The 115,343-nt window shown below is 36.4% G+C and carries 112 protein-coding genes, 2 tRNA genes and 1 pseudogene (1 of these 115 running past the window's edge); 35 read left to right on the forward strand and 80 right to left on the reverse strand.

Annotated elements, in window-relative coordinates:
• Positions 1–2: 2 nt before the first annotated feature.
• The 12 genes from BK137_RS10840 to acpS all read right to left on the reverse strand — a co-directional run bounded on the left by BK137_RS10840 (position 3) and on the right by acpS (position 8,611).
• A tRNA-Glu gene (locus BK137_RS10840) sits at positions 3–74 on the reverse strand.
• A 3-nt stretch (positions 75–77) separates the two neighbouring features.
• Positions 78–152: transfer RNA gene (locus BK137_RS10845), tRNA-Asn, on the reverse strand.
• Positions 153–255: 103 nt separating this feature from the next.
• A complete protein-coding gene (locus BK137_RS10850; protein ID WP_038185889.1) occupies positions 256–711 on the reverse strand; it encodes a SprT family protein in 456 nt (151 codons plus the stop codon).
• A gap of 65 nt (positions 712–776) precedes the next feature.
• On the reverse strand, positions 777–2,939 hold the full coding sequence (locus tag BK137_RS10855) for a Tex family protein (RefSeq protein WP_038185892.1): 2,163 nt from the start codon (positions 2,937–2,939) through the stop codon (positions 777–779).
• A 318-nt stretch (positions 2,940–3,257) separates the two neighbouring features.
• Positions 3,258–4,040, reverse strand: a complete 783-nt coding sequence (gene sigB, locus BK137_RS10860; RefSeq protein WP_038185895.1) for an RNA polymerase sigma factor SigB — start codon at positions 4,038–4,040, stop codon at positions 3,258–3,260.
• Complete coding sequence (gene rsbW, locus BK137_RS10865; protein ID WP_038185897.1) at positions 4,018–4,488, reverse strand: anti-sigma B factor RsbW; 471 nt, start codon at positions 4,486–4,488, stop codon at positions 4,018–4,020. The genes sigB and rsbW overlap by 23 nt, the downstream gene beginning before the upstream one ends.
• On the reverse strand, positions 4,475–4,816 hold the full coding sequence (locus BK137_RS10870; RefSeq protein ID WP_051448738.1) for an STAS domain-containing protein: 342 nt from the start codon (positions 4,814–4,816) through the stop codon (positions 4,475–4,477). Before BK137_RS10870 ends, rsbW begins: the two co-directional genes overlap by 14 nt.
• Before the next feature lie 210 nt (positions 4,817–5,026).
• Positions 5,027–5,377, reverse strand: a complete 351-nt coding sequence (locus tag BK137_RS10875) for a type II toxin-antitoxin system PemK/MazF family toxin (RefSeq protein ID WP_038185900.1) — start codon at positions 5,375–5,377, stop codon at positions 5,027–5,029.
• Between the two features lie 4 nt (positions 5,378–5,381).
• Entirely contained in the window at positions 5,382–5,663 is a 282-nt protein-coding gene (locus tag BK137_RS10880; protein ID WP_038185902.1) for a hypothetical protein, read from the reverse strand.
• Positions 5,664–5,841: 178 nt separating this feature from the next.
• Positions 5,842–6,960 (reverse strand): alanine racemase, encoded by a 1,119-nt coding sequence (gene alr / locus BK137_RS10885; protein ID WP_038185905.1) that lies wholly within the window; start codon positions 6,958–6,960, stop codon positions 5,842–5,844.
• Positions 6,961–7,030: 70 nt separating this feature from the next.
• Positions 7,031–8,200, reverse strand: a complete 1,170-nt coding sequence (locus tag BK137_RS10890) for a LolA family protein (RefSeq protein WP_143691045.1) — start codon at positions 8,198–8,200, stop codon at positions 7,031–7,033.
• 57 nt (positions 8,201–8,257) lie between these two features.
• Entirely contained in the window at positions 8,258–8,611 is a 354-nt protein-coding gene (acpS, locus tag BK137_RS10895) for a holo-ACP synthase (protein WP_038185908.1), read from the reverse strand.
• A gap of 67 nt (positions 8,612–8,678) precedes the next feature.
• On the opposite strand from acpS, the gene BK137_RS10900 reads away from it, so the two are divergent.
• Positions 8,679–9,293 carry a rhomboid family intramembrane serine protease gene (locus BK137_RS10900; RefSeq protein WP_038185911.1) on the forward strand — a complete coding sequence of 205 codons (615 nt, stop codon included), beginning with the start codon at positions 8,679–8,681 and terminating at the stop codon, positions 9,291–9,293.
• Between the two features lie 36 nt (positions 9,294–9,329).
• On the opposite strand, the gene BK137_RS10905 is transcribed toward BK137_RS10900, so the two are convergent.
• From BK137_RS10905 to BK137_RS10935, 7 genes are all read right to left on the reverse strand, one after another.
• Positions 9,330–10,907: a PH domain-containing protein gene (locus BK137_RS10905; RefSeq protein ID WP_038185915.1), complete on the reverse strand. Its 1,578-nt coding sequence runs from the start codon at positions 10,905–10,907 to the stop codon at positions 9,330–9,332.
• Positions 10,900–11,379, reverse strand: coding sequence for a PH domain-containing protein (locus BK137_RS10910; protein WP_038185918.1), 480 nt, complete (start codon positions 11,377–11,379; stop codon positions 10,900–10,902). The genes BK137_RS10905 and BK137_RS10910 overlap by 8 nt, the downstream gene beginning before the upstream one ends.
• Positions 11,380–11,562: 183 nt before the next feature.
• Complete coding sequence (gene cshA, locus BK137_RS10915) at positions 11,563–13,137, reverse strand: degradosome RNA helicase CshA (RefSeq protein WP_038185921.1); 1,575 nt, start codon at positions 13,135–13,137, stop codon at positions 11,563–11,565.
• 343 nt (positions 13,138–13,480) lie between these two features.
• Entirely contained in the window at positions 13,481–14,170 is a 690-nt protein-coding gene (locus tag BK137_RS10920) for an alpha/beta hydrolase (protein WP_038185924.1), read from the reverse strand.
• A gap of 96 nt (positions 14,171–14,266) precedes the next feature.
• The gene (locus BK137_RS10925) at positions 14,267–15,634 is read right to left on the reverse strand and encodes a UDP-N-acetylmuramoyl-tripeptide--D-alanyl-D-alanine ligase (protein WP_038185937.1); all 1,368 of its coding nucleotides are present in this window, start codon (positions 15,632–15,634) and stop codon (positions 14,267–14,269) included.
• A 27-nt stretch (positions 15,635–15,661) separates the two neighbouring features.
• Complete coding sequence (locus tag BK137_RS10930) at positions 15,662–16,732, reverse strand: D-alanine--D-alanine ligase (RefSeq protein ID WP_038185940.1); 1,071 nt, start codon at positions 16,730–16,732, stop codon at positions 15,662–15,664.
• Positions 16,733–16,945: 213 nt separating this feature from the next.
• Entirely contained in the window at positions 16,946–17,704 is a 759-nt protein-coding gene (locus BK137_RS10935) for a hypothetical protein (protein WP_327192128.1), read from the reverse strand.
• A 147-nt stretch (positions 17,705–17,851) separates the two neighbouring features.
• Here BK137_RS10935 and BK137_RS10940 point away from each other — a divergent pair, with 147 nt between their 5' ends.
• Complete coding sequence (locus BK137_RS10940; RefSeq protein ID WP_038185946.1) at positions 17,852–19,048, forward strand: FtsW/RodA/SpoVE family cell cycle protein; 1,197 nt, start codon at positions 17,852–17,854, stop codon at positions 19,046–19,048.
• Positions 19,049–19,134: 86 nt separating this feature from the next.
• On the opposite strand, the gene BK137_RS22285 is transcribed toward BK137_RS10940, so the two are convergent.
• Complete coding sequence (locus tag BK137_RS22285) at positions 19,135–19,272, reverse strand: Lmo0850 family protein (RefSeq protein WP_164491933.1); 138 nt, start codon at positions 19,270–19,272, stop codon at positions 19,135–19,137.
• A 331-nt stretch (positions 19,273–19,603) separates the two neighbouring features.
• Here BK137_RS22285 and BK137_RS10945 point away from each other — a divergent pair, with 331 nt between their 5' ends.
• The 3 genes from BK137_RS10945 (at position 19,604) to BK137_RS10955 (ending at position 21,659) form a co-directional block, all read left to right on the forward strand.
• A complete protein-coding gene (locus BK137_RS10945) occupies positions 19,604–19,912 on the forward strand; it encodes a metal-sensing transcriptional repressor (protein ID WP_038185961.1) in 309 nt (102 codons plus the stop codon).
• 12 nt (positions 19,913–19,924) lie between these two features.
• A complete protein-coding gene (locus BK137_RS10950; protein WP_038185964.1) occupies positions 19,925–20,152 on the forward strand; it encodes a copper ion binding protein in 228 nt (75 codons plus the stop codon).
• A 343-nt stretch (positions 20,153–20,495) separates the two neighbouring features.
• Positions 20,496–21,659: an MFS transporter gene (locus BK137_RS10955; protein WP_038185967.1), complete on the forward strand. Its 1,164-nt coding sequence runs from the start codon at positions 20,496–20,498 to the stop codon at positions 21,657–21,659.
• Positions 21,660–21,679: 20 nt separating this feature from the next.
• On the opposite strand, the gene BK137_RS10960 is transcribed toward BK137_RS10955, so the two are convergent.
• Positions 21,680–22,984, reverse strand: coding sequence for an MFS transporter (locus BK137_RS10960; protein WP_038185970.1), 1,305 nt, complete (start codon positions 22,982–22,984; stop codon positions 21,680–21,682).
• 133 nt (positions 22,985–23,117) lie between these two features.
• On the opposite strand from BK137_RS10960, the gene BK137_RS10965 reads away from it, so the two are divergent.
• Positions 23,118–24,359 (forward strand): helix-turn-helix domain-containing protein, encoded by a 1,242-nt coding sequence (locus BK137_RS10965; protein WP_038185973.1) that lies wholly within the window; start codon positions 23,118–23,120, stop codon positions 24,357–24,359.
• A gap of 47 nt (positions 24,360–24,406) precedes the next feature.
• Here the strand turns inward: BK137_RS10965 and BK137_RS10970 are convergent, their stop codons facing one another.
• From BK137_RS10970 to BK137_RS10980, 3 genes are all read right to left on the reverse strand, one after another.
• Positions 24,407–25,978 carry a GNAT family N-acetyltransferase gene (locus tag BK137_RS10970; RefSeq protein WP_038185976.1) on the reverse strand — a complete coding sequence of 524 codons (1,572 nt, stop codon included), beginning with the start codon at positions 25,976–25,978 and terminating at the stop codon, positions 24,407–24,409.
• Between the two features lie 154 nt (positions 25,979–26,132).
• A complete protein-coding gene (locus tag BK137_RS10975; protein WP_038185979.1) occupies positions 26,133–27,131 on the reverse strand; it encodes a DUF4097 family beta strand repeat-containing protein in 999 nt (332 codons plus the stop codon).
• A 139-nt stretch (positions 27,132–27,270) separates the two neighbouring features.
• Positions 27,271–28,662 carry an L-cystine transporter gene (locus BK137_RS10980; protein WP_038185982.1) on the reverse strand — a complete coding sequence of 464 codons (1,392 nt, stop codon included), beginning with the start codon at positions 28,660–28,662 and terminating at the stop codon, positions 27,271–27,273.
• A gap of 176 nt (positions 28,663–28,838) precedes the next feature.
• On the opposite strand from BK137_RS10980, the gene cls reads away from it, so the two are divergent.
• Complete coding sequence (cls, locus tag BK137_RS10985) at positions 28,839–30,293, forward strand: cardiolipin synthase (protein ID WP_038185985.1); 1,455 nt, start codon at positions 28,839–28,841, stop codon at positions 30,291–30,293.
• 54 nt (positions 30,294–30,347) lie between these two features.
• On the opposite strand, the gene BK137_RS10990 is transcribed toward cls, so the two are convergent.
• From BK137_RS10990 to BK137_RS11005, 4 genes are all read right to left on the reverse strand, one after another.
• Complete coding sequence (locus tag BK137_RS10990) at positions 30,348–31,121, reverse strand: M15 family metallopeptidase (protein ID WP_038185988.1); 774 nt, start codon at positions 31,119–31,121, stop codon at positions 30,348–30,350.
• A gap of 169 nt (positions 31,122–31,290) precedes the next feature.
• Complete coding sequence (locus BK137_RS10995) at positions 31,291–31,536, reverse strand: hypothetical protein (RefSeq protein ID WP_038185990.1); 246 nt, start codon at positions 31,534–31,536, stop codon at positions 31,291–31,293.
• Between the two features lie 52 nt (positions 31,537–31,588).
• Positions 31,589–32,353, reverse strand: coding sequence for a membrane protein insertase YidC (gene yidC, locus BK137_RS11000; RefSeq protein WP_038185994.1), 765 nt, complete (start codon positions 32,351–32,353; stop codon positions 31,589–31,591).
• Between the two features lie 92 nt (positions 32,354–32,445).
• On the reverse strand, positions 32,446–33,231 hold the full coding sequence (locus tag BK137_RS11005) for an AraC family transcriptional regulator (RefSeq protein WP_038185997.1): 786 nt from the start codon (positions 33,229–33,231) through the stop codon (positions 32,446–32,448).
• Positions 33,232–33,655: 424 nt separating this feature from the next.
• Here BK137_RS11005 and BK137_RS11010 point away from each other — a divergent pair, with 424 nt between their 5' ends.
• Together BK137_RS11010 and BK137_RS11015 are read left to right on the forward strand one after the other, a co-directional pair.
• Positions 33,656–34,306, forward strand: coding sequence for a LytTR family DNA-binding domain-containing protein (locus tag BK137_RS11010; protein WP_038186000.1), 651 nt, complete (start codon positions 33,656–33,658; stop codon positions 34,304–34,306).
• Positions 34,307–34,533: 227 nt separating this feature from the next.
• A complete protein-coding gene (locus BK137_RS11015; RefSeq protein WP_038186003.1) occupies positions 34,534–36,054 on the forward strand; it encodes a succinyl-CoA:acetate CoA-transferase ScpC in 1,521 nt (506 codons plus the stop codon).
• 135 nt (positions 36,055–36,189) lie between these two features.
• On the opposite strand, the gene BK137_RS11020 is transcribed toward BK137_RS11015, so the two are convergent.
• Positions 36,190–36,513 carry a hypothetical protein gene (locus BK137_RS11020; RefSeq protein WP_038186005.1) on the reverse strand — a complete coding sequence of 108 codons (324 nt, stop codon included), beginning with the start codon at positions 36,511–36,513 and terminating at the stop codon, positions 36,190–36,192.
• Between the two features lie 99 nt (positions 36,514–36,612).
• Positions 36,613–37,062: a GNAT family N-acetyltransferase gene (locus BK137_RS11025; RefSeq protein ID WP_038186006.1), complete on the reverse strand. Its 450-nt coding sequence runs from the start codon at positions 37,060–37,062 to the stop codon at positions 36,613–36,615.
• Positions 37,063–37,421: 359 nt separating this feature from the next.
• Between BK137_RS11025 and BK137_RS11030 the strand changes: the two genes are divergently transcribed.
• Both BK137_RS11030 and BK137_RS11035 read left to right on the forward strand, forming a co-directional pair.
• Positions 37,422–38,168, forward strand: coding sequence for an SDR family NAD(P)-dependent oxidoreductase (locus tag BK137_RS11030; protein WP_038186009.1), 747 nt, complete (start codon positions 37,422–37,424; stop codon positions 38,166–38,168).
• A complete protein-coding gene (locus tag BK137_RS11035; protein WP_038186022.1) occupies positions 38,143–38,748 on the forward strand; it encodes a TetR/AcrR family transcriptional regulator in 606 nt (201 codons plus the stop codon). The genes BK137_RS11030 and BK137_RS11035 overlap by 26 nt, the downstream gene beginning before the upstream one ends.
• A 41-nt stretch (positions 38,749–38,789) precedes the next feature.
• Here the strand turns inward: BK137_RS11035 and BK137_RS11040 are convergent, their stop codons facing one another.
• The 7 genes from BK137_RS11040 to BK137_RS11070 all read right to left on the reverse strand — a co-directional run bounded on the left by BK137_RS11040 (position 38,790) and on the right by BK137_RS11070 (position 43,794).
• Entirely contained in the window at positions 38,790–39,248 is a 459-nt protein-coding gene (locus BK137_RS11040) for a DUF4064 domain-containing protein (RefSeq protein ID WP_051448739.1), read from the reverse strand.
• 135 nt (positions 39,249–39,383) lie between these two features.
• On the reverse strand, positions 39,384–39,665 hold the full coding sequence (locus tag BK137_RS11045) for a GNAT family N-acetyltransferase (RefSeq protein WP_038186025.1): 282 nt from the start codon (positions 39,663–39,665) through the stop codon (positions 39,384–39,386).
• A gap of 36 nt (positions 39,666–39,701) precedes the next feature.
• The gene (locus BK137_RS11050; protein WP_038186028.1) at positions 39,702–40,676 is read right to left on the reverse strand and encodes a ring-cleaving dioxygenase; all 975 of its coding nucleotides are present in this window, start codon (positions 40,674–40,676) and stop codon (positions 39,702–39,704) included.
• Between the two features lie 187 nt (positions 40,677–40,863).
• On the reverse strand, positions 40,864–41,796 hold the full coding sequence (locus tag BK137_RS11055; protein WP_038186031.1) for a DUF1002 domain-containing protein: 933 nt from the start codon (positions 41,794–41,796) through the stop codon (positions 40,864–40,866).
• A 276-nt stretch (positions 41,797–42,072) separates the two neighbouring features.
• Positions 42,073–42,933 (reverse strand): CvfB family protein, encoded by an 861-nt coding sequence (locus BK137_RS11060; RefSeq protein ID WP_038186034.1) that lies wholly within the window; start codon positions 42,931–42,933, stop codon positions 42,073–42,075.
• Between the two features lie 26 nt (positions 42,934–42,959).
• On the reverse strand, positions 42,960–43,379 hold the full coding sequence (gene mntR / locus BK137_RS11065; protein WP_038186037.1) for a transcriptional regulator MntR: 420 nt from the start codon (positions 43,377–43,379) through the stop codon (positions 42,960–42,962).
• A 106-nt stretch (positions 43,380–43,485) separates the two neighbouring features.
• The gene (locus tag BK137_RS11070) at positions 43,486–43,794 is read right to left on the reverse strand and encodes a late competence development ComFB family protein (RefSeq protein WP_235175745.1); all 309 of its coding nucleotides are present in this window, start codon (positions 43,792–43,794) and stop codon (positions 43,486–43,488) included.
• 96 nt (positions 43,795–43,890) lie between these two features.
• On the opposite strand from BK137_RS11070, the gene BK137_RS21910 reads away from it, so the two are divergent.
• Complete coding sequence (locus BK137_RS21910) at positions 43,891–44,046, forward strand: lmo0937 family membrane protein (protein ID WP_143691046.1); 156 nt, start codon at positions 43,891–43,893, stop codon at positions 44,044–44,046.
• A gap of 41 nt (positions 44,047–44,087) precedes the next feature.
• Here the strand turns inward: BK137_RS21910 and BK137_RS11075 are convergent, their stop codons facing one another.
• The 3 genes from BK137_RS11075 to BK137_RS11085 are packed head-to-tail and all read right to left on the reverse strand — an operon-like array spanning position 44,088 to position 47,687.
• Complete coding sequence (locus tag BK137_RS11075; protein WP_038186040.1) at positions 44,088–45,197, reverse strand: GNAT family N-acetyltransferase; 1,110 nt, start codon at positions 45,195–45,197, stop codon at positions 44,088–44,090.
• Between the two features lie 29 nt (positions 45,198–45,226).
• A complete protein-coding gene (locus tag BK137_RS11080; protein WP_051448740.1) occupies positions 45,227–47,362 on the reverse strand; it encodes a heavy metal translocating P-type ATPase in 2,136 nt (711 codons plus the stop codon).
• Entirely contained in the window at positions 47,322–47,687 is a 366-nt protein-coding gene (locus tag BK137_RS11085; RefSeq protein ID WP_038186058.1) for an ArsR/SmtB family transcription factor, read from the reverse strand. The genes BK137_RS11080 and BK137_RS11085 overlap by 41 nt, the downstream gene beginning before the upstream one ends.
• Positions 47,688–47,851: 164 nt before the next feature.
• On the opposite strand from BK137_RS11085, the gene BK137_RS11090 reads away from it, so the two are divergent.
• Positions 47,852–48,832 (forward strand): P1 family peptidase, encoded by a 981-nt coding sequence (locus BK137_RS11090; RefSeq protein WP_038186061.1) that lies wholly within the window; start codon positions 47,852–47,854, stop codon positions 48,830–48,832.
• Between the two features lie 39 nt (positions 48,833–48,871).
• Here BK137_RS11090 and crcB read toward each other — a convergent pair whose 3' ends face one another.
• From crcB to BK137_RS11120, 6 genes are all read right to left on the reverse strand, one after another.
• Positions 48,872–49,222, reverse strand: a complete 351-nt coding sequence (gene crcB, locus BK137_RS11095; RefSeq protein ID WP_038186064.1) for a fluoride efflux transporter CrcB — start codon at positions 49,220–49,222, stop codon at positions 48,872–48,874.
• A complete protein-coding gene (locus tag BK137_RS11100; protein ID WP_038186067.1) occupies positions 49,219–49,590 on the reverse strand; it encodes a fluoride efflux transporter FluC in 372 nt (123 codons plus the stop codon). Before BK137_RS11100 ends, crcB begins: the two co-directional genes overlap by 4 nt.
• Before the next feature lie 17 nt (positions 49,591–49,607).
• Positions 49,608–51,983 carry a penicillin acylase family protein gene (locus BK137_RS11105; RefSeq protein WP_038186069.1) on the reverse strand — a complete coding sequence of 792 codons (2,376 nt, stop codon included), beginning with the start codon at positions 51,981–51,983 and terminating at the stop codon, positions 49,608–49,610.
• 115 nt (positions 51,984–52,098) lie between these two features.
• Entirely contained in the window at positions 52,099–52,851 is a 753-nt protein-coding gene (locus tag BK137_RS11110; protein ID WP_038186081.1) for an exodeoxyribonuclease III, read from the reverse strand.
• Between the two features lie 81 nt (positions 52,852–52,932).
• Positions 52,933–53,865 carry a UDP-N-acetylmuramate dehydrogenase gene (murB, locus tag BK137_RS11115; RefSeq protein WP_038186084.1) on the reverse strand — a complete coding sequence of 311 codons (933 nt, stop codon included), beginning with the start codon at positions 53,863–53,865 and terminating at the stop codon, positions 52,933–52,935.
• 77 nt (positions 53,866–53,942) lie between these two features.
• Positions 53,943–54,248, reverse strand: a complete 306-nt coding sequence (locus tag BK137_RS11120; RefSeq protein ID WP_038186087.1) for a winged helix-turn-helix transcriptional regulator — start codon at positions 54,246–54,248, stop codon at positions 53,943–53,945.
• A gap of 144 nt (positions 54,249–54,392) precedes the next feature.
• Between BK137_RS11120 and BK137_RS11125 the strand changes: the two genes are divergently transcribed.
• From BK137_RS11125 to BK137_RS22515, 3 genes are all read left to right on the forward strand, one after another.
• On the forward strand, positions 54,393–55,250 hold the full coding sequence (locus BK137_RS11125; protein WP_051448741.1) for a VOC family protein: 858 nt from the start codon (positions 54,393–54,395) through the stop codon (positions 55,248–55,250).
• Between the two features lie 123 nt (positions 55,251–55,373).
• Positions 55,374–55,898, forward strand: coding sequence for a YceI family protein (locus tag BK137_RS11130; protein ID WP_038186090.1), 525 nt, complete (start codon positions 55,374–55,376; stop codon positions 55,896–55,898).
• A gap of 62 nt (positions 55,899–55,960) precedes the next feature.
• The gene (locus BK137_RS22515) at positions 55,961–56,152 is read left to right on the forward strand and encodes a DUF2500 domain-containing protein (protein WP_412104691.1); all 192 of its coding nucleotides are present in this window, start codon (positions 55,961–55,963) and stop codon (positions 56,150–56,152) included.
• A gap of 64 nt (positions 56,153–56,216) precedes the next feature.
• Here BK137_RS22515 and BK137_RS11140 read toward each other — a convergent pair whose 3' ends face one another.
• Both BK137_RS11140 and BK137_RS11145 read right to left on the reverse strand, forming a co-directional pair.
• Positions 56,217–56,858: an FMN-dependent NADH-azoreductase gene (locus BK137_RS11140; RefSeq protein WP_038186102.1), complete on the reverse strand. Its 642-nt coding sequence runs from the start codon at positions 56,856–56,858 to the stop codon at positions 56,217–56,219.
• A 128-nt stretch (positions 56,859–56,986) separates the two neighbouring features.
• Complete coding sequence (locus tag BK137_RS11145; RefSeq protein ID WP_038186105.1) at positions 56,987–57,694, reverse strand: DsbA family oxidoreductase; 708 nt, start codon at positions 57,692–57,694, stop codon at positions 56,987–56,989.
• Positions 57,695–57,811: 117 nt separating this feature from the next.
• Between BK137_RS11145 and BK137_RS11150 the strand changes: the two genes are divergently transcribed.
• Complete coding sequence (locus BK137_RS11150) at positions 57,812–59,191, forward strand: FAD-dependent oxidoreductase (RefSeq protein WP_038186108.1); 1,380 nt, start codon at positions 57,812–57,814, stop codon at positions 59,189–59,191.
• 93 nt (positions 59,192–59,284) lie between these two features.
• Here the strand turns inward: BK137_RS11150 and BK137_RS11155 are convergent, their stop codons facing one another.
• Positions 59,285–60,211 carry a manganese-dependent inorganic pyrophosphatase gene (locus BK137_RS11155; RefSeq protein WP_038186110.1) on the reverse strand — a complete coding sequence of 309 codons (927 nt, stop codon included), beginning with the start codon at positions 60,209–60,211 and terminating at the stop codon, positions 59,285–59,287.
• Positions 60,212–60,525: 314 nt separating this feature from the next.
• Between BK137_RS11155 and BK137_RS11160 the strand changes: the two genes are divergently transcribed.
• The gene (locus BK137_RS11160; protein ID WP_038186112.1) at positions 60,526–61,332 is read left to right on the forward strand and encodes a GNAT family N-acetyltransferase; all 807 of its coding nucleotides are present in this window, start codon (positions 60,526–60,528) and stop codon (positions 61,330–61,332) included.
• A gap of 41 nt (positions 61,333–61,373) precedes the next feature.
• On the opposite strand, the gene menC is transcribed toward BK137_RS11160, so the two are convergent.
• From menC to BK137_RS11225, 13 genes and pseudogenes are all read right to left on the reverse strand, one after another.
• Positions 61,374–62,480, reverse strand: coding sequence for an o-succinylbenzoate synthase (gene menC / locus BK137_RS11165; RefSeq protein WP_038186114.1), 1,107 nt, complete (start codon positions 62,478–62,480; stop codon positions 61,374–61,376).
• Positions 62,481–62,548: 68 nt separating this feature from the next.
• Positions 62,549–63,694 carry a M20 peptidase aminoacylase family protein gene (locus BK137_RS11170; RefSeq protein WP_038186116.1) on the reverse strand — a complete coding sequence of 382 codons (1,146 nt, stop codon included), beginning with the start codon at positions 63,692–63,694 and terminating at the stop codon, positions 62,549–62,551.
• A gap of 174 nt (positions 63,695–63,868) precedes the next feature.
• On the reverse strand, positions 63,869–65,164 hold the full coding sequence (locus BK137_RS11175; protein WP_038186120.1) for an acetyl-CoA hydrolase/transferase family protein: 1,296 nt from the start codon (positions 65,162–65,164) through the stop codon (positions 63,869–63,871).
• Positions 65,165–65,524: 360 nt separating this feature from the next.
• The gene (gene glpK / locus BK137_RS11180; RefSeq protein WP_038186123.1) at positions 65,525–67,018 is read right to left on the reverse strand and encodes a glycerol kinase GlpK; all 1,494 of its coding nucleotides are present in this window, start codon (positions 67,016–67,018) and stop codon (positions 65,525–65,527) included.
• A gap of 30 nt (positions 67,019–67,048) precedes the next feature.
• Positions 67,049–67,846, reverse strand: a complete 798-nt coding sequence (locus BK137_RS11185; protein ID WP_038186126.1) for an MIP/aquaporin family protein — start codon at positions 67,844–67,846, stop codon at positions 67,049–67,051.
• A gap of 213 nt (positions 67,847–68,059) precedes the next feature.
• Complete coding sequence (tatC, locus tag BK137_RS11190) at positions 68,060–68,941, reverse strand: twin-arginine translocase subunit TatC (protein WP_038186129.1); 882 nt, start codon at positions 68,939–68,941, stop codon at positions 68,060–68,062.
• Between the two features lie 15 nt (positions 68,942–68,956).
• Positions 68,957–69,151: a twin-arginine translocase TatA/TatE family subunit gene (tatA, locus tag BK137_RS11195; RefSeq protein ID WP_038186132.1), complete on the reverse strand. Its 195-nt coding sequence runs from the start codon at positions 69,149–69,151 to the stop codon at positions 68,957–68,959.
• A gap of 17 nt (positions 69,152–69,168) precedes the next feature.
• Positions 69,169–70,881 (reverse strand): GMC family oxidoreductase, encoded by a 1,713-nt coding sequence (locus BK137_RS11200; RefSeq protein ID WP_038186135.1) that lies wholly within the window; start codon positions 70,879–70,881, stop codon positions 69,169–69,171.
• A 27-nt stretch (positions 70,882–70,908) separates the two neighbouring features.
• Complete coding sequence (locus BK137_RS11205) at positions 70,909–71,646, reverse strand: gluconate 2-dehydrogenase subunit 3 family protein (protein ID WP_038186139.1); 738 nt, start codon at positions 71,644–71,646, stop codon at positions 70,909–70,911.
• Positions 71,647–71,780: 134 nt separating this feature from the next.
• Positions 71,781–72,320, reverse strand: a complete 540-nt coding sequence (locus BK137_RS11210; protein ID WP_038186142.1) for a P-loop NTPase family protein — start codon at positions 72,318–72,320, stop codon at positions 71,781–71,783.
• 22 nt (positions 72,321–72,342) lie between these two features.
• Positions 72,343–72,684, reverse strand: a complete 342-nt coding sequence (locus tag BK137_RS11215) for a DUF6054 family protein (RefSeq protein WP_038186157.1) — start codon at positions 72,682–72,684, stop codon at positions 72,343–72,345.
• 216 nt (positions 72,685–72,900) lie between these two features.
• Positions 72,901–72,969 (reverse strand): annotated as a pseudogene (locus tag BK137_RS22990) (hypothetical protein); the annotation flags it as partial.
• Positions 72,970–73,068: 99 nt separating this feature from the next.
• On the reverse strand, positions 73,069–74,286 hold the full coding sequence (locus tag BK137_RS11225; RefSeq protein WP_038186167.1) for an MFS transporter: 1,218 nt from the start codon (positions 74,284–74,286) through the stop codon (positions 73,069–73,071).
• Positions 74,287–74,497: 211 nt separating this feature from the next.
• Between BK137_RS11225 and thrC the strand changes: the two genes are divergently transcribed.
• From thrC to BK137_RS11245, 4 genes are all read left to right on the forward strand, one after another.
• Complete coding sequence (thrC, locus tag BK137_RS11230; protein WP_038186169.1) at positions 74,498–75,550, forward strand: threonine synthase; 1,053 nt, start codon at positions 74,498–74,500, stop codon at positions 75,548–75,550.
• Positions 75,547–76,446 (forward strand): homoserine kinase, encoded by a 900-nt coding sequence (gene thrB / locus BK137_RS11235; protein ID WP_038186171.1) that lies wholly within the window; start codon positions 75,547–75,549, stop codon positions 76,444–76,446. Before thrC ends, thrB begins: the two co-directional genes overlap by 4 nt.
• Positions 76,447–76,598: 152 nt before the next feature.
• Positions 76,599–77,012: an Rrf2 family transcriptional regulator gene (locus tag BK137_RS11240; protein ID WP_038186173.1), complete on the forward strand. Its 414-nt coding sequence runs from the start codon at positions 76,599–76,601 to the stop codon at positions 77,010–77,012.
• Between the two features lie 69 nt (positions 77,013–77,081).
• Positions 77,082–77,717, forward strand: coding sequence for an NAD(P)-dependent oxidoreductase (locus BK137_RS11245; protein WP_038186176.1), 636 nt, complete (start codon positions 77,082–77,084; stop codon positions 77,715–77,717).
• A gap of 45 nt (positions 77,718–77,762) precedes the next feature.
• On the opposite strand, the gene zupT is transcribed toward BK137_RS11245, so the two are convergent.
• Positions 77,763–78,572 (reverse strand): zinc transporter ZupT, encoded by an 810-nt coding sequence (gene zupT / locus BK137_RS11250; RefSeq protein WP_038186596.1) that lies wholly within the window; start codon positions 78,570–78,572, stop codon positions 77,763–77,765.
• A 267-nt stretch (positions 78,573–78,839) separates the two neighbouring features.
• Here zupT and BK137_RS11255 point away from each other — a divergent pair, with 267 nt between their 5' ends.
• Positions 78,840–80,033, forward strand: a complete 1,194-nt coding sequence (locus BK137_RS11255) for an MFS transporter (RefSeq protein ID WP_038186179.1) — start codon at positions 78,840–78,842, stop codon at positions 80,031–80,033.
• 223 nt (positions 80,034–80,256) lie between these two features.
• On the opposite strand, the gene BK137_RS11260 is transcribed toward BK137_RS11255, so the two are convergent.
• The 7 genes from BK137_RS11260 to BK137_RS11290 all read right to left on the reverse strand — a co-directional run bounded on the left by BK137_RS11260 (position 80,257) and on the right by BK137_RS11290 (position 86,855).
• The gene (locus tag BK137_RS11260; protein ID WP_038186189.1) at positions 80,257–80,886 is read right to left on the reverse strand and encodes a phosphatase PAP2 family protein; all 630 of its coding nucleotides are present in this window, start codon (positions 80,884–80,886) and stop codon (positions 80,257–80,259) included.
• A 149-nt stretch (positions 80,887–81,035) separates the two neighbouring features.
• A complete protein-coding gene (locus tag BK137_RS11265) occupies positions 81,036–81,344 on the reverse strand; it encodes an antibiotic biosynthesis monooxygenase family protein (RefSeq protein ID WP_038186192.1) in 309 nt (102 codons plus the stop codon).
• 1 nt (position 81,345) lies between these two features.
• Positions 81,346–82,323, reverse strand: coding sequence for a siderophore ABC transporter substrate-binding protein (locus BK137_RS11270; RefSeq protein WP_038186195.1), 978 nt, complete (start codon positions 82,321–82,323; stop codon positions 81,346–81,348).
• 19 nt (positions 82,324–82,342) lie between these two features.
• Positions 82,343–83,104, reverse strand: a complete 762-nt coding sequence (locus tag BK137_RS11275) for an iron ABC transporter ATP-binding protein (RefSeq protein WP_038186197.1) — start codon at positions 83,102–83,104, stop codon at positions 82,343–82,345.
• A complete protein-coding gene (locus tag BK137_RS11280) occupies positions 83,101–84,051 on the reverse strand; it encodes an iron chelate uptake ABC transporter family permease subunit (protein WP_038186201.1) in 951 nt (316 codons plus the stop codon). The genes BK137_RS11275 and BK137_RS11280 overlap by 4 nt, the downstream gene beginning before the upstream one ends.
• The gene (locus BK137_RS11285; RefSeq protein ID WP_038186205.1) at positions 84,044–84,994 is read right to left on the reverse strand and encodes an ABC transporter permease; all 951 of its coding nucleotides are present in this window, start codon (positions 84,992–84,994) and stop codon (positions 84,044–84,046) included. Before BK137_RS11285 ends, BK137_RS11280 begins: the two co-directional genes overlap by 8 nt.
• Positions 84,995–85,367: 373 nt before the next feature.
• Positions 85,368–86,855 (reverse strand): peptide MFS transporter, encoded by a 1,488-nt coding sequence (locus BK137_RS11290; RefSeq protein ID WP_038186208.1) that lies wholly within the window; start codon positions 86,853–86,855, stop codon positions 85,368–85,370.
• A 228-nt stretch (positions 86,856–87,083) separates the two neighbouring features.
• Here BK137_RS11290 and BK137_RS11295 point away from each other — a divergent pair, with 228 nt between their 5' ends.
• Positions 87,084–88,802 carry an ABC transporter ATP-binding protein gene (locus BK137_RS11295; RefSeq protein WP_038186211.1) on the forward strand — a complete coding sequence of 573 codons (1,719 nt, stop codon included), beginning with the start codon at positions 87,084–87,086 and terminating at the stop codon, positions 88,800–88,802.
• A 41-nt stretch (positions 88,803–88,843) separates the two neighbouring features.
• Here BK137_RS11295 and hflX read toward each other — a convergent pair whose 3' ends face one another.
• The 4 genes from hflX to BK137_RS11315 all read right to left on the reverse strand — a co-directional run bounded on the left by hflX (position 88,844) and on the right by BK137_RS11315 (position 94,428).
• On the reverse strand, positions 88,844–90,112 hold the full coding sequence (gene hflX, locus BK137_RS11300; protein WP_038186213.1) for a GTPase HflX: 1,269 nt from the start codon (positions 90,110–90,112) through the stop codon (positions 88,844–88,846).
• A 246-nt stretch (positions 90,113–90,358) separates the two neighbouring features.
• Positions 90,359–91,051, reverse strand: a complete 693-nt coding sequence (locus tag BK137_RS11305; protein ID WP_038186216.1) for a VOC family protein — start codon at positions 91,049–91,051, stop codon at positions 90,359–90,361.
• Between the two features lie 78 nt (positions 91,052–91,129).
• Complete coding sequence (gene putP / locus BK137_RS11310) at positions 91,130–92,617, reverse strand: sodium/proline symporter PutP (RefSeq protein ID WP_038186219.1); 1,488 nt, start codon at positions 92,615–92,617, stop codon at positions 91,130–91,132.
• Positions 92,618–92,796: 179 nt separating this feature from the next.
• Positions 92,797–94,428, reverse strand: coding sequence for an AMP-binding protein (locus tag BK137_RS11315; RefSeq protein WP_038186221.1), 1,632 nt, complete (start codon positions 94,426–94,428; stop codon positions 92,797–92,799).
• A gap of 239 nt (positions 94,429–94,667) precedes the next feature.
• On the opposite strand from BK137_RS11315, the gene BK137_RS11320 reads away from it, so the two are divergent.
• The 6 genes from BK137_RS11320 (at position 94,668) to BK137_RS11345 (ending at position 103,312) form a co-directional block, all read left to right on the forward strand.
• Entirely contained in the window at positions 94,668–96,137 is a 1,470-nt protein-coding gene (locus BK137_RS11320; protein ID WP_038186235.1) for a methyl-accepting chemotaxis protein, read from the forward strand.
• Positions 96,138–96,587: 450 nt separating this feature from the next.
• Positions 96,588–97,973 carry a Na+/H+ antiporter NhaC gene (gene nhaC / locus BK137_RS11325; RefSeq protein WP_038186238.1) on the forward strand — a complete coding sequence of 462 codons (1,386 nt, stop codon included), beginning with the start codon at positions 96,588–96,590 and terminating at the stop codon, positions 97,971–97,973.
• Positions 97,974–98,057: 84 nt separating this feature from the next.
• Positions 98,058–99,218: a class I SAM-dependent methyltransferase gene (locus BK137_RS11330; protein WP_038186242.1), complete on the forward strand. Its 1,161-nt coding sequence runs from the start codon at positions 98,058–98,060 to the stop codon at positions 99,216–99,218.
• Between the two features lie 234 nt (positions 99,219–99,452).
• Positions 99,453–100,316, forward strand: coding sequence for an iron uptake system protein EfeO (efeO, locus tag BK137_RS11335; RefSeq protein WP_038186245.1), 864 nt, complete (start codon positions 99,453–99,455; stop codon positions 100,314–100,316).
• Between the two features lie 7 nt (positions 100,317–100,323).
• Positions 100,324–101,601: an iron uptake transporter deferrochelatase/peroxidase subunit gene (efeB, locus tag BK137_RS11340; protein WP_038186248.1), complete on the forward strand. Its 1,278-nt coding sequence runs from the start codon at positions 100,324–100,326 to the stop codon at positions 101,599–101,601.
• Complete coding sequence (locus BK137_RS11345) at positions 101,576–103,312, forward strand: FTR1 family protein (RefSeq protein WP_038186250.1); 1,737 nt, start codon at positions 101,576–101,578, stop codon at positions 103,310–103,312. Before efeB ends, BK137_RS11345 begins: the two co-directional genes overlap by 26 nt.
• A 49-nt stretch (positions 103,313–103,361) precedes the next feature.
• On the opposite strand, the gene BK137_RS11350 is transcribed toward BK137_RS11345, so the two are convergent.
• Together BK137_RS11350 and BK137_RS11355 are read right to left on the reverse strand one after the other, a co-directional pair.
• A complete protein-coding gene (locus tag BK137_RS11350; RefSeq protein WP_038186253.1) occupies positions 103,362–104,699 on the reverse strand; it encodes an ABC transporter permease in 1,338 nt (445 codons plus the stop codon).
• 1 nt (position 104,700) lies between these two features.
• Positions 104,701–105,387, reverse strand: a complete 687-nt coding sequence (locus tag BK137_RS11355) for an ABC transporter ATP-binding protein (RefSeq protein WP_038186267.1) — start codon at positions 105,385–105,387, stop codon at positions 104,701–104,703.
• Positions 105,388–105,606: 219 nt separating this feature from the next.
• Here BK137_RS11355 and BK137_RS11360 point away from each other — a divergent pair, with 219 nt between their 5' ends.
• Positions 105,607–106,101, forward strand: a complete 495-nt coding sequence (locus BK137_RS11360; protein WP_038186270.1) for an RNA polymerase sigma factor SigV — start codon at positions 105,607–105,609, stop codon at positions 106,099–106,101.
• Positions 106,101–106,991 (forward strand): anti-sigma-V factor RsiV, encoded by an 891-nt coding sequence (rsiV, locus tag BK137_RS11365; RefSeq protein ID WP_038186273.1) that lies wholly within the window; start codon positions 106,101–106,103, stop codon positions 106,989–106,991. Before BK137_RS11360 ends, rsiV begins: the two co-directional genes overlap by 1 nt.
• A 63-nt stretch (positions 106,992–107,054) precedes the next feature.
• Here the strand turns inward: rsiV and fumC are convergent, their stop codons facing one another.
• The 4 genes from fumC to BK137_RS11385 form a co-directional block, all read right to left on the reverse strand.
• Positions 107,055–108,437 (reverse strand): class II fumarate hydratase, encoded by a 1,383-nt coding sequence (gene fumC / locus BK137_RS11370; protein ID WP_038186276.1) that lies wholly within the window; start codon positions 108,435–108,437, stop codon positions 107,055–107,057.
• Positions 108,438–108,578: 141 nt separating this feature from the next.
• Positions 108,579–109,094: a PCYCGC motif-containing (lipo)protein gene (locus BK137_RS11375; RefSeq protein ID WP_038186279.1), complete on the reverse strand. Its 516-nt coding sequence runs from the start codon at positions 109,092–109,094 to the stop codon at positions 108,579–108,581.
• A 172-nt stretch (positions 109,095–109,266) separates the two neighbouring features.
• The gene (locus BK137_RS11380) at positions 109,267–110,832 is read right to left on the reverse strand and encodes a flotillin lipid rafts scaffold protein FloT (protein WP_038186282.1); all 1,566 of its coding nucleotides are present in this window, start codon (positions 110,830–110,832) and stop codon (positions 109,267–109,269) included.
• A gap of 18 nt (positions 110,833–110,850) precedes the next feature.
• Positions 110,851–111,384, reverse strand: a complete 534-nt coding sequence (locus BK137_RS11385) for an NfeD family membrane protein (RefSeq protein WP_164491934.1) — start codon at positions 111,382–111,384, stop codon at positions 110,851–110,853.
• A gap of 240 nt (positions 111,385–111,624) precedes the next feature.
• Between BK137_RS11385 and BK137_RS11390 the strand changes: the two genes are divergently transcribed.
• The 3 genes from BK137_RS11390 to BK137_RS11400 all read left to right on the forward strand — a co-directional run.
• Entirely contained in the window at positions 111,625–112,245 is a 621-nt protein-coding gene (locus BK137_RS11390) for a DUF47 domain-containing protein (protein WP_038186284.1), read from the forward strand.
• Positions 112,246–112,259: 14 nt separating this feature from the next.
• Positions 112,260–113,258, forward strand: coding sequence for an inorganic phosphate transporter (locus BK137_RS11395; protein WP_038186286.1), 999 nt, complete (start codon positions 112,260–112,262; stop codon positions 113,256–113,258).
• A 138-nt stretch (positions 113,259–113,396) separates the two neighbouring features.
• Positions 113,397–115,343, forward strand: partial view of an MMPL family transporter gene (locus BK137_RS11400; RefSeq protein ID WP_038186288.1) — the 5' portion only. The gene runs 171 nt beyond the window's last position; 1,947 of the gene's 2,118 nt are visible here — the first part of the coding sequence; its start codon is at positions 113,397–113,399; the stop codon falls past the right edge of the window.

A 115,343-nucleotide genomic window follows, 5' to 3' on the forward strand; every position in this document is an offset into this window, starting at 1 on the left:
GGTGACCCCTACGGGATTCGAACCCGTGTTACCGCCGTGAAAGGGCGGTGTCTTAACCGCTTGACCAAGGGGCCATATGGCTCCGAAGGTAGGACTCGAACCTACGACCGTCCGGTTAACAGCCGGATGCTCTACCACTGAGCTACTTCGGAAAAATATGTTGCATTTCGTTACATTTTGTCGTCATCACCTTGTCGACTTTTATTATTATAGACAGGTATTTTGAAAAGGTCAAGCATTTTTCTAAAAAAACTTTCAACCAATTTGTTTAATGTGCCCTAAACACTTGCTACAACGGTATTTTGCGGGGTTCATTCTTTTTTTTCTATCATAGTTTGTACCACATTTTATACATATATAAGTATAACTTTTATTAGACTTCTTCCCCGTTATCTCTGTTAAGTTAGAACAGTATCTAGGAGCATTAGTTTCTTTTAATAGAAACCGAAAATCTGCATCCCGATGTTTATACCCCTTTCCTTCTATATGAAGATGATAATGACATAGCTCATGACGAATAATCCCTTCTACTTCTTGAATACCGAACTTTTCAAACGCTTTCGGATTAATCTCTATATTATGAGATCGTAATAAGTATCTACCGCCTGTAGAGCGTAATCGCTTATTAAAATAAGCTTGATGTCTAAATGATTTATGGAATACATTTATAGAGATTTCTATTACAAGGTTTTGTAGCTCTTTATCTGTCATATTATCCTTCCCTTTCTTCTATAAAATAAACCTCGCTTTAAAGCGAGGTTTATTTTCCTGCTATTTTAATCGATTTGTTTTGATGGGGGAAGCATCGTTAAGGCAATTCTCCCTTTATCCTTTTCAATCTTTTCTACCCATACTGTTACGATGTCGCCAAGAGCTACTACATCTAAAGGATGTTTTACATAGCCGTTTTTTAATTTAGAAATATGGACAAGACCATCTTGTTTAACACCGATATCGACAAATGCACCGAAATCCACTACGTTGCGTACCGTCCCTTGCATCTCCATTCCTGATTGCAAATCTTCCATTTTCAAAATATCTTTCTTTAATAATGGTTGCGGGAAAGCGTCGCGTGGATCACGTGAAGGTTTCATCAATGTATCAATGACATCTTTTAACGTTACTTCACCTATATCCAACTGGGAGCTCAAAGTTGAAATATCTAAGTTTGCTAGCGCTTTTTCAGCTTCTGTTGTACCTAGCTGTTCCTTCTTAATAGAAGCAACTTCAAGTAGTTGGTTTGCAAGGTCATAACTTTCTGGGTGAATACCCGTTGCATCTAACGGGTTTTTCGCTTCAGAAATTCGTAAGAAACCGATTGCTTGTTCATACGTTTTAGCCCCCAGACGCGGAATTTTCTTCAACTGTGTACGAGCTGTAAACTTCCCATTTTCACCACGGACTTTAACAATGTTTTCTGCTACTGTTTTTGATAACCCTGAAACATATTGTAAAAGTGAAGATGATGCAGTATTCACATCTACACCTACTTGGTTAACAGCTGTTTCAACGATAAATGTTAAAGAGTCTGCAAGCTTTTTCTGAGATACGTCATGCTGGTATTGCCCAACACCTACTGCCTTCGGTTCAATTTTCACAAGCTCAGCCAGCGGATCTTGTAATCTTCTCGCAATCGAAACAGCACTACGTTGTTCAACTTGTAAATCCGGAAACTCATCCCGTGCTACTTCCGATGCGGAATACACACTTGCTCCAGCTTCATTAACAATAACAAATGCTGTTTCACTATTTAATTCTTTCAAACATTCTGCTACAAACTGCTCTGACTCGCGGGAGGCTGTCCCATTACCAATAGCGATAATAGATATAGGATACCTTTGCAATATGTCCTTGAATACCTTCTTGGATTGCACTGGATCCGCTTTTGGCGGATGTGGATAGATAACAGAGATTTCAAGCATTTTACCCATGTCATCCACTACAGCTAATTTACAACCCGTTCGATATGCTGGGTCAAGTCCCAATACAAAGCGATCTTTTAATGGAGGTTGTAATAGTAGGTTACGTAAATTTTCAGAGAAAATATGAATTGCTTGAGCCTCTGCCTTCTCCGTCAACTCTCCGCGCAATTCTCTTTCAATTGAAGGCTGAATTAATCGTTTGTATGCATCTTCAACGGCTAATTCAACTTGTTTGGCTGCTGGTGAGGATGTACGCGGAATCCATTCTGTACACATCAATTGATGTACACGCTCTACTGGTACAGCTATATTGATTTTCAAAATGTCTTCTTTTTCACCACGATTAATAGCTAGTATGCGATGAGGAACAATTTTATTAATTGGTTCTTCATATTCATAGTACATTTCATAGACTGATTTTTCGTCTAAACTTTGATCTTTTACTGCCGAAAGAATCTTGCCATTTTGCCATGATAGCTTACGAATTTTCTCACGAATAGCTGCATCATCTGCAAAACGTTCTGCTAAAATATCGCTAGCACCTTGTAATGCTTCCTCTATTGACTCCACATTTTCATTAATGTAAGGTGCAGCTAACTCAGCTAGTGAAGTTAATTCAAATTTCATCAATTCATCCGCTAAAGGCTCTAACCCCTTTTCTTTAGCAATTGTCGCTTTTGTTCTACGCTTTTGTTTATAGGGACGATATAAATCTTCCACTCTTTTTAAAATGGATGCCGCCTCTATATCTTTTTTAAGTTCTTCAGTTAGTTTGCCTTGTTCATCAATAAGGCGAAGTACTTCTTCTTTTCGTTGTTGTAGTTGTTGTAAATACTGATAACGATCTTCGATTGCTTTAATCTGGACTTCATCAAGTGAACCAGTTGCTTCTTTACGATAGCGCGCTATAAACGGCACTGTATTTGAGCCTTCTAGCAATTCGATAACCGATTCTACTTGTTTTGGTCGGATGCTAAGTTCTTTCGAAATTAATTGCTGCATTTTTTTGTTGTCCATACAGTCACAACCTTTCTCTATCCTATTTATCTTATCATATAGGTAAGTTCAAAAACCTTTATCAGGTGGCTTTGAATCACCTTAAATTTCATTAATTTACAATAAATAAAAAAGCCTACTCAAAAGAGCAGACTCCTAACATCAAAGTTTCTATTGTTATTTTGGCTCTCGCCAACCATCGCCGCTTTAATAAGGTGTCCAGTCTTTCAATACCACGCCATATTATTAATTCGCGCATGGCATAGATAGAGATTCTTATATTACAAACCTGCATTTATAACGATTATTAAACCATTAATCTATTTTATATAAAAATTTTCAATGGATACTACTGGTGGCACCAACGGCTTCTCGTAGCTTTTTAATCGCTTTTCTTTGTAGTCTTGAAACATGCATCTGTGAGATCCCCAGACTTTCCCCTGCTTCTTTCTGGCTTAATTGTTCCAAATATGTAAGCTGAATGATACGTTTTTCTTTCTCTGTTAAAACCGTCATAGCTTCAGCTACAATCATGCGTCGATTTGTTTTCTCATATTCTTCATCTTCATTACCAACGATATCGAAAAGAGTCATAGAACTACCATCTGAATCGGATTCCAATGTATAATCCATCGATAACGCTTGATAACTCTGCCCCATTTCCATTGCTTCTAATATTTCTTCTTCCTCCACTCCCAAGTACTCTGCAATTTCATTTACATGAGGAGAACGCTGGAATTCTATTGTCAGTTGTTCTACTGCGGACTTAATACGTGGCCCAAGCTCTTTAATACGTCTTGGCACATGGACATCCCACGATTTATCACGTAAAAAACGCTTTATCTCACCAATAATTGTGGGAACTGCAAAAGCTTCAAAGTTACGACCAAAAGACACATCAAACCTTCTAATAGCACCAAGTAATCCAAGCATACCTACTTGGACAATATCATCGTGGTAAGATCCACCTTTTGAATACTTTCTTGCAAGCGACTCTACTAAGTATTTATATTGTAAAACTAAATTGGTTTGCGCTTCATTATCTTCATTTTCTTGATATCTATTAATCCATTCTATAACTTGCTCTTTTGAAGCTGATTTAGAGGGTGATTTTTTCCACATTTTCAGTCACCTGCTCTCTGGCGACATATTTTGTCATTAAAACAGTAACGCCATTGTCGTTAAGCACTTTTACCTCATCCATTAGAGTTTCTATTAAATAAAGACCGAGGCCACCTTCTCGGATAAATTGAACATCTTCTTCTTCATGATAAGGACCAACCCTTTTTCTCACTTCCTTAAAATCAAAGCTATAACCATAATCCGCTACCATGATTTCAATTTTTTCTTTATATAACGCACAACCTACTACGACTTCACCGTCATCATCTTCTTCATAAGCGTGTTGAATAGCATTAGTAATCGCTTCACTTGATGCAATTTTCAAATCTTCAATATCATCATAAGAAAAGCCAATTCGATTCGCTAAACCTGAAATGGTTAAACGTATAACCCCTACATATTGAGGCTTTGCTGGTATTCTCATTTCAAAGTAATCAAATTCCTTCATGGTTAGTAGTCGCCTTCCCCTCTTCTTCAATATTCATTATGTCACTTAGTCCAGTTATATTAAACAAGCGATATAAACGTGGTGATAACCCTCTTAATTTCACATCTCCACCGACGCTAATTACGTTTTTGTAAAAAGCAACGATGACACCTAATCCTGTACTATCCATATATACTACATCATGAAAGTCTAATTCAATCTGAATATTCTCAGTTAATTTAATGATATTTAGTTGCTCACGAAGCTTAGGTGCAGTGAAGGCATCTATTTCTCCATTGACATAAGCTATACTTTTTTGTGCGTCTATAGTTTCTAGTTTGAAATCCACATTAAAATCTCCTTCCAACTACTAATCTAGTTCAATTACTCATATATTACCCTATTTTGATAGCATTAAACCTTTTCATTAGTTTTTTTAAAATTTCTTACATTAAATGTACTCAGTATCCACCCTCTCATTAGACTAATAATGACAATCATCAATTAAAAAAAGCACCAAAGTGAGATTCACTTCAGTGCTTAACATTTATGTATACCGTTAAAATTTCAAAAGTCCCAAGCTAATTTCTAATGCTTCTTCTACTTTTTCCATTAAGGGATCATCAAGTTGTGTTATTTTATCAGTCAATCGTGATTTATCTATTGTACGCAATTGTTCAAGTAAGATGACTGAATCTCTTTCGAAACCATACTGCTTAGCATCTATTTCGACATGAGTTGGTAGTTTTGCCTTCTGAATTTGCGCAGTAATGGCCGCAATAATTACTGTTGGGCTGAAACGATTTCCTATGTCATTTTGAATAACCAGAACGGGTCTTGTACCACCTTGCTCAGACCCGATAACTGGTGATAAATCAGCAAAAAAAACGTCACCACGTTTTACGATCAAGTTTTCATCCTCCGCTTACGAGACGCTCCACCATATGTTCAGCTTCATATTCTAAATGTAAACATTCGCTACATATGGATAAGTTAATTTGTGACATCTCTATATAACCTTTAACCATTGCTTCTCGTATTTGATTTTGTTTGTATTCTCTTTTGTATCTCTTGGTTGGTGTATAAACGAATTCATCGCATTCTGTCGTAATTTGTCTATAAGCTTGTTCAATATTCTCAGCCATCTTATGCTTAGGGAGCTCTAAGATAACTTCACTTATCCTCTTCTTATTCACGGCCAGCACCTCCGACAAAACATTCCATCTTTTTCAATTCAACTTTCAACTTATCCCTATCTTAACATTGAAATTAATTGTTGAATAGACAAGAAAGGTAAGAATTTGACATTGTGGGTGGAAATGTTTTTATTTGTCGGCTGCAATCATTGTTATTAAAGACTTAAAGTTGTTGAAATTACTTATAAATTCTTGGGATTCTTGATGTTAACATACACGGTATTTCATATACAATTGTCTGAAGTCTATCTGACCATTCTTTCATCTGAATTTCCTCTTGCTGTTGTCGACCAATTAATATAACCTTTTCTCCAACCGACATTTCATATGGAAGCTTGATCATACATTGATCCATGCAAATACGTCCAATTATCGGAACGCGATTCCCTTGTATCAATACTTCTTGACCAGCAAGTCCTCGTAATAGACCATCAGCATAGCCAATCGGCATTGTACCAATCCACTCATCTTCAGTTGCTACATAGTTGCCACCATAACTCACTGTATCACCTTGTTCAATTTTCTTCACATGAACAAGTTCACTTTCAAGTGACAAAGCTGGTTTCAAAGAAAATGGTAGATGCTTTTCCACATATGGTGATGGTGCTAGTCCATACATAGACACACCGAATCTGACGGCATCAAATTGCACATTTTCTTTATTTAATGTGGCAGCTGTATTGGCAGCATGTACAAGACGCGGCTTCTTAGGTAAACTCTCTACAAACGATATGAACGTTGCTAATTGTTCGTTGTATTGAGTAGAATCTTCTTCATCTGCTGTTGCAAAATGAGTGAAAATGCCATCGATTAAAAAGTGCTCGTTCGCATCGACGGCATTATATAATGCTGTTAACTCAGTTAGTTTTCTAACGCCGATACGTCCCATACCGCTATCAATTTTAATATGTAGCTTCAAAGGTTTTTCAAAGTTCGCTGCTTGTTTCGCAACTTCATTTACCCAATCTAACGAAAACACAGTTAGAGATATATCGTATTGTGCTGCAAAAGTTGCAAAATATACCGGTGTTGCTCCTAAAATTAAAATTGGAGCTTCTTTTATAAACTCTCTTAAATGAAGTGCTTCCTCAGGAGTCGCTACGGCTAGCATTGAAGCTCCAGCCTGTAACGATGCATTTGCTACCTGTAAATCACCATGACCGTATGCATTCGCTTTAACAACTGCAATAATTTCTGTCGTCGTATTTAAGTGTTCACGCAGTTGTTTGATGTTAAATTGAATATTTTCTAATTCAACTATTGCCTTAGTAGGGCGGAAATATTGATGCTGATACATAGATGATCCCTCTTTAAAAATGGATTTTTTTCTATTATCCGCCCTGAAAAAGGTTAGGTCAAATGTTTCATCACTTTACTTCGCCATTTACCATAGATGATGCAACTTCCACCATCTCTTCACGAGTTAAAGAATTTGTCGCTATAAAGAAAGATACCCCATTTTTCTCCCAGCTAATCGAATTATCTGTAATTGCTCCAATAGTAAATCCTAAATCAGCAGGATCACCTGGTGCAAATACCGGAACAGAGAGTGGATTTGTTTTAGCAGCTTGTTCAATCACTGTGAATGGCTTGTCACCCTCGAATGTCAAAATTCTTCTTTCACCATCTGCACTTGCAACTGTTTTTTCATCAGTCAGTTTGACATTATCCCATTTAAGAACTGGATAATGCGTTTGGAATTCAGGATTTTCAATTTCAGCTCCTGCTTGTGCATCACCTGTTACGCTTTTAGTCCCTGCTTTATCTTCTCCAGTTGCATTCTCTGATGTTTTTCCAGAGTCATCTTTAGCATTTTCTTTTTCAGTTGTGGTTCCTTCAGCTTTTTCATCAGTTGCATTTTCCTTCGTTGCTGTTTCATCAGTTGTCCCTTTATCATTCGCGCCTTTTTTAGAGAAATCCTCTACTGCATAGTCTGTACCTTTTCTTGACGTTCCAAGCGAGATTTTCTTAAATGTAATAACAATTTGTTCTTCCTTCGCTTCATTTAATACCGAAACTTTAGTTGGAAGTAATGTCTTTTTATCAATAAAAATTTGCTGATAAGGTAACATCTTCGAATGATTATTACGTGTCTTAACTTCAAAGACATAAGACTTGTCTGATTCTGTCATTTTTGCATTCTCGTCAGCCTTTAAATCTTCAGCAAGTGCACCGATTAAGTAAGCCTGACTATTTTGTTTCGGCCAATCACTTTGGAATTTATACGTCTTTTTCATAGAAGGTGTTACTACAAATACACCATCTTCATTGCGTATAATCATTTGCGAATCTTTTTCCCCTTGTTGTGCAACGGCTACACGATAAAAATCGGGTTTTGTATGCCATACATTTACATCATAAGTACGGGGTTCTGCACCTGATTTAATCTCCATCTGGGCGGTCAAATCATACCCCTTTGTTTCTGTCCATTTATTACTCGTTTTTTTCAAAACTGCTTCCTTTGAATTTGAACCACAAGCTCCCAAAACCAGTGATACAATCATAAGTAACGCAAACACTATAAAACGTTTTCGCAATTTCCCATCCCTTCTCAATTCTATCCGTTAAGATATCTTATGAAACAAGCTAAGCGTTTATGCTAGAAGGATTACTTGAGCTGCAGCATATTCTTTAGAGTGGGTTATACTTACATAACCATCTACACTTTTCCCTTTAAAATAAAGAATCGGTTGACCCAACTGATTGGGCAAAACTTCGATGTCTAGAAATCCGCAACTCTTACCAATGCCCGTTCCATTTGCTTTTGAGTAAGCTTCCTTAGCAGAAAATCTCCCTGCTAAGAACTCCATTTGGCGACGTGCTTTTAATGTATCAAAAATAGCGAGTTCCTTATTTGTTAAAATGCGCTGTCTAAATTTTTCACTGAGATCATTGGATCGTTTGACACGTTTGATTTCGACGATATCTAATCCGATTCCTTTTATCATATAAGGTTCCCCTTTCTTTCATCAGCTAAAACAATGTATAATAATTATACAAAATTGAGGTGAATAGATGTTTAATCGTAGAGAAAATTTTTCACAGTACATAAAATATTACCCTGTCGTTTCATTAATAATTGCATTAAATATTTTAATCTATGCAATAGGGGTTTTACCTATTGTTGGTGATAACGTATTCAACTTAGGTGCTGGTGCAAACTTTTTAATTGCCGACGGGGAATATTGGCGACTAGTGACTCCTATCTTCCTTCACGCAGGTTTTCTACACTTACTATTTAATATGTTCTGGCTTTATTTATTTGGTCCTGAACTTGAAAAAATTGCAGGGAAGATGAGATTCTTCACCATCTATTTTTTCGCAGGACTTTTAGGTAATGTAGCAACCTATTTAATACAACCACCAAACTACATCAGCGTTGGTGCTAGTGGTGCTATATTTGGTATTTTCGGTGCATTTGCTGCACTAGTCTATTATACGAGAAATACCATGCCACAATTAAAACAAACAATCCTGCCTCTTATCATTGTAAGTGTAATAATGACATTCCTACAATCTAATGTTAATGCAACTGCGCACATTATTGGTTTGCTAACCGGTTTCATTATCGGTCTAATTGACTTCCATCCGCGAAGAATATTAAATTGGCGGATAAAAAAGAAAAAATAAGAAAAGCTGTTGAGTTTCATACTCAACAGCTTTTTCTTATGGCCCATAAACCTGTTGTTCATCATGAACCTGTTTCATATTCGGTTTATACCAAGTCATTATTTCTTCCATATCATTTTTTTCAAAATGAGCAATCACTGCGGATGACCCCATTGAACCTGACATAATCGTCGTTCCAATTGAAGCAACACCTTTTTTTCTTTGGAAGTACGTTTGCCGCAAACTCATCTGCTGAATACGTTTTTTCTCCATGAAGACTGTAATCCGACTAAATGAACGATAACTAATTGTTAGTTGATGCCCCTCTACTGCATAACCCGCAGTCTTATGCTGCCATAAACCAAGTAAAATCGCTAACGGTATAATGATTAATGACAATAATCCATAAGGGAAAAAGAAGTAACTTACCACCCCAATCAATGGTAGCATCCATAAAAAATCGGAGCGATAGTAAAACGAACGACCCTTTTTAGGGGAACGTTTCAGTATTGGTAACCAATTAATTTCTGGGAACAATTGTTGTAAAGGAGTTATTGCTTGACCCCTTTTCACAAGTGGCATAAGAATAATTTTCTTATCTTTATCCAGCACTGCACCTCCAGCACTTTCCACAACAACCGTTGCATAACCAAACATTTGACGCAATGGATTCTCTACAATTTTAATACCTTGAATTCGATTGATTGGAATAGTTATACGTTTTTTCTCTAATAACCCCCGCGTAATAATAAGCTTGTCATTTTCACGTTCAACAATGAATCCATAATTACTTAATAATGTTAGAACGACAGACAGTGCCCAAGCAATAAGTAGCACGAAAAATACCATTAGAGCTAATAATACTACGCCCACTTTAATAAATGCTTGAAATTCACCATACAAATAATCGTAAGGAATAATATTTCCAAACTGTGATGCAATAGCCGCTATGCCTGAAAACACCACTCCAATACCACCTGATGTGGTTGCTAAAACAAGTAAGTCCTTTATAGACATATTGAAGATAACATCTCTTTGGATATCCTCTTCAATATATTGTTTTTGTTGATTTGAGACTGTCTTAGCATCAGTTTCAGTTACATTTTCATGTCCAATTTCATCTACTGATTCATTTAGAGTAGTTACTTGTCGTTTCTCCCTTTTCGTCCGTTTCATCTCAATTTCAATCATGTCAGCAGCGATTCGCGTGATAGCAGTCAATTCCGCTTCTGCTTTCCCATCATTACTACCAGCTGTTTCTACACTGACTTTGACAAGCCCAAATGGCCGATGGAAAATCCCCTCTTGATAATTCAAGCTTTGAATCCTTTCAAATGGGATATAACGTTTCTTTTTTACGAAAAGTCCATACTCCACTCTAAGTTCACCGTCTTCAAACCAGTAAACAAAGCGCCTCCATTTCACAATCCCACCAATTAAATTTAGCATTAATAAGAAAACAGCAATTGCTAATGGTATAAGATCCGACCAAAATTCTTCATCATGTGGATCTAAATTCAACTTAAAGCCATTACTAACTAAAATAATGACAAACGGTAATATTAAATCCTTCAAACCTGTGATGAAATTTATAACAGCTGATATTGGGTGCAATTTAAATTTTTCATCAGACATCGTCTTCCGCCACCCTTGCTAATTCTGATATACGCGCCCGTAAATCATCTGCCTCAGCCATGACGAGCGCCGGAATTGTATGCGTCGTTGCTGCTGTTGAGATTGTCATTTCAGCTAATCCATAACGCTTTAATATTGGACCTTGCGAAGTATCAACATGTTGTACTCGCACCATCGGCACTAATGTCCTAACAACAATAAACAACCCATGTTGCACTTCAATTTCTTGTTCACGTACTTCGTAACGCCAATGGTCCCAACGTATTTTAGGAAATAGATAAATAAATAAAAATGCAAAAACAAACGGCACTACTGCGCAGATTATGTATATCCACCAATACCATTCAAAAAACCACGTTAACGCCCCAACACCTGCCACCACTAATAAAACAATCAGTGATTGAATGATACCGTAAACACGCCATACGGTTAGACCTTTTCTCGATATTTGGTATTTTGGTTCTACACTCACTTTGTCCACCTCACTTCTCTTATAAATCTTTTACGTTTGAATACTATGAAATGTTTCAATTATTTTCAGTCTACAGAGAGGCCGTTGAACTGTCCAATAGTTAAGTGCCAAATACATCCATACCTATATATATAAAATAAAAAAGCTACCCCACCGAAATGGAATAGCTTTTTCAAATAAATTTTAGTCTTCACTACGTTTGCGTGGTGCACGAGTGCGTCCACCTTGGCTAGCTCCGCCTTCACGACGACCGCCACCTTCACGACGACCACGATCTCCGCCACGTTCTCCACGGCTTCCACCGCGTTCTCCGCCACGTCCGCTGCGTTCTCCACCACGGCTGCTGCCGCCGCTTGAGCGACCGCCACGGTAACCGCCACCGCCGCCACTTGAGCGACCGCCACGACTGCCGCCACCACCTGAACGTCCGCCACGTTGTGGTAATGGGCGTTCTTCAGTGATTTTAATTGGTGTATCATCCGGCTCTTTAGTCATTGATTTAATAGCCGCTGCTACTAAGTCAACAGCTTCGTGTTTAGCTAATAAGTCTTCTGCCATTGAACGGTAATCACTTAAGTGATTTTTCTCAACTAGTTCAGTTAATTGTTCTACTGCAAGAGCTTGTTGGCCAACTAAAGCCTCATCCGCTGTTGGTGGACGAAGAGCTGTCATACGTTTTTTAGTTGTTTCTTCAACGATACGTAGGTAACCCATTTCACGTGGAGTTACAAATGTAATTGCCATACCTGATTTACCAGCACGACCTGTACGTCCAATACGGTGAACGTAAGATTCTGGGTCTTGTGGGATATCGAAGTTATAAACGTGAGTTACACCTGAAATATCAAGGCCACGAGCTGCTACGTCTGTTGCAACTAATACATCAATTTTGTTTTCTTTGAATTGACGTAATACTGAAATACGTTTTGCTTGGCTTAAATCACCATGAATACCTTCAGCAAGGTAACCGCGAATGCTTAAAGCGTGAGCTAATTCATCAACACGACGTTTTGTACGACCAAATACGATTGCTAATTCTGGTTGGTGAACATTTAAAAGACGAGAAAGGATATCGAATTTTTCGCGTTCTTGAGACTTAACGAAAAATTGCTCAATGTTTTCTACTGTCATTTCTTTAGATTTAATTTTAACCACTTCAGGATCTTTCATGAATTTCTCTGCAATTTTACGAATTGGTCCAGGCATAGTAGCTGAGAACAGTAATGTTTGGCGTTCAGCTGGAACGTTTTCTAAAATTGTATTGATATCTTCGATGAATCCCATGTTTAACATTTCATCAGCTTCGTCTAACACAAGTGTTTGAACGTTATCTAATTTCAATGTACGACGGTTGATATGGTCAAGAATACGACCAGGAGTACCAACAATAATTTGCGGTTTATTTTTAAGAGCACGGATTTGGCGACCAATATCCTGTCCACCATATACTGATAAAATTCGTGCACGTGTATCATAACCAATTTTATGAAGTTCTTCAGAAACTTGGATTGCTAATTCGCGAGTTGGGGCAATAATTAAGCCTTGGATTGCAGGATTATTGATATCAATTTTCTCGATAAGCGGAATACCAAACGCTGCAGTTTTACCAGTACCAGTTTGTGCCTGGCCGATAATGTCGCGTCCTTCTTTCGCAAATGAAATTGTACCTTCTTGGATTGGGGTTGCTTCTTCAAAGCCCATACGTGATAGGGATTTTTGGATAGAAGCGCTAACGTTTAATTCTGAAAAATTTGTCAAAGTTTCATTCTCCTTTTTGCTCATGCATTTGACAAATGGTTACATTTTCAGATGAAAATAGGGCAAATCGAGCCTTGTGAGAGGAACGTTTCCGTCTCTTAATATATCTCTGTATAAGTTCCAGAGGAATTTTATATATATAAAGTAAAGCCCGGTCTTTGCCGAGCGGTTCAATTCTCGGGGAATTCTAACCCAAAAAAGAATAAACCGTAATGTTCAAAAAAAAGCACTCTCCATCATCTCGGAGAGTCTTCACACAAAATGTATCCATTGCTTTCAATAGTCTAACACGAGTATCCACACTATGCAATCAATATCCATCAGTCAAAATTATCTGTTTTTTTCACTCTAACAAAAAGTTCAGTACAGATTGAAACCATTCATACCTATCATCGCTAAAGCAAATATGGTGCTTACCATTTGGTGAAAGTATTAATTGTTTTTTTGTAGACCCTAATCGGTCATATAAAAATTGTGCGGTTATTGCTGGCACTATTCCATCCACTTCCCCTTGTACTATACAAATTGGTACTGTGATTTTTTCATAATAAGGTTCTATTTTCCGCACTAAACGAAGGAATTCTAACGTCGATGACATCGGAACATTGCTAATTTTATTGTCATAACGATGGTATAGCTCATTTTGCTCTAGCTCTCCATGAAACAAATCGTTAGTCAATTCTTTAATATCTTTTAGCAATTGACGGACGCTAATATATTTTGCCGCAGCGCTTAGTAATATCAACTTCTCCACTTCATATCGTAACGCTAGATAAAGGGCTATTAGTCCACCCATCGAAAAACCTACAACAAAGACTACATCTACTTCTTTAGCTAACTTTTTATAAGCAAGTTCCGCATCCATTAGCCAATGTTCAGCTTTATAATTATCTAAATGCAATTCTTCACCATGTCCTGAAAGAGTAGGCACAAGAACAAGCCAATCCGTTTTCTGTTGCAAGAAATCCACAAACGGTTTTAATTCTTGTGGTCCACCTGTAAAACCATGAATACAAAGCACGCCTGTTGTCATCACGTCAACCTCCGCTCATAGTGTACCCATTATTTTATAGAAAAAAAGCATCTAAAAGGAACTCAACCTTTTTAGATGCTTTTACAAATAAGTAAATTATTTAAACGCGTTTAATATATTTTCGAGTGCCATTCCACGTGAACCTTTTAACAAGACAATAGAATCTGCACCTGCATTCTTGCGAAGGTGTTGAATAATTATTTCATAATCTTCTGCAGTCCATAATAGACGATCTGCTGGTAGATTATTTTTCAACTTATCGTATAACCACTTCATACGTGGTCCAAATAAACATACTTGATGGATGTTCTTACCATCAATTTGCTCTGCAATTTCCTCATGGAACTGTTGTTCTAGCTCACCTAGTTCTAACATATCTCCAAGCACTGCCCATTTATCTGAACGTATTTCTGTCGTTTGTAAAAACTGTAATGCTGCCTTCATAGAAGTTGGCGCTGCGTTGTACGCATCATTAATAAATAAGATATCTTGCGCTCCATTTACTAATTGCATGCGCATATTGGTTAATGAAACCTCTTTTAAAGCTTCGCGAATTTGTTCCGCCGATAGCCCTACTTCACGAGCAATTAAAATCGCTACCAATGTATTTTTCACTTGGTGACTTCCTAATACTGAGATGAAGAAATCCCCATTCAACAAACCCTTAACAGTAAAAGAACTACCGTTTTCAGTTGTCGCAATATTAGTCGCCGTTATATCCGCTGATCCTTTCAGTCCAAATGATACGGCTTGTAATTCTTTTTGCACTGTAACAAGTGGTGTAAGTAATGGCTCATCACCGTCATAGAACAACTTACCACCTGGTTGTAAACCTTGAACAATTTCAAACTTTGCTTTTGCAATACCCGCTCTTGAACCAAGATCTTGCATATGCGCTTCTCCAATATTCGTGATAGCTGTAAAATGTGGTTTAGCTAATTTAGTCAAAAATTCAATTTCACCAAAACCACTCATTCCCATCTCGAGAATAGCAAAATCTGTATCTTCGTCTAGTGATAAAATTGTTAACGGTAAACCTAACTCATTATTAAAGTTGCCTTCTGTTTTTTGCACTTTGTAGTACGGCGATAACACTCCAGCTACTAAGTCTTTTGTTGAAGTTTTCCCATTTGAGCCTGTAATACCGATAAACGTTGCTCTATGCTCTTGGCGATATGCTGATGCCATTTGTTGAAGTGCCTCTTCTGCATCATCTACAAAAAGTAATGGGAGGCCAGCAGGAGGATTCGGTTCATCCTTTAGCCAAAATGATGCCGCTGCGCCGTTTTCAAATGCTTGTGTTACATAACGATGACCATTTGTTTTTTCACCACGGAAAGGGATAAATAAATCTCCCGCTTGCAACGTACGTGTATTTATTGAGATTCCTGTTACAACAACATCTTCTAATTGTTGTTGATCACAATTTAACCACTTTGCAATTTGCTTTAATGTTTTTTTCATTCTCTCATCACACTCGCGTCTTATGTCTTATTGATATTGAAGCTGTTGCTTTTCATCATGTCTTTCAATTGCCAGGTCAATCAATTGTTCGATTAAATCTGAGTAGGTAACACCTGTATTTTGCCATAAAATCGGATACATACTGACAGGCGTAAAACCTGGCATAGTATTTACTTCATTAATAACAATATCATCATCAGCTGTTACAAAGAAATCTGCACGAACAAGACCCGAACAATCTAATACTTTAAATGCACGAATAGCCATATCTTTCATACGTTCAACAACATCTGTTGTTACTGGAGCAGGTATAATTAGACCTGTATTATTATCATTATATTTTGAATCGTAATCATAGAAGTCTGTTACTGGTTTGATTTCACCAGGTACGGATACTTTTGGTGAATCGTTTCCGAGTACACCCATTTCTACTTCACGTGCAACGATTCCAGTTTCAACAATAATTTTGCGATCATATTTTGACGCAAGATCGATTGCTTTAATCAACTCTTCACGGTTAGATGCTTTACTAATTCCAACACTCGAACCTAAGTTTGCAGGTTTAACGAACATCGGCCAAGTTAGCTCTTCTTCCATTTTAGCAATTAGTGCATCTTGACTTTTGTTCCACTCTTTACGGATGAAGTAGACATAGGGAACTTGTTTTAACCCAGCATGCTCAAATAATTGCTTCATCACTACTTTATCCATTCCTGCAGAAGAAGCTAAAACTCCATTGCCGACATACGGTAAGTTCAATACTTCTAATAAACCTTGCACTGTACCGTCTTCCCCGTTCGTACCATGAAGTAATGGGAAAATAACATCAAATTCTTTTTCATCTTTATTTAACAAAAAACTTGATACATCATTCGGAATGCTATCCTGCGTACCTTTGCCTATTTGTAATTGTTCAATTGACTCAGCTGGCGCAGTTAGCTGGTCTCCTTTTCTCCATTCACCATCGCGTGTAATGAAAATAGGGAATACATCAAATTTATCAAAGTTTAACGCTTGAGTGACTGCTCTTGCTGTGGATAAAGAAACATCATGCTCAGCTGATTTACCACCATATAATAAGCCTAATTTTTTTTTCATTTTATAAACGTCCTCCAGTTTGTTGTACTTTTAGTTTATCACGAATCAAAATGATTCATGAAATGATTTCATCGTGAAGAGTCGCAGGACTTTCAATCTTTTCTTACTAAAAATATCTTAACTTATAATAGCACTCTAGAAAATTTATGCATGCTTATATGAAAAAATTCTCCACAGAAATATCCGTGGAGAACCTTTAAAAGCAGTTGGCACTCAATGAACTTCCATAATTTGCTCTGCCTTTTTCTTTAATATTGTATTTAACTCATCCCAAATCTCATCCGGGAAAGTTAAATCAGAAATATTGCGTAGCTCTAAGACATATGCAAGGTCCGGCTTTTCAATTCTGTACATTGAAAACAATACGCCATCCTTCACTTCCTCACGAAAGCTTGTAAGCATTTCTTTCGTAAAGGCTGGAATACTGTCTTTTACTTTTCTTCTCCAAAATGTCGCAGGTTTTTCTTTTTCTTGAATAATGGCATTAAACAAATTAGCTACTAATTCTTCGACATCTTGTAAATCTCGAAAATAAATTTTAGACATCTTCTCATCTTCATTGGCCAAGTATACGTATTTATTTTGTAACTGGTGATAAAACGGCGTCCGGACAGGCTCTTTTTTATGACCAATATATAATAACTCCGCCTGTTCTTGTGGCGTTAAAAGATTTAATCGTTTTTCGTCAGAGAAATCAATCCAGCAAAGCTCTTTTTTTGAATCTGAGGCTTTCTTTATAAATTTGCGGATACTTCTTTCCTCTACGAATTCTAACTGTGTATGCATATTGAATGAACCGTCTTCGTATTCATTTTTCAAGAGTAAAATATTTTGAAGCGGACCGACTGAAGAAACGAATTCTTGAAACGTTAAACCACTAAAAATGACAAATTGATTAATCTCATTCATATGTACATATAAGTGGTGCAAAAAATCATCAGCAGCTCGCATTTTTTTTGCCAAGTCGATCACCTCATTTCCAACTCTCATTATAAGATGAATTATCATAATTTGAAACATTTGTGATTCGATTTCGTCACATCTTTATAATGAAGCGTGATACAATGATTTACGCTATAATGAAATGAGAAATGAAACTAAATAATTTAGGTGACGTAAATGAATACAAATAAAAAATTTTCCGATCGTTTTGACTGGACGCTCGCTTTTATAATGCTCCTATTTTGTATTATCAGTATAATAGCTATCTCTTCAGCTCAAACTTCTGGTCAATATGCAGCAAACTTTGTAACTAAACAATTATTTTGGTATTTTATCGGTGGATGTATTATTAGTGCGATGATGTATTTTGAACCCGACCAGTACAAGAAAATGTCCTGGTATTTATATGGAGCCGGAATTTTCCTTTTAGCTCTATTATTGATTGCCCCTGGTGGAGAAGGTCAAATTGCCGAACCCAGAAATGGTGCAAAAAGTTGGTTCCATTTACCTGTAGGTGATATTCAGCCTTCCGAATTTATGAAAACATTTTTCATACTCGCACTCGCCCGAATGGTTAGTAAGCATCATGAAAAATACTCTATGAGATCTTTAAAAACAGATTTCATGTTATTGGGTAAAATTTTTGGCGTATTATTAATTCCATTAGCATTTATTATGAAACAGCCTGATTTAGGTTCTGCACTCGTATTCTTTGCTATTACTGCTGCAACTGTAATTGTAGCAGGGATTTCTTGGAAAATAATTTTACCTATAGCAGGTAGTGCAGCAGCTTTAGGGGCAGGTTTATTATGGATGGCCCTTTATATGCAAGACTTCCTACAACACACATTGGGTTTCAGCCCTTATCAATTTGCTCGAATCTATTCTTGGCTAGACCCTTATTCCTATGCTTCTAGTGATGGCTATCACTTAATTTCATCCTTAAACGCCATTGGCTCAGGTGAGATTTTCGGAAAGGGTTTCCAAGGTCGTGAAGTATATGTTCCTGAAAACCACACAGACTTTGTCTTTAGTGTAATCGGTGAAGAGTACGGCTTTATAGGAGCGAGCGTCGTTATTTGTTTATTCTTTTTCCTTATCTTCCATTTAACAAAGTTAACTTTGCAAATGAAAGACCCATTCTGTACATATGTTTGTGCTGGGATTATAGCGATGATAACATTCCACGTATTAGAAAACATCGGTATGACAATTCAGTTACTACCTATTACAGGTATTCCATTACCATTCATCAGTTACGGTGGTAGCTCAATGATGGGAAATGCACTGGCATTAGGTCTAGTATTCAGTATGAAATTCCATCACCGTACTTATATGTTCGGAAATCATGATGAGGATGAAGAGTTTTTATAATAATAGTAAAGCCCAGAGAAATTTTTTTCTCTGGGCTTTTTTGCAAATAAAAAAACTTCGACATCGTATAGTCGAAGCGGAGCATGTTAGTTTTGTGTTTGTGGTGATTGTTTTGGTGGTGCTATTGCTTTAAGTAATTCCAAGCGTGATTTTGTAGTCGTTGCTTTAACGCCAAGCTTTGATAAGTTAGAAACAATTTTAGTCAAATCTACTTCTCTTCCCATACTTTCCACCTCTTCTTTTCTTTGTATTTAAGACGCAGTGTCCCATAAAAGGTTTCAACTACATCATACCCACTAATTAAGTATTTCATGCTTATTATTATAACATTTTTTCGCCATCTGATACGTTTCAATATTGTTACATATATTAAGCGGAAGTAAATCATACTACACGATAAGCCTCATTGACAATGGTATTTTCAAAATATTTATGCTACTTACTACTCTTTAGTTCCCTTGAACAGCAATATTTAAACAAGGTATTCAAATCATTAATTTTGAATACCCCCCTATAGTATGATAAAATAATTTCATCAAACGTAGGAGGAACAAAATGACGAACGAATGTCACGATAACTCTTGTCGTAAAAGTCACCATCCAGAGCAAGTAAAAAAAGATTTAATCACTCGACTAAATCGCGCCGAAGGTCAAATTCGCGGTATTAAGGGCATGGTCGAAAAGGATGTTTACTGTGACGATATCATCACACAACTATCCGCAACACAATCAGCTTTAAATAGTGTCGCAAAAGTGCTCTTAAACGGACACTTAAAAGGCTGTGTAAAGGACAGACTAGCTGAAGGTGATGATGAAGTATTAGATGAGCTTATCACCACTATACAAAAATTAATGAGAAAATAAGGAGTGTTTGATATGGCAGAAACAATTCAATTAAACGTAGAAGGTATGTCTTGTGGTCATTGTGTAAAAGCTATCGAAACTGGCGTTAGTGAGCTTGCTGGTGTAGATGCTATATCAGTAAATCTTCAAGAAAGCACAGTAGATGTGGCTTATGATAATACAAAATTGGATAAAACAGACATTTCAAGAGCTATTGAAGAAGCAGGATATGCCGTAAAGGGCTTAGTAGATCCTTCATAAATATCTTAATGATTTTAAAACACGCACAAAACAACTGCTACTAGCAGTTGTTTTTTTATGTTCATGGAGAATCTTTTTTATTCATATACCCACAAATCATCACAAAATACTCAGTCTTATCACATTATGATAAAAAGGAAATTGCTCAACCGCAAAAGGTCATCGTGTCACGATGGTTGTCTCATTATTCTTCATGCTTGCAACCAGGAAAACTATAAATTTGGTGTAATGAGCTTTCGTTTCGACACAATCAAACGCTCATTTATTTTATCTCTGATAGTTGTTTCTAATTTTATACAGCGTTAAAATGAACATACTTATGTTTATAGAAAGCAGGGATTATATGAAAAAATCCATCCTATTATTAATGTCCGTACAGTTTTTCGTTTATTTAGGATTTGGTTTAATCATTCCTATTTTGCCTGAAGTTGTTGTACAACAAGGCTTTAACAAAATGCATGTAGGTGGATTATTAACAGTCTATTCTTTAGCAAGCTTCTTCACAGCGCCTCTTTGGGGTATGTTATCAGATAAAATGGGTCGTAAAAAATTAATTTTAGTGGGGCTTCTTGGCTTCTGCACAAGTTTCTTATTAATTTCGCTCTTTATCGATTCACTTACAATGCTCTATGTTTCCCGCGTTGTCGGTGGACTATTCTCTGGAGCACTTTATACGGCTGTCACAGGTTTTATAGGTGACATGTCTACAGAGGAAAATCGCAATAAGTACATGGGCTTCATGGGGATGTCAATCGGTTTAGGCTTCATCTTCGGTCCAGCTATAGGTGGATTACTTGGTCATTATAGCCTGAGCTTACCATTTACAGCCTCAGCCATTTTAATCTTCCTATTATTCATTTATGCAAGTATTGTGTTAGTAGAGCCTGAACGACTTGGTGAAGCTAATAAACGAGCAATTGTTCCAAAAGGGGCTTCTACTCTTTTCAAATATCGAGTGCGATACTTATTCCTATTTTCATTCGTTGTAACATTTTTACTTGCTGGTGTTGAGTCTACTCTCCAATTATTCCAAATGGATAAAATCAACATCACTTCTGCTCAACTTGGGTCACTATTCTTATTTAGCGGCTTTGTGGATTTCTTAGTCCAAGGCGGTCTTGTTCGTCGTATTAAAGACGGATCTGAAGCTAAATGGTTAATGATCGCTCAAATTATTACAGCATGCGGTTTATTACTATTTCCTTTTACAACAAGCCTTGCTTTCGCAGGTTTTGCACTATGCGTCTTTACAGCAGGTAACGCTTTAGCAAGAACATTAACAGTTTCGTTAACATCAAAAGAATCTGGCGGTAAATACGGAACAGCAGCTGGCATAACATATTCAATGGATAATATGGGGCGTATTATCGGCCCTCTATTCTTCACTTGGGTTTTCACAATGCAAGCGAACTCAACATACTTTATTTCCGCTTCACTGGCAGTAGTAAGTATTCTAGTCATCTTGCTGTTCAAATCAGCTAAAAAGACATTACGTATTTCAGAATAAAAGCAAAAATCCAGTAACCATTATGGTTGCTGGATTTTTTCTGTAAATTTTATTGAGTTTGTAACTTTTGCCAATTCCGGATACGCTTCTTTCAATACAGATGATCTCAACATATAAAGCGTAATAACAATAAGAGTACTACTTGATCCAAGCAAGATCCACTGTGCAGGGAGTTTATCAAATAACACCCCAAATAGCATCGTTCCAAGTGGCATCATAGCCATCGCCATTGTCTCCAGAATACCGAATACTCTACCGCGATATTCTTCCTCTACTTCCGTTTGCATCATGACGCCAATTGGTGTATTTGTAAATACTCCAAATACTGAAAAGCTTATAAAAATAGCTATATAAAAAATAACTATCAAAATATACGAAAACTCTATCCAAAGTGGAATAGTCATTAAACCTAAAGATATTGCCATTAATAATATAAATCGTTTTGAAAATAATAAAGGATATTTTACTTGCTTTCTTGTCGCAAAATAAATAGAAGCTATAAGCATCCCAACTGCACCTGATGCCTCAATAATTCCGATATGCCGTGAATTCACATGTAATAATTCAACTAACACATAAGTTCCACCTACGTTCAAAGCCGAGAAGAAAAAGTTAATCCATAACGCGACCCATATAATAATTGAGACGACACGCTTTGTTTTTAAATATCTAAACCCTTCTTTAAAGCTTTGTAAAAAGTTCTCTTTATCTCCATCACTTTTACCTTCTTTTTTTGAATACAATTTAAAATCCATTGTTGCTTCGAGTAAAAAAGCTGTAGCGTATGCTGCCATATGAATTATTAAGAATACTTCTATCGAAACAAAACCATACATCATACCACCAAGAGCAGGACCACCAATTGCCGCTACCGATAATGAAGCTTGATTAAATGATGTAGCTTTTTGCAAACGTTCTCCATCAACTAAATTTGCAATAGAAGAAGAAAATGTAATACCTATAAATGTTGAAGTGATTGAATAAATTGCTGTTGTAATATAGATCGCAGTTACTGACATCCCGAATATAGATGAATACGTAAGGAGTCCACCCATAGTTAATACGGTACAAGCTTGTGCAATTAATATGATAGGTTTCTTCGAATATTTGTCTGCCATCATACCTGCAATTGGTGCTAACAAAGTTCTAGGGACAATGGAACAAATCATATTCACAGCAAAAGAAGTCGCTGATCCCGTCATCGCTAAAATATATAAACTAATACCAAACCCCAATACATTTGAACCCAATGAAGAAATCATTTTACTAATCGTAAAAGTCCATAAATGATAAGTCGCTTTCTTTAACTTTAACGCTTCATCCAATTGCCATCTCCACCTTCAGTTTAATTTAATTGAAATGTTTAATTTAATTAAACAAATAATACCATGTACTTGACTTCCGTTGCAAGCTAAAGTTTAATATAATTAAACTAATTCAAAATAGTGAGGTGTCTGTATGGAAACTCTCGGAACGCGAATACGTAAAATTCGCAAAGAGCGAAAGCTAACATTAGCCGAGCTAGCAGGCGACCGTTTAACAAAAGGTATGCTTAGTCTAATTGAAAATGATAAAGCCAATCCTTCTATGGATAGCTTGGCATATATTGCAGAACAGCTTGAGATTGAAGTAAGTGAATTATTAGAGGAAGTAAGCACATCAGAATTACGCGAGTTACTTGAGAAAGTGAAAAGTATCAAGGTCCCTAAGCTGTTAGAAGCAATTGATCCTCAACTTGAAAGATTACAACTAATCGAGCCTTATATAGACAGACTCCCGATTAGTTACGAAGCAGGACAACTCTTAGTGTTATATGCTGAAGCCAAATACGATGTAGAGAAGCAACATTGGGAAGAACCATTAGATCGTGCTATCCACACCTTCAAAAAGATGAACTTAATGAACGATTGGCTACGTGCCTTTATTTTAAAATCATCTGCTGTGTTCATTAATCATAATTACGAAGAATCGTTAAATATTTTACTAGCGGCAAAAAAAGACATGGAATTGAATCACTATGTAATAGATGAACTACCAAATCTTGATTTACTTTATATGATAGCTGTTGAATACTTGGCTATCGGGATGGATGAAGAAGGTTTTGGAGTCATGAACGAAGCCATCAAACTATCGAAGGAAGCACGTATTTTCTATCGCATCGATGACCTTTATCGATTAGCCGCGTTCAAAGAAATGATGTATGGTAACGAACAAGACTTACAATATTATTTGAAAAAGCTCTCTCAATATGCTGACTTTACAGACGATGTCACAACAAAAGGTTTTATCCTCTTCGCGAAAGCCCATTTCTATAACAGTTTTTTAAAAGATTATGAAAAAGGAAATGAATTTGCTGAGCAATTCTACAACTTTGACGCAGGCGAAGGAAATAAAACAATGGCCTTTTACTATATTGAAAAAGGTAAATCATTATTCGGGATGAAGCGTTATTCTGAAGCACTTGAAGCATTTGAACAAATCGATGGGTTTCCTAAAATTCACCACCCATATGATTTATCTATGCAAAATGAATTACATGCTTATAAAGCTTTATGCTATGAGCAACAAGGTCAATTAGCAAAAGCTTTAGAGGAAGCTAAAATCGGTGTTGATATAGTCGAACATTTTATCGATACACCTTATAAGCAATTTATAAATAACACATATGAAAAGCTAAAAAAGAAAGCAGATGGGCGTTAGCGCCATCTGCTTTTTAGTTTCCTTTTTCATCAGCTATACAAGCCTATTCAACATTTAATTTTTCTGTATTCCTTATACTTACTATACCATTTCTTAAAGCGTTCCCATGCTTCATCAAAGTCAGGTTGGATGATTGAAATTTGCACCCATCCACGCTCTTTTAAATACGTACTTTCATAGTGTAAATGGAAACCATTCATCGCTGCAGCATCTGCCATACTCGTTAAAGATTCGTCTGCTTTCAATGTGACGATCATTGGATAGCCTTCAGTTGTTAAGAAAGTAAAGTCGCCATCTGTAGCTGCCTGTTGTAATTTTTTATATCGTGTTTGCAATAAATCGTAGCGATTTCCTTCAGTATAGGCTAATAGCGCGTTGTTAAAACTCTCCATCAACTGCGCTGGATAAGTAAATGGAATATTATGATTAGAATAATTGCCTAAATCAATATACGATGGAAGTTGCTCATTTTTTGCAATAACATGATTTGAAAATACTACGGCTATACCACTCATTGTGCCGACTGCTTTACCACTAACCGCTGTTGCTATAAATACCTTCTCCATTGAAAAGCGATATGTTCCAAAAGAACTTACACAATCCGTACAAAGTTTCACATTATATATCTCGCATAAACTTTGTACCATCTCTAGATTATTTAACATTCCAGTAGATGTTTCACCATGAGCCATTAACAGCCACTCAAAATCAGACTGTTTTAAAATACTATCTAATTCTGCTTCGTTAAAAGATTGGCCCCAATCATAACGTAGCCAATCATGTTCTAAATGCCAACGCTCTGCTTGCTTTTGCAAGCGCTCACCAAAGGCACCGTTTGTAACAATCAATCCTCTTCCAGAGAGTTTAGTAAGCTGCGCAATCATTGCCTCATTCGCCAATGTGCCACTTCCTAACAGCAAGTGTGCATAACGCGCTCCGCTAAGTACTTCCAGTTTACTTCGCACCTGTCCGATTGTTCTAGAAAAAGAATAGGAACGATGTGATACAGGCGTTTTTAGTAAGGGTGCTTGAATGTCCTCTGTCAGTTGGACTGGCCCTGGATAAAAGGAGTAACGTCGTTGTTTAAAACGACCTGCTAACGATTTCTCATAGCGCTCTGTCGTTAATACCATCGGGATAAATTTTGCATCATCTGTCCCAACTGGCTCTGAAAATGCCTCAAAACCCATTTGCATATACAATTTTTCTTCGCGTACAGTACCAGAGATAACTGCAGCGCCATAGCCATTTTCATAAGCATAGTCGATTAGAGCTCGTGTCAGCATAAAAAAGACACGTCCATTACGATGCTCCTTCTTAACAGCTAACAATCGTACCTCACAAAGCTTCCCTAATAAAGCATCTGCAGGTAATAACTTTTCCACTGGACCAATCTTTTTATCTAAAGAGAAAGGTCGAATATCTCGAAAAGCAACCATACCAACGAGCTCTTCATCCTTCAATACAATTAAGTACATATTTTCATGATGAAAAGCATCCACTCGTCGACCGCTAGGGTTTGGCTCATGCTGAGGGATTTCTTCTACAAATGTTTCGTAGTTAAGTTTGGCGATTTCATCAAATTCATGTTCTGTTTGCGCAATTTTACACCAATACATAGAAAAGCCCCTTTAACGTTTTACTATAATAACGAAATGTTTAAATAGAAGTTTCCATATTAATACTATCAATTACAAAACAGGAATATTTTCTACTACTTTCATTTTATAGCTAAATGGCTACGAAAAAAAGGAGGTAATTCCCCATTTTGTATTATTGTGCAATTAATTCGAAGTCACCTGAATTTGTTCGGGATTTCACGATCGGGTTTCCGTTACCGATTTCGCCCATAATTCGATGTTCTTTTTTCTCTTTAAAAGTCATACCAGAATATATAACTGTCGCATCTCCTGAATCACTCATGAAATCTACACTTAAATTATCTGCCTTGTTTTTCAATATTACTGCTGTATCTCCACTTGCAGTACTAAGCGTTATATTTTCATTCAATGCATTCACTAAAATTGCAATATCACCAGAGCTAGTTTTAGCTGTAATATCCCCAGATAAATAATCCGCTGCTATCTCTCCCGATGTACTATTCATTACTATGCTCTTTGCTTTTACATCCTGTGTGCCTATATCTCCACTAGATGTCGTTAATTTCGCTTCACCATCTACGATAATGCTTTGACCTGTAATATCTCCTGAAGTTGCATCCATTAAAACTTTCTTCGCTTGCATATCTCGAACGCTTATATCCCCACTAGAAGTAGTTAATTCTATGTCACCATCTACAGCAATATTATTCCCAGCAATATCACCTGAAGCGGTATGAATAGCTAACCCTTTTGTAGCAATATCTATAAACGCTACATCACCTGAAGAAGTATTCACTGATATTTTTTCATACGTAGCTTTAGGCAATGCTACTTTTAATTGGACTGACCCTCTATTAAAACTAAAAAATGAGAATGATCTTTTAAATTTCGCTTCAGCTACAATAGTGCGATCAGTTTTCTTTACATCTAAAGAAGCTTTCTTTGCCAAATTAGGATTTGCTTTCCCTGATATAGTGAAAACCGCTTTGTCCCCTTTACTTTCAACGACTTCAATGTCAATCGACGAGCTTAATAACTCAATCGCCTCTATATCTGTTACGTCAATCTCTTCCTCGATAATCGCATTTTTCATTTTCAATCCAGTAAAGTAATAAAAGCCACAAACTATAATTATTGCTATTAAGAATATACTTATCAATACTTTCTTCATTACAGCACCTCTTTCCTTTATTTTACTATATCAAAAAGAAAGATATACCATATCCGACCAGAGACGTATTTAAAAAAGGACGCTAGATGTAAAAAAAGCCTACTCTAAGTAATACTAGAGCAAGCTTTCATTAAGTACATTAAATTTCAGTTAGTTCTTGTGATGTTTCAGTGTTATAAACATCTTTATCTAATTCACCTGTCACACGTGCAGTTGCAACACCTGCAGTCATTGAACCATTTACATTTAACGCTGTACGTCCCATATCAATTAAAGGCTCAACAGAAATTAAAACACCTGCAAGGGCTACTGGTAAATTCATCGCTGATAGGACAAGGATTGCAGCGAACGTTGCACCACCGCCAACACCTGCCACACCAAATGAGCTAACTGCCACTACTGCAATCAATGTTAAAATGAATGATGGCTCTAGTGGGTTAATTCCAACACTTGGTGCGATCATAACAGCAAGCATAGCTGGATAAATACCTGCACACCCATTTTGACCAATTGACAAACCAAACGAACCTGAGAAGTTTGCAATCCCCTCTGAAACACCTAAACGATTTGTCTGCGTTTGAATATTAAGTGGTAATGCACCTGCACTTGATCTTGAAGTGAAGGCAAATAACAATGTCGGCGCCACTTTTTTTACATAAGTGATTGGATTTAAACCTGACGCAGTTACAATCAATAAATGAACAATGAACATAACGAATAACGCTACATATGAAGCGATAACGAATTTACCCATATTGTAGATTGCACTAAAATCTGATGTTGCAACAGTTGCTGCCATAATTGCCAAAATACCGAATGGAGTTAAACGTAAAACGATTTTCACAACACCCATTACTAGAGCATAAATTGCATCAATCCCAACTTTTATTGTATCAGCTGTCTTTTCGTCTTGACGCTTAACTGCTAAATAAGCAAACCCTAGAAACGCTGCGAAAATAACAACTGCAATTGTTGAAGAAGAACGTGCACCTGTTAGATCTAAAAATGGATTAGCAGGCAGTAAATCGATAATTTGTTGTGGTAATGTTTTTTCACTTATATCAGCTGATTTTGCAGCAATATCTTCACCACGTTGCATTTCCGCATCACCTTGTACAATTTGCGATGCATCCAATTGAAAACCTACTGCTGAAGTAATGCCAACTGCCGCAGCAATTGCCGTTGTACCAACTAAGATGAATAAAATAAGTGCAGCCATTTTACCAAAGTTTTTGCCGATAATCACTTTCGTAAACGCTGAAAGTATTGAGATAAACACTAATGGCATTGCTACCATTTGAAGTAATTTTACATATCCCGAGCCAATAATACTAAACCATCCAACGGAATCCACTAATACTTGTGCGTCAACGCCATACGCAAAATGTAAGATTAAACCGTATGCAATCCCTAAACCTAGTCCAGCAAATACCCGCTTTGAAAATGATATATGTTTGCGGTGCATAATAACTAATAAACCAATGAGTAATACAAGTACTACAACATTGAGTAATGTCAATAAAGTATCCATAGTAAATCCTCCTAATAAAGAACAACATAATGATAAATATATAGAATACCATAAACCATTAATACCTATTGGTCAAGTAGGTTTTAAAGAAACTTATAGATGGACTTTATATTCTTCTTTCTTGTAGATTTATAAGATATACTAAAGAAAAGAAATAATGGAAGAAGGTGTAGCGTATGGTTGTAACATTCTTTTCATTTATGGTATCCCTCATCTTATCGTTGAACATCTTATTAGCAATCCCCATTATATTTTTAGAACGACGTGAGCCTTCCTCAACGTGGGCTTGGATATTAGTCCTTTTCTTCTTCCCGGTAGGCGGTTTCATACTTTATTTATTATTAGGTCGAAAATTACGTAAAAAGCACCTTTTCCGTTGGGAAGGTCGCAAGAAAATTGGGATTGAAAAACTAATCGATTATCAAATGGAGGCAATTGAAGATGATACCTTTGAATATCGTTTAGATGATGCAGCTCATTATAAAGACCTTATTTATATGCACCTAAGTACAAATCATGCTGTGCTAACACAAGATAACTCTGTGAGGATTTATTCTGATGGTGCTGAAAAATTTAAAGCTTTGCTAAAAGATATTGAAACCGCAAAAGACCATATCCATATTCAATACTATATTTTCAAAATGGATAACTTGGGAAGACATATCTACAATGAGTTAATAAAAAAAGCAAAGCAAGGGATACAAGTAAGAGTATTATATGATGAAATGGGTTCTAGAGGAGTACACAAGCGGCATTTCAAGGATTTGATAGAGGCCGGTGGTGAGGTGGAAGTATTTTTCCCATCAATTTTACCTCTCATTAACCCCCGTTTGAATTACCGAAATCATCGCAAGCTTGTTATAGTTGATGGTCGAACAGGATACATCGGTGGATTTAATGTCGGTGACGAATATCTTGGATTAAACAAAAAATTCGGCTACTGGCGTGACACACATTTACGTATAGAGGGAAGTTCTGTACATCCACTTCAAACTCGCTTCATTTTAGACTGGAATCAAGCATCTGATAATCAGGATATTGAATATTCCGATCGATACTTCCCTACTTTTTCCCGTAAAGGTGAAGTTGGTTTGCAAATAGTTTCTAGTGGACCTGATTCAGAATGGGAACAAATTAAAATCGGCTATGTAAAACTAATTGGTATGGCTAAGAAGTACGTTTATATTCAAACACCATATTTCATTCCTGATGATAGTTTTATGGATGCAGTGAGAATTGCTTGTTTATCAGGAATTGATGTGCGTATTATGATTCCTAACAAACCTGATCATATGTTTGTTTACTGGGCAACCTATTCATATATTGGTCAACTCATTAAAGCTGGGGCTAAAATCTATATTTATGAAAATGGCTTCTTGCATTCAAAAATGATCGTCATCGATGATGAAGCCTCTACAGTAGGTACGGCTAATATTGACTTCCGTAGCTTTAAATTGAATTTTGAAGTGAATGCATTTATCTATGATCGAGAAACTTCCCATCAATTAGCAGAACTGTTTGAGCAAGATATGCAGTTAAGTACCGAATTAACACCCGAAAAATACGCTAATCGCTCTCGAATGATTAAAATGAAAGAATCAATATCTCGGTTGCTATCACCAATTTTATAAACAATAAAAGCCTTCTGAATTTATGTTCAGAAGGCTTTCCTAATATATAGTATTTTATTTTTCGATTTCTAAGTATTCTTCTAATGTACTTTTATTATTATAGATATCTTTAGCAATATCTTTACCTACGTAACGGAAATGCCATGATTCATGCATATAACCTGTGACATTTTCTTTTCCTTTGGGATAGCGCATGATGAAACCATATTTATGGGCATTTTTTGCAAGCCATTTCCCTGCTTCAGTTTTCCCAAAACCTTCATCTGCAAAAAACTGTTCACTTCCTACCTCACCGATATCAAAAGCTAACCCTGTTTGATGTTCAGAATAACCCGGACGAGCACTATATGTATCTGCTGCTTCTTTGCCATCCCTATTTACATAATTCGCATACAACTCAACTTGACGATCATAAGAACGATAAGTACTAAAAGCATTAAAAGTATATCCTTCAAGAATTCCTGCAGCATTTAATTCTTCAAAAGCTGCACGTGCTTCAGGATCTTCACCTGGAGCAAAATCAGCAGGTAAAGGATACCTTTTACTTGCGATTAACAGATCGCTTATATACGTTGCTTCTTTAGGAAGTTCTTGTCCAACAATATATCCACCAGCATCACGTACTACTTCTTGCTCATTTTTTTTTGGATTTTGCGTTTCTAAACTCTCTTTAGAATCCACATCCTCTTGGAATGTTTCAGTTGTTTTTGATGATTGTTCATCCTTATTTTCAGCATCTTTATTCCCACAACCTGACATTATTAGCGCAAAAACCGCAAATGAAGCCATCATCTTAAATGGAAATTCGATATGGTTATTTTTACTCATTACAAATCGATACCTATCCTTCTTTTGTATATTTCCTATCATTTATTAGTAATTCTAATGAATCACCAATTACCAATTCTCTTTTATATAGACGCTATGTAAGCTTTAATGTTTCATTTAACAATAAAAACGATATCTAGCAATCGCAAGATACCGTTTCATAGTAAGGTTACATGAAGTTAACTACTAAAATCGCTAACGTAGCTACACCGAAGAAAATAGACATTCCTCTCATCCATTTAGCCTCTTTTTCAAAACCTTTTTCCTTAAAATCTTTTGCTCTAAATGCATTTGTCACCGTGAACATTAATGTCATGAACAGTATAGCCACATTAAAATTCTGTTTAATGATGAAATATAGCGCCAGTAAACTTGTAATGACAACAAGCACACCCGTAATATGTTTTGCTTTCAAAGTGTTTTCCTCCAAAAAAATCGGGACACTATCTGCCCCGATCACTGTATTACTATTCTGCTGTTTTTTCCGGATGTTGCGAATAGAACTTACGACCAAGATATGTTTGGAATATTAAAATCGCACCGCTGACAGACCAATAAAGTGGTAATGCTGCCATACTAGAGAATGAGATGAACATAATCATAATTGGTGAAATATACATCATCAATTTCATTTGCGACTTTTGCTGTTCAGGAACAGTCCATAATGATACTTGTGCTTGAACGAAATAAATCACACCAGCAACTAATGTCATAATAATATCCGGTGAACCTAAGCTAAACCATAAGAATTTATGGGCTTGAACCTCAGTTGAATAAAGGATTGCATAATAAAGACCCATGATAATTGGCATTTGTATCACTACTGGTAAACAACCCATATTCAATGGATTGACTCCATGTTTACGATATAGACCCATCATTTCTTGTTGCAATGCCATTTGTTCTTCTTTTGTTTTTGCTGCTTTTAATTTCTTTTGGATATCATCCATTTCAGGTTTTAACTTATCCATTTTCGTCTTCATACCTTGTTGATGCTTATAGTTTTTAAGCATAAACGGCATTAAGATAAGTCGAATAAGAACCGTAATTAAGATGATTGCCAATCCGTAACTATCTGTAAATAACGTATTTCCAAAGAAATCTAAAACAAATTCCATTGGTTTTACGAACAAACTATAAAAAAAGCCTTCTTGGTTTTTCACTGAATCACAACCAGCTAGCACAAATGGCACTAAACCAAGCATTGAGAGTAACCCAAGTTTCTTCTTCAATTTTCTCACCTACAATTTCTCAAACTATAGTGAAGTATACCTTAAATATATAGTACTTTTCAAATCAAAGAAGAAGTAAACTATCATTATTTTCAAATATTTCGGTCTGGCAGTTGGAAACGAAAGTATTCATGATTTGGTTGATCTCTAAAGTGCTTAGGAGTCAGCCCCACATACTTCTTGAAAATACGTGTATAGTAGCTCTGGTTACAGAAGTGAAATTGCTCTGAAATATCTGAAATACTTTTATTTGTATGCCTTAAATAATACTGCGATTCCTCTACACGTCTTACGTTCAAATACTCTACCAATGTAATTCCCACATGCTCCTTAAAGATACGCGACAGATGGCTTGTACTAATTGTAAAGTACAAAGCAATATCTTCTACTGATAAGTCTGTCTCCACCTCATCATCGATAAACATAATGACTTTATTGACGGTTTGATGCTTGTAAGAAGGTTGTTTTCTTTCAGAAATCACATAAATATAGAACTCTATTAAATCATCCGCAAACTGCAAAAATTCTGCATCATTCATACGTTGATCAATCATCTCAACGCAAGCGGCGTTAAAGGCAAATGCCTTTTTAGATGGTGCCTGGTTTTCAATAAGCCTTCTGGTAACAACTGATGAAAGTACAACAAAATAATGCCTGATTGCTCTGAAAAAATGCTTCCCAGACCGCTCTGATAGTATATCGATTAGACGACGCAAAGATTCCTTAGAAGCTTCAGCCTCTAATTGATAAATCTCTCTCAACAATTGGGATTCAATTTCAAAAAATCTTTCAATACCCTCATAACGGTTCATCGTTTCAATCTCTTGGAAATACCTCTTTGAAATAGCTTCTGAAATAGAATATTGGTGTTGTAGCATATACTCCCCATCTTTCTACAATATGCGCATGTTTTATAATAGACTTTAAATAACTATATAACGAAAATGGTAATATGAAAATAGTTTTATGCCTTTCTAAGCAAAATTTGTAAAAAAAGATATTATAGGTCGTTATTCTCACTAATTTTACAGGTGATTTATATATATTATACATAATTTATCCATAAATAATAATTAAAGGGCATCTTTTTTGTTCATGTTGGAAAGTAAACTACAATTCTTTACAAACTCTTATGACAAAACTATAGTATCAACCATGCAAAGCATGTACCTTTTGTTTCACCCTTAATTCATTAAATTATTTTTCAATATTAAAACGATTCTATTTACTTAAATTCCACTTTAAACTATAGTAAAATGTTAGGAAAGTACTTAAGAATGGAAAGAAACGAGGTAAGGATTTATGGATCCACGATCTATCGAGGAATTGATACAGATTATTAAGGAGTTTTTCCCTGATAACACTTCTATCGTTATTTCAGATACTGAAGAATACTTATATTATCAGCCAAGCAAAAAAGTTGATTTAAAAATCAAACCGGGTGATTTAATCCCTGAAGGTTCAGCAACACACCAAGCTCTTCGTTACGGACAAAAAATTAATTCATTTATCGAACCTGAAGTGTTCGGCGTTCCTTACTATGGAATGAGTATTCCGTTAATGGAAGAAGGGGAAACCAAAGGGGCTATTACAGCTATTTTTCCACAAAAGCCATCTCCTTTCCTTACAAACTACATTACGATTAAAATCGATGATTGTTGGTACCCTGTCAAACATAAAGAGGTTATCTATTTAGAAACTCAACTACGCAAGACTTTTGTGAAAACAATGCACAAAGAAGGCTACCACCGTTTGAATTTAAGTGATCTAGAGCTTTTCTTATCGCCGGACTCTTTCATCCGTTGCCATCGTTCATACATTGTTAATATCGATTTTATTGAAGAAATCCAACCAGATTCTCATTCAACCTTCTTATTAATTATGAAAGATGGGACAAGAATTCCTGTTAGTCAACGTTACGCAAGCTATTTCCGACGTTCACTGGGATTCTAAGTAAATATAAGAAAAAGCTGTCTTTTAAGACGGCTTTTTCTCGTTTTTGCGTTTTTTTTCTCGTTCACGCTATTTTTAAGCCTTTTCATGCTTTTTTCGAGCAAATGTGACAATTCGATGATAATATAAAAAATAGGTATAATCTTCATTCCTGGCTATTTTATAGAAATAGAAATTTCATGTGATAATGATTAAAAAGCATTCATTAAGCAGAGAGGATGATAGTAATGACAGTAAAAATCGAAGAAAGACTTCGTCATGCAGAACTTGCGAAAAAAGTAATTACAGCTGAGGAGGCTGCATCTTTCATTCAAGATGGTATGGCACTAGGTTTAAGTGGCTTCACACGTTCAGGGGATGCAAAAGCAGTACCAATGGCTTTAGTAGAGCGTTCTAAAAACGAAAAGTTCAAAGTTGATGTATATACAGGTGCATCTCTAGGATCTGATATCGATACTATCATGTCTGATGCTGGTATTATTGGTAAACGCGTACCTTTCCAATCTGATAGCGCTATGCGTGGTCACATTAACAATGGTGACATGTACTATATCGATCAACATTTATCTATTACTGCTGAGTACTTACGTCAAGGCGCTATGAAAGGCGTAGACGTAGCTATCATTGAAGCAGTAGCAATTACTGAAGATGGTATGTTAATCCCAACTACTTCTGTTGGTAACTCACCAATTTTCGTTAAAACTGCAGATAAAGTAATTATCGAGTTAAACCTTGCTTCTTATCCAGCTCTTGAAGGTATGCACGATATCTATATTCCAGATAACCAAGGTGAACGTGGTCCAATTCCATTGTTAAATGCTTCTGACCGTATTGGTACAATCGGTATTCCTTTGGATTTAGATAAAGTTGCTGGTATTGTAATTACAAATCAAGAAGACTCTGAATCTGCAATCGTACCACCAGATGCTGAAACAGACCAAATTGCTTCACACTTACTTGGTTTCTTACGTAATGAAATCAAAGAAGGCCGTCTAACTGAAGAACTTGCTCCAATGCAATCTGGTGTTGGTTCAGTTGCAAACGCTGTACTCCACGGTATGTTAGATTCTGAATTCAAAGATTTAGAGGTTTACTCTGAAGTTTTACAAGATGCTGTATTCGACTTAATCGATGCTGGTAAAGTAAAATTTGCTAGTGGTTGCTCTACAACACTTTCTCAAGAGAAAATGGAATCTGTTTATCACAATTTAGAAAAATACAAAGAAAAAGTATTATTACGTCCACAAGAGATTTCTAACCATCCAGAACTAATCCGTCGTATGGGGTTAATCGCGATTAACACTGCTCTTGAGCTTGATATCTACGGAAACGTAAACTCAACTCACGTAAGCGGAACTAAAATGATGAATGGTATCGGTGGATCAGGAGACTTTACACGTAATTCCCGTGTATCTATCTTCGTTACTAAATCATACGCTAAAGGCGGCAAAATTTCTTCAGTAGTACCATTCGTATCTCACGTTGACCATACAGAACATGACGTAGATGTAATTGTAACTGAACAAGGTTATGCTGATTTACGCGGACTTGCTCCTCGTGAACGTGCAGCACTAATTATTGAAAACTGTGCTCACCCTAAATTCAAATCTGCATTAAATGCATATGTAGAAGAAGCAAATGCACGTGGAGGACAAACTCCTCATGTATTAGAAAAGGCTTTTGAATTCCATACAAACCTTGCTAAATACGGTCAAATGTTAACTCCAGAACTTGAAGAAGTAAAATAATTCAGTTCTAAATGGCTTACTATAAGAGGTTGTTCAAATCTTTAAGATTTCGAAGATTTGGGCTCCTCTTTTTTTTGTATACATTGATCCTAAAAAATAAAGCCAACCGTAAATCAATTACGGTTGGCTTTTAAATTATTTTTTTTTATCATCTGCAGGTTGTTCTGGATCATCGAAAGAATCATCTTGTCCATCATCCTGCACCTCTGCATTGTAATATTGAACGCTTGTTAGCGCACCTTCATCTACCATTCTAGAATCACCCTCGTCATAAGGGTTTGGGTGTCCTGCTTCAGTTAGCTCAGAATAATTGTGTTTCTGTGCTTCAATAAATGAATTAACTTTTACCTTCGTATTATTAAATGCAACTACCGCTTTATCACGGTTTTCTTTTTTTCGGAAATATGCATATGCACCTGCTGCTATACCAGCTATAACTAGAGATTTACCTTTTGCCATTGAACATCATTCCTTCCAATATTTTGTTTCATCATACTATGTTATTTACCTATTATCCAAATAACTAAACATGACATTTCAATTCACTTTAAAAAAACACTATTTTTTTCGTTTACAAACCATATCAATATGAGGCAAACATTCCATAATGTATTCCTCTGAAACAGCCTCAAATCCAAAAGCACCATAGAACTTTTGTAAATAGGCTTGAGCTTCTATAAATAGGTCAGCTTCAGGCCAATTACGTTCTAGAATTGCCATTACTCTTTTTATGAGTTCTTGTGCTAGCCCTGTACCTCTGGCTTCTGGTAAAACGATCACTCGTCCTAATGAAGCCATTTCGAATTTTTCGCCTGGTGGTACAACTCGTGCATAAGCAATTAGTTTTCCATCTTTTTCATATGTTACATGTACACAATTTTGATCATGGTCATCCAGATCTGCATAATATGCCTTTTGTTCAACTACAAATACGTTTATGCGCAATTGTAGTATGCGGTATAGATCCGTTGTTGTTAACTCTTCAAATGTCTGTTCTTTCCATGCCATTATATATCACTCCTTAGTATTCATTATTTCACATTTTCTATACCTTTTCGACCCGAATACTGCTAAGTAAATAAAAAAATCGGACAATTTTGAAATAGGTTCAAGAATAGTTCACATAGCTTTTTCCCACCATTTCCAAAAATAATTTAGAGTTCTCTAAGAATATTACACCCAGAGATAATTAATATTATTTTCCACCTTATGCCTACAATAATAAACGTATTTATAGTACTCTCTTCTTGATTAATGGCCATTAATAGATAAGTCGTACATTTCATTTGCGAAAAAAATTCGAACACTGTATATTTAAATAAGTAAGTGAACACTTACTAACTTTTTCTTAAGGGAGAGATTTTATCATGGCAGAACGCGTAGTAGTCATTACAGGGGCAGGTAGTGGAATTGGTCGCTCAACAGCAATTAAATTTGCAAGTAAAGGGGACAAAGTAGTTGTAGCCGATTTCAACGAAAAAGGTGGACAAGAAACTGTTGATATGATTAAAGCTGAAAATGGCGAAGCTACTTTTGTAAAAGTTGACGTTTCTAAATTCGACCAAGTAGAGGCAATGGTAGAAAAAACTGTAGAGCTGTATGGCTCTTTAGATGTGGTATTTAACAATGCAGGAATTGGTAAAATTATTCCATTCTTAGATTATACAGTAGAAGATTATGAACGCGTTATTGGTGTTAATCAGCATGGTGTATTCTACGGCATGCTAGCAGCTGGTCGTAAAATGCGTGACCTTAATATTAAAGGTGTAATTATCAACACAGCTTCGGTATTTGGATATCTATCAAATCAATATACATTTGCTTACCAAGCATCCAAAGGTGCCGTACGTATGATGTGTCAAACAGGTGCACTTGAATTAGCACCATATGGTATTCGTGTTGTAGGTGTTGCTCCAGGAACTGTTGATACTCCAATCGTACAAGGTTACAAGGATGCTGGTCTAACTGATAAATTAAAAGGTAATCAAATGCGCGGTGATTTAATCAAACCTGAAGCTATTGCCAATGCCGTTTATCTGCTATCATTGGAAGAAGCAGATGTTATTAACGGAAGTGTGGTAATGCTTGATGACGGATACGCATCATTCAAATAAACAAACAAAAGGTGCTTTAACAAAGCAGAAAATTATAGTAGAAGCGAGAAACCTTTTTTATAAACAAGGCTTTGATGCTACTTCTACGTCCCAAATTGCTAAAACAGTCGGTGTTTCAGAAGCTGCATTGTATAAACATTTTAAAGGTAAGATGGCACTATTACTTGCAACAGTAGAACCTGCACGTTCATATGACAAAGAGGAAAGTTATTATGCTATCCTTTCTAATATAGATTTAATAAGTGCTTGGACTGATCAAATAATAGCGACAGTTTTCCATAATCGTCCTCAGTATTCAATTATTTTCTCAGAGTCTCCAAGACATCCTGAACTATCCGAAAACTATATTCGGCACATTCATCAACTAACAAATGCCGATAAAGAGTTGTTAAAACGTATGGATGAAGGAAAGTTACCAAAGCTCGACCTTATTCTCTTTCAAGTAGGCTTGATTGGTTCATTTCTTGCAATGCTAACGCATAAAAGTATTTACGAACCCAATCTTAACCTACAAGAAATACCTGAAGATATTCACCATATACTTTTGAGCATAGTAGAAGGGAAACTGTTTCAACAATAAATAAAAAGAGCTCTCAGTTTTTTACTGAGGGCTCTTTTGTCCTATTCATTTACATAAAAAGTATCAATTTCTTCAACTTTTGGTTTTCTTACAAAGCTCATAATTGCTGCAATATAAAATAGAATTGCTGTTAGCGATACAATTCCTGCACATACACCTGCTAATATAAAGAAAGTGCCTGCTACATTTTGTTTATCACTTTTTCTAATATACACAACACCTAAAATGCCCAACACAAGCGATACTACTAATAGAGCAACGCCAAGCCATCCAAATGCATTTATGTAAGTTGGCATATTCTCGATGAAAGTAGTTACCGCTTCAATCTCTCCTGAAGTTAAATTCGGATCATTCTGCACATCTGACAATACTTCATCTGTGAATGTTGAATCATTCGCAAATGTTGAGATACCGAACATCATTATAGCAAGAGCAATAATTACAATTACATTTAAAACAGAACCAATAATACCTAAAGCCAATTCTCCAGTTCTCTTCATCTAATCACCTCTTAATTATCATTTCTACTTACTATACGGTTTTCCTTTAAATTGGTTTCACTTTTATTAAAAACAGCCCACTAAATATTCAGTGAGCTGTTTCGTTAAACCTAATATTTAATTGTATGAAAGTAATTATACTTTAATGTCATCATATGCGTTTGATTTTTCAAAAGCGGCTACTACATACGTGCAAACAGCTTCAATCTTGAAATCTTTTTCTCTAGCATAATCAGCTGCACGATCTAATAGTTTTTTAGCAACACCTTGTCCACGTAATTTTTCAGACACAAATGTATGGTCAACAACCATAATATCCCCTAATTTCGTCCAACAAATTTCCGCTAATAGTTCATCATTTTCTTTGTACTCAAAAGCGAATTCTTCGTTGCCACGATTATTTAATTGAAATTCCATATTACACACCCCTTTTTTAATTTAGTGTAGCACAATTTATTCTGACAGTGTTAGCGGTCGCAATTTCGCTTCAATTTTTTCACGTTGAGGCTCTAAGAATGGTGGCAATGCTAATTGTTCTCCTAAAGTTTCAAGAGGTTCATCTGATGTAAAGCCCGGCTCATCTGTTGCTAATTCAAATAATATACCGTTTGGTTCACGGAAATAAATTGACCGGAAATAAAAGCGGTCTACTTTGCCTGAAGTATGTAAACCATGCTCTCTCAATTTATCTTCCCATAAATCATATTCTTCAAAAGCATTTACTCGGAAAGCGACATGATGTACGCTTCCTCTACCTGGACGTTCACGTGGAAGGTCTGGTCGTTCTTCAATATGCACTTCAGCACCTGCACCACCCTCACCTGTCGTATAGACAATAATATCTGGCATATTAGGTATTGCTGATGCATATGTTCCCACTTTTTCAAACCCCAAAACTTTCGATAATACGGTTTCAGTTGGCGTTGCCATATGGACAGTTAATGTTACAGGTCCTAACCCAACTATCGCATACTCTGCTGGTATATCCGTTTCTGTCCATGCTTTTCCATAAGGTACACCTTTCCCATTATCTACTACAAGCATTAATCGTGAGCCTTCAAAATCACGAAATGTTAGCGTTTGGCGACCGAAGCGCTCCAGTACCTCATCATGCTCTACATCTAATTCTTTAAAGCGATTCAACCAATATTGTAATGCTTCTTTAGATTTTAATCGAAAAGCTGTGTTGTTAATACTTGAAACACCAGGATAAGTACGACCTGCTACTGGAATATCGAAATACGTCATATCTGATCCAGGTGTACCGACTGCATCTGCGTAAAATAAATGATATGAAGATGTATCGTCTTGGTTAACGGTCTTTTTCACAAGACGCATCCCTAAAATTTTTGTAAAAAAATGATGGTTTTTTTCTGCGCTAGCTGTAATTGCTGAAACATGGTGAATTCCTGCTAAATGTAATGACATATCAAATGCCTCCTATTATATAAAAAATCCCTTTAAATATATCTCGAATTCGAGATATTTATTAAACACATATTATCACTCTAATATTTCTATTGCAATTACAATGCTCAGTTAATTTTCCACCACACAAAAAGACTACTCCATACCTTTGGTACGGAGTAGTCTTTTAAAATGGCATTATCAGCACTTAGTTAAAAATACCACTAATGCCGTCCATTATTTTTTGGAAAAAGTTTTTTACACTTGCCCAGAAGCCTGTATCACTATTAATGTCTTCTGAAATGCTACCTAGTTTATCTTTTAATGTACTACTTAAGTCTTCTAGTTGACTTCCCCATTTACTAAAATCGATATCTAAGTTACTGATTTTATTCATCAGATCAATTAGTAGTTGGCGATCTTGATCGCTTAAATTAATTTCTAATTTACTAAGTTGTTCGTTTACTATTTTTTCAACGTCTTCTTTTGTTGCTGGTTTTTGTTCTGCAATTTGCTTTTTAATTTCAGTTAATAGTTGGCTTACTTTTTCATCATCAACACCTGATTTTTCTGCTAAGTCCGTTGCGACAGAAAGCTCTTCATTCGCCACATCTGTACGTTCAGTGTCTAACTTTTCGCCAGTTGTCACTTCATATGCTTTATAAATACCTACAAGTGCAGAGTGTCCTGTAACTGCTTTAGGAGCGGCTACTTCTACTACAGCGTCCTCAATACCAGCTGTTAACATAGCATTTGAATACATATCTGATGTTACTTGCGTAATATTTTGTGGTGTTACAATATTAATGACTAATCCTGATCCAGCATCTTTACGCGTAATCTTCGCTGATGAATACATGCGAGAACGTGCATCACCATCTGAGATGTACTTCACTAAATCCGCACCTCTTACTGTAATCTCTTCTACTTCCGCTTCACTTGCTACATCTAGACTTTTCTTTACACTTTCCTTTTCTGTATCTGATAAGTTACCACCGTAAACAACGATTGGCACTCCTAATTTTTCGTTAATACCTTTTGTTGATGAAGTATCAGTTGTGCTTGCAAAGCTATTAGATGGTGCTACAACTGAGGTTGTTAAAAACATGGCCGTTAAGACGGCTAAAAATTTCTTTTTCATCTTTATTTCCTCCTTCATTTACATGTCATTCATATACGTTATTAGAGTCGATTTTTTCTAATGATGCGTGCAAGAACAATTATTAGTAATGAGCCTGCTTTTCGAACAGATTCTTTCTAGGTAATCTGAGCATGTAACTACATCATTACATTATTTAGATGGCAATTGCTGTATACTATAATTTTATTTATTTTCTCACCTCTATTTATTAATACGAAAAAAAGGAGCAAAAAGTTTCTGAAAGTATGGAAACTTTCTACTTTTGCTCCATCAATTTTATTCTTTAATTTCTGTCCAGCCATCTACTTGTGTAATTCGACCGGCTTTCATTAATGTTCCTAAAGCACGTTTAAATGATGCTTTACTCATATGGAACATCTCTTTAATTTCCTCCGGTGACGATTTATCTCCAAATGGCATTTTACCGCCAATTTCTTGTAAGTAAGCGAAGATTTTTTCAGCGTCATCCGATAGGCGTTCGTACTTACGTGGTAACATTGAAGCGTTAATCGTACCATCTTCTTTCACTTCAATTACACGTACTGAGATATCTGCACCAAGGCGAGGCTCTGCATTACGCTCTGATTCGTGTACGAAAATACGATAAGGTTTGTCTACGCCAATAAGAAAAGTTCCAACTGGCAATAAACGATACGGACGAGCGATAATATTTTGGTTGAAAAGTTCTGGTTCTGCATCTTCGTACATTTCCAATACCTTTTCTTCTGTAGCAAGGCGTCCGAATAAACCTCCATCACGGTCTGTGCGTAACGTGATGAATAAATGGTTACCTGGTTCAGGCCATAGTGGCTTAAGCTTCGGTAAATCTTCCGCTGGTACTAATACTTCTCTTGAAGTACCAATATCAACATAAGCACCATCACGATCTTTTACATGTAATACGCGTGCCCAGCCGTATTCATCTTTATTAATATGAGGGATAGCCGTTGTAGCGGATAGATTTCCTCTACGGTCAGCAAATAAAAACACCTCAATTTTACTATTTAATTCTAAAGGCTCCGTTACTTCCGAAATATTGAGTGGAATATCAACATAATCATTAGTAAGAATATACTTTGATTCTTGTTTTTCTTTCACAAATAATTTAACGATATCGCCTGATTGTAATTCTGCCATACATCTAGCTCCCTTCATATGACATATCATTCACTTTGCTGAGTTTTTAAATCCTCAAGCTGTTGAATAAATGTAGGATTTTCTTCCATAACTTGTATTAAATCTGCAATGCGGTCTATGGAATTCCAACTCAAATGATGCTCTATTCCTTCAACATCATTGTAAATTCGTTCTTCATCTACACCAATTAGCCTTAAAAAATTCTCTAGTAGATCATGTCGTTCTACTAAACGCTTGCCTAGCTTAGAGCCTTTAGGGGTCAACATGAGGCCTCTATAACGTTCGTACACTAAGTATCCATCTTTATCAAGCTTCTGAACCATTTTGGTAACAGAGGAAGGAAGAACTGACAATGCTTCAGCGATATCCGATACGCGTGCATAGCCTTTTTGATCAATTAATAAATATATTTGTTCGATGTGGTCTTCCATACTCGGTGTCGGCATCTCATGTCCCTCTCTTTCCATATCCTACTCTATAGTTTACTACAAGGACTAATAAAACGTAACCTATAACAGTAAAAGCTCGTACCTATTACAGAGGATTGTTCTTTTAATGTCCAGATTTATGGCTGACAATGTGAATAGCATGAATGATTTGTTTATTAATTTGCTCGATACTATCTGGTGTTTTTAAGATAGCATATACTTTCTCACGCTCTTCTTTTGTTGTCACAAAATGATTATCTAAATGATTTAACGTAATAGCACAAATATCTAATTCGCATTTTTGGCAGCGACAAAATGTTGGATAGTCAGGACCATGAATGGTGAAAGACACCAATCCTCGCACGATTTCTTCTGTTACGTTCAACAATTGTACTTCTTCTGTAACTGGCGAGGGTTTCATTTGTTCCGTCATATTATCTCTCCTTCAATTACTTCCGACAATTCCCTTATGTTTAGGTTTTTTTAAAAGGGGAATTGTTTATGCATAACAACAAAAGGGGTGTTCCTAATGGGGAAACTGCTATGGTGGATTATAAGTATTTTAATCGTATTTTGGTTATTGGGTTTACTTTTTAAAATTGGTGGCGGTCTCATCCACATTATCTTAGTTCTTGCAGGTATTCTGTTCTTCGTTCAGTTACTGGCAGGAAGGAAATCATTATAACATTCGAATGCCAATGCGTAAACGCATTGGCATTCGGTTTTTTATTGTGTTTTCGCGTATATACAAGTATCTCGCAATGCTTTACCGTTAGCAGAAAGCGAATCATTTTTAAAAATGCCTTCTAACTCATAATGTGCTCGTTCAGCAACAGCTCGACTACGAATATTTTCAGTATCACAACGAATTTCTATACGTGCTGCGTGTAACTCTTCAAAAGCAAATTGTGTAATTCGCTCGACTGCTTCTGTCATATAACCTTTACCTTCATGACGTACATCTAACCAATAGCCAATTTCAAATTTCGGAATATCCCAATCAATTTTGTGCAAACCAGAACTTCCTATAAATTCTCCTGTTTCTTTCAAGAATATATGCAATCTCAATTCTTTTCTAGCTAAAAAATCTGCAATAGCTAGCCGAATATTCTCTCTTGTTTCTTCAGACTTAGGCAAAGTTTGCGCCCATTGCATGTACTGTTTTAATGAACTTGCTGATTGAATAATCGAATCCCAAACTACTTCGGCATCTTCCATAAGTGGCATACGTATAATCAATCTTTCTGAATTAAATGAGTTAGGGAAATCCCAGTTTTTTTCGAAACGAACTTCCTCTTTCATTTTTTCGTCGTCCCAACTAACAGGCGTTGTTTTGCCTTCTAAAAAGTCTTCACGAGTGATGCCATATGTGACCGCATCGTAATATGCATACTCTTTTGGCACGAACCATGCTTGTCTTAAATGTGCTTCTTTTAAGAAACCAGCTCGCTCAAACGTTTTACGCATAGGAAAGTTATCTTGTCGTGTATGCCCTTCAAGGCGAATTTTCTTTTCTGGCATACGAAATACATAATCTGATATAAGCTTTAATGCAACAGTACCATGCCCTAATCCTCGCCAATTCTCCGCAATACGTAAGTCAAAAAGAGGTATTTCATCTTGTAGATCATAGATTTTCACCATACCTACCTTTTCACCTTCATCGCTTTCCAACCAGAACGTCTTTACCTCTTCTGATTCGTAACCACCCTCATCAATCGCCTTTTCAATTAGTTCACGACCAGGATGAGAATTGACGTGATATGGCCACGTATTCATCGTCATAAAATGAATTAACTGCTCCTGTTCCTCCATTGTCCACTCTATTAGTTTCACAACACTCGACCTCCGATTACACGATACCGTTATTTCTGCATGCGCATTAAACGTAACGAATTTAATACTACTAGTAGGGTTGCACCCATATCTGCAAAGATAGCAATCCAGAGTGTCAACCATCCTGGAATTATTAGAAGTAATGCTATCAATTTTAGCCCTAATGCAAACATAATATTTTCTTTAACAATTCGCAACGTTTTTCGACTAAGTCTTATCGTATATGGCAACTTTTCGAGGTCATCAGCCATTAATGCGACATCCGCTGTCTCTAATGCCGTATCTGTACCAGCACCACCCATCGCAATACCAACTGTTGCATTCGCTAAAGCAGGAGCATCATTTATACCATCACCTACCATAGCAACAGAACCATACTGTGACTGTAATTCCTTCATTGCCTGTAGTTTATCTTCAGGTAATAGTCCAGCACGAATATCTGTTAACTGCAGCTCCTGTGCTATAGCTCGAGCTGTGGGCTCTGCATCACCAGTTAACATAACAGTATGTGCAATACCATTGGCGCGAAGTTTTTGAATGACACTTACACTATTACTACGAACTTTATCTGCAATTGCTATAGAGCCAAGGAAAGTTTCCCCAGACATTGCAGCAATGACAGATTTCCCCTCTTTTTGAAGGTTGATAATCGCAGATTTCATAGCTTTAGGAACATTTACGGTTTCTTGAATCCATGTTAAACTCCCAACAGAAATACGTACACCTTCTATTTCTGCATACGCTCCCTTACCTGTCACAGATTGGAATTGCTCAGCAACTGTTGGTTGTATCTTATGTTCTTTAGCATGTTGTAAAATCGCTCGAGCTAATGGATGCTGAGATGACTGTTCCACTGCAGCTACTAAACGAATCAAAGTTTCTTCAGTTATATGTTCCGCTACTAATACATTTGTTACTTCAGGAACACCATTCGTTAATGTACCTGTTTTATCAAACGCAATGGCTTTTATACGCCCAAGTTGCTCTAGATAAACTCCACCTTTTATGAGCACTCCTTGTCTTGCTGCGTTTCCAATTGCTGTGACGATAGCCACTGGGGTTGAAATAACAAGTGCACATGGGCAACCCACTACTAAAACCGCTAATCCTTGATATATCCAGTGATTCCAATCCCCCAAAAATAGTGGTGTTATAAAAGCCACTAATAAAGCGATTAAAATAATCAGTGGTGTGTAATATTTTGCAAACTGATCTACAAACTTTTGGGCAGGAGCTTTTTCTGCCTGGGCTTCTTCTACTAAATGAATAATTTTCGCAATCGTTGTATCTTTTACATGCTTCGTAACAACGATTTCTAACGCGCCTTCTTCGTTCAATGTTCCAGCAAATACTTCGTCACCTGTTTCTTTCTTCACTGGAATGGATTCACCCGTAATTGGAGCTTGGTTAACACTTGAAATACCACTTTGTACTTTACCGTCCATGGCAATCTTTTGACCGGGTTTAACAATTAAAATATCACCAATTAGAATGTCCTCTGTAGCAAGTTCTACTAATTGATTTCCTCTGCGTATCATTGCAGTTGCTGGTGCAATATCCATCAAACTACTAATTGACTGTCTAGCTTTATTCATTGAATACGCTTCTAACGCCTCGCTAACAGCAAATAAAAAGACAACAACTGCCCCTTCTTGCCATTCACCTATTATTGCAGCTCCAATAATGGCAATCGTCATTAACGTTTTCATATCAAATTCTAACCGGATTAAATTTTTAAATCCTGTTTTAAAAATATCATATCCACCAATCACTATTGCTAATAAAAATAGCGCAATTGCTGGTAAATAATCATCGCCTTTAAACGTTGCTGTTAAATACCCTGCTAAAACGAATACTAACGAAATACCAGCTAAGATATTTTCTTTCTTTTTAAAAAAGGGAGTGTTCTTCTCAACCCTTCTGTCATCTGCGCGTTTAACTTTTATGCCATCAAAGGCCCCCGCTTCTTCAAGTTGCTCTATTGATGCTTCTCCTATTACAGTGAGCTTAGCTGCTCCAAAATTCAATTGTACTTCTTCTACTGTAGAGATATTTTGAATGTTTTTTTCAAACTTTTTTGCACAACTTGCACAAGATAAATTCTGCAATCGATATTCCTGTTGCTCACTTTTCTTCAATGCAATCCCCTTCTTTCGAATGTTCATAAGCAATTTTCACAAGCTGTTCAACATGGTCATCCGCAAGTTCATAATAAATTAGTTTCCCCTTGCGATGCGATTTTGCTAATGCATTATCACGTAAATAGCGTAAATGATGTGAAGCTGTGGCTGTGGATGAACCAATAATGGCTGCTACATCACAGACACACAACGATTTTTCAATTGTTAATGCGTATAGAATCTTTAATCGTGTTTCATCTGAAAATGCTTTAAAGAATTGGGCTAATTTCTGCAATTCAGGAATTTGACTTTGTACTCGCTCTACCGCTTCTTCATGTACTTTAGTTACTTCACACATATCTTTTTGCATTTTTTCCCTCCTCATTCAAATATCCATTTGATTGTTGATAACAGTATACATTTTTTACATATATTATTCAAATGTCTGTTTGATTGTTCAAGACACTTTTCTCCATTGTTTATATCCAGAATATTCAATATAATTAATAAAAAGGTTGTTAGGAGGGATTAGTTATGAATAAAGGGCGATGGAATGCTATAACGGATGTTCCAAATGTACATGTTGGTCATGTAACACTACATAAGAAGATTAATGAAGAAGATACAATTTGCACTGGTGTAACAGCCATCTTACCTCATAACCAAAATTCATTTGAACAAAAAGTACCTGCTGCAAGCTTTGTATTAAACGGCTTTGGTAAAACAGCCGGTCTTATACAAATAGAAGAGTTGGGAGTACTAGAATCACCTATCATGCTAACTAACACATTTAGTGTTGGTGCAGTTTTAGAAGGCACTTTGCAGCATATGTTGCAAGAAAATCCGTCAATTGGAGATTCTACTAGTTCACTTAATATTGTTGTTGGAGAGTGTAACGATAGTCATTTAAATAGCATGCGTTTAATGGCAGTTAGACCTGAGCATGCACAAAATGCAATCCAATATGCTGAGAGTGGTCCTGTTCAACAGGGAGCAGTGGGTGCTGGTAAAGGTATGATTTGTTACGGTGTCAAAGGAGGAATTGGTTCCTCTTCTAGAATTGTAGATAACGAAGATCAACCTTATACAGTTGGAGTATTATCCTTAACAAACTTTGGTAATGCCCATGAATGCAAATTCGCGAAATGGCAACAAGAACAAATCGATAAACCAGATGGTTCAGTCATTATCGTTGTCGCTACCAATGCTCCAGTTGATGCACGTCAACTAAAGCGCTTTGCTAAACGTGCTTCCATTGGCTTAGGTAGAACAGGTACACATATCCATAATGGTAGTGGTGATATTATTATCTGCTTTTCAAATGCATATACAATACCACACACATCAAATTCATTTACTGAAGAATATTCAATATTACGTGATGATACAGACGTAATGAATAACCTTTTCCAAGCAGTAATTGAGGCAACTGAAGAATCAATATACCAATCTTTACTACATGCTGAAACGACAACCGGAAGGAAGAATCGCATGATTAGTAAAGGACAATTATAAAAAGGAAGCTTGGCATTTTTGCCGAGCTTCCTTTTGGTATTAAGCGAATATTTGCCAACCAAGCGTTACGAAAACAATTCCGACAAATAATGTGAGTACTGGGTATAATAGCACTGCACGATAATCACGTTCTTCAATTAATTTTACAACGTCAAAAGCAAATGTAGAAAATGTAGTGAATGCTCCTAAAAACCCAATTATGAAGAATGAAGAAAACGTCTCTTGCTCAGCCCCTATATGTAAAGCCATTCCCATTAATAGTGAACCAACACTATTTACAAGAAAGGTACCTATAAAAAAGGGTTGATCCTTACGTTTCATCCACTCTATCACACCATAACGAGTGATGGCACCGAGACCACCACCTGCAGCAATTAATAGCCAAATCATAATCGTTCACCTGCTTTTACTTTTGGAACTGTACATAAGTAACCAAAAGAGGCTAAAGCAACGCAAACAGCTGTCATCATAATTGCATATAAGATAGCTAATAATGTGTTAGTCTGCATGAGAGCAAACCAACTTGCAGAAAAAGTGGAGAATGTCGTAAATGCTCCTAACATACCTGTTGTTAAAAGAAGTCGCAATGAATTGGATGGTTTATATCGAATAAATAGCCCGTTTAGAACCCCTAATACGGCACTTCCCGTACCATTTACAAGCCACAATATCCACTCCGAGGGTACCGTTATAGTCACACCATAGCGAAGTATTGCTCCTATCATACCGCCCAGCGCGACCGATATTATTTCTACCATTTTAAACACCTTCTATGTTACTGAGCCTTTAATAATAATTTCTTACCGTTAGGCACATCACCTGTAATAATGGTTTCATGATACTGGCCATTCGCCCAATCGTCAACTTGATCGTTATACCACTCAGACTTCATATGACCACTTTGCCCTGGCCCAACAATATGGTATCCCTTCGATAAATCACTTAAATCTGCAATAAAGCGCCAAGATGCACCGTGATTTACATTGCCATTTTCTTTATTTGCAGCTGCTTGTACTGTAAATTTAGAGCCTCCGATTGGTACTGGCTTTGGATTAAGTAATTTTGCTAGAATTGGAGAAGCTGCCGATAGTGGGTGGTTAAATGTTAACTGATGATAATCTCCCCATTGCCATTTTTTAAAACTCTTACCATACTCATCTTCAATATCTTTAATAGTTGTTTTAAAAGAATTATACATAAGTTGGTCAATTCCATCGGCTTTTGTCACCCATGCACCTTGCTTTCCTGCAAATGCTTGGCGTAAGATTTCATCTGTAACATTGTATTTTCCTGACATCATTTCATAAACGTCTTCTGGCAAATTGTCTTCAAACAATTCCTTCTGAACATTAATCATCCATAAATTAAAAACTAGAGGAGCACCCGATTCTTTTGAATCAACTTGATTCCAATCCTCCATCATTTTCAAAATATCCTTATATTCATTTTTACTATCTGATTTTTTTACTGAGCTAAGCATATCTCCCAAAAATTCACCCGCATATAAATTTTTCTGATCCATTTGCAGGTTTTCCATATCTTTTACAGTTAGCTTATTATTGTTTTCTAGCACTTCGTAAATTCGTTCAAAACGATATGGCTGTGCCCAGAAGCTCGTAATATGATATGGATATTCTTCCCCTACTATTTCATTGTTTGCTGTCGCAATAAAACCTTCCTTAGGGTTTACGACTTTTGGTAATTTGTCATAATCAATGTAACCTTTCCAGTCATATTCTTTTGAATCCCCTGGTACCGGTAATTGTCCATCACCTTTTTTACGAATTGGAATACGTCCATTTGCTTTATAAGCAATCGTGCCGTCCTCTGAAGCAAAAACAAAGTTTTGTGCTGGTGCTTGAAAATCTTCTAAAGCTTTTTCAAATTGCTCCCAATTTTCTGCGCGATTCATATTCAGTATCGCTTGTAATTCCAGCGTTGGCTCTAGAGCTGTCCATTGCATAGAGAAAACCGCAGTTGGTTTTTCCTTTTTAAATGCTAAATCTGAAATAATTGGGCCATGTCTTGTTTCTATCACTTCAAAGTCTACCGTTTTGCCACCTTTAATTTTGATGGGCTCATCACGTACTGTAGCCTTTTCCCATTTACCCTCATATTTAAATTCAGTCGTATTACTTGGATTTGGTGTTTCGATATATAAATCCTGTGCATCTGGACCAACATTGGTAACACCCCACGCTACCTTCTCGTTATGTCCTAAAATAATACCAGGTATCCCCGCAAAAATAACTCCACTTACATTTTGAGTTGGAGACTCCAAATGCATTTGATACCAAATAGATGGTGTACTTAAACCTAAATGAGGGTCATCCGCCAATAATGGCTTTCCTGATTCTGTTTTACTACCGGATACAACCCAGTTATTACTACCGTTAAATTCATGGGGTAGTAGCGATGCATCGAATTGTCCTGCAACCTTTACAGGTGTGTTTTTATTTGCTGCAATAATCGATTTCGCATTTTCTGGATATTTAATGAATAATTCTTTAGCCTCTTCATCTGATAAATTGTTTAATGCCCAGTGTCTAAACGCTAACATATCCCAATTCCCACCTAAATCATAGGCCATATATTTACCAATTGTTAATGAATCAACTGCTGTCCATGGTTCTGGTTCATACCCAAGCAAACGAAACTCATAAGATAAAGTACCCTCTTTCTTTGCTTGATCTATAAATGAATTTACACCTTCTGCATACCAAGCTAAAACTTGCTTAGCCTCTTGTGAATATCCCGCTTCAGATTTTTCTGCAGCAGATCTCAAACTAAAAGTACGAAAGAATTTATCCGTATCTACTGCAGACTCACCGACAACCTCTGCTAGTCTACCGCTTGCTTGTCTTCTCGCTAAGTCCATCTGGAATAGTCGATCCTGAGCTTGCACAAATCCTTGTGCTCGATATAAATCTGCATCTGTTTTAGCTGTGAGATGTGGTACTCCTTTGTCATCTCTTACTACTTTCACATTTTCATCCAATACTGCTACTTGCATTTCGCCATCTACTTTTGGTTTAGATTTTCCTATGTAACCATTAACAAAAATAAGTGCTCCACATGCAATAAGTATTAAAACCCCTATAGTCCAGCTTAGCCATTTCCATAATCGAACACGCTTTTTCCCTTTGACCATAATTTCGCCTCCCCTTACTCTTACTATATTCGGCTCCCGAAGTATTTTCCCCTTTTAAATAAAATAAAAAACCGCGCTTTTTCGACAAAAAGCGTGGTTTCTCTATTAAAACAAATTATTTTAATGTTAATACGATTGGACAATGGTCACTTCCTAGAATACTAGCATGTACTTCTGCATCCTCAATTTTCTCTTGCAAACGATCTGAGACGATAAAGTAATCGATCCGCCAACCAATATTACGTTCTCTTACTTTATTCATATAAGACCACCATGTATAAGTATCTGTTTGTGTTGGGTATAAATATCGGAAAGTATCTGTAAATCCTGAACCTAACAACGTTGTCATTCTTCCACGTTCTTCTTCTGTAAATCCAGAATTGCCGATATTGGCCTTTGCATTTTTTATATCTATTTCTTCATGTGCAACATTCAAATCACCGCAATAAATAACGGGCTTTACTTCGTCTAAGGATAGCAGGTATGTTCTCAACTCATCCTCCCATTCAATTCTGTAATCAAGACGCGCTAAGTCACGTTTAGAATTTGGTGTATACACATTTACTAAATAGAAATCTTCATACTCTAATGTAATGATACGTCCCTCTTCTTGCATTGATTCGTCACCTACACCATATTTAACAGACAGTGGCGTATGTTTTGTAAAAATAGCTGTACCTGAATAACCTTTGCGCTCTGCATAATTCCAATATTGTTTATAACCTGGTAAATCTAATTCAACTTGTCCAGCTTGGCATTTTGATTCTTGAATACTGAAAAAATCCGCATCAACTTCATTAAAATAATCTAAAAAGCATTTTTTCAAGCATGCTCGAATTCCATTAACATTCCAAGATACAAATTTCATAGTGAGCTCCCCTTTAAATATAAATACGCCTTCCGCATGTAATACGAAAGGCGTTCTCTGTAGTTTTTAGTTTAATAAAGTTTACAATGATCCGTTTTTAGAAGGTTCTTCTCCAACGATTTTCACTTCTAATTCTAAATCAACATCAAATTTCCCTTTAACAGTTGCTTGCACCATTTTAATAGTGTTGATGTAATCGGTAGCTGTTGCGCCACCCTTATTTACGATAAAGCCAGCATGCTTCGTAGAAACCTCCGCACCGCCTACACCTTTACCCTGGAGCTCACTGTCTTGAATCAATTTACCTGCAAAGTAACCTGGAGGACGTTTGAAAACACTCCCTGCTGAAGGATATTCAAGCGGTTGTTTCGATTCACGCAAAAATGTTAACTCAGCAATTTTTGCATCGATTTCTTGTTGATCTCCTCGTTGTAATTCAAATTCAGAAGATAATACATAATATCCTTTTTTGGAGATAATACTTTTACGGTAGCTTAGGTCAAGTTGTTCTTTATTTAGAACTAACTTTTCGCCTGTTGATGTTAATACAGTTGATTGTAGAATAACATCGTTTATTTCTCCGCCGTATGCACCAGCATTCATAGCCATCGCGCCACCAATAGATCCTGGAATACCACATGAGAATTCTAGTCCTGTTAAAGTTGCCTCTGCCGCTGCTATTGATACGTCTTTAAGCAGCGCGCCTGCTTGTGCATAAACAGTTGTGCCATCGATGTGGATTGTATCCAATTTCGAAAAGTTCAGGACAATTCCTCTAACTCCTCCATCACGTACAACCATATTCGAGCCATTCCCTAATAGCAAAATCGGGATATCATTGTTATTCGCATACTTTACAATTGCTACTGCCTCTTCTTCAGTAGAAGGCATGACAAATACATCCGCGCTACCGCCTAGCTTTGTCATCGTGTATTGATCTAGTGGTTCATCTATTTTAACATTTTCTGGATTTACTATAGTAGATAATTTTGCTGCCCATTGTTGTTTCATTATTGAAAGACCTTTCCTCTCTAAACTTCTATTCCTTCATAGTATGAATAGACAATGGCATTTTTTCAAGTGATTTTCACTTAAAGCCATTTTTTAGACCAATTTTCAATCTCATCAATCGCAGCTTTTAAACCTTGGCCTTTTTCTGTCAAAGTATATTCTACGCGAACGGGCACTTCAGTATACACATGGCGCTCAACAAGACCTTCTTTTTCAAGTTCTTTTAGACGCTCAGATAGCAGTCGCCCGCTAATTGGCATCGACGATTCAATTTCATTAAAGCGCTGTGGTCCATCTAATAATTGATATAAAATTAAGCCCATCCAGCGTTTACCTATCAAATCCATAGATTTTGCTAAACGAGGGCATAATGCTGATTCCTTCATTTGTTTCACCTCTATATATGCTATTGTAGCGGGATTATTTTAAAAAGTAAACTTTCGGTAACTTATTTACTTGACGTAAGTAATTTATTATTTTATAGTTAGTTACGAAAAGTAAGTGTAAAATATTTGAGGGGAGGAACTACTTTGACTTTCAAATTAGATCCCAAAATGACATTAGGATATGTACAGTTACGTGTACAATCTCTAGAAAAGCAAAAAGAATTTTATCAAATGTTAGGGTTCCACGTAATTAAGGAATCCAATTCAGAAGTTATCTTTGGTGCAGGTAGTACTGAACCCATTCTAATATTAACTACTACAGAGGATGCTGTGCCAAGACCAACACGTACTACAGGTCTTTTCCACTTCGCTATATTAGTACCAAGTCGCGAAGATTTAGCGCATGTTATCGGAAATTTATTAGAAATTGGCGCTCCTATTTCTGGAGCAGGTGACCACCTTTATTCTGAAGCGTTTTATCTAAGTGATCCAGAAGGCAACGGAATTGAAATATACCGCGATCTACCAAGAAGTGAGTGGCTGATTGAACCAAACGGTCAAGTGAACACAGCTACTGAACCGATCGATTTCAAAGGCATCATGGCTTTATACAAACCGGAACGTTCATGGAAAGGGTTTCCAGATGGTACAATTTTAGGCCACATGCATTTAAACGTTACGAACTTAGACGATGCAACAAGCCACTTCTATTTAAAGGCTCTAGGATTAGATTTAATGACTAACTTTATGGATTCAGCATTCTTTATGTCTGCCGGTGGTTATCATCACCACATTGCAACAAATATTTGGCAAGGTGTAGGTGCTCCACTCCCACCAGAAAATGCTATTGGATTAATGGGATACTCTCTTAAGCTGTCTTCAAAAGATGAATTAAACAAACTGAAAGAAAATTTACTAACCTTCAATGTTTCATTCTCTGAAGATGAGGGGAAAATAATTGTAAAAGATTTAAATAAGAGTGACATGATTTTCTATGCATAAGCATAAAATTCATCTGTAACATAACACTCATATTATCTTTAATTCGAAACTCTTGATTTCGAGATAATATTGTATTATGATAAATATACTAAATAACAAACACTTTTTAGGAGGAATTTTAAAATGGCAAAATATAACGTAGACCAAGCTCACTCTAATTTAGGTTTCCAAGTCAAACACATGATGATTTCAAAGGTTAAAGGTAACTTCGGTTCTTTTACTGCAGATATCGATGCTAATCCAGAAGATTTAACTGGTGCATCAATTAAATTCGAAATTGATGTTGCGAGTGTAAATTCAAACAATGAAGATCGCGATAATCACTTAAAGTCAGCTGAATTCTTTGATGCTGAACAATTCCCTAAAATGACTTTCGTTGCTACAAACATTAAATCTACAGGTGACGGAGAATACGAAATTACTGGAGATTTCACAATTAAGGATGTAACGAAATCTGTAACTTTTGAAGCTGAATACGGTGGTAAAGGTACTAACCCATGGGGTCAAGAAGTTGTAGGTTTTGAAGCTGAAACTAAAATTAACCGTAAAGACTTCGGTTTGACTTGGAACGCAGCACTAGAAACTGGTGGCGTACTAGTTGGCGATGATATCAAAATTAATATCGAACTTGAAGCGAACCCTGCTTAATTCAATTTAAAACTTCTAAGAAAATTGCTATTACCCTAGCAAGCCTAACCAGTCACACTTTTGTGACTGGTTATTTTTTTGTTTCTTCATTAAAGCAAAGGACCTTTGAGGTACAAAGTGGCGACCGAATTGAATTGCCTGTAAGCGGGCGTGAATACGGAATCCTCGTAGAGGGAGACTTTGGTTTACTAACATTTCAAGGCACTCGTTATAAAAGTTTTGAACGCAATAGAAAAGAGGGAAGCACCATTTAATGGGCCTCCCTCTTTCTTTATAAATAGCCTAACTAAAAATTAGGCATTCACTAATAATCTTATATTAAGCGTGAACAGCTGATAATGATTTTGCTGCTGCTTTAACGCGTTCCATACCTTCAGCAATAATTGCTTCTGCTTTGTCTGGCATTGCGTTATGGCCTTCGATTACTACTTCTTCAACTGACATACCGAATACGCCACCGAATACATTACGCATATAGTTTACAGCCATTTCCATTGGTGCTGTTTCTGGAGTTGAATAGATACCACCACGAGCGCTTAAAAGAATAGCTTTTTTCTCTGGCATTAAGTTAATCATGTTACCTTCTGCATCATATTTGAAAGCAAAACCTGCTTGGTATACGTAATCAACGAAAGTTTGTAATTTAGCTGGAATTGTTAAGTTCCATAATGGGAATGCGAATACTACTACGTCAGCAGCAGTTAAAGCGTCCATTGCTTTTTGTTTTGCAGTAAGAAGGCGACCTTCTATATCTGTAAGTTCTTCACCACTTTGTACTTTACCAAATGCATTGAATAAATCTTGTCCGAAGTATGGTAGATCTTCAGCGAATACATCAAATGTAGTCACGTTTAAATCTTGTGCACCTTTTACTTCCTCCATGAATACTTCATACATTTTACTAGAAACGCCTTCAGTAGAAGGACGGTTATTTGCTTTAACAACTAATACGTTTGTCAATTTAATCTCTCTCTTTCTCTTAGTTAAAAATAGTTCTCGAATAAAATATCTCAAATTCAAGATAATTTTATTTTATAAAAAAACAGATACACTGTCAATGCATCTGTTCTCATACTTTTGACTGAAGATTAAAGTTCACATTTGCCATCTTCACAAATGTCTGTACCTTCTACACCCATCATTTTAAGTGTGGGTTGAATTCCCTCTTCTGCTGCCACTTTACGAATTGTTTCTTCGAATAATTCCTGTGGTTGAGCACCTGAAATTGCATATTTGCGATTTAATACAAAGAATGGGACACCTCTAACACCTATTTGTGAAGCCTCTTGAATATCAGCCAATACCTCTGAAGAATAATTATCTGAATTTAGTACATCTAGTACTCTCTCACGATTTAAACCGACTTCTACTGCCAACTCTACTAATACTTCAGTTAAGCCAAGTTGTTTTGCTTCAATAAAGTGCGCACGTAGTAAACGCTCAGTCATTTCAGCAGCTTTACCTTCTGCTTCAGCGTATTTTGCTAAACGATGTGATTTAAAAGTATTAGCAGGTTTCATATTTTCAAAATCAAAATCTAATCCTACTTCTTTTGCACGGCCAGCAACACCAACTGTTTGGGCTTTTGCCGCTTCAATTGTAGAGCCGAATTTTTTAGCTAGCGCTTCGTACATGGATTCATCCGTAATAGCCGGAGTGTTTGGATCTAACTGATAACTCTTAAATATCACTTGTGTTTGTTCACTGAATCCCGTATTTTGCAAAGCTTTTTCTAATTGTCTTTTACCGATATAACAAAATGGACATACATAGTCTGACCAAATTTCAATTTTCATCAATGCTCACCTCTTGCAGATATTGTATATGTGAACATTTGAAACAGCAATTTATCTGCTTATACATAATTTCTCAAATACTCCACATGCTAAAAAAAATGTACTTGGAGGCATCTTATGGCATCTTCAATTTGGCTAGATAAACAAGCACCTTTTGCAAGACCTTCACTCGAACAATCAATCGAAACTGACATCTGTATTATTGGTGGGGGTATTTCTGGCATACTCGCTGCTTACTTACTCTCAAAAGTTGGTAGGAAAGTTACTTTATTAGAAGGTAATACTTTATTTTCAGGTACTACCGGCCATTCTACTGGGAAAGTAACTGCACAACAAGGTCTATTATATAGCCAACTTATTACTAAATTTGGTGTCGAAGCAGCACAACAATATTATGAACTCAACCAGCAAGCAGTGGATCTATCATTTAATTTAGCAGAACCCGATTGTGTGCATCATGCGGATTCATTTTTATATACACAGAAAGCTGACGGCAAAAAGGACTTAGAAGATGAATGGAAGGCTTACCAGACTCTTGGTATTCCTGGAGAATGGAATGCCGATTGCGAAATTCCATATGACATTGCCGCCTCCTTAAAAATGCCCAAACAAGCACAAATCCATCCTGTACGCTTTGGACGGACTATCGCAGAAAAGGCAATCCAATCAGGAGCTGAGATTTACGAGCATTCACGCGTGCAAAAGGTCAATATCTTAAAACCATGTGTAGAACTAGAGAATGGTCATACAGTTTGTTATAAAGAACTAATCTTATGCTCCCATTATCCACTAGAAGGTATAATTGGTATGCAAATTTTCAAACTGGAAGTCACTCGTTCTTATATCGTGGCTTTTGAGGCAAGCGAATTGTATAAAGGTCAGTATTTATCTATCGATAAACCTGGTCGCTCTATTCGAACAACATTAATCGATGACAAACCTTTTATATTATTAGCTGGGGATAGCCACCCGGCAGGTACTATTTCTAATACCTCCATGTATTATGAAGCGTTGCAATTAGAGGCTAAAGATAATTTCGCAGCTAACCACTGCAACTATCACTGGTCAGCGCAAGATCCTGAAACGGTAGACTTAATTCCTTATGTTGGGCAGATTAGTTCCCGTTTACCAAATATTTGGATGGCCTCCGGTTTCAGAAAATGGGGATTAGCTAATTCAATTGTGGCAGCACAATTGCTCCGAGACGGAATTGTTGGAAAACAGAATGTCGGAATCTCTCTTTATTCTCCGAAGCATACTAAATTCGGAGATGCAGTTTTACAAGCTTTAAAACTAGGTGGTAAAGTAACGAAGGATTTTGTCGGCGGTCATGTCACTCGTCGTGCTATGCCACGCTGTACTCATTTAGGTTGTAAAACTAGATGGAATGAAGCTGATGAAACATGGGACTGTCCTTGTCATGGCTCACGTTTTTCAAAGGATGGTGCAGTACTTGAGGGACCTGCAGTATATCCACTTGACCTAAGTGGATTATAAAGTTGGTCGTAAGTGTAATCTTCTTGGTTCTTATCAGCAATAAAAAAAACTGCCTATTTCAATTGAAATAGGCAGTTCCTCCTCTAATGAGGATTATTTTAATGCGTCAGTTAATGCTGGGACAATTTGTTTTTTACGAGAAACTACACCTTTTAATAGCGCACGATTATTATCTGCCACAACATTAAATGCTGCATAAGCTTTTTCAGCTTGTGCACCTATTGCAACAGCAACTGAATCATTGTTTATGATATCCGTTACAACAAAAAAGAATAGGTCTAGACCTTTTTCTGCAACAGTGTTGTTCAATAAAATCTCTAAATCAGCTTGGCGATCCAAAACGTCATTTACATCAACAGCATTCACTTGAGCGATGACAACTTTGTGGTCTCCCATGCTGAATTCTTTTGCATCAAGAGAAAGTAAATCTTCTAATGATTTATCACTTAAATCAGCACCTGCTTTTAACATTGCAAGCCCATACTCAGCAGCGTCAACATCTGCAATTGCAGCTAACTCATTCGCTGCTTTTACATCTTGCTCTGTACATGTTGGTGATTTGAATAATAATGTATCCGAGATGATAGCAGATAACATAAGACCTGCATAGTTAGCTGGAATCTCAACTTCATTTTCTTTGAAGATTTTATTTAGAATTGTTGCTGTACAACCAACTGGTTCAGCGCGGTAGTACAATGGATCTGCTGTTTCAAAGTTAGCAATACGGTGATGATCAATAACTTCCGTTACTTGAACTTCAGCAATATCATCAGCACTTTGTTGACGTTCGTTATGATCAACTAATATTACTTGAGCAGCTTCTCCTGCAACTTTTTCCACTAAGCGTGGTGCATTAAATCCGAATTTTTCTAAAGCGTAAGCTGTTTCGTTGTTCAGTTCGCCAAGGCGAACAGCTTCAGCATGAATGCCTAGTTGTTTTTTTAAATATGCATATACTAACGCAGATGTGATTGTATCAGTATCTGGGTTTTTGTGTCCGAATACAAGTACTTTACTCATTTAAATTTTGCCTCCTAGATTTCAATAATTTCCGAATATATCTTATCACAATTAGCACTGAAAAAGAATGTCAGCACTTTGATGTTAAATGTTCAAGCCTTATTATAGCCTTAATTAAAAACATATTATTCCTGTATTATATTTTTATAAAGTTAATTTTACAAAACCACACTATCTGTTCCAAAATACCCTTAGATTAACATAGTCTTTTTTATCCATTAAAATTAATAATAATCATAAAAATCATGTAATTAGACTTAATACTATGTTACTATTTCTAATATAATATATACATATAATAAAGAGGGGTAATAATGGAAAATAAGATTGAAAAGAAATACATACCACTAGCTGAATATTTCAGCTCCGCAAAAGACGATAAAATTCAACTTTCCTTCACAGAAATCGAAACAATTATGGGACATTCATTACCTAACTCCTCCTATTTAAATAAGAGTTGGTGGAAAAAAACTAAACCTCCTCTAAAACATTATCTAGCTTGGGTAGAACAAGGATACTACGTAACTACAATACAACCTGGTTATCATGTGACGTTTGAAAAACCTACAAATAACAATAATGATGAATTGGATAGTTTAGAAAATGCCAAAAATACTTTTATCACTCGCTCCATTGAAACGGATGATGCACGTAACTTAGCCCAATTATTATCTACGTTAGATGCAGAGACAGATTTTATGCTCTATGGTAAAAACGAACGTGATCCATCTGTACAAAGTGTACGCAAGAAAATTACTAACTTGCGTAAAAGCAGTTCTAACTCCATTATTGTAGCAGTTGTTGAAGGTCAAATTGGGGGCTTGATCTCTATTTCTGGTAATAAAGCTCCACGTGCTAAACATCGTGCATCAATTTATCTCGGTGTCATGCAGAAATTTACTAACCAAGGGATTGGTACAGCACTTTTAAAAGAGGCTGAAAAATGGGCAATATCAAATACCATTCAAAGACTAGAACTAAGTGTTTGTAAATCCAATGCTATCGCAATCAATATGTACAATAAATTCGGCTTTACAATAGATGGGGAGCGTCGACAATCATTGAAAATAAACGATGAATTTGAAGATGAACTTTATATGAGTAAACTATTAAATATGTAATCACTAAAAAAAGCTATGCAAATTTTGCATAGCTTTTTTTATTATCGATAAACTTTTTGACTTACTGTAAGTTGATCCATCAATTCTATATTTGGTTCATATCCAATCCCAAAAATTTCCGGCACTGAAATATAGCCATCTTCAACAACTACTTCAGGAGAAATAATATCTTGAGCCCAATAATGACTTGATCCTGCAGTATCACCTGGTAACACAAAGTTTTCTAGCGTCGTAAGTGCGACATTATGTGCTCGCCCAATACCAGATTCTAACATGCCGCCACACCAAACTTTAATATCATGTTGCTGGCATAAATCATGAATTCGTTTTGCCTCAGTTAAACCACCTACACGACCAAACTTGATATTGATAATACCACAGCTTCCAAGCTCAATCGCTGTACGTGCATCCTCATAAGAACAAATACTTTCATCTAAACAAATTGGCGTTTTTAAATGCTTTTGCAGCTTTGCATGGTCGATAATGTCATCCGATGCAAGTGGCTGCTCAATCATCATTAAATTGTACTCATCTAGTTTTTTAAGCAATTCTATATCATCTAAAGTATAAGCTGAATTGGCATCTACCATTAGCGGCACCTCTGGAAACTTTGCTCGAATTGCATGAATGACATCAATGTCCATACCTGGTTTAATCTTAACCTTCATACGTTTATAGCCTGCTAAAATATTATTTTCAATGCACTGTAGCAGTTGATCAATTGTCGGCTGAATACCAATACTTATACCCACTTCAATTTTCTTTTTCGATCCACCTAATGCATGCGAAAGTGATTGTTTTGTACTCTTCGCATATAGATCCCAAATGGCACATTCAAGAGTCGCCTTTGCCATTTTATTTTGGCGGATTACTTTGAACATATCGCTTATTTCATCAGGATGCTGAATATCTTTCTTAAGCACTAGTGGAATAAGGAAATCTTCAAGCATATGCCAACTCGTCTTAACTGTCTCTTCTGTATACCAAGGGATTTCAAATGCAACCCCTTCCCCCCAACCGGACATTCCACTATCATCTTTAGCTTCTAATATTAAAAACTGCTTATCTTGCACTGTACCGAAGCTTGTTACAAATGGCGATTTCATTCGCATACTTAGTTGCCGAATTTTAATTTCTGTTATCTTCACGCTACCGCACCTTCCACTATCGAATCTTAGATTAACGTTTTAATAAAAGATACGCTAATCTAAGATTTTCAGCAAGAGAGGGCTTCCTTTTCCACATGTGCAAATGCACCTAATACTGTTCGTGCCAAAATTTCTACTCCCACAATCAATTGAGCCTTATTAAATGTCATTTTTGGATGATGTAGCCCTGGAGTTAATCCACAACCAAGCCCTAACATTGCTGCCTTTACATTTGCCCTTTTAACCGTATAAAAATGAAAATCCTCTCCACCTGGTGTAATAACAGGGGGACGCAAATACTCTTCACCTACGGATTCAATAATTGCTTGCTCAATTATATCCTTTGCTTCGTCATCTACTTCAGCTGCTGCAACCCTTACTTGTTCTTGTAAATCAATTGACACTTCATACAACGATTCAATTGCACGTATTGTACGCTCTATTCCATAATGCAACTGCTCGATTCCTTCATTTGTTTGAGCACGAACATCAATCGTGAAATAGGCTTTCGCCGGAATTATATTCCCTGATTCTCCACCCGCTTGAAATTTCGTCACTTTTACCGAAAATGGAATCATTGTATCTATATGAATCGTTTTTAGTGCTTCGATTAAGCTTGCACCAATTTCAATTGCATTTTTACCTAAATGGGGTCTTGCAGCATGTGATTCCACACCGTTAATTTGGCCACTTAATAGTCTGGATGCACCATGATATAGCGCTGGGCAAAATGTGCCATCACGTAGCTCCTGCACCGGCCGGACATGTACTCCAAATAAATAATCCATATCGTCGACCAATCCACGGTCAACAAAGGACAATGCTCCCTGTCCTTTTTCTTCAGCAGGTTGGAATAATACCCGAATGGTACCTCGCCACGTTCTTTTCAAGCGTTTTAATAGTAGTAAAACGCCAATCACCATTGTCATATGCGCATCATGTCCACACGAATGATGCGCCTGAAATTCCCCATCAACTTCTTGCCATAAGGCATCGATATCAGTTCGTAGTCCTACAACAGGTCTACCCTCACCGATTTCCACATATAAACCAGTACTATCTGCAAACGTATGAACCTCGTACCCTTCTTGTTCTAATATTCCTTTAATATAATCTGTAGTCCGCCTTTCTTTCCAGCTAATTTCAGGATTTTCATGCAGATACTTAAAAACACTTTTCAATTGTGGTTCAAGTAATGTTAACTGCTCCTTCATCATAAGCGTCTCCTATCTATTTATTTTTGAAAATATATGTTTATACTTAGATTTCCTAACATAATTTTTTCTCTCTTATAGGTATATATATGTAACATGCCATTTTGATATCGTGAACAATGTTTAATATTCATCAAAAAAACCCGTTTAGTGAAAAAACGGGTTTAGAATTTCTTACATTAAATTTAGTTTTTTTGCTTCAAATATAAGCTCGTCCTTAAATTTCGGATGCGCAATTTCGATTAACGCCTTAGCCCTCGCTGATATCGATTTGCCTTTTAGCTCGGCTACACCATACTCCGTTACTACCTTATCTACTTCATTTTTGGAGGTTGTTACGACTGAGCCGTTTGTTAATAAAACTTTTATTCTCGATATGGTATCGTTTTTCGTAGTCGAATGCATGCATATAAATCCACGGCCATTTTCCGCAAAATTTGCTCCACGTGCAAAATCAAATTGTCCACCAGTGGAAGAATAATACTTGCCTGCAACTGTTTCAGAGGCGCATTGACCATATATGTCCACTTCCGTTGTGGCATTAATTGAAACGATATTATCCTCTTTGGCAATTAAGCGTGGATCGTTCGTTACATCAACTGTTTGGAATTCAACAATTGGGTTATTATGCAAAAATTCATATAATTTATCCGTCCCTAACGCAAAAGTACCAACGATTTTCCCCTTATTCGTTTTCTTCTGAGACCCATCGACTACACCTTTCTCCACTAAACCAACTACCCCGTCCGTTATCAGTTCCGTATGAATACCTAAATGACGATGATCATTTAGTAAACTAATAACCGCATTTGGAATCGAACCTATCCCAGCTTGTAATGTATCACCGTTTTTAATATATTCTGCAACATATTCTGCAATCCGTATGTCTTTTTCTTCGATTACTGGGTCTGGATTTTTTACAAGCGGTGTATGATGCTCAATAAACCCTTCGATTTGACTAATATGTATTAAATTTTGACCAAATGTTCTTGGCATATGCTCATTTACTTCCAAGAAAAAGGGTGCATTTCCTATAAAACATGCAGCATAATCTGCTTGTGTTCCAAGCGTAAAATATCCGTGCTCATCCATCGGTGAAGCAACTGCCATTACAAGAGATGCTTTAGTATAATCCTTCATAATTCGTGGTACTTCATGAAAATAGTTTGGCATCAATTCACAATGCCCATTATGATAAGCTTTACGTGTAGCACCACTCAAAAAGTATGAGACATGTGATAAGTGTCCTTTATAAGCTCCACCTATATATTTACGTGGATGCATCGTTAACATTTGATGAATACGCACATCTTTTAAGTATTCTGCGTTCTCTTCCAAAACATCCAATAACTTTACTGGTTCTCCATTCGATATCGGTATAATAATATCTGCCCCTTCCTCAATATATGAGAGGACATCTTGAGGTTTTTTTAACTTCTGTTTGTAATACCCTTGAAAAATATTTACCATACAACACACTTCTCCGTTTCTGCTTTAAGTATGCATTTCACTTAAAAATATCACCTTTCCTTTAGCGTAACATAATCCTACTATTTTCACGGCTTTTTTATACAAAAAGAAAAGGCATCCATATGATACCCTTTCTCTGAAATACTATTCTCCACTAAAACTATTAACAATTTCCTTCGAGATATCCACATTCTTAGAAAAAATAGTGGAAAAGTCTCTTAGATATCCAAAGAAGATTAAATCTACTTCAAATAAATAATTTTTTTATCCACTATACACACTTTTATCCCCACTATACACAAAATGTTATAAAAAAAGCAGCTCACCTTTGAAAAGGGAACTGCCACATGTGTATAACTATTATTTAAACGCTTGGGCTGCATGTATAGCCTTTTTCCAGCCCTTGTATAAGTTTTCACGTCTATCTTCTTCCATATTCGGACTGAATTGCGTATCTAAATTCCAGTATTTCGAAATCTCGTCACGATCCTTCCAGAATCCAACTGCCAATCCTGCTAAATATGCTGCACCTAGTGCTGTAGTTTCATTAATTGATGGACGCTCTACTGGAACATCAAGTAAATCTGCTTGGAATTGCATTAACAAATTATTCATGACAGCTCCGCCATCCACACGTAATGTCTTTAACGAGATACCTGAATCTGCTTCCATTGCACCCAGCACATCTTTTGTTTGATACGCTAATGATTCAAGTGTTGCTCGTATGAAATGCTCTTTTTCTGTACCACGTGTTAAACCGAATACAGCACCACGTACATCACTATCCCAATATGGTGTACCTAACCCAACAAATGCGGGAACAACGTATACACCATCAGTAGAGTCAACCTTTTCTGCATAGCGCTCACTTTCTTTTGAATCATGGAACATCCGTAAACCATCACGTAACCATTGAATAGCCGAGCCCGCTACGAAAATGCTACCCTCTAATGCATACTCCACTTTACCATCTATTCCCCAAGCAATCGTTGTTAACAATCCGTTCTCGGATTTAACAGCCTTTTCACCTGTGTTCATGAGCATAAAACATCCTGTGCCGTAAGTGTTTTTCACCATGCCACTTTCAAAACAAGCTTGACCGAATAAAGCAGCTTGTTGGTCACCCGCAATACCAGCAATAGGTACTTCTTGACCAAAGAAGTGATTTCCATCCGTTAAACCATACACTTCAGATGAAGGACGAACTTCTGGTAGCATTGATGCTGGGACACCCAAAATCTCTAATAGCTCTTCATCCCATTTTAAGTCGTAAATATTATACATTAATGTTCTAGAAGCATTCGAATAGTCGGTTACATGTACTTTCCCATCTGTTAGTTTCCAAATCAGCCATGTATCAATCGTACCAAATAATAAATCACCATTCTCCGCTTTTTCTCTTGCCCCTTCAACATTATCTAAAATCCACTTCACTTTTGTGCCTGAGAAGTATGCATCAATAAGTAATCCCGTTTTATCTCTAAATAAATCATTATAGCCTTTATCTTTCAGCTCTTCACAAATGCCCGCTGTTTGGCGTGATTGCCATACGATAGCATTATGCACTGGTACTCCCGTATTTTTATCCCAAACAACAGTCGTTTCACGTTGATTGGTGATACCAATTCCTTGAACTTGATATGCATGGACATTTTTCTCTGAAAGGACACCCGCTATGACAGATGAAATTGAGCTCCAAATTTGCTCTGCATTATGCTCTACCCATCCTGATTGTGGGAAATATTGTGGAAATTCCTGTTGAGCACTATTAAAAATATTGCCTTCTTCGTCAAATAAAATTGCACGTGAGCTTGTAGTACCTTGGTCTAATGCCAGAATATACTTTTTTGTCATATGATGACCTCCAGATTTTAATTTATTATTCTATCTTACAACTTTATTCACTGTAGATTGTGCTCCTACGAAAATTGCTAGCACGATTACTCCAACTATCCAAAATGCGATACTATTTTCTCCTTCAAAAACTTGCTTATAAAATAATGCTCCAAACAATCCACCAATAATCGGACCGACTACTGGTACCCATGAATAACTCCAGTTGGAATCTCTTTTCCCTGGAATCGGTAGGAAGAAATGTGCTATACGAGGCCCTAAATCACGTGCTGGATTAATAGCATACCCTGTTGGGCCACCAAGTGCCATACCAATTACGATAATTAAAGCACCTACTATTAAAGGATTTAAGCCATCTGTAATATTATTTGTGCCTATAGCTAAAATACCAAGAACTAAGATAAATGTTCCAATCATTTCCGTTGTTAAATTTGATAACGGATGATTATATGCTGGTGCTGTACAAAATACACTTAGTTTAGCATCGGGATCTTCAGTTGGTTTCCAATGCGCCAAATAAGTTAGGTATACTAAAATAGCTCCAATAATTGCTCCAATCATTTGCGCAAGTATGAACATTGGAACATCTGCCCACTCGAACTTTCCGATCGTGGCTAATGCAATTGTCAATGCAGGATTTAAATGTGCACCACTTATCCCTCCAACTGCAAATGCTCCCATAGCTACTGCAAGACCCCAGGCAACAGTAATAACAATCCAACCACCATCTTTTCCTTTAGAACCTTTCAAAGAAACAGCCGCAACAACGCCGCCTCCGAACAATATCAAAATCATTGTCCCTACTATCTCGGCCATAAAAGTTGACATACCGTACTCCTCCTTCTTCATAACGATATAATGAAAGCGTAAACAATAAAATATATTCTCATAGAATTCAAGTTATGCTTATTCAATTATAATAATAATATGTTTCAAGGTTTGCTATGTAAAAAAATATGCTTAAAGAGTAATACATTAATTTGCAAATAAAAAGACCCCTCAAATAACTCAGTTATCTGAAAGGTCATCTAGTTGTGCTATTTACTCACTAATTGCATTCTTCAGCATTTGTTTACGCTCTATTTTTTTCACTAAGAAAATACTGATTTCGTAAAGCAAAATCATCGGTATTAAAACTAATAAATGACTAACAAAATCAGGTGGCGTTGTCATTGATGCAAAAACCGCCATAAATACATATGCCCATTTTCGAATCGCCTTCATTATATCTGCCGTAAGTAAACCAATTGAAGATAAAAATAGAGCTACAATCGGCAACTCAAATAAAATGCCGACGGGTACAGTTGTCATTATTAAGAAATGAATATACTCACTTGCCGATATCATAACATCAAAATTCGTCTGACCGATACTGATTAGAAATTTATAGCTAAGTGGGTTAACTACAAAAAAGCCAAAAGAAATACCAAGTAAAAATAGTAACAACATGACTGGAGAATACATCCCAAGAAAACGACTTTCAATTTCCTTTAATCCTGGTTTTATAAAACTCCATAAAAAATGCATTAAAAAAGGTAAGGCTAACCCAAGAGCCATAGTACTAGAGATTGACATATAAAACTTCACAACCTCTAATGGCCCTAAAATAACAAGTGAATTTCCTTTCGTAATAAAAGGAAACCACCAGTTAACTGATGCAAATACAACAAAAAAGAAAAAGAGAAAAACCACTAAACCTTTAATCAGCTGCTTACGTAAATCTGCTAAATGATCAAATAATGATTCAACCACATCTTTGACTGCCCATTCAGTAGCCGATGAATCTGTAGAGAGTACTGTTGAAACTACAACAGTTTCTTGTCCTTTGTCTGCTAATGCCTTTTTTATTGTTATCTCTGTCTCATAAGGTTCTTTGTCTAAAGGGCTTAATATTTTTTTACTGTTATTTTCATAAGGATCCATAGGCTAAATATTTACCTAAATTTCTTTTTTCTTTTCAGGTGGTGTTTCATCGTCGTCATCCATTAATCCCTTTGTAGACTTCTTGAATTCTGCAAAAGTTTTCCCTACTGCCGATCCGATTTCCGGCAATTTTTTTGGACCAAAGACAATAAGAACAATAACTAAAATAATGATTAAACCTGGTATTCCGATTGCAGATGGACTAAACATATTGCCTTCCTCCTTTATTAAACGAGCGAGCCGCCCTTTTTACTGTATTTGATAATACCCTCAGCACATCGATAAGCTAAAGCACCAACTGTTCCAGTAGGATTGTAACCACTATTATTCGAGAAGTTTCCAGCACCTACAACGAACAAATTATCTGCATCCCAATGTTGTAAGTAGTTGTTCACAACACCCTCTTCTGGCGTTAAGCTCATAACAGTTCCACCGGTATTATGTGTAGATTGATAAGGGACAATATTATATTGGTCAATTTCTGAATTGACTACAACTGTTTTTGCGCCCATCTCTTTTAAAATATCTCCACATTTTTTCGAAATATGTTTGTGTAATGCTCTGTCTTGATCTGTAAAGTTATAAGTCATCTGTAACAATGGGACACCATAGGAATCCTTATAAACATTATCTAACGATAAATAGTTCTCTTTGTGAGGTATTGATGCACCTTGACCACCAACCCCTAATGAGCGCGTATAATTTTCAATAGATTGCTTTTTAAACTCCGCTCCCCAAGTTGGCGTATCAGGTAAAATAGGATTTGTACCAATAGGTCTCGTGCCCGTTTGCGTTAATGCGACATTAGCACCATGAATAAATTTTAAATCTGAGTGATCAAAATTATCACCATTCAAATCATCAAAACACATACCTAAAGCACCTGCACCCATAAAAGTATTATATTGTTCATCAAAAAAGCCTGAAGCGCCAGGTAAAATTTGGTAGCAATAATTCCGACCTAGTGTTCCTTTTCCTGTTGTCGGGTCATACATTTCACCGATATTCGATACCATAAGTAATTTTGCATTATTCATGACATAACTTGTTAGTACTACAACATCTGCTGGCTGAATAAACTCTTCACCTGAAATTGTATCTAAATACTTTACTCCCGATACTTTATTTCCCTTTTTTACTACTTCTACAACATTTGCATGGAATCGTGGCTCAAAATTACCTGTTTTAGTTGCTGTTGGTACAACAGTAATTTCTGGTGATGTTTTCGCACCGTATTCACAGCCAAAACGTTCACAGAAACCACAATATTGACAGGCATTTATTTGTTCACCATCGGGATTTTTATATGGTTCCGACAGATTGGCAGACGGCATCATATATGGGCTATAACCTAATTTCCCGCTCGCCTTTTCAAACTTTTTTAAAAGGGGTGTTGTTTTCATCGCAGGTGTAGGATATGGATTTGATCGCTTACCGCCATGCTTGTTTTTTCCATCGCCTGATATACCCGTTGTTTTCTCAAATGTATCGAAATAAGGCTCAAGCTCTTCGTAAGTTAAACCCCAGTCTTGAATTAAATATTCGGCACCTAACTTATTCTTGCCATATTTTTTTTCAGTCATTGTTTTTATTTGAAAATCATAGGGTAAAAAGCGGAATGTTTGTCCATTCCAGTGTGTTCCTGATCCCCCTAATCCTTCACCTAACAAGAAAGAACCTAATTGGCGCATTGGTAATGCCTTCATTTTCCGATTATTACGGAATGTTATCGTTTCACGCGACAAATCTTGCATTAAATCATAACGTATAGCATAACGATACTCATCGTGAATTTGCTGGTAATCCGATGTACCTCGTTTCTGTCCGCGTTCAAGCCCTACTACTTTTAACCCTGCCTTTGCACACTCTGCAGCAATAATTCCTCCGGACCAACCAACCCCTACCGTTACTACATCTACTTTTGGTAAAGTCTTAACCATTATTATTCACCTCCATACTAGATAATCCTAAAGAGACTTAGGTTCATATTTTTTAAATTCATCTTTTTCAATCTCACCGATATATGCCATTTGATGCCCTGGGAAACCTTTCATTTTCCAACCTTCCATATTACGATTGCCTCCGTACATTGGATCAGCATAAGCGCCGTTTAGTGTTGCTGAGCGAAGAAGTGCGAAAAAAAATCCTGATGTCGTCCCTGACATCTTCACCTCATCTTTTTGGAAAGCTGTTAGTATTTCATCCATTTGTTTTTCGGTAATATCTGAAAAGCCCTTCTTAAAACGTTTCTTACTCTCATTCTCTAGAGCCATAACTCCTTGAGTGAAGATTTCAGCACGAGTAAGACGACTTTGATATCCTTGTGTAGGCGCCCCTTCAGCAAATGGTCCTTGCATGTACTCTTTAGAATTACTACCATAATTCCCTGCTAACTGGCGATCAATGAAGTACGGTACACCTAAATCAATAGCACCTGCCCCTAGATTATCTTTTGGAAAGATACGTTCAGTGGCATTTGATAAGACTTGAAAATCGGTCTGACTCATAAAGAACATTCGAGCCGGAACGCCAGTATGCTCATCATGCCCCGTTGTATTATTGGCATTTTTAGATGGCTTAGATTTTTTATTGGTGTTGTAGCCGATCAAACCGCCAATTATCCCACCACCGACTAATGTGCCTGTAGCAATACCCGTGGTTTTCAAAAAATCACGTCTCGATAAGTTTTTCCCCTCTTCACTCATATAGACAATCCTCCTTAACAAAAGTCGTGATAGCGACTATTTACCTTATAAAGTGAACTGATTATTCCGAAATTACAAGTCGTAAATAAATTAATGATTCCGGTGTTTGCACTCATAAAAATAAAAAAGCAGCCTCATTTGAGACTACTTTGCCCTATTTTACAATTTCTCAACCATTTTTTTAGCTGGGAAGGAGAAGAAAATATAATACTGTTTACATTAGTTTGGATCATAGTATTCATAACCCCTGGTCTAGCATCAACAGGGAACCGCCAAATCCATCGTAAAAACTCTGCATCAACCTTTTCAGGGCACCCCTCCCCCATATCAGGCCTTGTCCTCCCGCGATATTGCATAGTACGCTTTAATACTCGATAAGTGCAAAGCTTATTAGAAAAATCGAGAAAAATAATAAGATCCGCATATTTGGCTCGCATTTCTAGTGTAGAATCGAAATTCCCATCAATAATCCAAGCAGGCTTTTCAAGTTCTAAATGAAGTCTTTCTATAAAGTCTTCTTTATTAGATTTCTGCCAACCAGTTTTCCAATAAATAGCATCTAAATGAACGAGAGGCAATTCCCACAATTCACTTAATGTTCGTGACAATGTTGATTTCCCTGCCCCACTAGATCCAATAATCAAAACCCTTTGATGTTTCGCTGGGTATTTCATCTAACATCCCCCTAGCTTTTTACTATTTAATAATGAACTCTTCTAATGCCTTCACTACGCTATTAACAAAGGTATTACCCACTCCCCAATCAAAACGGAAAAAGGCACCTTCTCCACCACCAGAAGCGATTGCATGAATTTTCGTTTTACCCTCTAAATTGTCAACTGTTACTGTTAAGCTTGCACGATTACTAGTACGCATATAATACTTTTCAAGTATACAAACTATTACTTGTTGATCCCCTACAATACGTTCATATTGATCAATAAGCTTTCCAGAAAAACTGCCCTCCACAATATTTGTTTTAATACGTTTTAATACATCCTGTGGTTCAATTGATACGTAAAATTCTGTTCCATCCATAGCTCTCACTCCCTCTATGTATAACTCTAATACGTTAGGAATCTACTATTAGTTTCAAATTGAAAGAAAATTCACTTAACAAGAAGTTTAATCTTTGGCCTGAATTACTTGAACATTTGTATCATCGAACTGACTCACAACACGCTTATCTAATTTTGAATCCGTAATAATGTAATCAATTTGCTCAAGTGGAGCTATTCCACTCATGACATCTTTTTCAAATTTCGTACTATCCGCAGCGATATAAACTTCTTTTGAAATCTCTATAATTTTCTTTCTTGTTATTGCCTACAAAATAAAACGATCTTCTCTCAATAATTATTGAGAGAAGATCGTTATTAGTATCATAAAGGCCTATAAAAGGATATTCCCTCTTATATATTCCTACTCTAACTCTGTTTGTTTTGTCTCTGTACCTAGTGCAATAATTGCAACTACACCTACTATTATCGAGATACAGAAGATACCGAAGATCAAATTCAATTCATATCCTTTTGCTACAAGTGAACCTACAAGTAACGGTCCAAATATTCCGCCTAATCGTCCAACAGAGGCAGCCATACCAGCACCTGTACCACGAATAATTGTTGGATACTGCTCAGGCGTATAAGCATACAAAGCACCCCAAGCTCCTAGATTAAAGAATGATAAGAACATTCCAGCTACAAGTAAAAGACCAATTGTTTCCGCATTACCAAAAACAAGTGCACTGACAGCAGTTCCTAGCAAATAGGTAGCTAAAACAAATTTTCTGCCTGCTCTTTCAATTAGCCAAGCTGCTGTAAAATAACCTGGTAATTGTGCTAGCGTCATTATCAGCACATATTTAAAACTTGCTATTAAACTAAAACCCTTCATAACCATAACACTAGGCAACCACAAAAACATGCCATAATAAGAAAAAACAACTGTAAACCAAACAATCCAAAGCATTAATGTACGACGAGCATATTCTTTCGACCAAACATCTTTAATATTTTGACCGATATTACGTACAACATCTTTTTTGGCTGTAAACTGAGGCGAATCAGGTAAGTGTAACCGCAAGTATATCGCATAAACTGCTGGAAGAGCCGTTAATAATAAAGCAATTCGCCAGCCGTAGTTTGGTATAACAAAATATGAAATAAGTGCTGCTAATAACCAACCCCCAGCCCAGAAACTTTCTAACAAAACTACAACACGTCCACGTTCATGTGATGCAACACTTTCAGAAACAAGAGTTGAAGCTACCGGCAATTCACCACCAAGACCCATTCCAATGAAAAATCTCAAAATCATAAATGCTGCTAGAGTCGTCGTCAACGCAGATAAACCACTAGCAATAGAGAAAATTACAAGTGTCCATATAAATACAGATTTACGGCCAATACGATCGGCTAATATACCGAATACAAAGGCACCAACCGCCATTCCGATTGAGTTAACACTACCAATCCAACCCATTTCACTTGGTGATAGCATCCATTCTTTTGCTAAAGCTGCTATTACAAAAGATAAAATACCAACATCTAATGCATCAAACATCCATCCAACCCCCGCAATACCTAAAAGCTTATTACGAGATATCACCTTAGTACCTGCCTGTTGATTCGTTGTCATTATTGTTCCTCCATATGTCTTTACACTTGAATACACATTTGACTACCCTAACTATACACATCTTTATATTTTGTGACAAGATGCAAAAGAAATTCAATTGTTCCGAAAATTTAGCAATTACCTATTGAAACATATACCCAAAATGAGTTAAAATGTCTCTTATAGAAAAACAAATGTTTTTTCAGGATGAACACAAAGGAGAATGTTATCTATGTGGAAAGGTCTTATCGATCACTATAAAGAATATCTACCTGTCTCAGAAAATACACCTGCTCTTACTTTACATGAGGGTAATACACCACTCATTCATTTAAATACATTATCAAAAGAACTAGAAATCGATCTTTATGTTAAATATGAGGGTTTAAACCCAACAGGTTCATTCAAGGACCGTGGCATGGTAATGGCTGTAGCAAAAGCTGTTGAGGCTGGAAGTAAATTTGTTATTTGTGCTTCAACAGGCAATACATCAGCTGCAGCTGCTGCATATGCAGCACGCGCTGGCATCCAAGCTATTATCGTTATTCCAAAAGGTAAAGTAGCTGCTGGTAAACTAGCACAAGCTTACATGTATGGTGCAAAAATCATCGAAATTGATGGTAACTTTGATGAAGCACTTCAAATTGTTCGTGACATTAGTGAAAACACTTCAGTAACATTAGTAAATTCAGTTAATCCATACAGATTAGAAGGTCAAAAAACAGCTGCTTTTGAAATTTGCGACGATCTTGGCAGTGCACCAGATATACTTGCAATTCCTGTTGGAAACGCAGGTAACATTAGCGCTTATTGGAAAGGCTTTAAAGAATACAATGCCACCAAGCAAACAGGTCTACCAAAAATGTTTGGGTTCGAAGCAGAAGGTGCTGCAGCAATCGTCCGTGGAGAAGTAATACCACACCCAGAAACTGTTGCTACTGCTATTCGTATAGGGAATCCAGCAAGTTGGAAACTAGCCGAAGCTGCTCGTGATGAATCTGGAGGTAAAATCGCTGCAGTTACAGATGAAGAAATTTTAAATGCATACCGGCTAATCGCTTCTAAAGAAGGCGTCTTTGCAGAGCCAGGATCAGCCGCTTCTATTGCTGGTGTACTTCAATCCGTAGAAAACGGTTCAATTCCTAAAGGTAGTCGTGTGGTTGCTGTATTAACAGGAAACGGATTAAAAGACCCTGATACAGCCGTAAAGGCTTCTACTGTCGATATGGTTTCTTTAGCAAATGACGAAGCGGAAATCCGTACTTACATCGAGGGATTGCTATGACAACAAATTGGTCCATATCTGTTCCAGGAAGCACCGCTAATCTTGGACCAGGATTCGACTCTATTGGACTAGCATTAGGCCTCTATTTAACATTAGACGTAACTCTACAAGATCATTGGGAGTTTGAGCATCGCTCAGAACACCTTCCTGTAAATGTTAAAGTTGAAGACCATCTCGTCTATAAAGTTGCGAAAGAAACAGCCGAACGGTACAAAGCTACACTTCCTTCTTGTAAAGTTGTGATGCACAGTGAGCTACCACTTGCTCGTGGACTCGGAAGTAGCGCGTCTGCTATTGTGGCGGGTATTGAACTCACAAATCAAGTATGTGATTTACAACTTTCTATCGAAGAACGTTGTAAACTTGCTTCTAAAATGGAAGGGCATCCTGACAATGCAGCCGCATCTGTACATGGTGGTCTAACGATTGCTTCAACATTGCCAAACGGTCAATTAGAATTGATTAATGCACGAGATGTTGACGCTGCATTTGCTGTTTTCATTCCAAATGTTGAATTAAAAACAGAGGAAGCACGTAAAATATTACCGTCAAACTATGACAAAGCATACGCTGTTCATGCAAGCGCCAATGCCAATATGTTAACTGCTTCATTACTTATAAAAGATTATGAACGTGCAGGCAAATTCATGGAGCATGATTTATTTCATGAACCATTCCGCGCAAATTTAATCCCTAATTATCATGAAATTCGTCAAACAGCACAGGATGCAGGTGCCTTTGGTACAGCTATTAGCGGTGCCGGTCCAACTGTCATCTCGTTAATCTCAAAAGATCGCGTAGATGCTTTCGTTGCAAAAATGAAGCCCCTCTTCCCTTCTTATGATATTAAAGCCGTTCCAGTCGATATAAAGGGTGTTCAAGTTACAAAAGAATAATAGGAATGGAAAATGCCAAGAGCATATGTCTCTTGGCTCTTTTTCTTTGCAATAATCACCGATGTGTTATAGTTATGATCTTTCCTAAATCAAATGAATTGACATTACCCTCCCCTGTAACTATAATGATTACATGTTAGGCGGTGACCGATATGGTGAACAGTCGTGTTTCTGTTGCTATACACATTCTTTCTTTAATCGCTACAACAAATGATTCTAACCAACTTACATCTGAATGGATTGCTAGCAGTGTAAACACTAATCCCGTCGTTATACGTCGGATTAGTAGCCAGTTAAAAAAGGCAAACTTAATAGTCTCCAATGCAGGAGTTGCTGGATATCAATTAGTCAAAGAACCGAAAGACATTACGCTACTAGACATATATAGAGCCGTACAGGCACCAGAGGAGTTATTTGCAATACACGATAACCCTAACCCAGAATGTGCTGTCGGAAAAAAAATTCAATCCACTTTAGATAACGTATTTCAATCTGTTCAGCGAGCAATGGAAGATAAATTGACAGAAGAAACGCTACAAGATGTATTAGATCAACTCTTTCACTAAGAGGCGATCTTTTTTTACAAACAACTTGTAACCATATTAGTTACAACAAATTCTAAGGAGGCAATCATTATGAAAATTGGTATTATTGGTGCAACAGGTAAAGCAGGTAACTTTATTTTAAAAGAAGCAGTATCACGTGGGCACGAGGTAACTGCAATCGTTCGCAGTGCTGCAAAAATAGTGGCTGAAAATGTTGCTGTTATAGAGAAAGATATCTTTTCATTAACAACAGAAGATGTACAAAAGTTTGACGTTATCGTTAATGCATTCGGGGCTCCAGCAGGTGAAGAACATTTACACGTAGAAGCTGGACGCAAGCTTATCGACATTCTACAAGATGCAGCGAGTACAAAACTATTTGTAGTTGGTGGAGCAGGTAGCCTTTTTGTTGATCCAGAAAAAACAGTGACAGTGATGTCTACACCAGATTTCCCTGCAATTTACTTACCAACAGCTGAAAACCAAGGCAAAAACTTAGAGGACTTGAAAGCATCATCTATCACTTGGACATTCTTAAGTCCATCTGCTTTCTTCGATCCAGAAGGTCCACGCACTGGTCAATATATCGCAGGAATAGACCATCTATTAGTCAATACTAAAGGTGCAAGCTACGTTAGCTATGCTGACTATGCTATCGCTGTATTAGACGAACTAGAAAACCCAAAACATGTGAATGAAAGATTCACTGTAGCATCTGAAAACTAAATAACATACTAAAAAACAGGCCCCATGATAATGGGACCTGTTTTTTTAAACTAATAATACTAAACTAATAGCCATTACAGCCATACCGGCAATAACACCATATATCGATGTATGAGCCTCGTCATATTTCTTTGCAGCTGGCAATAATTCATCTAACGAAATAAATACCATAATACCAGCAACACCAGCAAAAAGCACTCCGAACACAATATCATTTAAAAATGGCATTAAAATCAAATATGCTACAAATGCTCCAACTGGCTCAGCTAAACCGGATAAAAATGAAAGCTTAAATGCTTTTTTACGATCTCCTGTCGCAAAGAAAATCGGGACAGAGACAGCAATTCCCTCTGGAATATTATGAATAGCAACCGCAATTGCAATCGCAATACCGAGATTTGGATCTTGCAATGCAGATGCAAATGTCGCAATTCCCTCTGGAAAGTTATGAATACCAATTGCAAGCGCGGTGAATATACCCATCTTCATTAACTTGGCATATTCATCATTTGATGGTCCCGTCTGCATATCTTCAACCTTTTTTACTTCATGAGGATTTTCGTGTTTTGGGATCATTTTATCAATGAGTGCTATTAACAGCATTCCAGCAAAAAAACCAATTACCGTGAATGTGTATCCTTGCTTCTCCCCTAACTCACCAACGAGCGAATCTTTAGCTTTCACAAATATCTCAATAAGTGAAACATAAATCATGACACCTGCAGAAAAACCCAAAGAAAACGATAGGAACTTCGTATTTGTCCTCGAAGTGAAAAATGCTATTAAACTACCTACTCCTGTTGCTAAACCAGCGAAGAGCGTTAACGCTAAAGCAAAAACGACATTTCCATCCATATACTCAACTACTTTCTCTATTAAAATGTTAATTTCATTGTATGCAAAAAGTTTCCTCAACGCAACTTTCTTTAAGTAATAAAAATAAAATGAGCCAAAGAAAATTTCAGATAACGGTAACATTTTTATACGTGCACAATTTAATGAATCACACTTTTGAGTTCAATCAATGAATCCAATCCTTTGTTATTGTGATTTGTAAATCCTTATAATAGTTATTACATGATACAAATTTTTTATCATATCACTATTTTGGAGTGACCTCTTATGGACTATATAAAACGCGGTACCGTTAACTTCCGAAACGCGAATTTAGCTTTATTCGCAGGAGCCTTTAGTACATTTGCAAATTTATACATGACACAACCATTACTCCCAACTTTCACAGAAGTGTTCCACATTTCGCCTACAGTAGCGAGTTTGTCATTATCTGTAACGACTTTAACATTAGCGTTCAGCATGCTAATCATTGGCTCATTATCAGAGGCTTGGGGCAGAAAGAAAATTATGGCATTCTCTATGTTTGCAGGTGCTATTTTAACTTTATTTATTGCTTTAGCACCTAATTATTCAATTTTACTTACATTAAGAATTGTACAAGGCATTGTATTTGCTGGGTTGCCCGCCATTGCTATGGCTTATTTAGGAGAAGAAGTCGAACCTAAAAGTTTAGGTATTGCAATGGGATTATATATTAGTGGTAATACAATTGGTGGATTGGGTGGGCGAATCATCGTTGGGACGATGACCGATTTATTCAGTTGGCGGATTGGGATGATTGCAATTGGGGTGATTAGTTTTATTGTGAGTTTCGCCTTCTACTTTTTGCTTCCTTCTTCTAAACACTTTGAAGCGAAGAAACTTAATGTAAAAGGACTGTTACATTCAATGATCCTTCATTTGAAAGATCCTGCTTTACTAAGTTTATTCGGACTAGGCTTTTTGTTAATGGGGAGCTTTGTCACGCTTTATAATTATATCGGCTTTCAATTGGTAGCACCTCCATTTTCTTTAAGCCAAACAATTGTCGGTTGGATATTCATCATCTACCTTGTAGGTACATTTAGCTCTACATGGTTTGGCAGCCTTTCTGATCGTTTCGGAAAATATAAAATGTTAGTCATTGCAATAGTCATTATGTTTATTGGTGGTATTATCACATTAGAAAACCACTTACTTTTAAAGATAGCTGGTATCGCTATTTTCACATTCGGATTCTTTGGTGGACATTCTATCGCTAGTAGTTGGGTTGGTCGACGTGCTACACATGATAAAGCACAGGCATCCTCACTGTACTTATTCTTTTACTATGTAGGTTCAAGTGTTGGCGGAACGGTAGGGGGAATATTCTGGACAGTATATGGCTGGCATGGGGTAATTGGTATGATTATAAGTTTTCTACTTGCCTCTTTCATATTAGCTTTTTACTTGCGTAAAACTCTGCATGAGCAAGCTCTATAGGGGATATGTGGTTAGGTAACTAACAAAACTAACTTCATTTGAATGATTATTCTATTGTTAGTATGTGTGGATACTATCCTATTAGATTAATAGATCCAACCTTAAAAAGGGTCTTTCATCTATTTTTTAACCGATTTCGAAATAAAACAACCAGTTGTCGATACCTACTCGACGACTGGTTGTTTTACTTCGATTAATTTCAAATAACGTAATACTAAGTATTTTATTGTTCTTCTATTTTTTCCTGTGCTAACTCTTTAAATACTCGTTTTCTTCGTTCATACCATATTACAGCAAGGATAAACCATGTGTAACCCATCGACCAGCCCGCTAACACGTCTGAAGCGAAGTGACGGCTTTCAGCAATACGGGACAAACCAATAAGTACCGTCATCATAACGGCTCCTACCCAAGTGAATATCTTTATCTTTTTAGAATATTGATATTCATTTGCTATATAGGCTAATGTAAATAAATATAAAATCCCAGTCATGGAATGTCCTGATGGAAAACTAAAACTTTTTAGCTGCTCAGGTATGTCAGGACGTGGTCTCTGCACCCACACTTTCAATAACTGATTAAGCACATTACCAGCTGCTATTGTTACAAGGGCAAAAAACATTCCTCGGTAATTGTGATCCCTTATCCATAACACTAATAATAATATAATGGCAATGACCACAACGAAAGCTGGTTCACCAAAATAATGGAAAAGACCTAAAAAATTATTACCCTTCAACAAACCTGATGCCCACTGATCTAAATTGAATACCCAATTACTTTTTATATTTAAAAAGAGAACGATATAAACGATTGTGGTAACTATCGCAAGTGGATAAAACAACTTTTTCATACTAATACCTCCTCACGCTTGCGATTAACATTAATTCTACTATAGCTCTTTTCTACTCGATGTAATAGCAAAATGAACGAAAACAATAAAAAAATGCTCTAGCATCAAGCTAGAGCATTTTCAGTAATAATAAGCTAGGGGAGCCTACTTTATTTTGTTGCTTTTACTTCATAGACGTTTTGGCTTGATTCGATTATATACTCTGGTTTAGGCTTGCCGATCTTCGCTTTATGACCAGCAATGTGCTCCGGACTCTTCTCCCAATTTTTCCAATCCTCTTCACTTTGCCATTGAACAAGAATCATTACTTCCTCGTCTCCACGTCTAACTTTCTTCACAAGTACTTTCATATCAATGAAACCAGGTTGCTTCGCTAATGGTGTATCGCCACTAAAACGTTCCACAACTTGTCCAGAAAAGCCTTCCTGTACAATTATTCGTTTCGCTTGATAAAACATATTATAGTGCCTTTTCTACTTCATCAACCATTAATGATACTGATTGTAATCCGCCACCTGATAGGTACCAAACTTCTGGGTTTAAGTAGAACATTTTGCCGTCTTTATAAGCATTTGTTTTCTTCACTAAAGCATTTTCGATTGAGTCTTTAGCAGATGCACCTTCAGTTACTACTGCATCGCGGTCAACTACAAAGATAATATCCGGATTTTTTTCAAGAATGTATTCAAACGATACGTTTTGTCCGTGAGTTGAAGCTTCAATACCTTCATCAGCTGCTTTAAAACCAAATACATCATGAATTACACCAAAACGAGATGCTGGACCGTAAGCACTGATTTTACCTTCTGAACCTAGAATGATTAATGCTTTTTTATCTAAAGCAGATGCTTTTTCGTTAATTGTAGCAATTTTATCATCAACTTTTGTTAGTTCTTCTTTTACTTGATCTTCTTTATCGAAGATTTTACCAGCTAATTCTGTGTTAGCTTTGAATGATTCCATGTATTTTGTAGTGTCTAATCCTACATATACAGTTGGAGCGATTTCTTTTAGTTGTTCATAAAGACTAGCTTGACGACCAGAGATGAAGATAACATCTGGTTTTAATGCTGCAATCGCTTCAAAATCAGGCTCTTTTAAAGAACCAACGTTTTTATAATCAGCGCTTTTATATTTTTCAAGATACTTTGGAACTGAGTCTTGTGGTAATGCAGCAACTTTAACACCTAAAGTGTCAAGAGTATCTAAGAATCCCATATCAAATACAACAACTTTTTCAGCGTTTTTCTTAACTTTCACTTCATCTTTAACGTTATCAGAAGTTCCGTCATCTTTTGAAATACCGAAGTCATTTGTAATCGTAATTTCTTCTGCTTTTGAACCTGAAGTTTCTTCTTTTTTATCGTCTTTAGAGCCACAAGCTGCTAATACTAAAAGCATTGCAAAAACTATCGTAAGTAATTTCCAGTTTTTCATTGGGTAAAGTCTCCTTTTGTTATGAATTAAAATAGACACAAATACGGCAACTATTCATTTCTTGAATAGGTATATCCATATCGTAAATTTCTTTTAATGACTCTGAGTTGATAATGTCATTGGTTGGACCGTCTTTTACAATACGGCCATCTTTTAAAGCAACAATTCGATCTGAGTAAACAGAAGCAAAGTTAATATCATGCAAAACAATAACTACTGTTTTCCCTAAATCATCCACAAGTTTTCTTAGGATTTTCATAATCTGCACGGAGTGCTTCATATCTAAGTTGTTAAGTGGTTCATCAAGTAATATATATTCGGTATCTTGTGCGATAACCATTGCGATAAAAGCACGTTGGCGTTGGCCACCAGATAATTCGTCCAAAAAATCATATTGGATTTCTTCTAAATTCATATACTCTATCGCTTGGTCGATCATTTTTACATCTTCCTCGTTTAAGCGACCTCGAGAATATGGGAAACGACCAAAAGATACAAGCTCACGAATCGTCAAACGCACATTCATATAGTTTGATTGTTTTAAAATTGATACCCGTTTAGCAAAATCATTTGATTTTAATTTCTTTACATCTGAGCTGTCTAGTAATACATCTCCAGTGTCTGCATCAAGTAAACGACTTACCATCGACAGAAGTGTAGATTTACCTGCACCATTTGGTCCGATAAATGACGTGATTTTGCCCCGTTGAATATCGACACTTACCTTATCAACTACAACTTTCTTGCCGAAAAGTTTAGATATTTCTTTCACTTGGATCATGCAGATCGACTCTCCCTTAATAATAGATAGATGAAGTAGATACCACCGACAAAGTTGACGATAACACTTAATGTTGTTGAGAATGTGAACACACGCTCAACGATCCATTGCCCACCAATTAGCGCCACTAAACTCATTAGACCGGCACCAGTGATTAACACTGTATGCTTGTACGTTTTAAAGAATTGATAAGACAGGTTTGCAACGATTAAACCGAAGAAAGTTATCGGTCCAACTAGCGCCGTAGATGACGCAATTAAAATCGCTGAAATAACGAGCATGCGTTTGACGACTTTATCATAAGGAACACCTAAGTTGATGGCATTGTCTCTCCCTAGGGATAATACATCCAAGTCGCGAACCATTCGCCACCCGTATATCATCGTCACTAGTACGATAATTAATGCAAACCAAACTAAGTCTCCACTTACGTTATTGAAGCTGGCAAACATTTTATCCTGCACGCGCATAAATTCGTTCGGATCAATTAATACTTGCATGAATGTCGTGATGCTACCTAACAAAGTCCCAAGAATAATACCTACAAGAAGTAGGAAATAAATTGGTTGTTTTCCTGTACGGAAAAGAAATTTGTATAGTAGAAGTGCGAATCCAATCATGACGACTAATGAAATAACGAAGTTTACTTTTGTATTAAGAACTACTATATGCCCGGAACCTAAGAAGAAGATAATCACTGTTTGCAATAGCAGATAAAGTGAATCTAGTCCCATAATACTTGGCGTTAAAATACGGTTATGCGTAATTGTTTGGAAAACAACTGTTGAATACGCAATTGCAATACCCGTTATGGCCATTGCTAGCACTTTAATACCTCGGCGAGGCAATGCATAGTCATAACTTCCATTTAAACCTTGAAATAAATATAATCCACAGAATACTGCAGCAAATGCTGCTAATAGGATCATTTTTGTACTGTTACGCATACGCCTTCCCCCTAAATAACAAGTATAGGAAGACGCCACTACCAATTACCCCAACCATTAAGCTAATTGAAATCTCATATGGATAAATCAATATCCTGCCTAGAATATCGCAGGCTAATAAGAAAATTGCACCTAATAATGCGGTATGCGGAAGTGTTTTTTGTAAATGATCTCCCTTGAAGATCGATACAATGTTCGGAATGATTAAACCAAGGAAAGGTATCATCCCAACCGTTAGCACAACGGTTGTTGTAACGAGTGCCACGAGGATTAAACCAAAGTTAACGATTCTTTTATAAGCAAGGCCAAGATTTTTCGAGAAATCTTCACCCATACCTGCAACCGTAAATCGGTTCGCATATAAATAAGCGATGATTAAAATAGGTACACTTATGTATAGAAGTTCATAACGACCCTTCATAATCATAGAGAAATCACCTTGTAACCACGAAGATATATTTTGAATGACATCCGCTTTATAAGCGAAAAACGTCGTGATAGACGATAAAATATTACCGAACATTAAACCAACAAGTGGAATAAAAATGGCATCCTTGAATTTAATACGATTTAAAATTTGCATAAATAAAAGCGTGCCGGCTAGCGCAAATACAAATGAAACCGCCATTTTTTCAATCAAAGATGCATTCGCAAACAGTAACATCGATACTAGTATGCCTAGCTTAGTGGCATCTAATGTACCTGCAGTTGTTGGCGAAACAAATTTATTTCTACTTAAACTTTGCATGATCAAACCTGCTATACTCATTCCCATACCAGCTAAAATGATGGCTACTAGTCTAGGTAAACGACTAATTAAGAAAATTTGAGTTTCTTCAGATTCAAAATCTAGCAAATCTGTCGGAGAGATTCGGCTCACTCCCACAAAAAGCGATATTAATGATAACAAGATAAGTGCTATAAAAAGGTATCGTTTCTTCATTGTAATCCCCGATGTATTCATTTTATGAGTAAATGATCTTCTTATTGAAAATGATTATCATTGACTCACAATTTCCATTATAACATGACGACTTTTTCCGTCAACCCTAAATGAAAATGATTATCACACTACAATGACAGTTTTGTGAATTCAGAATGTTGCTTATTACCCTAAAACACCGGTATAGAGCGATTTCAAAGTAAAACGCTTACAAAACATCTCATTCTATTAGACTCTATTTCTTCTTATCTATTCGGACTAATTTCGTTGTAAATACATAATACCCTAGGATTTTATGCATTAGTTTCTTATTTTTCTTATAAATAAAAAAGCACTGAGATTTGGATGATCTCAGCGCTTTTAAAATTGTTTATTAACGAATACCTTGCATCGCTTTCGAAATCATTGGTGAAATTATTAACATCACGATACCAAGAAGTACAGAAACTGTACCTATTGTACCGAAGTATGCAACTTCACTAATCTTATCGAATATTTTTACTAACTGTGCATTCACCGCTTGGGCTGCTGCGCTCGTTAGGAACCATAAACTCATGGTTTGTGCACTAAATGCCTTAGGTGCTAATTTCGTTGTAACAGATAGCCCTACTGGCGATATTAATAATTCTCCTATTACTACTAGGAAGAAGCTCAGTACTAGCCACCAAGGACTTACTAAAGCTGTACCTCCAGAAAGAAACGCGGGAATTACCATGACTATGAATGAGAATCCAGAGAAAAATAATGCTAATGAAAATTTAACTGGTGTAGAGGGTTGGCGCGTCCCCAGTTTCATCCAAATCCAAGCGAATAAAGGTGCCATTGTAATAATAAACAAAGGATTTAATGACTGGAACCAAGAAGATTCCAATTTAATTGGACCAAGGTTTAAATCAGTACGTGAGTCAGCATACGTTCCTAGAATATTTGACCCTTGCTCTTGGATCGCCCAAAACATTACAGCAGCAATGAACATTGGTATATAAGCCAATACACGAGATTTTTCTTCAGCGTTAGTTTTTGGACTTCTATACATCACCACAAAGAATGCAGTAGGAATTAAAATTCCCAAAATAGAGATGAATAATATAACATTGTTAATCGTTAATTGATCGTTTATATACGCAATCACTGCAAGTACTGCAATAATTGCAACGCCAATAATTGTTTTTATTGCTAATTTTGAGAATTCATCTTTTGTTAATGGATTATTAATTTGTTTACCTGCTAAACCTAGATATTTCTTAGCTGTAATTACATACATTACTAACCCAACAAACATTCCTATTGCAGCAACACCAAAACCTAAATGGAAGCTGTACTTTTGTCCAATTGTTCCGACTATTAATGGAGCAATGAATGAACCTAAGTTAATACCCATATAAAAAATACTGAATCCAGCATCTCTACGGTTATCGGTTTCAGCATAGATGTCACCAACAATGCTTGAAACGTTTGGTTTTAATAAACCTGTACCCATTACAATGAATACCATTGAAATTAGTAGCATTGTCAATCCACCTGGGAATGCCAAACAAATATGACCTAGCATTATTAAGACACCACCGTAAAACACGGTTCTTCTGGTACCTAATACACGGTCAGCAATCCAACCACCAATAATCCCTGACATATATACAAGTGAGCCGTATATAGCGAAAATTGAGTTGGCTGTCGTTCGATCTAAACCTAGACCACCATCATTTAAACTATAGTACATAAAGTAAAGTAAAATGGCTCGCATGCCATAGTATGAAAAACGTTCCCAGAATTCAGTAAAGAATAAGGTTAATAATCCTTTAGGATGACCAACAAAACCTTTTTGGGGTACCGACTTAACGATATCTTCTTTCGTTATCATTTAATTTCCCTCTTTCCAATAAGTAAATAGGCTATCTATTTTCAGAAAAAACAGTAAGTCTATTATAAATAGACAGTTGTACGCATGTCAAAGAATAGAAGTTTGCAAAATATTGATTATTTTAACATTTTTTTGAATTGTTAAACAATTGCAAGTTGGATAGGTTATTACATTTATCTAACTTTTTCGTTATAATACAAATAATTGAATTTACAGAGGAGCAAATACATGCTAAAACAGTTTTTTTCCTATTACAAACCGCATAAGCGATTATTTATTATCGATTTTACAAGTGCTGTCATCGTTGCAATTTTAGAACTTGCCTTCCCAATTGCCGTACAATGGTTTATTGATAAACTTTTACCAAGTGGCGAATGGGGCACAATTGTAACAGTGAGTGTACTACTTTTAATCATTTATCTTTTTAGCACCTTGTTGCAATATATCGTCAGCTATTTAGGTCATAAACTTGGCATTAATATTGAAACAGATATGCGACAAGAACTATTTAATCATGTTCAAAAACAATCATTCCGCTTTTTTGATAACACGAAAACAGGCCATATTATGAGTCGGGTGACGAATGATTTATTTGATATTGGTGAGCTCGCTCATCACGGCCCAGAAGATCTTTTTATTGCCATTATGACGTTCTTCGGTGCTTTTGCTATTATGTTCAGTATTAATCCACAACTAGCCATTATCGCTATAATAATGGTACCCTTTTTAGTTTGGTTAGTAACATATTGCAATGTCAAAATGAATGTAGCTTGGAAATCGATGTATGGAAGTATTGCAGACGTCAATGCTCGCGTAGAAGATAGCGTGTCAGGTGTACGTGTTGTACAAGCATTTACAAACGAACAATTTGAAATGGATCGCTTCAAAGTAAATAACGGTCGTTTTCGTCTTGCTAAGCTTGCCGCATATAAAATTATGGCTGGTACACATTCCAGCATTTATATGATGACCCGCCTTGTTACACTAATCATATTGGTTGTTGGAGCATGGTTGAGCTTTAACGGATCGCTAACTTACGGTGAACTCGTTAGTTTCGTGCTCTATTCAAATGTACTGATTAAACCAGTCGATAAAATTAGCGCTCTCTTAGAGTTGTATCCAAAAGGAATGGCCGGTTTCAAGAGGTTTCGTGAGCTTATTGATCAAGAACCTGACATCCAAAATCGGAAGAATGCAATTGATGATCATGCATTGTCAGGAAATATTCAATTTAAAAATGTACATTTCAGATACGAGTCTTATAAAGAGATTTTGTCCAATATAAATTTATCGATTCAAGAAGGACAGACAATTGCATTCGTTGGTCCTTCAGGTGCTGGTAAAACAACGATTTGTTCATTAATACCAAGATTTTATGATGTTACTGAAGGTTCGATTTCAATTGATGGCATTGATGTACGTGATATGACGTTACACTCTTTACGCTCACAGATCGGTATCGTACAACAGGACGTCTTCTTATTTACCGGAACGGTCCGCGATAATATTGCTTATGGTAAACTTGAGGCTTCATTTGAAGAAATTCAAGAAGCTGCAAAAAAGGCTCATTTAGAGGAATTTATCGAAGGTCTTCAAGATGGTTATGATACACAAATTGGTGAAAGAGGATTAAAGCTATCTGGTGGTCAAAAACAACGATTAGCAATTGCACGTATGTTCCTAAAAAATCCTCCAATTCTCATTTTAGATGAAGCAACATCTGCACTAGATACAGAAACAGAGAAAATTATTCAACGTGCTTTAAATGAACTTGCAAAAAATCGTACGACTCTCGTCATCGCTCACCGTCTTGCAACAATACGAGATGCCGATCGAGTAGTCGTCGTCACTGAAGACGGGATTGCTGAAGATGGTAAGTACGATGAACTTGTCGCAGCAAACGGACTTTTCACAAAGTTACACAACATTCAATTTAATCAAAACTAAAAGAGTAGAGAGTCAGTTTCACAACGACTCTCTACTCTTTCTTATTTCAAGATAAATTCAGCAAAGCGATTTGCGTCTGCTTCTTTCATTTCAACTTTCAATACAGTACCTTCTTCTTCATATGCTGTTTCTTGAATATTACTATACTCATTCAAATACGAGACAATATCCCCTCGATCATATGGTATACATATGCGACATGTTACATAATCAGAGAAAATGTGGCGACGAACAACCTGTAAAAGTTCATCCAATCCCACACCATCTTTTGCAGCCATCCAAACCGTATCTCCACTTACACGAGGATACTCCACATTAGCAAGATCAGCCTTATTGTACACGTATACTGTTGGAACATCTTCAACCCCTACAGAATGTAATGTATCATTCGTTACTTCCATCATATACTGATATTCTTCGTTTGAAGAGTCCACAACATGTAAAAGTAAATCCGCATCTCGTGCTTCTTCCAAAGTAGAACGAAACGCCTTTACTAAATGGTGAGGTAATTTACTAACAAAACCGACAGTATCAGTTAATAAGAAGCTTTTATGATCAGGCAATTCAATTTGTCGAACCGATGTTTCAAGAGTAGCAAAAAGCATATCCTTTTCGAATACTTGCTTATGTTCGTCATGCTCAGTTTTACGTAACAATTGATTCATAATTGTCGATTTCCCAGCATTCGTATATCCTACAATGGATACGACTGGGATTTCATTTTTACGTCGTTGCTTACGTTGAGTTTCTCTTTGTTCTTTGACCACTTCTAAATCACGGCGTAATTTTGCAATTTGATCTTCGATTTTACGACGATCCAACTCGAGTTTCGTTTCACCTGCACCACGGTTTTTGAAACCACCGCCTGTTCCTCCACCTTGTCGGCTAAGGGACGCATGCAAACCTACTAAGCGTGGTAGCATATATTGTAACTGTGCTAACTCTACTTGCATTTGTGCTTCTTTCGATTTTGCACGTCTAGCAAATATATCTAAGATCAACATTGTACGATCGATTACTTTACATTCTAAATCAGCCTCAAGATTTCGTATTTGAGATGGTGATAACTCATCATCAAAAATGACTAAATTTGCTTCTGATTCATCGTAGAAATTTTTAATTTCTTCTATTTTACCAGTTCCAACATAATGAGATGGATTTACACGTTCTAAATTTTGCGTAACGGTGCCAACTACTTCTACATTTAGCGCTTCAGCTAAATTTTTAAGCTCCTCTAGTGAATATTCAAAATGAACATCCCCTCGTAAATTAACACCTACTATTACGGCTTTTTCAATTAATTCATCCAACTAATTTCCTCCTCTTACTACGCAAAACAAAGAGTATGAATATATTATTAACTTCCTACTGAAAATAAAAAACAGTAAAGTAGAGCTGATATTGCTACTCTTATTTTACTATTTAATATGAAATTCTCTAATAACAGATGATTCATAATCACTCCGCTAAACATTTAAACAGTTTCACTCAAATACCATTTAGAAAACCTTTATTTAAAAAGGTAAATTTATCCTAACATATTCGATTCTTAACTCTCAACCTTTTGCAATTTCGATTGTATGCAATCGTTCTTTACTATTATGCTTTTCCTCAAAAACAAATACTGTATTCCCCAGCTTCAATGTATTCCCCTTTGTAGGTAATGATAATAATCTTGACCACTGAATAAGCTTCTCTTCTACATTTTTCACGTGGAAGGTACAGCGTTTAATCGTCAATTCCTCATTTTCTGGTTTGACTGTTCCATCTTCTCTTAATGACGAATAACGTTCCTCATCCGTCTGCTCCCACTGTATAAAAAATGGGTATGGTAAAGTATGGTCTATTTTATGATCGATGAAAAGCATCTTCCATTTGCGTAATCCGCCATTGGACGTTCTTCTCTCAGCAGGAATAATACCTGATGTACGATAGCCCATTTTTTGAAAATAGCGATTCTTCTTTTCTATATCGTTTGAACGTAAGCATAATGATGCAAAACCTTCACCATCGGCAATATCATATAAAAGTTGTTTCACTAAAGGCTGAGTTGATTGTTTCGCTATATTTTCATCTTCAATAGCCAACCATTCGATATAACTATTCTTTGTATAAAATAGTGCATTATACGTTCCCCAATCCAAATGCTGCCCACCTTTAACAGGATGTAAACCTTCAATTTGTTCCTGTTCGACAACCTGCTGTGGATTTTTTGTTGTGAAATATACGACATGATCTAATTCAAACATCCCTATCACCCCTTATGTATATAGAAAAGTCCGTAGCTGTATGTATGCAAGCATAGCCAACTACGGACACAAGAATGATTAGCCTTCTTGTTCTTCTTTCAATAACTCTATTGTTCTATCAAACTCTTCTTCAATTTCTTTATTAGGTTTATACGTTAATAAACTAACAACAACCGCTACAAGTAGACAGATGATAAATCCTGGTACAATTTCGTACATAGCCGCATGAAGCTTATCATTTGAGCCCCAAACGTAAGCTGTCACTGCCCCAGTTACCATACCTGCTAATGCACCCCAGTTTGTGATTTTCCTCCAGTATAATGTCAATAAAATAATAGGTCCAAATGCTGAACCAAAACCTGCCCAAGCAAAAGATACTAAATCCAAAATTTTATTATCCTGTTTCCAAGCTAACGCCATAGCCAAAATAGATACTAAAAGTACGGACATACGCCCTAAAAATACATATTGTTTATCTGAAGCATTTGATTTAAATACAGCCTTATAAATGTCTTCCACTAATGCAGATGACGTTACGATTAATTGAGATGAAATCGTGCTCATAATTGCGGCTAAAATAGCCGCAAGCATAATACCCGCAATGAACGGATGGAATAAAATTTGCCCTAAAGCAATAAATACTGTTTCAGGATTCTTTAATACCCCAGCATTTTGTTGATAATAGGCAATACCAACAAGCGCGGTTGCAACAGCACCAAATAAACTTAGGAACATCCAGCTTATTCCGATTCTACGAGCTTGTTTTGTTTCCTTCACACTCTTAATAGCCATAAAACGAACGATAATATGCGGTTGACCAAAATAACCTAGCCCCCATGCCACAGTAGAAATAATTCCTGTAACCGTTGTACCAGCAAATAAACTTAATAGTTTTGGATCAACTTCTTTTATTGAATCTACAGTTTCTCCAAATCCACCTGTTAAAAATAAACCAAAAATCGGAACAATTATAAGTGCTAAAAACATGACTAATCCTTGAATAAAGTCTGTATAACTAACAGCTAAAAATCCTCCAAATAGTGTATATGCAATTACCACACCAGATGAAATTAATAGACCCATGTGATAATCATAACCAAACGAACTCTCGAAAAATACTCCACCTGCAACCATTCCCGAAGAAACGTAGAAAGTAAAGAACACAAGAATAATTAAACCTGAAGCAATGCGAAGTAACTTCGTTTTATCTCTTAAGCGATTATCTAAATAGCTTGGAATTGTAATTGAATTATTTGATACTTGTGTGTACATACGTAAACGTGGTGCAACAAACACCCAGTTCAAATATGCTCCTACCGTTAAACCAACTGCAATCCAGGCTTCTATTAATCCACTTGCGTAAATTGCACCTGGTAGCCCCATTAATAACCAACCCGACATATCTGCTGCTCCCGCACTTAATGCTGTAACTGCAGGTCCTAATGAGCGCCCGCCGAGCATGTAATCTGTCAGATTAGCCGTACGCCTAAATGCATACCAGCCAATTACTAACATAGCAATCATATAAATAACGATTGCAATGAGTTGATACGTATTATCAGACATGATAAATCTCACTCTTCCCTTCACCTATATGATATAGCCATTTTATCATGATTATCCTAGCATAAGTAAGTAGAGTAGTATATTTATTCATAACGTGTAAACAATTCTCATCTGTAAGATCACTAAAAGAAAGATAAAGTTATTCAAAACTTCAACATATTATCTATGCTCATAACAACTCACTTCACTAGGTGTGATTGTGATAATTCTCTTAATCTAAACTTCTGAATTTTCCCTGATGCTGTCATTGGATATTCATCTGTAAACTGAATATACTTCGGAATTTTATGATAGGATATCTTCCCTTTACAATATGCTCTGAGCTCCTCTTCCGTGACAGACGCCCCTTCTTTTAATATGACCCAAGCCATTAGCTCTTCTCCATATTTTTCATCTGGTACTCCGACAACTTGAACATCTTGAATTTGTGGATGCTCATATAAGAACTCCTCCACCTCACGTGGATAAATATTTTCACCGCCTCGAATCACCATGTCTTTAATCCTCCCTGTAATGTCGATGTAACCATCCTCATCCATAACTGCGATATCACCTGTATGAAGCCAACCTTCGTGATCGATTGCTGCATGTGTAGCTTCCGGATTATTATAGTAGCCCTTCATAATTAAATAACCACGCGCACATAATTCACCCGGTGTACCAATCTGTGCTTCATCCCCAGTCACTGGATCAATAATCTTTACCTCTACATTCGGATGTGGTTTCCCCACTGTAGATACACGCTTTTCAATCGAATCATCCGTGCTTGTTTGTGTAATAACTGGTGAAGATTCTGTTTGACCATAGCAAATCGTAATTTCACGAGCACCCATATCGTTAATGACCTTTTTCATTACCTCAATTGGACAAATTGACCCCGCCATAATCCCTGTACGCAGTGAGGATAATTCAAACTTACCAAAGTCGGGATGATTTAGTTCAGAGATGAACATTGTAGGTACCCCTTGTAGTGCTGTACACTTTTCATCTTGCACGGTTTGTAACACTAAGCCCGGTTCAAATTGTTCCAACACGACCATTGTAGCACCACGTAATACAGAAGCTAATGTACTCATCACACAACCAAAGCAGTGGAAAAATGGCACTGGGATGCACAAACGATCATGCTCCGTTAAGTGAATATACTCTCCAACTAGCTGAGCATTATTTACGACATTATTATGTGTTAACATGACCCCCTTTGGGAAACCTGTGGTACCTGATGTGTATTGAATATTAATAACATCATCTGGATCCAGAGATTGAAAACGTTCTTCTAATTCTTCATCTGTCACTTGCTCCGCGAATTCTACAAGTTCACTCCATTTATAAATACCAGGATAATCATTTTCACTCATAACTATCACTCGCTTGAATTGTGGTAATTTCTCTGATTGAATATAACCTTTTTTAGAGTTTGTTAATTCTGGGCATATTTTTCGGATGATATTAATATAAGAGGTACCTTTAAATTCCTCTCCTAGTATTAATGTCGTCGAGTCCGATTGCTGTAGCAAATATTCAAGTTCATTTTCTTGATAATTCGTGTTTACTGTTACAAGAACAGCTCCCATTTTCCCTGATGCAAACTGACTAAGTAGCCACTCTCTCTTATTATCCGACCAAATGGCAATATGCTCCCCTTTTGCAATCCCCATACCGATAAAAGCTTTCGCTAATTCATCTGTTTCGTGATTAAATTCTGCATAAGTTTTTCTCACATTATTTTCAGGATACACGTATGCCTCATTATTCGGAAACGCTTCCATTGTATTGCGTAAAACTTCTCCAACAGTCTTATGTAATAACATAAAACAGCCCCCCTTTGTTCGAAGTATTATCTTTTATTATTTTATCACAAAATTCTGATTAATTAACTCATTAAAATGGTAGAGTTTATTAGTTATTATCATTTTTTCCAATAAAGTATAGTAATCTTTTGTTCTCTACATTATTATTAGTTAATAAGATTTATAAAATATTTACAACATAGATACCTTATACCTATCCATAACTATTAGAAATTATTTATTTAAGGAGGTCCTTTACTATGAACATGCAATTATTATCTAAAGAAGATTGGAAGAGAAAGAACTTTTTTATTTTCCTAGTAACAATCATCGCTTCGGGCATAGGTTTTCTAGCACAATTACTTTTCGACTCGCACCCAATGGTCAAACTTGTAATTGGTAGTATTTTTGCACTCGTATTAATTTCTTTTCTTATTGAACGTAAATTAGCGATTTTCGAACGTTTCTTTCCATACTTCATTCTATTAATGGTCTTCTTCACTATCATGGGCTCAATACTTGGTGAAGGTGTCAGTACATTGGGTTCTATTGCATTATCCTTTTTCTTATTAATAGTATCTAGTATTCATTCAAGTAAAAAGCTGTTGATCTTTGGTTACCTTTTAAGTGCTATTTCAATGGTCTTAAACCAAATATATTTTGAACAAGTGGATATGATGTCTAGTCAATTTAAAAACTTAGTACTTGTTCATTTCTTATCTGGTATCGCAATCTTTTTACAAATCCATCAAAATACACACAACGCAAATAATAACGCTAAACTATATGTAGAATTAGAAGAGAAATCTCATCAAGAAACTATGTTGATGGACAAACTATCTTCATCAGTTCAAACGATTACAACAAATCTTCAAAGCATTACACAAAATACTGACAGTACGACAGCTGCACAACGAGAGATGCTTATCGCTGTTAACGAGATTAGCGCTGGTTCGGAGCAACAAGCTGATCGAATTTCAGACATCGTACTAAACTCAGAAGCTACAACACAGACAATCCGTGGCATTTCTACTTCACTGAAAGAGGCTGTGCAACAATCTAGCCAGGCGGGTACCCAAGCAACGAATGGTGCTACTCGTATGCAAATAATGAAAAATGATATTGATGACTTCACAAAATTCTTTATCGATTTAAGTATGGCCTTCAAAGATTTAACAGAAAAAATATCTGAAACAAACTCCTTTACAGTAGCGATTCGTCAGATTACGGAGCAAACGAATTTACTGGCATTAAACGCCTCTATTGAAGCTGCTCGCGCTGGTGAACATGGTAAAGGTTTTGCTGTCGTAGCTGATGAAATTCGTAAACTTGCTAGTGTAACAGATGAAACGCTCGTGAAAATTGATTCAAACTTACGTAACGTTAATGAATATAACGAAGTGACCCTCATGAAATTAGAAGATGGAATGAACAAGATATATAAACAAGTATCAGAGGCTGAACACTCTACAACCGCCTTCAATGAGTTACACAAAACTATGGAGACATTGCAACAACAAATGACTCAACTATTGACTAATATGACGCAAATAGAAGGCAACTCCGAAACCATTCAGCAAAGTACTACTGAGTTTGCAGCTATTATTGAAGAAAGTACGGCGGCTCTCGAAGAGCTAAATGCGACCCTAGTAAACTTAACAGAGGAACAAGCTCAAATTGCTAGTTACGTTAACCAAACATATGAAGTGGCGAATTCAATAAAAGCATAGTCTATTATTTTCTCAACTATCGGCATCAAATTGCCGATAGTTTTTTTATTTATGCTCGATTGCCGAATACCTAGGAATACGATAACAATAGACTTTTTTCTAATTAAGATATAAAAATGCAGTTTCAAATAATATATTTAGGTCAAATCTATTGACTATAAACTTAAACGTGGTAGAATCTTTATTAACTTCAATGCGTTGAAGCGACAAAGTATATATTCCGAGTGATGGACATAGTAGGTATTTTACAGACAGCAATTAGAGACTAAGTAATCGGTGCAAACTTAGGTCTGTTCTATAGATGAATTACACCATTAGATACTCGTTTTAAATGAAGTGGTTGGATACAATTATTCAACAATTAGGGTGGTACCGCGGAGTTCTCCTTCGTCCCTTTTTATAGGGATAGAAGGATTTTTTTATGCCATTTTAATATATAGGAGGATTTCTATGTTTCGTATTCAAGCTAAAATTACACCATCTTTTTTTGAAGCCTTACTTCTTGTAGGCGTCATTATTGCCACAATGGGGATTAGTATTGCTAAATTTGATGCAGTACCTCATATGCCAATTATTATGAGTATCTTATTGTTAATCGCATATGGCTTAATCAAAAAGGTTTCTTATAAACAACTAGAAGAAGGTCTAGTTGAAGGTTCTAGAGCAGGTTTAAGTGCCATTTTCATCTTCTTCTTTATCGGCATTTTGATTAGTAGTTGGATGATGGGTGGTACCATCCCTACAATGATTTACTTAGGTTTCCAAACTATTACGCCACATTTCTTTTTTGCTGTTGTATTTCTTGTTACTTGTATTGTAGGTGTTGCTATTGGTAGCTCACTTACTACTACTGCTACAGTTGGAGTTGCGTTTATCGGCATGGCCAGCGCAATGGATATTTCTTTAGCGATCACTGCTGGCGCTATTGTTTCAGGTGCTTTTTTTGGTGATAAGATGTCACCTCTATCTGATACGACTAACCTTTCATCTGCCATTGTTGGTGTAGACTTATTTGAACATATTAAAAATATGGGATGGACAACGATTCCTGCATTTTTCATATCATTAATTGTTTACGGTGTAATTTCACCGAATAAAGAATTACAACACGCAGACAAAATTGATTCATTCCAAAACGGGCTGTTACAAACAGGTATGGTGCATTGGTACACGCTCATTCCATTAGTTGTTCTAATCGTGTTCACATTTAAAAAAACCCCGGCAATTATAACATTAGCAGTTAGTTCTATTTCAGCTATTATCGTTTCTTATTTCCATACACAATTTGGATTTAGTGAAATAATGGACATTTTATTTAACGGCTTCAAATCTACTACAGGTATTGAAGACATTGACTCCCTACTTTCCCGTGGCGGAATTAATAGCATGATGTTCACAATCGGACTTGTCCTTTTAGCACTAAGTATGGGAGGCTTGTTGTTCACTCTTGGTATCGTGCAAGCACTATTATCTAAAGTAGAAAGCTTCTTTAAAAGTACTGGCTCTGTTATTACAGGTGCAGCCGTTACAGCCATCGGTATTAATACATTAATCGGTGAGCAATACTTATCTATTTTACTAACAGGTGAAGCTTTCCAAGCACAGTTCAAAAAGGTTGGCTTAAAAAGTAAAAACCTTGCACGTGTAATGGAGGATGCAGGTACAGTTGTAAACCCACTCGTTCCTTGGAGTGTATGCGGTATTTTTATCACTAATGTATTAGGTGTTTCAACTTGGGCGTACTTGCCATTTGCCCTGTTCTGTTTGTTATCACCAATTTTAACAATCTTATTTGGTTGGACAGGCAAAACACTTTCATACATTGATGAAAAATAATTACTCAACTTCTTTTATTCTTTGATGACGGCGAATTATGGTACACTAATGCCAACTATTAAACAATAAAGAAGGCGAGTAATAATGGATTATCAAGAAATGACACAAGCGTTATTGCAACGGTTGTTAAATAAAGAATTAATAGCTGCTACAATTAGCCAGCCACGCGCAAAGTCAAATGAAATTAAACGTATTAAATTAAAACCAATCGAACTAAAAGGCATTTATCATATTCAGCTTGAATATCAATATGAACGTATTTTAAAGCACGAAAATATACCATTATCTTCTATTGAAAAGACAGTTAATGATCTCTTTGAGAAATTCCGTCAGTTTCATGGTGAATTCACTAGTGAAAACATACAGATTCAACTATCTAAGAAAAACAAAGTATTTTGGAAAGATGAACAAACAGCAAATAAAACGGTCGACCTTTCACATAATCGCAAAAAGAATTACCTACTAGATCCTGAAACAGTTTATCCATTCCTCATCCGCTTAGGGGTGCAATCTGCTGATGGTAAAGTGAAAAAGCAAAAATATGATAAATTCAAACAGATTAATCGCTTTATCGAATTTATCCATGATTCACTCGATTATTTACCAAAGGACCGTACCATTCGTATACTCGATTTCGGTTCAGGTAAATCCTATTTAACGTTCGCACTTTATCACTATTTAAAAATCGAGCAAGGGTTGGATATACGTGTAACAGGTTTAGATTTAAAGAAGGAAGTCATTGAGCATTGTGCACAGATCGCCAAGGATTTAGAATATGATCAACTTGAGTTTTTAGTTGGAGATATTAACGACTATAATGATGAAACAACTGTCGATATGGTCGTTACTCTACATGCATGTGATGTTGCAACAGATATGGCTTTAGCACGCGCAGTAAAATGGGGAGCGAAAGTAATTTTGAGTGTTCCTTGCTGCCAACATGAATTAAATACTCAAGTTCAATCTTCACCACTTGATATTATGCTTCAACATGGTTTAGTTAAAGAACGTTTTGCTGCACTAGCTACAGACTCTATTCGAGCAGAAATTTTAACACTTGTTGGTTACGAAACACAGCTGCTAGAGTTTATCGATATGGAGAATACACCGAAGAATATTTTAATTCGTGCATACTTCACAGGTAAAAAAACAACAGTTATTCAAAAGGAACGCTATGAAGCCTTTACAAAATTTTTATCTGCAAAGCCATTCTTAGAAAAAGAATTAAAGGAATATCTCAACTAATAATTTCTCCTGTGCCAATATTTGGTATAGGGGATTTTTTTACAATTAAAATATTTTAAGAAGCACTGTGAGAGAAATCATATCTATTCCTTCCATTTTAATGATACACTTTTACGCGAAAAGGAAACTAATTCCATTAACTTGAATTTTTTGTCTAGAAAAGCATTGACTTTTCACTGATAATGATTATCATTATTGTAGATATAAAATCGAATCGCAGAGAGTAGGATATCAATGAAGTCAAAATCATTATTAGCCATTTTATTAGCAGGAAGCGTTATCGTAACAGGATGTAATAACTCAGATAAAGAATCTTCTGTTAAGAATTCATCAACTGAAGCAACAAAAGATACAAAAGTAATTGACTTACAGGCCGAAATAGATGCATATAAAGAATTCGCACTTGATCAAATGGATCAATTCACAACTGAAACAGAAAAATTTGTTACCGCTGTAAAAGCTGGTGATATTGATAAAGCAAAAGACATTTATCCAAACGCGCGTATGTTCTTCGAACGTTCTGAACCAATCGCGGAAAGCTTCGGTGACCTTGACCCACGTATTGATGCTCGTTTAGCTGACCTTGAAGAAGAAGGTCAAGGAAAAGAAGACTGGAGCGGTTATCATAAAATTGAGTACGGATTATGGGAAGAAAACACAACAAAAGGCTACGAAAAAACTGCTGATCAACTACTTAAAGATGCAAAAGAACTACGCGCTCGTGTTGAAACAGTTGAAGTAACTCCTGATTTAATGATGACCGGAGCAATCGATTTATTAAACGAAGTTTCTACATCTAAAATTTCAGGAGAAGAAGAAATTTTTTCTCATACTGACTTATATGACTTCAAAGCTAATGTTGAAGGTGCCGAAAAAATCTTCACTATTTTAGAAAGCAAAATCGAAGCTAAAGACCCTGAATTAGCTAAAAACCTAACAAAGAAATTTAAAACAGTTAACGATTTATTAGCTAAACATGAAACAAAAGATGGCTATGTTTCATACACTGAACTTACTAAAGACGATACAAAGGCATTAGCTGAAGCAGTAAACAACCTTGGAGAACCATTAAGCCAAATGGCAATCATAATGGAGTGAGATTACAATGACTGAAACAAAAGAAGAAAAAATCTATGATAAAAAAATTTCGCGTCGTCAAATGCTGAAAATGACCGGTCTTGGTGCTGCTGGCGTAGCCATTGGTGCTACAGGTTTCGGTGGCGTCATCAAAACATTTGGAATGGATTTTTTTGATGACGATTCAACCACTACAAACAAAGTAAATTTCTATGGCCAACATCAATCTGGAATTGCAACAGATGTGCAAACTAATATCTATTTCGCTTCTTTAAATGTTTTAGTTACTTCTAAACAAGAATTGCAAGAGTTGTTCAAAATGTGGACACCTCTTGCAGTTCGTTTAATGAATGGCGATATGATTGGCGATCCAACGACTAATGGAATGATGCCTCCAAAAGATACCGGAGAGGTAAAAGGTCTTGATGCAGCAAATTTAAGTATCACTTTCGGAGTTGGACCATCTCTTTTTGAGAAAAAGGAATTCGGACTTGCTTCTAAAAAACCAAACGAATTAAAAGACTTGCCCCACTTCCCAAAGGATCAACTAGATGCTGCTTACACTGGTGGGGATATTTGCATTCAGGCATGTGCTGACGACCCACAAGTGGCGTTCCATGCAGTTCGCAATCTCGTACGTGCTGCTTCTGGCAAAGTATCTTTGAAATGGTCACAAGCTGGCTTCAATGCATTCCCTGTTTCAAAAGGGAAAAAACAGACTCCTCGTAATCTATTTGCTTTTAAAGATGGCACAGAGAATCCCACTACTTCTAACAAAAAAGATATGAATGACGTTGTTTGGGTACAATCTGGAGAATCCAAAGGTTGGATGACTGGGGGTTCTTATTTAGTTGCTCGCCGAATCCAATTACATTTAGAAACTTGGGACCGTACTTCTTTAAAAGAACAAGAAAATACATTCGGACGTCATCGTGATAGTGGTGCACCTATTGGCAAAAAAGATGAATTTGAAGCGATGGATATTGATCGAAAAGATGATAACGGAAATTATGTAGTCCCTGAAACATCCCATGTCTTCCTAGCGAAATCTGTCGATGCACGCATACTACGTCGCTCGTATTCATACTCATCAGGTGTTATGGATGCTACAGGCTCATATGACGCAGGATTGCTTTTTGTTTCATTCCAAAAAAATCCTGATCAATTCATTAAAATTCAAAACAGTCTAGGTCGATTAGATAAAATGAACGAATATATTACCCATCGAGGCAGTGCCTTATTCGCTTGCTTCCCTGGTATACAAAAAGGGAGTTATATCGGTGAAGCACTTTTTAAAACACTGTAGTCAAATTGCGATTATTCTTGGGCTAATCATTTTAACATCAATACATCCTGTAAGTGCTGCTGTATCTTATAGTCATTTATATATTTCTATTAGTGATGCCATTATGAGCTCTAAGCAGGATCAAGACAAAGAAGCGATTGATGCGATTAAGACATTCCAGTCTGATTGGAAAAAGACTGATGTAAATACATCTAGTGAAAAAAAGGCAATCGAATCTTCTTTAGATGAAGCTCTAAATGCCTCATCTAAAGAGGACCGTCTTACTGCACTTACAAAGCTATCCAAAGCATTAACAGCTTTAGAAAAAGCTGAAAATCCTGTAGACGAACAAGCCGAACGTACTGGGTTTTTAAAAACGATTACTCCCGCCCTGAATTTGCTGGACAACGCCATTCAAACGGGGGACTTAGAAAAGATTGAATCTCAGTACAATCAGTTCAATGCTTTTTGGAATAAAAATGAACGTCCAGTACGCGAGCATGATATTGCTGCATATGGTCAAATTGAAACACAGATTTCCTTTATGCGAATGACACTTGCAGATGACAACCCTAATATCGATTCATTAACAGATCAATTCGATTCATTAAAAAAAGCAATTGATAACTTTGCAGCAGGAAAAAAAACAGCTACTCAATCTGGTACCTACTCCCTGCAAACATTATTAGATTTAATTGATGAGGCAAAAGATCAAATTGATGAGGAAGAATACTCTAAAGCATCAGCAACTATTAAAAAATTCATCACTACATGGCCAAACGTTGAGGGTGATATTCGCACGAAAAACGCCAGCCTATATACGAAAATTGAAAGTGATATGCCTATCATAGCCAGTAATTTAATGAAAGATGCTATAGATGAAAAGGACATTAAATCTCAGTTAAACAACTTTAAACAACAAATCCAGCTTATCCAAGGAGATCAGAACTATAGCTTCTGGGATTCAGCATTAATTCTTTTACGTGAAGGTTTAGAGGCTTTATTAATCATCATTGCACTGATAGCTTTCTTAAAAAAATCTGGACAAACACATATGGAAAGATGGATTTATATTGGAGCTGGAATTGGTATTGGGTTAAGTGCTGTGGCAGCTATTTTAATGTCTACATTATTCAACTCGACAACTATTAATACAAGCCGTGAAATGTTAGAAGGCTATATTGGACTTGCAGCTGCAGCAATGATGATTGGTGTAGGTGTGTGGATGCACAGCAAATCCAACATCAAATCATGGAATAATTACATTGCTAAACAAATGAATCATGCGATGTCTAAACAAAGTGTTTGGGCAATGGCATTTATCAGCTTTTTATCTGTTTTCCGTGAAGGCGCTGAAACGCTTGTTTTCTATGCAGGGATTGCACCTAAAATGTCGACTTTCGACTTCACTTTAGGGATTGGCATTGCACTTCTTATTTTAATTGTTGTAGCCATCGTATTACTGAGAGCAAGTGGCAAAATCCCAATCCACTACTTCTTTGCTGTCGCAACCATTTTAATCTATTTATTAGCATTTAAAATTATCGGTGTTAGTATCCATACATTGCAGTTAACAGATGTCTTACCAACGTCCATCATTAGCGAACTTCCTGTCTGGGCAAATATTGGTTTTTATCCAACAATCGAAACTATCATTGGACAATCTATTTTAATTTTCTTAGTGATAGTTACATTCTTCTACAAACGTCACAACGAAAAAGCAGTTAATTAAGATAAGAAAAGAGCGACTAGCTGATTGGCTAGTCGCTCTTTTTTTATAATTATAATTCTTGTCGTAACGCTTGAATAACATCAATCTTTGTTGCTTTACGTGCTGGTCTCCAACCTGAAAGTAATGCTACTCCAATACTAATAGCTGAAGCTACAAGTATTAGTTGCCAAGGAATATCTGAGAATACAATATCCGCTTCTTGGAATTGCTTTGAATCAGTAGCCATATCAATTATAATTGGCAATAGCCAGTTTGATAAGAAACTAATACCGTATGATATAACAATTGCAATCGCTGTTCCTAAAATACCAATCCAAGCACTTTCCATTAAGAATAATCGCTGGATCAATTTCGGACTTGCCCCAATCGCCTTCATGACCCCAATTTCACGAGTACGCTCAGTAACAGCCATTGTCATTGTATTGAAAATACCAATAGAAGCAATTAATACAGCAATCGTCCCTACAAAGATTAAACCTACTTTAAATGCTAAGAATATAACATTGATATCATCTAATTGCTCAGTAACTGAGTAAACACTTAAACCTTTATCCTTCAGTTTGGCTATTACACCTTTTACTGCTTCTAAATTCGTAGCATGTACTTTTATCTCCGGATAGAACATATCTTTTTCAGCTTTTATGTTTTTCGAATCTTTTACAGATGCCTTATAAATATTATAAAACTCGCCTTTTAGTTCATGACTAAATAGTATCGTATTTTTAATAAGCCAATCTTTTGCCGGTTTTTCTGATACACCAACCACTTTGAATGTTAACTCTTTATTAATTGCCTTATCATTATCATAATCTTGTAGTTTTACTGAAATTGTTTTACCTACTAGCGATTCCTTGTAACCAAGTTTCTTTGCTTGCTTAGTAGAAGTTGTGTCATTTTCTGCAGATTCCTCATTTAACTTTTCTTGCTCTTTCAACTCTGCTTTCGATAATAAATTCTCTGCAAAATGATAACCAACTACAATTTCATCAGAATTTTGAGGTAGACGACCTTCAGATAATTTACTCCCGACTTTTTCTTCGTTATCAAATTCAGTCATGTTTACTGGTACGCTATTTGTACGTTCCTCAAATTTTACGTTAGCCGATAGTTGAGCATTTGTTTTTTCAACCACTGCTCTGACATTCTCCATTTTTCTAATGGCATCTACATCGATTTTCTTTTGAGGATCTCCGTGTACCTCAATTTCTGTCAATTTTTGATCTGTTAAGATTTCTCTTTCCATCGACCCTTGTAAACCAAAACCGATGGATGCTAATACAATTAAAAACGCACATCCCATAGTAGTTGCTAAAACAGTTGTAAACACACGTAGCCTATTTTTCTTTAAGTGTTGTCTAACAAAATCTACTTGATCCTTAAATAACATATTACAATACCTCCTTAACTAATTCGCCATCGTGCATTCTGAATTTGTGATGTGCTATATTAGCCACTTCTTCATCATGTGTAATAATGACAAATGTTAAATTCAACGCTTTATTAAGGCTTTGAATAAGGAGTAAAATATCTTGCTCTGTTTCCGAATCTAAACTTCCTGTAGGCTCGTCCGCTAATAATATCGGCGGATTAGTTACTAATGCACGGGCAATACTAACACGCTGTTGCTGCCCACCCGATAACTCATTTGGATAATGGTCTGAAACATTTTCCAACCCTACTTGTTGTAATAGTTCTTTTACTTTTACCTTCCGCTTTGCAGAAGGAATACCTTTAATCTTTAGTGGTAATTCAATATTTTCAAACGCCGTTAAACCCGGCATCAGTTGAAAGTTTTGAAAGATAAATCCAAAATTTTCTAATCGGAACTGCGCATGAGTAACTTCATTCATAGAAACTGTTTCTTGACCATTGATAACAATTGATCCAAATTCAGGCGTCATAAAGCCAGCAATAGTATTTAGCAATGTCGATTTACCAGATCCACTCTTACCAACAATTGAAACTATTTCTCCTTTTGCCACATCGAATGATAAATCCTTCAACACTGGCACTTTTTTTTCTTTACCTTTTTTTCCTATAGCAAATGTATGACTCACATTTTTTATTTCAATCAATTTATTTTAGCCCCTCTCCACTTACTTACTGAAATTAAGTATATACATAGATTCTTAAGTAATAAGGAGGATAAAGATGAAGAAATTCTTAAGATTAGATATAGTGGCGTTAAGGTTTTCAAATTAATTTGTGTAGACGCAAACTTTTCGTGGTACTTCCAAGTCAAAATATTGTAGTGTTTTCGCGATACGCTATATTTGTGAAGGAGTTAACTGGTCATGACAAAAGAGGAAAAATACAAGCTTGTAGAAGCATTTATAATAGAAAATCAGCATTCTTATTACCGACTAGCATTTAGCTATGTCAAAAATAAAGAAGATGCACTGGATATCGTACAGGAGAGCGTTGTTAAAGCACTCAAATCAATCGATTATATAGAACAAATTGAATACATTAAAACATGGTTTTACCGTATTTTAATCAATACATCCATAGATTATATAAAGAGAAACAAACGAACAATCGCCTCTCCGGATGAAATTCTTGATTTTCATTTACCAAATCAAGAAAATGAATTACATGATTTAGACTTATATGACGCCATTGATCATTTACCCATAACTTACAAAACCATTATCATTTTGCGCTTCTTTGAGGATATGAAAATCGATGATATTGCCGAAATGCTCGGGGAAAATAGCAACACAATTAAAACAAGGCTTTATGCCGCATTGCGCAAGCTACGCATAGAAATGAAAGAGGATGTGGAATAATGAGTAAAATTAACGACGCCAAAAAAAGATTCGACAATATTGAAATTCCTGAAGAACTAGATTTTGTTGTCCAAAAAGCTATAAAGGAAGCTAATCCAATGAAAAACAATAAACGAAAAAATATGAACCCTTTTAAAAATTTTGGACTAGGTGCCGCAGCTGCTGCCATATTATTTGCAGGTAGTGTAAACCTGAGTCCTGCATTTGCACAATCAATGTCTAACATTCCTGTCTTAAATTCAATTGTCAAAGTTATCACTATGAATGAAATAGCTGATGGTAACGACAATTCGCAAGCCAACATTTCAACCCCTCAAATTACAGGCCTTGAAAACAAAGAATTGGAAACAACATTGAACTCAAAATACGAGCAAGAAAATGCTCAGCTATTTGCCCAGTTCCAAAAGAAAATGGCCAAAATTGAAGAACAAGGCGGAGGTCACTTAGGTGTAGACGCGGGCTACAAAGTATTAACAGATACAGATGACTTACTTTCAATTAGTCGTTATACTGTAGAAACACAAGCTTCAAGCTATGAAACAATTCATAACGATACAATAGACAAAAAGAATGAATTACTCATTACTTTACCAAGTCTATTCAAAGACAATGCCTATATCGATACCATCTCAACTTATATGAAAGATGAGATGCGTAAACAAATGGCTGCTGATGTTGAAAAAACCTACTTTATTGCAGGAGAATCAGAAACAAACGATGGCTTTGACAAAATTAAAGCAGATCAAAACTTCTCTATTACAAAAAATAATGAGCTTATCATCTACTTTGATCAATATGAGGTTGCACCAGGCTATATGGGTTCTGTAAAATTCAAAATCCCAACAAGCGTTATACAAAAAGATCTTGTAAGTAATCACTATATTAAATAATTTAAAACCTTGCACTCAGCAGTGTTTTCTCTGCTGAAATGCAAGGCTTTTTAATGTCTTAATTTAAAATTGAATCATCTTCACTGGATCTACGATTTCATCAAATTGAGCTTCAGTTAATAACCCTGTTTCAAGTGCTGCTTCTTTTAATGTTAGGCCATTTTTATGTGCATGCTTCGCTATTTTAGCTGCATTTTCATAACCAATATGTGGATTAAGTGCTGTTACTAACATAAGTGAATTTTTCACAAAATGGTCTAGCTTTTCTTCATTTGCCTCAATGCCTACCAAACAGTGTTCGTTAAAGCTTCGGATAACATCACTTAACAAACGGACAGATTGCATGAAGTTGTATAGAATAACTGGCTTGAATACATTGAGTTCAAAATTTCCTTGACTAGCTGCAATACCGATCGTCACATCATTCCCCATAACTTGCGTCGCCACCATCGTTACAGCTTCACTTTGCGTCGGGTTCACTTTACCCGGCATAATCGAGCTACCCGGTTCATTTTCAGGAATGGTAATTTCACCGATACCACTTCGAGGACCACTTGCAAGCCATCGCACATCATTGGCAATTTTCATCATATCTGCTGCTAAGCCTTTTAAAGCACCATGCACATGAACAATTTGATCATGGCTTGTGAGTGCATGGAATTTGTTTGCAGATGAAACGAATTGGAGTCCCGTTTCTTTATCTAAAGCATTTGCAACAAGATCACCGAATTCACTAGGTGCATTAATGCCCGTCCCTACTGCCGTTCCACCGATAGCAAGCTCTAGCAAATGTTCTTTACTTTGCTTTATCATTTGTTCTGATTTCTCAATCATATGCAACCATCCACTTATCTCTTGACCAAGTGTTAAAGGTGTTGCATCTTGCAAATGCGTACGGCCAATTTTAATCGTCATTTTAAATTGCTCAGCTTTCGCCAGCAATGTTTCTTTTATCTCTTGTAGAGCTGGTAGTAAATCATTCGTAACAACAGTAATAGCAGCAATATGCATAGCTGTCGGAAATGAGTCGTTAGAGCTTTGAGATTTGTTAACATCATCATTTGGGTGCAGTCTTTCATCACTACCTTGTTTTTGCAAATATGCATTTCCTAGATGAGCGATTACTTCGTTGACATTCATATTAGTTTGCGTACCACTACCCGTTTGCCACACAACAAGTGGGAATTCTTCATCCCATTTACCTGCAATAATTTCATCAGCTGCGTGAACAATGGCATTGGCCTTAACTTGTGACAGATTACCAAGTTCAGCACTAACAGTCGCTGCTGCTTTTTTAAGAAGTGCATATGCATAAATAAATTCAATTGGCATTTGTTCTGTACCAATTTTAAAATTTTCTTTACTACGCTGTGTTTGAGCTCCCCATTTATGTGCTGCTGGTACTTTAACTTCTCCCATAGAATCATGTTCAATACGATAATCCAAAATCATCCATCTCCCTTGTTTTTCTACGAAATTTATTACCTTTCTGTTATTTATGATAACGCTTTCTCATTGAAATGTCTTATCTGCTGTTTGAAATAAAAAAACCTTGTATAAAAAATTATACAAGGTTGAATTATACGATTAAGCTGGCATTGGCGTTGGCGTTGGTTTAGCGTAACCTTCTTTATAAGCTTCATCAATTACATCACGAATCTCTTTTAATGACTTACCCTCTTGCGCCATTTTAATTGATTGGATTGCGATTTCTACACAAGCTACACATCTTGTTCCATGATCATCCCAAACGATTGAGCCATCCTTTTTCACTTCTTTAATAAAGCAGTTCATATTGCTTTTATGGCCTGCACTTTCTCCACATCCACAATAGCAAGGTATCCATTTAAGAATCTCTGTTGCTTGACCTGTCGCTTTATAAACAAGCTTCAAATCTTCAGATTGTTTATCTAAAAAACTTGGAAGAACATCTGCTGAAGCTGTCGTCTCTTGAATATCACCATTAGCTACAGTGTGTTGATGTCCTGATTCTTCATTGTGTTTTTCTTGTTTTACCGGTTCTTCTGCCTTGTCCTCACCACTACTGCAAGCAGTCAATATCATAGAACCAGCTAGTAATAACGTAAACCATTTAAATTTCATTACTAATAACTCCTTCACACACTTTTCCCCTATTGTACCTTAATAAGTATTTAAACTTGTATGACAAATAAGCAACATTATTATTAAGTAGTAGGCTTTTTATATAGTTAGACAAGTCTTATTCTTTTTATACATAAAAAGCTGACTCATTTTCATGAGCCAGCCCTTTTATTTAAGCTTCTTCTTTTGGTTCAATAACTGCAGTTGTTGATGCAGTTGACTTACCTTGGATTTCATCAGCTAATCTTTCGATACTTGGGCGAATCGTACCTTTGCCCGAGTAGTTTTCTATTAGCTCTTTCATATCAATCCCCGATGTCTCTTTAAGAGATTCTTGTAAAGTAGACATTAAGTTCGTTGCATAAGCAGTGACTTTGTTAGCACCACCGCCGCCTTCACCACCACTTCCTGTATCAACGACTGTTATTTTGTCGATATTTGAAAGCGGACTAGCAACTTGTTTCGCGTATTCAGGCATCATGTGAATGACCATATCAAGTACAGCTGCTTGGCCATATTGCTCGAACGCTTCGGCAATCTTACGTTTCGCTTCTGCTTCCGCAAGACCTTTAAGACGGATAATATCTGCTTCGGCTTCACCTTGTGCACGTTCAGAGTCAGCTTTTGCAAGACCATCTAAACGTACTTTTTCTGCATCAGCTTTCGCTCTAGCTTCAATGCTATATTTCTCCGCATCAGCTTGAGCTAATTGTTTCATTTTATCTGCTGCTGCGTTTTGCTCTATTGCATAACGATCCGCGTCGGCTTTCTTCTTCACTTCAGAATCGTATTGTTTCTCACGACGAAGAATCTCTTTTTCTTCTAATTCAATTTGTTTTTGACGCTCGATGATACGAACTTGCATTTCTTGTTCTGTTACTTCTTGTTTTGCTTTAGCTGATTCTAGCTCATATGCTTGGTCAGCACGGGCTTTAGCGACATCTTGCTCGCGGCGGAATTCAGCTACTTTTAATTGGTTTTCTTTTTCTGCTTCTGCAATTTCAGTGGCACGTTCAAGCTCTGCTTTTTGCGCTTCTTTATCTGATTCAGCACGTTTAATACGTGTTTCCTTTTCTGCCTCTGCTGTTGCAATGTCAGCGTCACGTCTTACTTGTGCTATTCTTGGCTTCCCTAATGAATCAAGGTAACCGTTTTTATCACGTACATCCTTGATTGTAAATGAAACGATGATTAAACCCATTTTCGCTAAATCTTGTGATGCGACGCGTTGAACTTCTTGAGAAAATTTATCGCGGTTTTTATAAATTTCTTCAACTGTCATAGAACCTAAAATCGAACGTAGATGACCTTCTAAAACTTCCTTCGCCTCATTTTCGCGTTCTTCTTTAGGTTTGCCTAAAAACTGCTCTGCTGCTGTAGCAATTTCAGAAATAGACCCGCCGATTTTAATGATTGCAATACCATCTGCCATTACTGGAACACCTTGCTCTGTATATACTTCAGGTGTAGTGACTTCTAGTTTACTAGATAATAAGCTTAATGGTTCTGCTTGCTGGAATACAGGAAGTACGAATGTACCACCACCACGGATAATTTTAATTCGATTACCTGATTCGTCTGTATGTACGTTTTTTGATCCTAAGTAACTACCTGTTACGATCAGCGCTTCATCTGGACCTGCTGTTCGGTATTTTGTTACATAAACACCAATAATCGCTAATAATACAAAAGCTACAATTCCTATTACGACTAATAACCCTATATTTCCAAAATCCATTTCATTTCCCCCTTTAATCTAATTTGAAAACATCGGTTCATATGCTCTGACATACACCGTGCCTTCTTTTACTTCTACTATAAGGACCTGTTGATTATACTCAATTTCCTCATTATCAAAACCTACAGCACGTTTTGAAATTAAACCATTTATAGTTTCAATAACAACTTCACCGAACCCATCAACAGGAATAGGTACGATTACCTTACCAATTTGCCCTGCCAATGACTCATCAGTATATGCCATTGATACTTCTGCTGATTTTAATGGTAATAAGATAAAGAAATAGAGCAATACACTTAATACGGTAGAGATAATTGTTGCAATTGCGATGATCATGATACTAGAAAATGACGTTAAACTTTCTAAGATGAAACCAATTGCTGCAAAGAATGTTAGAAAAGAAAGAATAACCGCTGGATTAAAAAACGGAATACCTTCTCCAACACCATCAATTACATCTCCAAAAAATAAAAATAAGACCATGCATACTGCAAAAATTATTAGGGAATATAAATATACTTGTTGGATTGCTATACCAAACAGTTCTATTAGACTCACCTCTCATACTTATGTTATTTTCCTTACAATACGTTATACGGTTAAGTGGAGATAAAGTTTCATTTTTTTCAAATAATTTACACATTTTATTTATAATTATTTCTAATGTTACGGGAATGTAAATTTTAGTCGAAATTATGTAAATAATGTGGGGATTCCTATTGCATTTTGTTATGATTGTGTAGCGTTAAAAGAGATTGATAAGTTGATATTCAACCTAGGAGGATTCACATGTTTAGCTCAAAAAAACAAGACCCTTTTTTTGCGTCGCTGTTGAAAATTGCAGAAACAGTTAATGAAGCTGTACATTATGCAGATGATTTTAAAATTACAAGCATCGCAGATTTAAAAGAGCTTAGCGTAACATTAAAACAGTATGAGACCGATGGAGATAAATTAATTCATGAATTAATTTTCATGTTAAACAAATCATTTATGACACCGATCGAACGTGAAGATATTTTGGAATTAGCTGTACGTATGGATGATGTTCTTGATGGCATTGAAGGCTGTATCGCCCACTTCGAGATGTTCTCATTAACAGAGGTAGACGATTATATGCGTGATTTCCTTAAATACATCGTAAAAAGTACAGATGAAATTGTCGCAGCAATGGGACATTTAACAAATAAAAAACTGATCGATATGCGTGATCATTCCATCCTCATTAAAGACTATGAGCGCAAATGTGATGACGTTCTTCGCACTTCAATTAAACAACTATTCTTACATGAAAAAGATCCTATTCGCATAATTCAATTCAAAGATATTTACGAACAACTTGAAGAAGTAGCTGATTACTGCCAAGATGTTGCAAATACAATGGATACAATTATAATGCGTAACGCCTAGGAGATGTAGATATATTGGATACAGTTCTATTTTTAACCATTCTTGTTGTTGTTTTTGCATTATTATTCGACTTCATTAACGGTTTTCACGATACTGCAAATGCCATCGCAACTGCTGTTTCTACACGTGCATTACCACCTCGTGTAGCTGTATTAATGGCCGCAACTATGAACTTTATAGGTGCAATAACATTTACAGGTGTAGCAAAAGCATTGGCCAAAGATATCGTTGACCCTTTTGCAATTGATAACGGGGTTGTCATTATTTTAGCCGCTTTGCTATCCGCAATTATTTGGAACTTAGTAACTTGGTATTATGGTATTCCATCTAGTTCATCGCATGCTCTAATCGGCTCTTTAGCTGGTGCAGCGATTGCTGCTGCAGGTTTTGCTGTATTGAACTATGAAGGATTTATCAAAATTATTAAAGCATTAATCTACTCACCATTTATTGCTATCGTTGCTGGTTTTATCATGATGTCCATTTTCAAAGTGGTATTCAAAGACTTAAACTTATACCGTACGAATAAAGGATTCCGTAGACTACAGATTTTCACTGCTGCGGTACAATCTTTTACCCACGGTACAAACGATGCTCAAAAATCAATGGGTATTATTACAATGGCTTTAATTGCTGCTGGATTACAAACTGGTGACGATATTCCAATGTGGGTACGTATTGCAGCTGCAACTGCAATGGGATTAGGTACATCCATTGGTGGATATAAAATTATCAAAACTGTTGGCGGTAAAATCATGAAAATCCGACCTGTTAATGGAGCAGCTGCTGATTTAGCTTCTGCCGCTGTTATTTTCGGAGCTACACAACTTCATTTACCTGTAAGTACAACACATGTTATCTCCTCTTCTATCATGGGGGTTGGTTCGGCTCAACGTGTAAAAGGTGTTAAATGGGGCGTAGCAAAGAAAATCGTTCTTACGTGGATTATCACTTTACCAACATCTGCAATAATGGGAGCAGCTATCTTTTTTGTTCTCAACTTATTTATCTAATAATTACCTTATTAGGTTTCCATTCGCTATAGGATGGGAACTTTTTTTATGTAAAAATTTTGACTGTTTAACGACAAAGTAAGACAGAATGCTTTACACTAATCACATAGAGTTGTTTAAGAAAGGTGGTACATACATTTGCAAAGTTTATCTCGATTCATAACAAAATATTATAAAATAATTGCAACGATTTGGTGTGCATTGTTCATTATCTTTGCATACTTTGCTATTCAATTACCTGGTCAATTAAAAGGCGATGGTTTTAAAGTAAATGGCGATCATCAAGCTGTTATGAACGAACTAACAGAAGAATTTGGTCTACCTGCTGAAACCATATTTGTCGTATTTGATAAAGTTAAAGACGAAGATATTAAAGCGACTTTACAGAAAATCGAAGAAGTAGAGGAAATCGATTCTATTCAATCTCCTTTAAAGAACTCGGAACTTCATAAAAAAAATATCTCCTATGCTATTTTAAATTTCGATAATACCATAGAGGATATGTCAATTGTAGTACCGAAAATACGAGATAAAATAAACAATAAACAAGGAATTACTATTACAGGTGGATCGGTGATTTCATCCGATCTTAATACAGCCAGTCAAAAGGATTTAGCTAACGCAGAAGCAATTGGATTACCCATTGCAGTACTTGTTTTATTACTAGCATTTGGTAGCGTTGTTGCTTCAATTCTACCAATTGTAATTGGTATCATTACCGTCGTATCTGCGTTTGGCATACTATCTATGCTGAGTGGACAGTTTGATTTATCCATCTTCATAATGAATATTATCCCTATGCTTGGGCTAGCACTCAGCATAGATTTCGCATTGTTGTTTATCAATCGTTATCGTGAGGAAAGATTGCACTCTACCATTCAACAAGCTGTGCAAACAACGATTCAAACTGCCGGACGCTCGATTATTTTTTCTGCATTTTGTGTCATGATTGGTCTCGGTGCGATGATTGTTATCCAAGTAGAAATATTCCATAATATCGCACTAGGTGGTACGATTGCAGTTTTCCTAGCAGTTGTTGCTTCATTAACTTTGTTACCTGCAAGCATATTGTTATTGGGTGATCGCTTAAATAAATGGACGATTATTCGGGTGAAACCGAATAGTGTATCTCGTTGGCGTAGTTTTGCAACACTGGTTATGAAACGTCCAGTGACAATCGCTATTATTTCCTTGATTATCTTAGGAATAGGTATTGTCCCTGTGAAAGATATGAAACTAACTATTCCACAAATGGATGCTTTACCAACTTCATATGATTCTCGTACTTCTTTTGAGAAATTACAAAAAGAATTTGATTTAGGTAAATATTCTACAGTTTATTTATTAGCAGAACGTGAAGATGGATGGGATTCCAAAGCTGGTTTAAATGACATCCTAAAGCTACAAAAAGCATTACAGAAAGATAACTTAGTCCTCGATGTGAAGACCATTTTCACGGAATCTAAAATCAATCACGTAGAGGACTGGCAGCAAAGTATGAAAAACCTTTCTGCTAGCGAACAACTTAAGCCTTTAAAGGAAACTTTCATTCACGACAAACAGTTATTTATCCCAATTACATTAGATGCTAAAGGAGCATCTACAAAGGCACAAGATTGGGTGAGAAAGTGGTCGGATAAAGATTTAAACATGAACTTTAAACTTGGTGGAGAAGCGAAGTTTAATCAAGAAATTTTCGATGAAATTTCAAATAAAATCGTCATAGCCTTATCCATTATTATTGTTTCTACATTCTTTATTCTAATGCTTGCATTCCATTCGGTGTTAATTCCTATAAAGGCTATTTTAATGAATATTATTGGCTTATCATCAGCTTTCGGAATCCTTGTATATATCTTCCAATACGGAAGTTTCGGAATAGAGGAAGGGACAATTGTATTAATCATACCTGTTATTACATTTTGTCTTGTATTCGGCTTAAGTATGGACTATGAAGTATTCCTTATCTCAAGAATTCAAGAAGAATATGAAAAAGGAGCGAGTAATACGCGCGCTACGATTGATGGACTTACTTCTACAAGTAAAATCATTACGTCTGCTGCGTTAATTATGATTGTTATAACA

It is taken from the genome of Viridibacillus arenosi, assembly GCF_001955655.1.
GTDB classification, from domain to species: domain Bacteria; phylum Bacillota; class Bacilli; order Bacillales_A; family Planococcaceae; genus Viridibacillus; species Viridibacillus arenosi.

Coding starts and splice junctions, on each gene's coding strand:
- BK137_RS11240 (WP_038186173.1), top strand. CDS start 76,599: ATGGTGAACAGTCGTGTTTCTGTTGCTATACACATTCTTTCTTTAATC.
- BK137_RS11265 (WP_038186192.1), bottom strand. CDS start 81,344: ATGTTTTATCAAGCGAAACGAATAATTGTACAGGAAGGCTTTTCTGGA.
- BK137_RS11020 (WP_038186005.1), bottom strand. CDS start 36,513: ATGGCAAAAGGTAAATCTCTAGTTATAGCTGGTATAGCAGCAGGTGCA.
- BK137_RS10950 (WP_038185964.1), top strand. CDS start 19,925: ATGGCAGAAACAATTCAATTAAACGTAGAAGGTATGTCTTGTGGTCAT.
- BK137_RS11285 (WP_038186205.1), bottom strand. CDS start 84,994: ATGAAGAAACGATACCTTTTTATAGCACTTATCTTGTTATCATTAATA.
- BK137_RS11215 (WP_038186157.1), bottom strand. CDS start 72,684: ATGGATGGAACAGAATTTTACGTATCAATTGAACCACAGGATGTATTA.
- BK137_RS11050 (WP_038186028.1), bottom strand. CDS start 40,676: ATGTCATTACATTTAGCAGGAATTCACCATGTTTCAGCAATTACAGCT.
- BK137_RS11070 (WP_235175745.1), bottom strand. CDS start 43,794: ATGACGGAACAAATGAAACCCTCGCCAGTTACAGAAGAAGTACAATTG.
- BK137_RS11270 (WP_038186195.1), bottom strand. CDS start 82,323: ATGAAAAACTGGAAATTACTTACGATAGTTTTTGCAATGCTTTTAGTA.
- BK137_RS10965 (WP_038185973.1), top strand. CDS start 23,118: ATGGAAACTCTCGGAACGCGAATACGTAAAATTCGCAAAGAGCGAAAG.
- BK137_RS11245 (WP_038186176.1), top strand. CDS start 77,082: ATGAAAATTGGTATTATTGGTGCAACAGGTAAAGCAGGTAACTTTATT.
- tatA (WP_038186132.1), bottom strand. CDS start 69,151: ATGTTTAGTCCATCTGCAATCGGAATACCAGGTTTAATCATTATTTTA.
- BK137_RS11200 (WP_038186135.1), bottom strand. CDS start 70,881: ATGGTTAAGACTTTACCAAAAGTAGATGTAGTAACGGTAGGGGTTGGT.
- BK137_RS10900 (WP_038185911.1), top strand. CDS start 8,679: ATGTTTAATCGTAGAGAAAATTTTTCACAGTACATAAAATATTACCCT.
- BK137_RS10850 (WP_038185889.1), bottom strand. CDS start 711: ATGACAGATAAAGAGCTACAAAACCTTGTAATAGAAATCTCTATAAAT.
- BK137_RS11280 (WP_038186201.1), bottom strand. CDS start 84,051: ATGCGTAACAGTACAAAAATGATCCTATTAGCAGCATTTGCTGCAGTA.
- BK137_RS11290 (WP_038186208.1), bottom strand. CDS start 86,855: ATGATAACGAAAGAAGATATCGTTAAGTCGGTACCCCAAAAAGGTTTT.
- glpK (WP_038186123.1), bottom strand. CDS start 67,018: ATGACAAAAAAGTATATTCTGGCATTAGACCAAGGTACTACAAGCTCA.
- BK137_RS11130 (WP_038186090.1), top strand. CDS start 55,374: ATGGCAAAATATAACGTAGACCAAGCTCACTCTAATTTAGGTTTCCAA.
- BK137_RS11005 (WP_038185997.1), bottom strand. CDS start 33,231: ATGCTACAACACCAATATTCTATTTCAGAAGCTATTTCAAAGAGGTAT.
- BK137_RS11260 (WP_038186189.1), bottom strand. CDS start 80,886: ATGAAAAAGTTGTTTTATCCACTTGCGATAGTTACCACAATCGTTTAT.
- BK137_RS11175 (WP_038186120.1), bottom strand. CDS start 65,164: ATGGTAAATATTTTTCAAGGGTATTACAAACAGAAGTTAAAAAAACCT.
- BK137_RS10970 (WP_038185976.1), bottom strand. CDS start 25,978: ATGTATTGGTGTAAAATTGCGCAAACAGAACATGAATTTGATGAAATC.
- BK137_RS11295 (WP_038186211.1), top strand. CDS start 87,084: ATGCTAAAACAGTTTTTTTCCTATTACAAACCGCATAAGCGATTATTT.
- BK137_RS11010 (WP_038186000.1), top strand. CDS start 33,656: ATGGATCCACGATCTATCGAGGAATTGATACAGATTATTAAGGAGTTT.
- BK137_RS11030 (WP_038186009.1), top strand. CDS start 37,422: ATGGCAGAACGCGTAGTAGTCATTACAGGGGCAGGTAGTGGAATTGGT.
- BK137_RS11275 (WP_038186197.1), bottom strand. CDS start 83,104: ATGATCCAAGTGAAAGAAATATCTAAACTTTTCGGCAAGAAAGTTGTA.
- BK137_RS21910 (WP_143691046.1), top strand. CDS start 43,891: ATGGGGAAACTGCTATGGTGGATTATAAGTATTTTAATCGTATTTTGG.
- BK137_RS11145 (WP_038186105.1), bottom strand. CDS start 57,694: ATGAAAATTGAAATTTGGTCAGACTATGTATGTCCATTTTGTTATATC.
- rsbW (WP_038185897.1), bottom strand. CDS start 4,488: ATGAAGGAATTTGATTACTTTGAAATGAGAATACCAGCAAAGCCTCAA.
- BK137_RS10905 (WP_038185915.1), bottom strand. CDS start 10,907: ATGTCTGATGAAAAATTTAAATTGCACCCAATATCAGCTGTTATAAAT.
- thrB (WP_038186171.1), top strand. CDS start 75,547: ATGACAACAAATTGGTCCATATCTGTTCCAGGAAGCACCGCTAATCTT.
- efeB (WP_038186248.1), top strand. CDS start 100,324: ATGACTGAAACAAAAGAAGAAAAAATCTATGATAAAAAAATTTCGCGT.
- BK137_RS11085 (WP_038186058.1), bottom strand. CDS start 47,687: ATGCAAAAAGATATGTGTGAAGTAACTAAAGTACATGAAGAAGCGGTA.
- BK137_RS11185 (WP_038186126.1), bottom strand. CDS start 67,846: ATGTCAACTTTTATGGCCGAGATAGTAGGGACAATGATTTTGATATTG.
- BK137_RS11025 (WP_038186006.1), bottom strand. CDS start 37,062: ATGGCATGGAAAGAACAGACATTTGAAGAGTTAACAACAACGGATCTA.
- BK137_RS11205 (WP_038186139.1), bottom strand. CDS start 71,646: ATGAGTGAAGAGGGGAAAAACTTATCGAGACGTGATTTTTTGAAAACC.
- efeO (WP_038186245.1), top strand. CDS start 99,453: ATGAAGTCAAAATCATTATTAGCCATTTTATTAGCAGGAAGCGTTATC.
- BK137_RS11155 (WP_038186110.1), bottom strand. CDS start 60,211: ATGAGTAAAGTACTTGTATTCGGACACAAAAACCCAGATACTGATACA.
- alr (WP_038185905.1), bottom strand. CDS start 6,960: ATGTATCAGCATCAATATTTCCGCCCTACTAAGGCAATAGTTGAATTA.
- BK137_RS11090 (WP_038186061.1), top strand. CDS start 47,852: ATGAATAAAGGGCGATGGAATGCTATAACGGATGTTCCAAATGTACAT.
- BK137_RS11170 (WP_038186116.1), bottom strand. CDS start 63,694: ATGAAGGAGCAGTTAACATTACTTGAACCACAATTGAAAAGTGTTTTT.
- BK137_RS11035 (WP_038186022.1), top strand. CDS start 38,143: ATGACGGATACGCATCATTCAAATAAACAAACAAAAGGTGCTTTAACA.
- zupT (WP_038186596.1), bottom strand. CDS start 78,572: ATGGATGGAAATGTCGTTTTTGCTTTAGCGTTAACGCTCTTCGCTGGT.
- BK137_RS11110 (WP_038186081.1), bottom strand. CDS start 52,851: ATGAAATTTGTATCTTGGAATGTTAATGGAATTCGAGCATGCTTGAAA.
- BK137_RS10930 (WP_038185940.1), bottom strand. CDS start 16,732: ATGAAAAAAAAATTAGGCTTATTATATGGTGGTAAATCAGCTGAGCAT.
- BK137_RS10945 (WP_038185961.1), top strand. CDS start 19,604: ATGACGAACGAATGTCACGATAACTCTTGTCGTAAAAGTCACCATCCA.
- BK137_RS10975 (WP_038185979.1), bottom strand. CDS start 27,131: ATGAAGAAAGTATTGATAAGTATATTCTTAATAGCAATAATTATAGTT.
- BK137_RS11320 (WP_038186235.1), top strand. CDS start 94,668: ATGAACATGCAATTATTATCTAAAGAAGATTGGAAGAGAAAGAACTTT.
- BK137_RS11105 (WP_038186069.1), bottom strand. CDS start 51,983: ATGGTCAAAGGGAAAAAGCGTGTTCGATTATGGAAATGGCTAAGCTGG.
- putP (WP_038186219.1), bottom strand. CDS start 92,617: ATGTCTGATAATACGTATCAACTCATTGCAATCGTTATTTATATGATT.
- BK137_RS11060 (WP_038186034.1), bottom strand. CDS start 42,933: ATGGCAGAATTACAATCAGGCGATATCGTTAAATTATTTGTGAAAGAA.
- BK137_RS11120 (WP_038186087.1), bottom strand. CDS start 54,248: ATGAAGGAATCAGCATTATGCCCTCGTTTAGCAAAATCTATGGATTTG.
- BK137_RS11375 (WP_038186279.1), bottom strand. CDS start 109,094: ATGAAATTTAAATGGTTTACGTTATTACTAGCTGGTTCTATGATATTG.
- BK137_RS11080 (WP_051448740.1), bottom strand. CDS start 47,362: ATGAACATTCGAAAGAAGGGGATTGCATTGAAGAAAAGTGAGCAACAG.
- BK137_RS10925 (WP_038185937.1), bottom strand. CDS start 15,634: ATGAAAAAAACATTAAAGCAAATTGCAAAGTGGTTAAATTGTGATCAA.
- BK137_RS11305 (WP_038186216.1), bottom strand. CDS start 91,051: ATGTTTGAATTAGATCATGTCGTATATTTCACAACAAAAAATCCACAG.
- acpS (WP_038185908.1), bottom strand. CDS start 8,611: ATGATAAAAGGAATCGGATTAGATATCGTCGAAATCAAACGTGTCAAA.
- BK137_RS10955 (WP_038185967.1), top strand. CDS start 20,496: ATGAAAAAATCCATCCTATTATTAATGTCCGTACAGTTTTTCGTTTAT.
- BK137_RS11100 (WP_038186067.1), bottom strand. CDS start 49,590: ATGGTAGAAATAATATCGGTCGCGCTGGGCGGTATGATAGGAGCAATA.
- BK137_RS11160 (WP_038186112.1), top strand. CDS start 60,526: ATGGAAAATAAGATTGAAAAGAAATACATACCACTAGCTGAATATTTC.
- tatC (WP_038186129.1), bottom strand. CDS start 68,941: ATGGATCCTTATGAAAATAACAGTAAAAAAATATTAAGCCCTTTAGAC.
- BK137_RS10990 (WP_038185988.1), bottom strand. CDS start 31,121: ATGAGTAAAAATAACCATATCGAATTTCCATTTAAGATGATGGCTTCA.
- BK137_RS22285 (WP_164491933.1), bottom strand. CDS start 19,272: ATGGGAAGAGAAGTAGATTTGACTAAAATTGTTTCTAACTTATCAAAG.
- nhaC (WP_038186238.1), top strand. CDS start 96,588: ATGTTTCGTATTCAAGCTAAAATTACACCATCTTTTTTTGAAGCCTTA.
- crcB (WP_038186064.1), bottom strand. CDS start 49,222: ATGATTTGGCTATTAATTGCTGCAGGTGGTGGTCTCGGTGCCATCACT.
- BK137_RS11330 (WP_038186242.1), top strand. CDS start 98,058: ATGGATTATCAAGAAATGACACAAGCGTTATTGCAACGGTTGTTAAAT.
- BK137_RS11210 (WP_038186142.1), bottom strand. CDS start 72,320: ATGAAATACCCAGCGAAACATCAAAGGGTTTTGATTATTGGATCTAGT.
- sigB (WP_038185895.1), bottom strand. CDS start 4,040: ATGTGGAAAAAATCACCCTCTAAATCAGCTTCAAAAGAGCAAGTTATA.
- BK137_RS11225 (WP_038186167.1), bottom strand. CDS start 74,286: ATGACAACGAATCAACAGGCAGGTACTAAGGTGATATCTCGTAATAAG.
- BK137_RS11390 (WP_038186284.1), top strand. CDS start 111,625: ATGTTTAGCTCAAAAAAACAAGACCCTTTTTTTGCGTCGCTGTTGAAA.
- BK137_RS11055 (WP_038186031.1), bottom strand. CDS start 41,796: ATGAAAAAGAAATTTTTAGCCGTCTTAACGGCCATGTTTTTAACAACC.
- thrC (WP_038186169.1), top strand. CDS start 74,498: ATGTGGAAAGGTCTTATCGATCACTATAAAGAATATCTACCTGTCTCA.
- BK137_RS10940 (WP_038185946.1), top strand. CDS start 17,852: ATGAATACAAATAAAAAATTTTCCGATCGTTTTGACTGGACGCTCGCT.
- BK137_RS11015 (WP_038186003.1), top strand. CDS start 34,534: ATGACAGTAAAAATCGAAGAAAGACTTCGTCATGCAGAACTTGCGAAA.
- rsiV (WP_038186273.1), top strand. CDS start 106,101: ATGAGTAAAATTAACGACGCCAAAAAAAGATTCGACAATATTGAAATT.
- BK137_RS11150 (WP_038186108.1), top strand. CDS start 57,812: ATGGCATCTTCAATTTGGCTAGATAAACAAGCACCTTTTGCAAGACCT.
- BK137_RS11315 (WP_038186221.1), bottom strand. CDS start 94,428: ATGTTATTACATAAGACTGTTGGAGAAGTTTTACGCAATACAATGGAA.
- BK137_RS11040 (WP_051448739.1), bottom strand. CDS start 39,248: ATGAAGAGAACTGGAGAATTGGCTTTAGGTATTATTGGTTCTGTTTTA.
- BK137_RS10855 (WP_038185892.1), bottom strand. CDS start 2,939: ATGGACAACAAAAAAATGCAGCAATTAATTTCGAAAGAACTTAGCATC.
- BK137_RS11255 (WP_038186179.1), top strand. CDS start 78,840: ATGGACTATATAAAACGCGGTACCGTTAACTTCCGAAACGCGAATTTA.
- cls (WP_038185985.1), top strand. CDS start 28,839: ATGGTTGTAACATTCTTTTCATTTATGGTATCCCTCATCTTATCGTTG.
- BK137_RS11350 (WP_038186253.1), bottom strand. CDS start 104,699: ATGTTATTTAAGGATCAAGTAGATTTTGTTAGACAACACTTAAAGAAA.
- BK137_RS11360 (WP_038186270.1), top strand. CDS start 105,607: ATGACAAAAGAGGAAAAATACAAGCTTGTAGAAGCATTTATAATAGAA.
- BK137_RS11380 (WP_038186282.1), bottom strand. CDS start 110,832: ATGGATTTTGGAAATATAGGGTTATTAGTCGTAATAGGAATTGTAGCT.
- BK137_RS10920 (WP_038185924.1), bottom strand. CDS start 14,170: ATGACAACAGGCGTGCTTTGTATTCATGGTTTTACAGGTGGACCACAA.
- mntR (WP_038186037.1), bottom strand. CDS start 43,379: ATGCCGACACCGAGTATGGAAGACCACATCGAACAAATATATTTATTA.
- BK137_RS11045 (WP_038186025.1), bottom strand. CDS start 39,665: ATGGAATTTCAATTAAATAATCGTGGCAACGAAGAATTCGCTTTTGAG.
- BK137_RS10980 (WP_038185982.1), bottom strand. CDS start 28,662: ATGGATACTTTATTGACATTACTCAATGTTGTAGTACTTGTATTACTC.